General features: G+C 67.9%; 114 protein-coding genes and 1 riboswitch (2 of these 115 running past the window's edge). Of the genes, 68 read left to right on the plus strand and 46 right to left on the minus strand.

Annotated features, from left to right (window positions below; translation table 11 throughout):
• Together ACYVKL_RS29475 and ACYVKL_RS29480 are read right to left on the minus strand one after the other, a co-directional pair.
• Positions 1 to 1,393: the 5' portion of an NAD(P)-binding protein gene (locus ACYVKL_RS29475; protein WP_379166399.1), read on the minus strand. The gene continues 62 nt to the left of window position 1, outside the view; the window shows 1,393 of its 1,455 coding nt (coding positions 1-1,393); its start codon is at positions 1,391 to 1,393; the stop codon falls past the left edge of the window.
• 83 nt (positions 1,394 to 1,476) lie between these two features.
• Entirely contained in the window at positions 1,477 to 1,917 is a 441-nt protein-coding gene (locus tag ACYVKL_RS29480; protein ID WP_379166400.1) for a DUF6194 family protein, read from the minus strand.
• A gap of 59 nt (positions 1,918 to 1,976) precedes the next feature.
• Here ACYVKL_RS29480 and ACYVKL_RS29485 point away from each other — a divergent pair, with 59 nt between their 5' ends.
• The gene (locus ACYVKL_RS29485) at positions 1,977 to 2,693 is read left to right on the plus strand and encodes a MerR family transcriptional regulator (protein WP_379166401.1); all 717 of its coding nucleotides are present in this window, start codon (positions 1,977 to 1,979) and stop codon (positions 2,691 to 2,693) included.
• Here the strand turns inward: ACYVKL_RS29485 and ACYVKL_RS29490 are convergent.
• Together ACYVKL_RS29490 and ACYVKL_RS29495 are read right to left on the minus strand one after the other, a co-directional pair.
• Complete coding sequence (locus tag ACYVKL_RS29490) at positions 2,690 to 3,019, minus strand: thioredoxin family protein (RefSeq protein WP_379166402.1); 330 nt, start codon at positions 3,017 to 3,019, stop codon at positions 2,690 to 2,692. The two genes, ACYVKL_RS29485 and ACYVKL_RS29490, sit on opposite strands and share 4 nt — an antisense overlap.
• Positions 3,020 to 3,021: 2 nt before the next feature.
• Positions 3,022 to 3,966 (minus strand): MerR family transcriptional regulator, encoded by a 945-nt coding sequence (locus tag ACYVKL_RS29495; RefSeq protein ID WP_379166404.1) that lies wholly within the window; start codon positions 3,964 to 3,966, stop codon positions 3,022 to 3,024.
• 77 nt (positions 3,967 to 4,043) lie between these two features.
• On the opposite strand from ACYVKL_RS29495, the gene ACYVKL_RS29500 reads away from it, so the two are divergent.
• The 5 genes from ACYVKL_RS29500 to ACYVKL_RS29520 all read left to right on the plus strand — a co-directional run bounded on the left by ACYVKL_RS29500 (position 4,044) and on the right by ACYVKL_RS29520 (position 8,009).
• Positions 4,044 to 4,397: a hypothetical protein gene (locus ACYVKL_RS29500; protein ID WP_379166405.1), complete on the plus strand. Its 354-nt coding sequence runs from the start codon at positions 4,044 to 4,046 to the stop codon at positions 4,395 to 4,397.
• A 126-nt stretch (positions 4,398 to 4,523) separates the two neighbouring features.
• A complete protein-coding gene (locus ACYVKL_RS29505) occupies positions 4,524 to 5,039 on the plus strand; it encodes an HAD domain-containing protein (protein WP_379166407.1) in 516 nt (171 codons plus the stop codon).
• Between the two features lie 312 nt (positions 5,040 to 5,351).
• A complete protein-coding gene (locus ACYVKL_RS29510) occupies positions 5,352 to 5,819 on the plus strand; it encodes a MarR family winged helix-turn-helix transcriptional regulator (protein WP_379166408.1) in 468 nt (155 codons plus the stop codon).
• Between the two features lie 124 nt (positions 5,820 to 5,943).
• Entirely contained in the window at positions 5,944 to 7,137 is a 1,194-nt protein-coding gene (locus ACYVKL_RS29515) for an MFS transporter (protein WP_379166409.1), read from the plus strand.
• A gap of 41 nt (positions 7,138 to 7,178) precedes the next feature.
• Complete coding sequence (locus ACYVKL_RS29520) at positions 7,179 to 8,009, plus strand: aldo/keto reductase (protein ID WP_379166410.1); 831 nt, start codon at positions 7,179 to 7,181, stop codon at positions 8,007 to 8,009.
• A gap of 66 nt (positions 8,010 to 8,075) precedes the next feature.
• Here the strand turns inward: ACYVKL_RS29520 and ACYVKL_RS29525 are convergent, their stop codons facing one another.
• Complete coding sequence (locus ACYVKL_RS29525) at positions 8,076 to 8,864, minus strand: SDR family NAD(P)-dependent oxidoreductase (protein ID WP_379166411.1); 789 nt, start codon at positions 8,862 to 8,864, stop codon at positions 8,076 to 8,078.
• A 391-nt stretch (positions 8,865 to 9,255) separates the two neighbouring features.
• Here ACYVKL_RS29525 and ACYVKL_RS29530 point away from each other — a divergent pair, with 391 nt between their 5' ends.
• Entirely contained in the window at positions 9,256 to 10,044 is a 789-nt protein-coding gene (locus ACYVKL_RS29530) for a DUF5602 domain-containing protein (protein WP_379166716.1), read from the plus strand.
• Between the two features lies 1 nt (position 10,045).
• Here ACYVKL_RS29530 and ACYVKL_RS29535 read toward each other — a convergent pair whose 3' ends face one another.
• A complete protein-coding gene (locus ACYVKL_RS29535; protein WP_379166413.1) occupies positions 10,046 to 11,275 on the minus strand; it encodes a serine hydrolase domain-containing protein in 1,230 nt (409 codons plus the stop codon).
• 86 nt (positions 11,276 to 11,361) lie between these two features.
• Here ACYVKL_RS29535 and ACYVKL_RS29540 point away from each other — a divergent pair, with 86 nt between their 5' ends.
• The 6 genes from ACYVKL_RS29540 (at position 11,362) to ACYVKL_RS29565 (ending at position 18,393) form a co-directional block, all read left to right on the plus strand.
• A complete protein-coding gene (locus ACYVKL_RS29540; protein WP_379166414.1) occupies positions 11,362 to 13,389 on the plus strand; it encodes a glycosyltransferase family 39 protein in 2,028 nt (675 codons plus the stop codon).
• Positions 13,390 to 13,438: 49 nt separating this feature from the next.
• Entirely contained in the window at positions 13,439 to 14,668 is a 1,230-nt protein-coding gene (dinB, locus tag ACYVKL_RS29545) for a DNA polymerase IV (RefSeq protein ID WP_379166415.1), read from the plus strand.
• Positions 14,669 to 14,704: 36 nt separating this feature from the next.
• A complete protein-coding gene (locus ACYVKL_RS29550) occupies positions 14,705 to 15,505 on the plus strand; it encodes a HugZ family pyridoxamine 5'-phosphate oxidase (RefSeq protein WP_379166416.1) in 801 nt (266 codons plus the stop codon).
• Positions 15,506 to 15,685: 180 nt separating this feature from the next.
• Complete coding sequence (locus ACYVKL_RS29555; RefSeq protein ID WP_379166417.1) at positions 15,686 to 15,880, plus strand: hypothetical protein; 195 nt, start codon at positions 15,686 to 15,688, stop codon at positions 15,878 to 15,880.
• Positions 15,881 to 15,936: 56 nt separating this feature from the next.
• Complete coding sequence (locus tag ACYVKL_RS29560; RefSeq protein ID WP_379166418.1) at positions 15,937 to 17,166, plus strand: site-specific integrase; 1,230 nt, start codon at positions 15,937 to 15,939, stop codon at positions 17,164 to 17,166.
• A 267-nt stretch (positions 17,167 to 17,433) separates the two neighbouring features.
• Positions 17,434 to 18,393, plus strand: a complete 960-nt coding sequence (locus ACYVKL_RS29565) for a hypothetical protein (RefSeq protein ID WP_379166420.1) — start codon at positions 17,434 to 17,436, stop codon at positions 18,391 to 18,393.
• 25 nt (positions 18,394 to 18,418) lie between these two features.
• Here the strand turns inward: ACYVKL_RS29565 and ACYVKL_RS29570 are convergent, their stop codons facing one another.
• On the minus strand, positions 18,419 to 18,718 hold the full coding sequence (locus tag ACYVKL_RS29570; RefSeq protein ID WP_379166421.1) for a putative quinol monooxygenase: 300 nt from the start codon (positions 18,716 to 18,718) through the stop codon (positions 18,419 to 18,421).
• Positions 18,719 to 18,815: 97 nt separating this feature from the next.
• Here ACYVKL_RS29570 and ACYVKL_RS29575 point away from each other — a divergent pair, with 97 nt between their 5' ends.
• The 4 genes from ACYVKL_RS29575 (at position 18,816) to ACYVKL_RS29590 (ending at position 21,078) form a co-directional block, all read left to right on the plus strand.
• Positions 18,816 to 19,421 (plus strand): ArsR/SmtB family transcription factor, encoded by a 606-nt coding sequence (locus ACYVKL_RS29575; protein ID WP_213555665.1) that lies wholly within the window; start codon positions 18,816 to 18,818, stop codon positions 19,419 to 19,421.
• A 3-nt stretch (positions 19,422 to 19,424) separates the two neighbouring features.
• A complete protein-coding gene (locus tag ACYVKL_RS29580; protein ID WP_379166422.1) occupies positions 19,425 to 20,159 on the plus strand; it encodes an SRPBCC family protein in 735 nt (244 codons plus the stop codon).
• Positions 20,160 to 20,202: 43 nt separating this feature from the next.
• Complete coding sequence (locus ACYVKL_RS29585) at positions 20,203 to 20,775, plus strand: dihydrofolate reductase family protein (RefSeq protein WP_379166423.1); 573 nt, start codon at positions 20,203 to 20,205, stop codon at positions 20,773 to 20,775.
• 93 nt (positions 20,776 to 20,868) lie between these two features.
• Positions 20,869 to 21,078 (plus strand): hypothetical protein, encoded by a 210-nt coding sequence (locus tag ACYVKL_RS29590; RefSeq protein WP_379166424.1) that lies wholly within the window; start codon positions 20,869 to 20,871, stop codon positions 21,076 to 21,078.
• Between the two features lie 25 nt (positions 21,079 to 21,103).
• Here the strand turns inward: ACYVKL_RS29590 and ACYVKL_RS29595 are convergent, their stop codons facing one another.
• Both ACYVKL_RS29595 and ACYVKL_RS29600 read right to left on the minus strand, forming a co-directional pair.
• Entirely contained in the window at positions 21,104 to 21,415 is a 312-nt protein-coding gene (locus tag ACYVKL_RS29595) for an EthD family reductase (RefSeq protein ID WP_379166425.1), read from the minus strand.
• A 129-nt stretch (positions 21,416 to 21,544) separates the two neighbouring features.
• Positions 21,545 to 22,003 (minus strand): VOC family protein, encoded by a 459-nt coding sequence (locus ACYVKL_RS29600; RefSeq protein WP_379166426.1) that lies wholly within the window; start codon positions 22,001 to 22,003, stop codon positions 21,545 to 21,547.
• 83 nt (positions 22,004 to 22,086) lie between these two features.
• Here ACYVKL_RS29600 and ACYVKL_RS29605 point away from each other — a divergent pair, with 83 nt between their 5' ends.
• Entirely contained in the window at positions 22,087 to 23,115 is a 1,029-nt protein-coding gene (locus ACYVKL_RS29605; RefSeq protein ID WP_379166427.1) for a helix-turn-helix transcriptional regulator, read from the plus strand.
• A gap of 116 nt (positions 23,116 to 23,231) precedes the next feature.
• On the opposite strand, the gene ACYVKL_RS29610 is transcribed toward ACYVKL_RS29605, so the two are convergent.
• Positions 23,232 to 23,549, minus strand: a complete 318-nt coding sequence (locus ACYVKL_RS29610) for a YciI family protein (RefSeq protein ID WP_379166428.1) — start codon at positions 23,547 to 23,549, stop codon at positions 23,232 to 23,234.
• Between the two features lie 684 nt (positions 23,550 to 24,233).
• Positions 24,234 to 25,403, minus strand: a complete 1,170-nt coding sequence (locus ACYVKL_RS29615) for an ROK family transcriptional regulator (RefSeq protein WP_379166429.1) — start codon at positions 25,401 to 25,403, stop codon at positions 24,234 to 24,236.
• A 175-nt stretch (positions 25,404 to 25,578) separates the two neighbouring features.
• Here ACYVKL_RS29615 and glk point away from each other — a divergent pair, with 175 nt between their 5' ends.
• Entirely contained in the window at positions 25,579 to 26,610 is a 1,032-nt protein-coding gene (glk, locus tag ACYVKL_RS29620) for a glucokinase (RefSeq protein ID WP_379166430.1), read from the plus strand.
• A 7-nt stretch (positions 26,611 to 26,617) separates the two neighbouring features.
• On the opposite strand, the gene ACYVKL_RS29625 is transcribed toward glk, so the two are convergent.
• Positions 26,618 to 27,112 carry a WKL family lipoprotein gene (locus ACYVKL_RS29625; protein ID WP_379166717.1) on the minus strand — a complete coding sequence of 165 codons (495 nt, stop codon included), beginning with the start codon at positions 27,110 to 27,112 and terminating at the stop codon, positions 26,618 to 26,620.
• Positions 27,113 to 27,323: 211 nt separating this feature from the next.
• Here ACYVKL_RS29625 and ACYVKL_RS29630 point away from each other — a divergent pair, with 211 nt between their 5' ends.
• Complete coding sequence (locus ACYVKL_RS29630) at positions 27,324 to 27,944, plus strand: TetR family transcriptional regulator (RefSeq protein ID WP_379166432.1); 621 nt, start codon at positions 27,324 to 27,326, stop codon at positions 27,942 to 27,944.
• A gap of 6 nt (positions 27,945 to 27,950) precedes the next feature.
• On the opposite strand, the gene ACYVKL_RS29635 is transcribed toward ACYVKL_RS29630, so the two are convergent.
• The 3 genes from ACYVKL_RS29635 to ACYVKL_RS29645 form a co-directional block, all read right to left on the minus strand.
• The gene (locus ACYVKL_RS29635) at positions 27,951 to 29,177 is read right to left on the minus strand and encodes a lipase family protein (RefSeq protein ID WP_379166433.1); all 1,227 of its coding nucleotides are present in this window, start codon (positions 29,175 to 29,177) and stop codon (positions 27,951 to 27,953) included.
• A gap of 65 nt (positions 29,178 to 29,242) precedes the next feature.
• Complete coding sequence (locus tag ACYVKL_RS29640; protein WP_379166434.1) at positions 29,243 to 29,974, minus strand: DUF8020 domain-containing protein; 732 nt, start codon at positions 29,972 to 29,974, stop codon at positions 29,243 to 29,245.
• Between the two features lie 25 nt (positions 29,975 to 29,999).
• On the minus strand, positions 30,000 to 30,737 hold the full coding sequence (locus ACYVKL_RS29645) for a DUF8020 domain-containing protein (protein ID WP_379166435.1): 738 nt from the start codon (positions 30,735 to 30,737) through the stop codon (positions 30,000 to 30,002).
• A 148-nt stretch (positions 30,738 to 30,885) separates the two neighbouring features.
• On the opposite strand from ACYVKL_RS29645, the gene ACYVKL_RS29650 reads away from it, so the two are divergent.
• Entirely contained in the window at positions 30,886 to 32,103 is a 1,218-nt protein-coding gene (locus ACYVKL_RS29650; RefSeq protein ID WP_379166436.1) for a glycoside hydrolase family 1 protein, read from the plus strand.
• Entirely contained in the window at positions 32,097 to 32,705 is a 609-nt protein-coding gene (locus ACYVKL_RS29655) for a GDSL-type esterase/lipase family protein (RefSeq protein WP_379166437.1), read from the plus strand. Before ACYVKL_RS29650 ends, ACYVKL_RS29655 begins: the two co-directional genes overlap by 7 nt.
• 69 nt (positions 32,706 to 32,774) lie before the next feature.
• Here ACYVKL_RS29655 and ACYVKL_RS29660 read toward each other — a convergent pair whose 3' ends face one another.
• From ACYVKL_RS29660 to ACYVKL_RS29675, 4 genes are all read right to left on the minus strand, one after another.
• A complete protein-coding gene (locus ACYVKL_RS29660) occupies positions 32,775 to 34,313 on the minus strand; it encodes an MFS transporter (RefSeq protein WP_379166438.1) in 1,539 nt (512 codons plus the stop codon).
• 44 nt (positions 34,314 to 34,357) lie between these two features.
• Complete coding sequence (locus ACYVKL_RS29665) at positions 34,358 to 35,626, minus strand: MFS transporter (RefSeq protein ID WP_379166439.1); 1,269 nt, start codon at positions 35,624 to 35,626, stop codon at positions 34,358 to 34,360.
• 11 nt (positions 35,627 to 35,637) lie between these two features.
• Positions 35,638 to 36,489: an SDR family oxidoreductase gene (locus ACYVKL_RS29670; RefSeq protein ID WP_379166440.1), complete on the minus strand. Its 852-nt coding sequence runs from the start codon at positions 36,487 to 36,489 to the stop codon at positions 35,638 to 35,640.
• A gap of 111 nt (positions 36,490 to 36,600) precedes the next feature.
• On the minus strand, positions 36,601 to 37,413 hold the full coding sequence (locus ACYVKL_RS29675) for a dienelactone hydrolase family protein (RefSeq protein WP_379166441.1): 813 nt from the start codon (positions 37,411 to 37,413) through the stop codon (positions 36,601 to 36,603).
• Between the two features lie 50 nt (positions 37,414 to 37,463).
• On the opposite strand from ACYVKL_RS29675, the gene ACYVKL_RS29680 reads away from it, so the two are divergent.
• Complete coding sequence (locus tag ACYVKL_RS29680; protein WP_379166442.1) at positions 37,464 to 38,477, plus strand: GlxA family transcriptional regulator; 1,014 nt, start codon at positions 37,464 to 37,466, stop codon at positions 38,475 to 38,477.
• A 102-nt stretch (positions 38,478 to 38,579) separates the two neighbouring features.
• Positions 38,580 to 39,065: a DUF3237 domain-containing protein gene (locus ACYVKL_RS29685; protein WP_379166443.1), complete on the plus strand. Its 486-nt coding sequence runs from the start codon at positions 38,580 to 38,582 to the stop codon at positions 39,063 to 39,065.
• Between the two features lie 31 nt (positions 39,066 to 39,096).
• Here the strand turns inward: ACYVKL_RS29685 and ACYVKL_RS29690 are convergent, their stop codons facing one another.
• Genes ACYVKL_RS29690 through ACYVKL_RS29705 form a run of 4 tightly spaced genes read right to left on the minus strand, consistent with a single transcriptional unit; the run spans position 39,097 to position 43,983 of the window.
• The gene (locus ACYVKL_RS29690) at positions 39,097 to 40,272 is read right to left on the minus strand and encodes a cytochrome P450 (protein WP_379166444.1); all 1,176 of its coding nucleotides are present in this window, start codon (positions 40,270 to 40,272) and stop codon (positions 39,097 to 39,099) included.
• Positions 40,273 to 40,290: 18 nt separating this feature from the next.
• Complete coding sequence (locus ACYVKL_RS29695; protein ID WP_379166445.1) at positions 40,291 to 41,496, minus strand: GNAT family N-acetyltransferase; 1,206 nt, start codon at positions 41,494 to 41,496, stop codon at positions 40,291 to 40,293.
• Entirely contained in the window at positions 41,493 to 42,788 is a 1,296-nt protein-coding gene (locus tag ACYVKL_RS29700) for a DegT/DnrJ/EryC1/StrS family aminotransferase (protein WP_379166446.1), read from the minus strand. The genes ACYVKL_RS29695 and ACYVKL_RS29700 overlap by 4 nt, the downstream gene beginning before the upstream one ends.
• Before the next feature lie 7 nt (positions 42,789 to 42,795).
• Positions 42,796 to 43,983 (minus strand): 2-deoxy-scyllo-inosose synthase, encoded by a 1,188-nt coding sequence (locus ACYVKL_RS29705; protein WP_379166448.1) that lies wholly within the window; start codon positions 43,981 to 43,983, stop codon positions 42,796 to 42,798.
• A 275-nt stretch (positions 43,984 to 44,258) separates the two neighbouring features.
• Here ACYVKL_RS29705 and ACYVKL_RS29710 point away from each other — a divergent pair, with 275 nt between their 5' ends.
• The gene (locus ACYVKL_RS29710; protein WP_379166449.1) at positions 44,259 to 45,065 is read left to right on the plus strand and encodes a helix-turn-helix domain-containing protein; all 807 of its coding nucleotides are present in this window, start codon (positions 44,259 to 44,261) and stop codon (positions 45,063 to 45,065) included.
• On the opposite strand, the gene ACYVKL_RS29715 is transcribed toward ACYVKL_RS29710, so the two are convergent.
• The 6 genes from ACYVKL_RS29715 to ACYVKL_RS29740 all read right to left on the minus strand — a co-directional run bounded on the left by ACYVKL_RS29715 (position 45,066) and on the right by ACYVKL_RS29740 (position 49,996).
• The gene (locus tag ACYVKL_RS29715; protein ID WP_379166450.1) at positions 45,066 to 45,857 is read right to left on the minus strand and encodes an alpha/beta fold hydrolase; all 792 of its coding nucleotides are present in this window, start codon (positions 45,855 to 45,857) and stop codon (positions 45,066 to 45,068) included.
• Positions 45,858 to 46,002: 145 nt separating this feature from the next.
• A complete protein-coding gene (locus tag ACYVKL_RS29720; protein ID WP_213555643.1) occupies positions 46,003 to 46,599 on the minus strand; it encodes a GTP-binding protein in 597 nt (198 codons plus the stop codon).
• Positions 46,574 to 46,921 (minus strand): DUF742 domain-containing protein, encoded by a 348-nt coding sequence (locus ACYVKL_RS29725; RefSeq protein ID WP_379166451.1) that lies wholly within the window; start codon positions 46,919 to 46,921, stop codon positions 46,574 to 46,576. The genes ACYVKL_RS29720 and ACYVKL_RS29725 overlap by 26 nt, the downstream gene beginning before the upstream one ends.
• Complete coding sequence (locus ACYVKL_RS29730; protein WP_213555641.1) at positions 46,918 to 47,352, minus strand: roadblock/LC7 domain-containing protein; 435 nt, start codon at positions 47,350 to 47,352, stop codon at positions 46,918 to 46,920. The genes ACYVKL_RS29725 and ACYVKL_RS29730 overlap by 4 nt, the downstream gene beginning before the upstream one ends.
• On the minus strand, positions 47,349 to 48,848 hold the full coding sequence (locus ACYVKL_RS29735) for an ATP-binding protein (RefSeq protein WP_379166453.1): 1,500 nt from the start codon (positions 48,846 to 48,848) through the stop codon (positions 47,349 to 47,351). The genes ACYVKL_RS29730 and ACYVKL_RS29735 overlap by 4 nt, the downstream gene beginning before the upstream one ends.
• A gap of 398 nt (positions 48,849 to 49,246) precedes the next feature.
• Entirely contained in the window at positions 49,247 to 49,996 is a 750-nt protein-coding gene (locus tag ACYVKL_RS29740; protein WP_379166454.1) for an aquaporin, read from the minus strand.
• A gap of 167 nt (positions 49,997 to 50,163) precedes the next feature.
• On the opposite strand from ACYVKL_RS29740, the gene ACYVKL_RS29745 reads away from it, so the two are divergent.
• Positions 50,164 to 51,003: an SMI1/KNR4 family protein gene (locus ACYVKL_RS29745; protein ID WP_379166455.1), complete on the plus strand. Its 840-nt coding sequence runs from the start codon at positions 50,164 to 50,166 to the stop codon at positions 51,001 to 51,003.
• Between the two features lie 322 nt (positions 51,004 to 51,325).
• On the opposite strand, the gene ACYVKL_RS29750 is transcribed toward ACYVKL_RS29745, so the two are convergent.
• A complete protein-coding gene (locus ACYVKL_RS29750; protein WP_379166719.1) occupies positions 51,326 to 51,700 on the minus strand; it encodes a transcriptional regulator in 375 nt (124 codons plus the stop codon).
• Between the two features lie 185 nt (positions 51,701 to 51,885).
• Complete coding sequence (locus tag ACYVKL_RS29755) at positions 51,886 to 52,599, minus strand: RNA polymerase sigma factor (RefSeq protein WP_379166456.1); 714 nt, start codon at positions 52,597 to 52,599, stop codon at positions 51,886 to 51,888.
• A gap of 152 nt (positions 52,600 to 52,751) precedes the next feature.
• On the opposite strand from ACYVKL_RS29755, the gene ACYVKL_RS29760 reads away from it, so the two are divergent.
• The 4 genes from ACYVKL_RS29760 to ACYVKL_RS29775 all read left to right on the plus strand — a co-directional run bounded on the left by ACYVKL_RS29760 (position 52,752) and on the right by ACYVKL_RS29775 (position 57,008).
• On the plus strand, positions 52,752 to 53,312 hold the full coding sequence (locus tag ACYVKL_RS29760) for a hypothetical protein (RefSeq protein ID WP_379166457.1): 561 nt from the start codon (positions 52,752 to 52,754) through the stop codon (positions 53,310 to 53,312).
• Positions 53,309 to 53,977, plus strand: coding sequence for a class I SAM-dependent methyltransferase (locus ACYVKL_RS29765; RefSeq protein ID WP_379166458.1), 669 nt, complete (start codon positions 53,309 to 53,311; stop codon positions 53,975 to 53,977). Before ACYVKL_RS29760 ends, ACYVKL_RS29765 begins: the two co-directional genes overlap by 4 nt.
• 45 nt (positions 53,978 to 54,022) lie before the next feature.
• On the plus strand, positions 54,023 to 55,345 hold the full coding sequence (locus ACYVKL_RS29770; RefSeq protein ID WP_379166459.1) for a family 1 glycosylhydrolase: 1,323 nt from the start codon (positions 54,023 to 54,025) through the stop codon (positions 55,343 to 55,345).
• A gap of 307 nt (positions 55,346 to 55,652) precedes the next feature.
• Positions 55,653 to 57,008 carry a family 1 glycosylhydrolase gene (locus tag ACYVKL_RS29775; RefSeq protein WP_379166460.1) on the plus strand — a complete coding sequence of 452 codons (1,356 nt, stop codon included), beginning with the start codon at positions 55,653 to 55,655 and terminating at the stop codon, positions 57,006 to 57,008.
• Positions 57,009 to 57,025: 17 nt separating this feature from the next.
• On the opposite strand, the gene ACYVKL_RS29780 is transcribed toward ACYVKL_RS29775, so the two are convergent.
• Positions 57,026 to 57,697, minus strand: coding sequence for a MerR family transcriptional regulator (locus ACYVKL_RS29780; RefSeq protein WP_379166461.1), 672 nt, complete (start codon positions 57,695 to 57,697; stop codon positions 57,026 to 57,028).
• A 102-nt stretch (positions 57,698 to 57,799) separates the two neighbouring features.
• On the opposite strand from ACYVKL_RS29780, the gene ACYVKL_RS29785 reads away from it, so the two are divergent.
• Positions 57,800 to 59,530: a GMC oxidoreductase gene (locus tag ACYVKL_RS29785; protein WP_379166462.1), complete on the plus strand. Its 1,731-nt coding sequence runs from the start codon at positions 57,800 to 57,802 to the stop codon at positions 59,528 to 59,530.
• A 169-nt stretch (positions 59,531 to 59,699) separates the two neighbouring features.
• Here the strand turns inward: ACYVKL_RS29785 and ACYVKL_RS29790 are convergent, their stop codons facing one another.
• Positions 59,700 to 60,179, minus strand: coding sequence for a hypothetical protein (locus ACYVKL_RS29790; RefSeq protein WP_379166464.1), 480 nt, complete (start codon positions 60,177 to 60,179; stop codon positions 59,700 to 59,702).
• 228 nt (positions 60,180 to 60,407) lie between these two features.
• On the opposite strand from ACYVKL_RS29790, the gene ACYVKL_RS29795 reads away from it, so the two are divergent.
• The 10 genes from ACYVKL_RS29795 (at position 60,408) to ACYVKL_RS29840 (ending at position 70,257) form a co-directional block, all read left to right on the plus strand.
• On the plus strand, positions 60,408 to 60,932 hold the full coding sequence (locus ACYVKL_RS29795; RefSeq protein ID WP_379166465.1) for a DUF2599 domain-containing protein: 525 nt from the start codon (positions 60,408 to 60,410) through the stop codon (positions 60,930 to 60,932).
• 114 nt (positions 60,933 to 61,046) lie between these two features.
• Positions 61,047 to 62,318: an aminotransferase class V-fold PLP-dependent enzyme gene (locus ACYVKL_RS29800; RefSeq protein ID WP_379166466.1), complete on the plus strand. Its 1,272-nt coding sequence runs from the start codon at positions 61,047 to 61,049 to the stop codon at positions 62,316 to 62,318.
• Positions 62,315 to 63,577 carry a heavy-metal-associated domain-containing protein gene (locus ACYVKL_RS29805; protein ID WP_379166467.1) on the plus strand — a complete coding sequence of 421 codons (1,263 nt, stop codon included), beginning with the start codon at positions 62,315 to 62,317 and terminating at the stop codon, positions 63,575 to 63,577. Before ACYVKL_RS29800 ends, ACYVKL_RS29805 begins: the two co-directional genes overlap by 4 nt.
• On the plus strand, positions 63,574 to 65,019 hold the full coding sequence (locus ACYVKL_RS29810; RefSeq protein ID WP_379166468.1) for a type III PLP-dependent enzyme domain-containing protein: 1,446 nt from the start codon (positions 63,574 to 63,576) through the stop codon (positions 65,017 to 65,019). Before ACYVKL_RS29805 ends, ACYVKL_RS29810 begins: the two co-directional genes overlap by 4 nt.
• On the plus strand, positions 65,020 to 66,354 hold the full coding sequence (locus ACYVKL_RS29815; protein ID WP_379166469.1) for a pyridoxal-phosphate dependent enzyme: 1,335 nt from the start codon (positions 65,020 to 65,022) through the stop codon (positions 66,352 to 66,354).
• 138 nt (positions 66,355 to 66,492) lie between these two features.
• The gene (locus ACYVKL_RS29820; RefSeq protein WP_379166470.1) at positions 66,493 to 67,041 is read left to right on the plus strand and encodes a hypothetical protein; all 549 of its coding nucleotides are present in this window, start codon (positions 66,493 to 66,495) and stop codon (positions 67,039 to 67,041) included.
• A 112-nt stretch (positions 67,042 to 67,153) separates the two neighbouring features.
• A complete protein-coding gene (locus ACYVKL_RS29825) occupies positions 67,154 to 67,429 on the plus strand; it encodes a hypothetical protein (RefSeq protein ID WP_379166471.1) in 276 nt (91 codons plus the stop codon).
• Positions 67,430 to 67,482: 53 nt separating this feature from the next.
• Positions 67,483 to 69,408 carry a Na+/H+ antiporter gene (locus tag ACYVKL_RS29830; RefSeq protein ID WP_379166472.1) on the plus strand — a complete coding sequence of 642 codons (1,926 nt, stop codon included), beginning with the start codon at positions 67,483 to 67,485 and terminating at the stop codon, positions 69,406 to 69,408.
• A 73-nt stretch (positions 69,409 to 69,481) separates the two neighbouring features.
• Positions 69,482 to 69,946 carry a hypothetical protein gene (locus tag ACYVKL_RS29835; protein WP_213555619.1) on the plus strand — a complete coding sequence of 155 codons (465 nt, stop codon included), beginning with the start codon at positions 69,482 to 69,484 and terminating at the stop codon, positions 69,944 to 69,946.
• Entirely contained in the window at positions 69,943 to 70,257 is a 315-nt protein-coding gene (locus ACYVKL_RS29840; protein WP_379166473.1) for a transcriptional regulator, read from the plus strand. The genes ACYVKL_RS29835 and ACYVKL_RS29840 overlap by 4 nt, the downstream gene beginning before the upstream one ends.
• On the opposite strand, the gene ACYVKL_RS29845 is transcribed toward ACYVKL_RS29840, so the two are convergent.
• Positions 70,254 to 70,883 carry a hypothetical protein gene (locus tag ACYVKL_RS29845; RefSeq protein ID WP_379166475.1) on the minus strand — a complete coding sequence of 210 codons (630 nt, stop codon included), beginning with the start codon at positions 70,881 to 70,883 and terminating at the stop codon, positions 70,254 to 70,256. The genes ACYVKL_RS29840 and ACYVKL_RS29845 overlap by 4 nt on opposite strands.
• A gap of 565 nt (positions 70,884 to 71,448) precedes the next feature.
• Between ACYVKL_RS29845 and ACYVKL_RS29850 the strand changes: the two genes are divergently transcribed.
• The 3 genes from ACYVKL_RS29850 to ACYVKL_RS29860 all read left to right on the plus strand — a co-directional run bounded on the left by ACYVKL_RS29850 (position 71,449) and on the right by ACYVKL_RS29860 (position 73,801).
• The gene (locus ACYVKL_RS29850; RefSeq protein WP_379166476.1) at positions 71,449 to 71,847 is read left to right on the plus strand and encodes a hypothetical protein; all 399 of its coding nucleotides are present in this window, start codon (positions 71,449 to 71,451) and stop codon (positions 71,845 to 71,847) included.
• A gap of 130 nt (positions 71,848 to 71,977) precedes the next feature.
• The gene (locus tag ACYVKL_RS29855) at positions 71,978 to 72,601 is read left to right on the plus strand and encodes a TetR/AcrR family transcriptional regulator (RefSeq protein WP_379166477.1); all 624 of its coding nucleotides are present in this window, start codon (positions 71,978 to 71,980) and stop codon (positions 72,599 to 72,601) included.
• A gap of 89 nt (positions 72,602 to 72,690) precedes the next feature.
• Positions 72,691 to 72,864: riboswitch (M-box (ykoK) riboswitch) on the plus strand.
• A 223-nt stretch (positions 72,865 to 73,087) separates the two neighbouring features.
• Positions 73,088 to 73,801, plus strand: a complete 714-nt coding sequence (locus ACYVKL_RS29860; protein ID WP_379166478.1) for an MgtC/SapB family protein — start codon at positions 73,088 to 73,090, stop codon at positions 73,799 to 73,801.
• 7 nt (positions 73,802 to 73,808) lie between these two features.
• On the opposite strand, the gene ACYVKL_RS29865 is transcribed toward ACYVKL_RS29860, so the two are convergent.
• Both ACYVKL_RS29865 and ACYVKL_RS29870 read right to left on the minus strand, forming a co-directional pair.
• Positions 73,809 to 74,573: a glucose 1-dehydrogenase gene (locus tag ACYVKL_RS29865; RefSeq protein WP_379166479.1), complete on the minus strand. Its 765-nt coding sequence runs from the start codon at positions 74,571 to 74,573 to the stop codon at positions 73,809 to 73,811.
• 107 nt (positions 74,574 to 74,680) lie between these two features.
• A complete protein-coding gene (locus ACYVKL_RS29870; RefSeq protein WP_379166480.1) occupies positions 74,681 to 75,520 on the minus strand; it encodes a helix-turn-helix transcriptional regulator in 840 nt (279 codons plus the stop codon).
• 83 nt (positions 75,521 to 75,603) lie between these two features.
• On the opposite strand from ACYVKL_RS29870, the gene mraY reads away from it, so the two are divergent.
• Positions 75,604 to 76,689, plus strand: coding sequence for a phospho-N-acetylmuramoyl-pentapeptide-transferase (mraY, locus tag ACYVKL_RS29875; protein ID WP_213555611.1), 1,086 nt, complete (start codon positions 75,604 to 75,606; stop codon positions 76,687 to 76,689).
• 61 nt (positions 76,690 to 76,750) lie between these two features.
• Here mraY and ACYVKL_RS29880 read toward each other — a convergent pair whose 3' ends face one another.
• The gene (locus tag ACYVKL_RS29880) at positions 76,751 to 78,280 is read right to left on the minus strand and encodes a DHA2 family efflux MFS transporter permease subunit (protein WP_379166481.1); all 1,530 of its coding nucleotides are present in this window, start codon (positions 78,278 to 78,280) and stop codon (positions 76,751 to 76,753) included.
• A 221-nt stretch (positions 78,281 to 78,501) separates the two neighbouring features.
• Here ACYVKL_RS29880 and ACYVKL_RS29885 point away from each other — a divergent pair, with 221 nt between their 5' ends.
• The 5 genes from ACYVKL_RS29885 to ACYVKL_RS29905 all read left to right on the plus strand — a co-directional run bounded on the left by ACYVKL_RS29885 (position 78,502) and on the right by ACYVKL_RS29905 (position 82,521).
• Entirely contained in the window at positions 78,502 to 78,738 is a 237-nt protein-coding gene (locus ACYVKL_RS29885; protein ID WP_357200153.1) for a hypothetical protein, read from the plus strand.
• 24 nt (positions 78,739 to 78,762) lie between these two features.
• Positions 78,763 to 79,869 carry an SPFH domain-containing protein gene (locus ACYVKL_RS29890; protein ID WP_213555608.1) on the plus strand — a complete coding sequence of 369 codons (1,107 nt, stop codon included), beginning with the start codon at positions 78,763 to 78,765 and terminating at the stop codon, positions 79,867 to 79,869.
• A 61-nt stretch (positions 79,870 to 79,930) separates the two neighbouring features.
• Positions 79,931 to 80,308 (plus strand): cold-shock protein, encoded by a 378-nt coding sequence (locus ACYVKL_RS29895; protein WP_379166721.1) that lies wholly within the window; start codon positions 79,931 to 79,933, stop codon positions 80,306 to 80,308.
• A gap of 51 nt (positions 80,309 to 80,359) precedes the next feature.
• Positions 80,360 to 81,460: an ATP-dependent DNA ligase gene (locus ACYVKL_RS29900; RefSeq protein WP_379166482.1), complete on the plus strand. Its 1,101-nt coding sequence runs from the start codon at positions 80,360 to 80,362 to the stop codon at positions 81,458 to 81,460.
• The gene (locus ACYVKL_RS29905) at positions 81,457 to 82,521 is read left to right on the plus strand and encodes a DNA polymerase domain-containing protein (RefSeq protein ID WP_379166483.1); all 1,065 of its coding nucleotides are present in this window, start codon (positions 81,457 to 81,459) and stop codon (positions 82,519 to 82,521) included. Before ACYVKL_RS29900 ends, ACYVKL_RS29905 begins: the two co-directional genes overlap by 4 nt.
• Positions 82,522 to 82,533: 12 nt before the next feature.
• Here the strand turns inward: ACYVKL_RS29905 and ACYVKL_RS29910 are convergent, their stop codons facing one another.
• The 3 genes from ACYVKL_RS29910 to ACYVKL_RS29920 all read right to left on the minus strand — a co-directional run bounded on the left by ACYVKL_RS29910 (position 82,534) and on the right by ACYVKL_RS29920 (position 85,973).
• Positions 82,534 to 83,631 (minus strand): amidohydrolase family protein, encoded by a 1,098-nt coding sequence (locus ACYVKL_RS29910; RefSeq protein WP_379166484.1) that lies wholly within the window; start codon positions 83,629 to 83,631, stop codon positions 82,534 to 82,536.
• 95 nt (positions 83,632 to 83,726) lie between these two features.
• Complete coding sequence (locus ACYVKL_RS29915) at positions 83,727 to 84,965, minus strand: serine hydrolase domain-containing protein (RefSeq protein ID WP_379166486.1); 1,239 nt, start codon at positions 84,963 to 84,965, stop codon at positions 83,727 to 83,729.
• Positions 84,966 to 85,052: 87 nt separating this feature from the next.
• On the minus strand, positions 85,053 to 85,973 hold the full coding sequence (locus ACYVKL_RS29920; RefSeq protein ID WP_379166487.1) for a LysR family transcriptional regulator: 921 nt from the start codon (positions 85,971 to 85,973) through the stop codon (positions 85,053 to 85,055).
• Between the two features lie 75 nt (positions 85,974 to 86,048).
• Here ACYVKL_RS29920 and ACYVKL_RS29925 point away from each other — a divergent pair, with 75 nt between their 5' ends.
• Positions 86,049 to 87,539: an MFS transporter gene (locus ACYVKL_RS29925; RefSeq protein ID WP_379166488.1), complete on the plus strand. Its 1,491-nt coding sequence runs from the start codon at positions 86,049 to 86,051 to the stop codon at positions 87,537 to 87,539.
• A gap of 141 nt (positions 87,540 to 87,680) precedes the next feature.
• The gene (locus tag ACYVKL_RS29930; protein WP_379166489.1) at positions 87,681 to 88,229 is read left to right on the plus strand and encodes a YdeI/OmpD-associated family protein; all 549 of its coding nucleotides are present in this window, start codon (positions 87,681 to 87,683) and stop codon (positions 88,227 to 88,229) included.
• A gap of 49 nt (positions 88,230 to 88,278) precedes the next feature.
• Here ACYVKL_RS29930 and ACYVKL_RS29935 read toward each other — a convergent pair whose 3' ends face one another.
• Both ACYVKL_RS29935 and ACYVKL_RS29940 read right to left on the minus strand, forming a co-directional pair.
• Positions 88,279 to 89,115: an LLM class F420-dependent oxidoreductase gene (locus ACYVKL_RS29935; protein WP_379166490.1), complete on the minus strand. Its 837-nt coding sequence runs from the start codon at positions 89,113 to 89,115 to the stop codon at positions 88,279 to 88,281.
• Between the two features lie 46 nt (positions 89,116 to 89,161).
• Positions 89,162 to 90,037 (minus strand): AraC family transcriptional regulator, encoded by an 876-nt coding sequence (locus ACYVKL_RS29940; protein ID WP_379166491.1) that lies wholly within the window; start codon positions 90,035 to 90,037, stop codon positions 89,162 to 89,164.
• Positions 90,038 to 90,187: 150 nt separating this feature from the next.
• Here ACYVKL_RS29940 and ACYVKL_RS29945 point away from each other — a divergent pair, with 150 nt between their 5' ends.
• Entirely contained in the window at positions 90,188 to 91,225 is a 1,038-nt protein-coding gene (locus ACYVKL_RS29945; RefSeq protein ID WP_379166492.1) for a saccharopine dehydrogenase family protein, read from the plus strand.
• A 4-nt stretch (positions 91,226 to 91,229) separates the two neighbouring features.
• On the opposite strand, the gene ACYVKL_RS29950 is transcribed toward ACYVKL_RS29945, so the two are convergent.
• From ACYVKL_RS29950 to ACYVKL_RS29960, 3 genes are all read right to left on the minus strand, one after another.
• Complete coding sequence (locus ACYVKL_RS29950; RefSeq protein WP_357200421.1) at positions 91,230 to 91,790, minus strand: TetR/AcrR family transcriptional regulator; 561 nt, start codon at positions 91,788 to 91,790, stop codon at positions 91,230 to 91,232.
• A gap of 151 nt (positions 91,791 to 91,941) precedes the next feature.
• Positions 91,942 to 93,087, minus strand: coding sequence for an acyl-CoA dehydrogenase family protein (locus ACYVKL_RS29955; protein ID WP_379166493.1), 1,146 nt, complete (start codon positions 93,085 to 93,087; stop codon positions 91,942 to 91,944).
• A gap of 85 nt (positions 93,088 to 93,172) precedes the next feature.
• Complete coding sequence (locus tag ACYVKL_RS29960; RefSeq protein ID WP_379166495.1) at positions 93,173 to 93,868, minus strand: TetR/AcrR family transcriptional regulator; 696 nt, start codon at positions 93,866 to 93,868, stop codon at positions 93,173 to 93,175.
• A gap of 123 nt (positions 93,869 to 93,991) precedes the next feature.
• On the opposite strand from ACYVKL_RS29960, the gene ACYVKL_RS29965 reads away from it, so the two are divergent.
• The 14 genes from ACYVKL_RS29965 (at position 93,992) to ACYVKL_RS30030 (ending at position 108,811) form a co-directional block, all read left to right on the plus strand.
• The gene (locus tag ACYVKL_RS29965; RefSeq protein ID WP_213555598.1) at positions 93,992 to 94,207 is read left to right on the plus strand and encodes a hypothetical protein; all 216 of its coding nucleotides are present in this window, start codon (positions 93,992 to 93,994) and stop codon (positions 94,205 to 94,207) included.
• A complete protein-coding gene (locus ACYVKL_RS29970; protein WP_379166496.1) occupies positions 94,204 to 95,277 on the plus strand; it encodes a hypothetical protein in 1,074 nt (357 codons plus the stop codon). The genes ACYVKL_RS29965 and ACYVKL_RS29970 overlap by 4 nt, the downstream gene beginning before the upstream one ends.
• Positions 95,278 to 95,393: 116 nt before the next feature.
• Entirely contained in the window at positions 95,394 to 96,845 is a 1,452-nt protein-coding gene (locus ACYVKL_RS29975; RefSeq protein WP_379166497.1) for an SDR family NAD(P)-dependent oxidoreductase, read from the plus strand.
• A 289-nt stretch (positions 96,846 to 97,134) separates the two neighbouring features.
• Positions 97,135 to 97,911: an O-methyltransferase gene (locus tag ACYVKL_RS29980; protein WP_379166498.1), complete on the plus strand. Its 777-nt coding sequence runs from the start codon at positions 97,135 to 97,137 to the stop codon at positions 97,909 to 97,911.
• 19 nt (positions 97,912 to 97,930) lie between these two features.
• On the plus strand, positions 97,931 to 98,311 hold the full coding sequence (locus ACYVKL_RS29985) for a DUF2784 domain-containing protein (protein ID WP_379166499.1): 381 nt from the start codon (positions 97,931 to 97,933) through the stop codon (positions 98,309 to 98,311).
• Between the two features lie 699 nt (positions 98,312 to 99,010).
• Entirely contained in the window at positions 99,011 to 99,172 is a 162-nt protein-coding gene (locus tag ACYVKL_RS29990; RefSeq protein WP_379166500.1) for a hypothetical protein, read from the plus strand.
• A 479-nt stretch (positions 99,173 to 99,651) separates the two neighbouring features.
• Positions 99,652 to 100,068: a hypothetical protein gene (locus tag ACYVKL_RS29995; RefSeq protein WP_379166501.1), complete on the plus strand. Its 417-nt coding sequence runs from the start codon at positions 99,652 to 99,654 to the stop codon at positions 100,066 to 100,068.
• A gap of 1,774 nt (positions 100,069 to 101,842) precedes the next feature.
• On the plus strand, positions 101,843 to 102,436 hold the full coding sequence (locus ACYVKL_RS30000) for a TetR/AcrR family transcriptional regulator (protein ID WP_379166502.1): 594 nt from the start codon (positions 101,843 to 101,845) through the stop codon (positions 102,434 to 102,436).
• A gap of 205 nt (positions 102,437 to 102,641) precedes the next feature.
• Entirely contained in the window at positions 102,642 to 103,994 is a 1,353-nt protein-coding gene (locus ACYVKL_RS30005) for a cytochrome P450 (RefSeq protein ID WP_379166503.1), read from the plus strand.
• A 47-nt stretch (positions 103,995 to 104,041) separates the two neighbouring features.
• On the plus strand, positions 104,042 to 105,286 hold the full coding sequence (locus tag ACYVKL_RS30010) for a cytochrome P450 (protein ID WP_379166504.1): 1,245 nt from the start codon (positions 104,042 to 104,044) through the stop codon (positions 105,284 to 105,286).
• A 104-nt stretch (positions 105,287 to 105,390) separates the two neighbouring features.
• Positions 105,391 to 105,693, plus strand: coding sequence for a GMC family oxidoreductase N-terminal domain-containing protein (locus tag ACYVKL_RS30015; RefSeq protein WP_460773497.1), 303 nt, complete (start codon positions 105,391 to 105,393; stop codon positions 105,691 to 105,693).
• A gap of 85 nt (positions 105,694 to 105,778) precedes the next feature.
• The gene (locus tag ACYVKL_RS30020; protein WP_379166505.1) at positions 105,779 to 107,032 is read left to right on the plus strand and encodes a glycosyltransferase family 4 protein; all 1,254 of its coding nucleotides are present in this window, start codon (positions 105,779 to 105,781) and stop codon (positions 107,030 to 107,032) included.
• Positions 107,033 to 107,066: 34 nt separating this feature from the next.
• The gene (locus ACYVKL_RS30025; RefSeq protein ID WP_379166506.1) at positions 107,067 to 107,789 is read left to right on the plus strand and encodes a class I SAM-dependent methyltransferase; all 723 of its coding nucleotides are present in this window, start codon (positions 107,067 to 107,069) and stop codon (positions 107,787 to 107,789) included.
• A complete protein-coding gene (locus ACYVKL_RS30030) occupies positions 107,786 to 108,811 on the plus strand; it encodes a prenyltransferase/squalene oxidase repeat-containing protein (RefSeq protein WP_379166507.1) in 1,026 nt (341 codons plus the stop codon). Before ACYVKL_RS30025 ends, ACYVKL_RS30030 begins: the two co-directional genes overlap by 4 nt.
• Positions 108,812 to 109,004: 193 nt before the next feature.
• Here the strand turns inward: ACYVKL_RS30030 and ACYVKL_RS30035 are convergent, their stop codons facing one another.
• Positions 109,005 to 110,012 carry a pentapeptide repeat-containing protein gene (locus ACYVKL_RS30035; RefSeq protein ID WP_379166508.1) on the minus strand — a complete coding sequence of 336 codons (1,008 nt, stop codon included), beginning with the start codon at positions 110,010 to 110,012 and terminating at the stop codon, positions 109,005 to 109,007.
• Positions 110,013 to 110,237: 225 nt separating this feature from the next.
• Here ACYVKL_RS30035 and ACYVKL_RS30040 point away from each other — a divergent pair, with 225 nt between their 5' ends.
• Positions 110,238 to 110,993 carry the 5' portion of a class I SAM-dependent methyltransferase gene (locus tag ACYVKL_RS30040; protein ID WP_379166509.1) on the plus strand. It continues 63 nt past the right edge of the window, so the window shows 756 of its 819 coding nt (coding positions 1-756); it begins with the start codon at positions 110,238 to 110,240; its stop codon lies beyond the right edge, outside the window.

Here is a 110,993-nt window from a genome sequence, read left to right on the forward strand (position 1 = left end):
TGTGCTCCTGGTCGCGCCGGTGGGTTCGGATGAAGTGCGCGGTGTCGGTGACGCGGCGGTGGATCGGGTACCAGCGGTCGAAGTCGAGGCCGCAGTGGAGGAAGACCGAGGGGCCGAGGGCGTCGTAGATGAGGCTCAGGTTGTACAGATGCAGGGTCAGCGCGCCGTAGGTGAGGGCGGCGGCCGTCGCTGTCTTCGTCCGCAGGTTGTCGCCGTCGACCGCGTACAGCGGGAGCTCTCGGAGCTTGCCGCGGAACATCAGGTGAGTGAGGAAGTAGCCGGCGAACGACAGGAATCCGAATGTCGCCGAACGGGTCTGGATCGACAGCACCGACCCGGACGGCGAGACGTAGGGTTCGTAGGGGGTGCTCGTGTGCATCAGGTAGCCGGTGCAGTTCACCAGCCAGCTGCCTGCGGTGGTCACGGTGGAATCGCCGCTGCGGAACTGCAATTCAACGGAACCGTCGCGGTCGACCGCGTCCTCCAGGTGATCCACGACCACCGTGTTCAGACCCTCGCGGATGGTCCGCTGTTCCGACTCCGACAACAGGCCCGCGAAGAAGTTGTTCGGGTGCTCAGTCACCGCCAGTCCGGAGGTGCGCAGCAGCCAATCCTGGACCTCGGGCTCGTTGGTGCCGTCGAAATGGCGTGCGATGTCGATGAACAACCGGTTCGGCATGGCGCCGCCCCACCAGCGGCGTGCCCCGCGCGGCAGGATCCGGTCGCGATTGATGAAGACGGTTCCCGGCCCGGCGACCAGGTTCACTTCCCGCCCTGGGCAGGCCGTGATCAGAGCCGCCGCGGTGTCCATCGCGGTCTTGCCGCCGCCGATGATCCACACCGGTGTGTCGCTGGCGGCCATGTCATCGACCCGGACGTCGCAGTAGTTGGGCGACACCGATCGCACCCGTGTGCTCGAAACCCGAAGTGGGTCCAAGGGTGCGACATTCGTGCCGAACGCCTTGATCAGCTTGTCGGCGGTGATCACGAGCGGCGTACCGTCGGGACCCGTGCACGTGATCCGCACGCCGCCGCCGGTCTCCTCGTGCGACTGATAGTCGAAGCCGAAGTACTCCTCGATCTGAAGGCGTTGTCCGATCACCCGCAGGCAGTGCTCGAAATGCTGCAGTACCTCGGTTTTCGTCGCGAGGTAGGAGCGTTCCTTGCCGATCGTCCATTTGATGTCGCCGGCGGTGAACAGTGGATGCGGCTGATGCAATCGAACGTAGGGGTAGGCGTCGACCCACATCCCGCCGGGTCGAGGGTGCCGGTCCACGAGGATGACTTTTTGATCGCGACTCAGGTAGCGGCTCGCGACGTACAGGGCGTTCAGGCCAACAATTCCCGCCCCGATGACACAAACATCGCAGGCCGCGTTGTGCACTGGATTCACATCGGAAGTGTTCACAGGAAACCCCCAGCTACCTCTGATGAGACCACCGGCCGATCAGGATGTCAACGAATGGTCGGCCGTCTTCACGTCCGTGCGCGGTCGTGGGCGAGAACGAGCAACTCCTTGATCGTCGGAGTCGTGGTGTCCGGATTGATGACCGATAGCCAGGCGGCGCCGGCATACACCGGGTGGGCGAACAGGGAATCGGCTGCGGCGGGGTCGAGCGGATGATCTGCGGTTTCGCGCGGGGGGTGGCCCAGCTCAGCAATGAAGGCGTCCCGCCCGACACTGATGTTGAGCCGGAAGATGCCGGGGCGGTTCAGCTGCGAGGTCGCGTCGTCGGGGTAGTCCTTGGTGACGATAGTGGCGAAGGGCTGGGTTCGGGTCGGGACCTGGCCGTCGGGGGCGTAGTAGAAGAACCTGTCGCCCCAGGCTATCTCTGGGTATCCGCTGCCCGGGCCGGGCGCGAGGGTCAGGACGCCGTCCAGGGACTCGATGTACTCGGTGATCTCCTCGATATCCATGAGTTCTATCGTGGACCCGAAGTGCTTGTGGAGACTTGTTCCCGGAAAGCCCAGGTGAATTGAACGAAAGTCGCAACTCCGCTGGTCTGCGGACCGCCGATGTGGCGCGCCGGGCCGGGTACTCGGTGCAGCAGATCCGCAATCTCGAACGTGATGGCGTCCTGCCGCCCGCGGCGCGGACTCCGGCCGGGTATCGCGCCTACGACGCCGTTCATGTCGTGTCGGCTCGGGCCTACCGCGCGCTCGCGGCCGGAACCGGACCCGTGGCGGCCAAGGAGATCGTCCGGGCCGCCCATCACGACTCCCCCACGCGCATGCTCGCCTTGCTCGATGCCGCGCACGCCGGCCTCGACACCGAGCGCCGTGATCTGGAGGCAACCCGGGCCGCCGTCCGCCACATCAGCGAGGAACCCCTCGCCGAGGTCCGCGGATCGGACTCGATGAGCGTCTCCGAGCTGGCCGATGCCCTCGGCATCCGCCCGTCGACCCTGCGGCATTGGGATGCAACAGGATTGGTGACTCCGGGTCGAGCCGTTCATCGAGACGCCCGCGTCTACGCACCCGCCGATGTCCGCGACGCGCGCATCGTGCACCAGCTCCGTCGAGCCGGTTACGGCATCCCGGCGCTGGGCATCCTCATGGCCGAATTCCGGGGCGCTCGCCGTTGGAACGAGGTGCTGGAGCGGCTGGCGGTCCGGGATGCGAGCATCGAATCCCGTTCGCTGTCCTTGCTCGACGGCGCTGCCGAGCTACGAGCGCTGCGGTCTCGGATCTAGCCTTGGAGTGCGGCATCGAGTTCGGCGAGAAGCTTGGTCTTCGATCGTGCGCCGACGAGCGTGCGGAGCAGCTGACCGTCGCGGAAGAGCAGCAGGGTCGGCTGGGACATGATTTTGTAATCCCGCACGGCCGTGGGGTTTTCGTCGGTGTCGATCGTGTGGATGGTCAAGGTGGCGGACCGCTCGTTGGCGATCTGGGCGAGCACCGGCTTGATCATGTGGCAGGGCGGGCACCACTCGGCCGTGAAATCCACCAGGACGGTCCCCTTGCGGGCCAGGACCTGCCGCTCGAACGTCTCGTCGGTGATGTGGGTTATCTCGGTCATGGTCAGGATTCCTTGTCGTGTAGCCAGCGGAGGAGTTCGGCCGCGTGTCGGCCCGGCGGGAAGACCGGGTAGAAGACGTGCTCGATCACGCCGTCCCTGACGACCAGGGTCAGGCGCTTGTAGAGGCGGGTGCCGTCGACGTCGAAGGTGGGCAGCGACAGTGCGTCGGCCAGGCGGAAGTCCGGGTCCGACAGCATCGTGAACGGCAGCCGCAATCGGGTGACGACCTCGTGCTGGTAGTCCGTGGTCTGGCTGGACAGGCCGAAGAGCCGGTCGACGCCCGCGGCCCGTAGCTCGGCGTAGTGGTCTCGCAAGCCGCAGGCCTGGGGTGTGCAACCGCGGGCGCCCGGGATCTCGTTCCAACCAGCGGGAATGTCGGCATCGGGTCGGCCGGTCAGCGGGTAGAGGTAGATGACGGTGCGTCCGGGGCCGAGCGCGGCGAGATCGATTCGCTCGCCGTTGGAGTCGTCGATCGACACCGCGGGCACGCGCACGCCCGGCAGGTGTGCGGCGGCACCGTCGTCGATCGGCGCCACCAGATCAGTCGGTAGCTTCATGAGATCGTCCATGCCCGGAGCCGGGACGACGTCACTGCGCCGATACGCGGCCTCGCGCAGTCGCTGAATCAAACCGTCCCTGCGGGCGGTCAGCACATCGATCTGGGCGTTCAGATCGTCGATGGCCCTGTGATATTCGGCCAGCGACTCCGGGCAGTCGTCACCGTGCTCGCTGCCCGCCACCAGACACTCCAGAAACGGGCGTGTCTCCTCCACCGGAATCCCGAGCCGATTGAGCACCCGGATCTCCCGCACCAGCCGGATCGTGTCGTCGTCGTACTCCCGATAGCCGTTGGCGTGCCTGGTCGGGGCCACCAATCCCAAAGCCTCATACCGCCGGATCGCCTTCGGACTGACCTCCGCCAGCCGCGCGACTTCACCAATCCGCATACCGCCGAATCTAAATGCTGCCCCCAGGGGCAAGGTCAACATCGGGGCCGAATGATCACCGATGCGATAATCACCCCATGGCCGACGCAGAACGGATCAGCTGGGACCACCTCAAAACCAGGCAACCCACCGACGCCGACCGCGCAGCGCTCCGGACAGCCCTGGTCGCCCGCGCCCTCGAAGTCAAACAACACGGCTGGGACCCCTACCGCGACGCCTGGACCGCCGGCGAACTCGCCGACGTCGCCTACCTCCTCCAGGACACGGCAATGCTCGAGGAACTCGAAGAACACGAAGGCTCGGTCCTCACCCGCTACGCCGGCAACCTCTACGGCTTCAACGGCGCCCGCAAAGACATCGCCGCCGGACTCGTCGGCACCCAGGAATGGTTCACCGCCGCCCGCGCGGAATTGGCAGTGCGGGACCAGTAGTCGAGCCACGGCGATCACTAATGCGGCAGACCGACAGTTTCGAGGAGGGTCTCATTCGGGCGCTGTACGGGAAGGTGCTGCGGTGGGGACCTGGATGGTGGATTCACCACTCGGGCGAGGCCCGGAATGACTAGGTCGGACCGGCCGCTGCTGTTCCTCGACGTTGATGGGCCGTTGATTCCGTTCGGTGATTCCCGTTTGGACGGGCTTGCGTCGCCTCCTTCCCCGGCGTGCGGCGGGACGAACCCCTTGGCAGGACGAATCGATCCGGTGCTGGGGCCGCTCCTGTTGGGACTTCGGTGCGAATTGGTATGGGCGACAACCTGGATGCAGGAGGCCAACAGCTACCTGAGCCCCATCCTGGGGTTGCCGGTGCTGCCGGTGATGGAGTGGCCGAAGGACGATGATGAACACATCGACTCTTGGTTCGGATTGCATTGGAAGACTCGGGCTCTGGTTGCGCGCGCGGCGGGGCGCGCGTTCATCTGGGTCGATGATGAGATCTGCGACGGGGACAAGGAGTGGGTCGCGGATAACCACGCTGGTCCTGCTCTGCTTTACCGGGTTGACCACCAGGTCGGACTCAGGTCGAGCGACTTCGATGTAATCGGCGAATGGGCTGCTGCAAACGCGGTCCGATAGGGCATGCGGCGTCCAGTGTCGTGAAAAATCGCGTGCCGAGCTGGTGCGATGCTCACCCCGGACGCAGGTGACGCCACAAATTGTTTGCGGTAATGCGGATCCAGGTCCAGAACCGACCATGCGGAAGGGCTGATCGTGGGACAGGTGCGGGCGCTGCCGATGCGGGCGTGCGATTGAAGGACGCGGCGGATCAGTGCTTGTCGACGATCCCGAGCGCCGGCCGATTTGCTGGTCAGGTCCCGGTCGCGGCTACTTGCATTCGCTGCTTATCACCTCGAGCTGATATTTGTCGATGCGGACTATCCTGGTCGTATGACCGCGAAAGACCCGGCGCTGACAGCTCTCGCGAGTGGGTGGGCAGCCCTGTCCCTGCTGCACGGCAGGATCGACTCGCACATCGAGCGCGCGCTGCAATCCCGGCACGATCTGAGCGTGCGGGAGTACTCGCTGCTCGAGGTGCTCAGTCGCCAGCACGACGGGGATGGCGGGCATCTGCAGATGAAGCAGGTGGCCGACGCGGTCGTGCTCAGCCAGAGCGCCACGACTCGCCTGGTGACCAGGCTCGAAGACCGGGGTTTGCTTGCCCGCTACCTGTGCCCGACCGATCGGCGCGGGATCTACACGAACGTCAGCGAGGCCGGGCTGGCACTGCTGGCCGAGGCTCGGCCGACTCATGACGCGGCCCTGCGGGAAGCGCTGGATCAGGCCGAGCAGCATCCCGAGCTGGCACGGCTCGTGGAGACCGTGCGCGCCTTGGATGGTCCCGCCGACCAGCGGTAACTCCGGTCGCCGATCGACCGTGATCTGCACATCACAGTAGTTGCAGTTGCATATATGCCGCGTCTGCAATTATTGTCGAGGAGCACTAAGGGCTCACTCAAGCAATCACGGAAAGGTCGTGCCCATGCCTCTCGCCATCTTCGCGCTGGCCATCGGCGCATTCGGGATCGGAACCACCGAGTTCGTCATCATGGGCCTGCTGCCCGAGATCGCCGGTGACTACGGGGTCACCATCCCGGCCGCCGGGCTGCTGGTCACCGGGTATGCGCTGGGTGTCGTCGTCGGCGCCCCCGTGATGACCGCGCTCGGCACGCGGGTCGGCCGCAAGCAGATACTCATGCTGCTCATGGGATTGTTCGTGGCCGGGAATCTGATCTCGGCGCTCGCCCCGACCTTCGGGGTGATGCTCACCGGGCGCATCGTCGCCTCGCTGGCGCACGGCGCGTTCTTCGGCATCGGGTCGGTCGTCGCGGCCGACCTGGTCGCCCCGGACAAGAAGGCCGGTGCGATCGCCACCATGTTCACCGGGCTCACCGTCGCCAATATCGTCGGTGTGCCGCTGGGCACCTTCATCGGGCAGGCCATCGGCTGGCGGGCGACCTTCGGCATCGTCGCCGCACTCGGGGTGGCGGGGCTGATCGGCATCGCCAAGCTCGTACCGGACCTACCGCGCCCCGAAAGTGCCCGGTTGGGCCGCGAATTCGCCGCACTCGGCAATGTGCAGGTGGTGCTGGCCATGGCGATGACGGTGCTCGGATTCGGTGGCGTCTTCGCCGCGATCACCTATATCGCACCGATGATGACCCAGGTCACGGGTTTCGCCGACGGCTCGGTCACCTGGCTGCTGGTCCTGTTCGGCATCGGCATGTTCCTCGGCAATCTGCTCGGTGGCCGGTTCGCCGATAGCAAGCTGATGCCGATGCTCTACGCCAGTCTCGGCGGCCTCGCGGTCGTGCTCGCGCTGTTCACAATCACCGCGCACGACAAAACCCTTGCGGCCGTGACGATTCTGCTGGTCGGGGCGCTCGGATTCGCCACCGTTCCGCCTTTGCAGAAGCGGGTGCTCGATCAGGCACACGGCGCTCCCACCCTGGCTTCGGCGGTCAACATCGGCGCGTTCAATCTCGGCAACGCGCTTGCCGCGTGGCTCGGCGGCATCGTCATCGGCGCGGGGTTCGGATACACCGCCCCGAACTGGGTCGGTGCGCTGCTCGCCGCGGCCGCACTCGGTCTCGCGGTCCTCTCGGCGGCGCTCGAACGTCGTGACACCGGGCACGCACCCGCCGCGGCATCCCGTCCACGCGCCCTCCAGCACTGACGGCTGTCCCCCGACCCGTCCATTCATTCAGGAGAAACCCGATGAACGACAACGCAATCCCCTCCATCACGCTGAACGACGGGGTCGAGATTCCCCAGCTCGGCTTCGGCGTCTTCCAAGTTCCCGACGACGAGACCACCGCGGCGGTGAGCACCGCCCTCGAAACCGGCTACCGCAGCATCGACACTGCCGCGATCTACGGCAACGAGGCCGGTGTGGGCCGGGCGCTCGCGGCCTCCGGGCTGCCGCGCGGCGATCTGTTCGTCACGACCAAACTGTGGAACGCCGACCAGGGCTACGAGGCCACGCTGCGTGCCTTCGACGACAGCCTCGCCAAGCTCGGCCTCGACCACGTGGACCTCTACCTCATCCATTGGCCCACTCCCGCAAGGGATCTGTACCTCGACTCCTGGCGCGCCATCGAACGCCTCGCCGCACAGGGCGCAGTCCGGGCCGCAGGCGTCTCCAACTTCCAACCGGCCCATCTGAGCCGACTTCTCGACCACAGTGAACTGGTCCCCGCTGTCAACCAGATCGAACTGCACCCGGCGCTACAGCAGTCCGACCTCCGCGCCTTCCACGCCTTGCACGGCATCGCCACCGAGGCTTGGAGCCCGCTGGCCAAGGGCGAGATCCTCACCCACCCCGCCATTGCCGCGATCGCCGAACGGACCGGAAAGTCCGCCGCTCAGGTCGTGCTCCGCTGGCACCTACAGCTCGGCAATATCGTGATCCCGAAGTCGGTCACCCCCTCCCGAATCCGAGACAACCTGAATGTCTTCGACTTCCAACTCGCCGAACACGACATGGCCGCCATTGCGACGCTGGATCGGAACCTCCGTACCGGGCCGCATCCCGACACGCTCAACTGAGGCGGTCTCGGCCAGAGCGTCGAGACGGGATGCGGGCCGCGGCGCGTGAACCACCGCGCCGTGCTCCTACGGCAGAATCGAGTCGACGTAGCCGCCGTCGACGCGTAGGGCCCCGCCGGTGGTCGCCGAGGCGAACGGCGAGCTGAGATAGACGACCATATTGGCGATTTCGTCCGGCTCGATGAGCCGCTGGATCAACGATTGCGGGCGGTGCGCGCGCATGAACTCGCGCTGCGCCTGGTCCCACGGCAGTGCCCGGTTCACCAGCTGATAGACGAAATCCCCCACTCCGGCGGTGTGGGTCGGCCCGGCGATCACGGCGTTGACCGTGACCCCCGTTCCGGCAGCGTCTTTGGCGAAGCCGCGCGAGAGCGCCAGCAGCGCGGTCTTGGACACCCCGTAGTGGATCATCTCCTCGGGGATGACGATGGCCGAGTCGCTGGCGATCTGGAGGGCGCGTCCCCAGCCCCGGTCGATCATGCCCGGCAGGTAGGTGCGGATGAGACGGGCCGCGGCGAGGACATTGACCTCGAAGTAGGTGCGCCACTGCGCATCGGTGATCTCACGTGCCGGGACCGCTCCGAAGATGCCCAGGTTGTTGACCAGGATGTCCACGGCGGGCAGCACGGTCAGCAGCTGGTCGACACCCTCGGCGGTCGCGACGTCGGCGGTCACCCCGAGCACGTCCCCGCCCGCCGCACGCAGTTCGGCGACCGCGGCGTCGACTCGGTCGGAGGTGCGGCCGTTGACGGCGACCCGGGCGCCGCTGCGGGCCAGGCCGGCGGCGATGGCCAGCCCGATGCCCTGCGTCGAGCCGGTGACGAGCGCGGTCCTGCCCCGCAGATCGATGTTCACGAGCGACACTCCTTCGCCGGGATGATCGTGTGACGCGCGACGTTTGCTGCGGTGGCCGAGTCTATGGAATCGGCGGAAATCCGCCGTGCAACGCGGCGTTCCTCGGCGAGGCGGCATGATCCCACCGTCCCCCGATACGGCCCGACCAGCGGAAACACCGCAATGCGTGACTTTTCATCTCATTGGACCCATATGCCGATAACGCGTTTGCTGGGTGGGGCGATTACTCGATATCAAGGACACCTGACGCTGGCTTGTACAGCCGCCTTGGCGCGAAGTCGATGGACGTCCGCGTGGTGCGGGCGGTCGTAGTGCGCCTATTCTCGGTTTCCCCGGCCAGCACACCACTGCAGAGGGGTCGATCATGGGTAGATCATCGAGGTTCTTGGGTGTGCGCGAATTAGTACGGCTCACGGGTGTTTTCGTGGGGGTTGTGGTTTTGGCTGCTGGGTGCTCGTCGAGCGCTAGTACAGACCGGGCGGGGACATACGAGGGGGCCGGGCAGCAGCTCGGGAATGGCACTATCAGGACCTATGTGGCGGTCGACAGTGATGGTCATCCGACTGAGATCGGGGTTCGGCTCACGAAGGCGGCTCTGGACGGTCTACCGGCCGTGGATCCTGCTCCGGACCAGCCGTTGACGATCGATCTTCCGCTGCCCTCACAGGCCGCGGGAACCGACTTCGACCATGTCACCGTGAACTGGAATGCGCAGGGGCATGCTCCTACGAACTTGTTCGGCGTCCCGCATTTCGACTTCCACTTCTACATGACCGATATGGCCGCGCAGCACGCGATCGACCCGACCGTCGTCGGATATTCCGAGGCCGCGTCCAATGTGCCTGCGCCGCAGTATGTTCCGCAGGATTACCTGATGGTTCCGGATTCCGCATTCCCGATGATGGGTGTGCACTGGGTGGATGGCACCGTGCCGCTGGACCCGAGTCAGTTCCACTTCACGCAGATTCTGATCAACGGTTCGTGGGACGGCAAATACACATTCATCGAGCCGATGATCACCCGCGCGTATCTGCTCAGCGATCCCAGCCTCACCCAGGACCTCAAGCAGCCCCAGGCATTCCAGAAGACGGGATACTTCCCGACCCGGTACAGCGTGCAACACGACGCCGATTTCTATACCGTCGCATTGACCGGAATGGCCCACCACGACGCGGCCTGAGTCAGCGTTCGGATCGCACCGCCGTGGAGATCTGTGCGACCAGTCGCGACGGCCGGTCCATATCGGCCTGGGCCTTGCCGCTGGTCAGGATCGCCCCCGAGAGGCTGCGCGCCGGATCGGCCCAGCCGTACTGGGTGGTCAGACCGCTGCGACCGAAATGGGAGGCGGTGTCGGCGCCGAATTTCGAACGGCGCGCACCCAATTCGTAGCCTGCGACCGACACGCGGCCCGCGACACCCGGGAGCCGCCGGGCCGGGCGAGTGGCTTCCGCGAGGGTGTCGGGTCGCATGATCCGGACGCCGTCGAGCTCACCGCCGCGAGCCAGGATCTCGTAGAAGCGGGACAGCTCGGCGGCGGTGGTGACGAGGTTGCCGGAGGGGAGTTCCGCGGTAAGGAAGGCGCGTGCCGCGGACTCGTCCGTGGGGCCGGACAAGCCGCCGCCCAGGGCGCGGCCGGCGAGGTGACGCCACACCTTGGACGGTCCGGGGCCCACGCGCACACTGGGAACCACACTGTCGACGTCCTCGGGCCGCACTCCGAAGTTGGTCCAGCGGAACCCGAGCGGTTCGAGGACCTGTTCGCGCAAGTGATCGCGCATCGCCTTGCCGGTGGCGCGCTGAACGAGCAGTCGCTGGATCAGGCCACCGGTCATGGCGTGGTAGACGCGGAAACGGTTGGGCCGCCAGCTCGGAACGAGATCGGCGAGGCCGCGTACGGCGAGCTCCTCGTCGAGGACGAGTTCGGAGCCGCGATAGGGCGGGGTGATGAACGGGACGCCCGCGGAATGAGACATGACGTCACCGATGGTGATGCGGTCCTTACCGTGGCTGCTGAACTCGGGGACGTAATCACACACCCGGTCGCCCAAGGCGAAGGCGCCCTGTTCGATGAGCATGAACATCACGGCGGAGGCCACGCCCTTGGCCGTGGAGAATCCGCAGAACGGTGAATCGGGCGTCACGAGGCGCTTGTCGGCGTCGGGCGCGTCCTTGGGTGCGTTGCCCCAGCCGTAGCCGATGGCCCGGTTCAGCACGATGTGGCCGCGGTGGCGCAGGCACACCTGGATGGCGGGCGTGGTCCCCATCCGATACCAGTCCTGCACGGACCGCCAGATCGCCTCGATGTCGGCGCCGGCGAGACCGGCGTCGGCGGGGTCTGATTCGGGTCCGATCGTGGTCACCGCGTCGAGGTCAGGGTCGATCCGCACCAGTGCCGTCATCGGAGGGGTCATGCGACCAGCATAGGGAGATCTTGATTCACAGGAGGCTCCCAGCTCGGGGCCAGGGTGTTCACCGGCTGGCCGGACACACTCCCGCGGTGAGCGTGACCACTGCCGAGCTGGCCCCGTCCGAACCGACCGCCCCGCCGACCGAGACTTCGGACGGCCTGTCCCCCGCCCGCCGCTGGGAACGGCTCGCGCTGGCGCTGCTGCTCCTGGGCACCGCGGCCGCCTACCTGTGGAACATCAGCGTCAATGCGATGGGCAACAGTTTCTACGCGGCGGCGGCCTGGTCCGGGTCACGGGATTGGAAGGCGTTGCTGTTCGGATCGCTGGATCCGGGCAATTTCATCACCGTCGACAAGCCGCCGGTCTCGCAGTGGGTGATGGGCCTGTCCGGGCAGCTGTTCGGATTCAGCAGTGCGAGCATGCTTGCACCGCAGGCAATCATGGCGGTCGGCGCGGTCGCGCTGGTGTACGGCGCGGTGGTGCGCGCGACGGCCAGCCGCGGGGCGGGACTGCTGGCGGGCGTCGTGCTCGCGGTGACTCCCGTGGTGGCGTTGATGTTCCGGTTCAACAACCCCGACGCCGTCATGGTGCTGCTGATGACCGCCGCCGCCTACTGCACGGTGCGCGCGCTGCCGCGGGCGAGCCTGCGGTGGATCGTGCTGGCCGGTGTCGCATTGGGATTCGCGTTCCTGGCCAAGATGCTCGAAGGCCTCATGGTGTTGCCCGCGCTGGGGCTGACCTACCTGATCGTCGCACCGACGACCCTGCGCACCCGGCTCGTGCACTCGCTGGCCGCCCTGGGCGCACTGATCGTGTCCTCCGGCTGGTTCGTGCTGCTCACCATCCTGTGGCCCGCCGATTCCCGCCCGTATCTGGCCGGGTCGAAGGACAACACGTTCATGGATCTGGTGCTGGGCTACAACGGTTTCGCCCGCTACCTGGGCAAGAACCATATAGGCGGCAACAGCAACAATCCCTTCGAACTGCCCGAGGGCTATCAGATTCCGGAGGCGTTGAAGCAGGGCGGCTTCGGTGGCGGCGGATTCGGCTCCGGCCCGGACCGCATGGTCACCGGCGAGATCGGATTCGAGATCTCCTGGCTGCTGCCCGCGGCCTTGGTCGCGTTCGCGCTGGTCCTGCTGTCGCGCGGCCGACGACCGCGCACCGACCTGATCCGTGGTTCCGCGCTGGTGTTCGGTTTGTGGCTGGTCATCGACAGCGGGCTGTTCTCCGGCATGAAGGCGGGCATGCACGCGTACTACACGCTGGCCGTCGCACCTGCCATCGCCGGCTGCCTCGCGATCGGCGCGCACGAGGTGTGGCGCCGCCGCGCCGAAGCTTTCGGCCGGGCCGGTGGCGCGGCCCTGATCCTCTCGGCGGGCATCTGGGGTTTCGTGCTGCTGCAACGCAATTCCGATTGGCAGCCGTGGCTGCGCTGGACCATCCTCGCGACCACGGTGATCGCTGCCGTAGGTCTGCTCGTCGTGGCGCTCCCGCCGGCCGCCCGCTGGGACCGCCACCGGAATCGCGCCACAACCGTCCTACTGATCACCGGGGTCCTCACATCCTTGGCCGGTTCCACCGCCTACGCCGCCGCCACCCTCCCGCAGTCCCACACCGGCGGCAGCCCCACCGTGGGCCCGGCCCGCCCGAAGCCGTCCGGCCCCGCCGACCAGTTCCGCCGTCAGATCTCGATGCTGATGGGCGGCCAGACAGACCCCAACCTGGTGGCTTTGCTCGAGCAGACCGACACCAAGTGGTCGGCGGCCATCGACCGCTCCTCCCCTGCCGCAGCCCTCGAATTGGCCAGCCGCACACCCGTCCTCGCCATCGGCGGCTTCACCTCAGCAGACCCGGCCCCCACCCTCCCGCAGTTCCAAACCATGGTCCGCAACCACGAGATCACTTACTACCTCATCCCCGAGGTCAAACTCCCGGATTCCTGGCGCGTCGACAAGCCCGCCGACCCGTCCACCTCCGCCCAACCGAATGCACCTCAAGGCATCTGGCACCCGGCGGGCAACAAGGAAATCTTCGACTGGGTGACGGCCCACTACACCGCCACTCACCACTTCGGCGATATGGCGGTCTACGACCTGACCGAACAGGCCCACTGATTCGGGTTATCGACCAACCCACCCACCAGACCGCGCGGTATGCGAACATATGTTCGTGTCCGGCGTCGAGCAGAGAAGCGGTGACCGCCCCGAGCGGGCGGCCATTCTGCACGCTGACCTGGACTCCTTCTATGCCTCGGTAGAGCAGCGCGACAACCCGCGGCTGCGCGGGCGGCCGGTGCTGGTCGGGGGTGGAGTCGTGCTGGCGGCCAGCTATGAGGCCAAGGCGTTCGGGGTCAGCACGCCGATGAATGTGCGGCAGGCGCTGAGTCTTTGCCCGCAGGCGATCGTGGTGCCGCCGCGCATGGCGGCGTATTCGCAGGCCAGCAAGGCGGTGTTCGAGATCTTCCGGGACACCACGCCCGAGGTGGAGGGGATCTCCATCGATGAGGCGTTTCTGGATGTGGCCGGGCTGTGGCGGATCGCGGGGAGTCCGGTGGATATCGCGCGGGGACTGCGAGCTCGGGTGCGGGCGGAGGTCGGGCTGCCGATTTCGGTGGGGGTGGCGCGGACGAAGTTCCTGGCGAAGGTGGCCAGTGCGGTATCGAAACCGGATGGACTGCTGGAGGTTCCGCCCGACCAGGAACTGGAGTTTCTGCATCCGCTGCCGGTGGAGCGGTTGTGGGGCGTGGGTGCGGTGACGGCGCGGGAGCTGCACGAACGCGGGATCACCCGGGTCGGGCAGCTCGCTGATATGGGCGAGGGACCGCTCGCGGCGGTGCTGGGCCCGGCCATCGGACGGCATCTGCACGCGCTGTCATGGGCGCGGGATCCACGTCGCGTGGACACCGGACGGCGTCGGCGATCGATCGGTGCGCAGCGGGCCATGGGGCGACGGCATCGGAGCGATGAGGAGCTCGAGGCCTACCTGCACGGGCTGTCCGATCGGCTCGGGCACCGGCTGCGCGCCGCGGGACGGGTGTGCCGAACGGTGGTGCTGCGCATGCGGTTCGACGACTTCACCCGCGCCACCCGATCCCACACCCTGCCGGAGGCGAGCGACAGCGGCACGGCCATCCTGCGGGCCGCGCGCACGCTGCTGGCTTCGGCGATGCCACTGATTCGGGAGCGCGGCGGCCTCACCCTGATCGGATTGACGCTCACCAATCTCGACCGGGCCGACACCATGCAGTTGTCGCTGCCGTTGGAGCAGCGCGCGGAATCGACCTTGGATTCGACGCTGGACGCACTGCGGGACCGGTTCGGAGCGGGCACGGTGACGCGCGCGGCGCTGCTGCGGAAGGGTGAGGGCTTCTCGGTGCCGATCCTTCCCGACTGATCGGTCGGGTTCGATGGCGCGGGTAGCCTGTGACGCATGGCCCTCGACCACGGTGATCCCGGCGACGCTCCCTCGACTCCCCCGCCGCTGACCCCGATCGTGAACACCACCCGACCGACCGCGGCCGACGAGGCCAGAACGGTTGCCGCGGCGACGAATACGGCGACCTTGGCGACGCTTTCCGCTGATGGCGGACCCTGGGCCAGTTTCGTCACGTACGGCCTGCTCGAGGGCCAGCCGGTGCTGTGCGTGTCCCGGATGGCCGAGCACGGCCGCAATCTGGCGGCCGATCCGCGGGCCAGCGTCTCCATCGTCACCCCGGACCTGCCCGAAGATCCGCTCGCGGGAACGCGATTGACGCTGGCGGGCGTCGCCGAGCGGCCCGAGGGCGCGGAGGCCGTCGCGGCCCGCGACGCGCATCTCGCCGCGGTCCCGGCCGCCAAGACCTACATCGATTTCAGCGATTTCACCGTATGGGTCGTGCGCGTGCAGCGCGTCCGCTGGGTCGGCGGCTACGGGCGGATGGATTCGGCGACGGCCGAGGAATATGCCGCCGCCCAGGCCGATCCGATCATTCCCGCCGCGGCGCGGGCGATCGCTCATCTCAACGATGATCACGCGGACGCCCTGCTCGACATGGCGCACGCGCGCGGCGGTTACCCGGATGCGACGGCCGCGATCTGTGAACGTGCCGATCGGTTCGGACTGGATCTGCGGGTCACCACACCGCGTGGCATCGCGGTGACCCGGATCGGTTACCTGGAACCCATCCATGCGATCGCCGAATTGCGTGCGGCGACGGTCGAATTGGCGCGGGCGTCGAAGCCGGAGGCGTGACACCCATCGGCGCAGGTCAATTGCCCGAATCGGGCCGGTTCGCCCGCGGCCGACAACAGCCCCGTAGACGGCGGATGACGTTCCGGCGTTGCGAAGACACACAGACCGCACGACAGCCCGCCACCTTTGGGGGATGATTGGGCCATGTCGGACATGCCGTCTGTGCTCAAGCATCATCGGATGCCCGAGCATGATGCCATGCGCTTGTCCGGCACGGTCGAAGCCATGCTCTGGACCCACCGCAACTGCGTCGAAGGCGACGGCGACACCGAGCAATCCTGCGGACGCCGGCGGCAATTGCTCGAATTGCGCCTCCAGCACGGCTGGGCCTGGCAGCTCCCGAAGCCGGACGCGGCCTGGCGGCTGCAACCCTGACACGCGAAACGGGGTCTGGCGCAACGAGAACGCCCCCTCGATCTAGGGTCGAGGGCATGCCGGAACCGACGGAGATCAGCGAACGCCCGCACCGGGATCAGTCCGCGGTGATCGCGGTGCCCGACGAGGTGCGCGGCGAACTGCGGCGCGGCGTGCGCAGTGTGCTGGTCGACGCGGCGGCGCTGCGGTTGGTGCGCGACCGGTTCGACGAGGTGCAGGCGGAGTCGCTGCGCCGCTATCTGGAGGCTTCGCAGTCGGCGAATACGTTGCGCGCCTATCGGACCGATTGGATCGCGTGGGCGGCGTGGTGCTCGGCCGAGTCGCGGCAGGCGCTGCCGGCCGACGCTCTTGACGTTGCGGTCTATCTGGCCGCGGCCGCCGACGCCCGGCGCGAGAACGGTGAATGGGCGTTCAGTGCCGCCACTCTGGAACGCAAGGCGGCCGCGCTGGCCGCGGTCCACGCGGCCAATGGGCTGCCCTCTCCTACCCGCTCGGACGTGGTGCGTTTGACGCTGCGCGGTATGCGCCGGACCCGGCGCAGCCGTCCGAAGCGGAAGCGGCCCGTGCTGCTGCACACCCTCGATCAGCTGCTGGGCGAGCTGCCAGCCGCCGAATGGCCGACCGAACCGGCACGCCGTCGCGACACCCTGTTGCTGCTGGTTGGATTTGCGGGAGCGTTGCGCCGCAGCGAAATCGCCGCTCTGCGTGTCACCGACGTCAGCGTGGCCACCGACCACGGCACCGGCGAGCCGCTACTGCTCATCCAACTGCCCGCCACCAAGACGGATGCCACCGGCGTCAACGAGCAGCGGGTGGCTCTGCCGCGCGGTCAACGCCCGCACACCTGCCCGGTCTGCGCTTACGCCGACTGGACCCGGCTGCGTGAGGCCCACGCGGGCGGTGATCTGCGCGCCTGGCTCGCCGCCGCCCCTGCCACCGACCTTCGTTTGCACCGGTGCCACGGCTTCACCGGCACCACCCTGACCGACCCGAATCTCCCTCTGTTCCCGTCGATTTCGCGCCACGGCGGTATCGCCGAGACCGCTATGTCCGGGCGTGCGGTCGCCGAACTCGTCAAACGGTATGCCGCCCGTGCCGGGCTCGACCCTGCGTTGTTCTCCGGCCATTCCCTGCGCGCGGGATTCGCTACTCAAGCGGCCCTCGGCGGTGCCAGCGACCGCGAGATCATGCGTCAGGGCCGCTGGTCCAATCCGCGTACAGTGCACGGCTATATCCGAACGGCGAACCCTCTCGAAGACAACGCTGTCACGAAGCTCGGCCTGTAATCACCGACGCTGGACGGTGGTTATAACCTCCACACAAAGTGCAATCCAGAACCTGTGATGCCCGTCTCGTTGGACGAGAAAAGGCCGGTTTCGGAGGGTGCGCTGGATCACCGCGGGTGGACGTCACCGCCCCTGAGCTGCTCTTATAGTTGACGAAGATTCATTTCAGATTGTCTGGGTTCCGGGATCACACCCGGGGCCGCTGCCGTCCGCCGCCGTTGCGTGAATTGTCCGCCACCGGCCAAACAGCAACAGGAATCCATAGTCATGCGTCTGATGTCCGCCCCCTCGGAGGAAACAATTCGTGCCGCGCTGGAAATGGCGCGGGAAGCACCATTGACGAACGGCACACTGCCGTGGCTGTGGTGGCTCGACGGGGCATCGATGCACATTCGGATCGAGGAATCGCAGGGTCCCGAAATCGTGGACCCGGCCGCGCATCGAACGCACATGCTCGGCCAAGGCGCGGCCCTGCATCATCTCCGTACCGCGCTGACCGCTTTCGGCTGGTCCTCTGCGGCAGTGCGGCTGCCTGACCCATTGGACGCGAACTACCTTGCGGTACTGCACCTCGCGCCCTGCACGGCCAACCGGGATCAGATAAGTTTGGCAGGCGCCATCTTCCAGCGGCAGTTCCAGCACAACCGCTTCCGCTCCTGGACCATGCCGCCCAACCTGATCCGCTCGATGAGCGGCAGCACCGCCGGCACCCGCGCGGCGGCCCGCCACGTCCCGGACCGGCTGCGCCGCAATCTGTCCAACGTCTATCGCACCGCCGCCGATCGGAACACCAACTACGGTGACTTCCTCACCGGCGTCGCGGCCCGCATCGACCAGCGGGACCTGACCGCCAAGCCGGAGACTGAAACGTGGGCCTCCGGCCGGTCCCTGCTCACCCCTGCCCCCGACGCCGCTGACCCATTCGCGGACCGCGAGCCGGACGCCGCCGAACTCCTTATCCTCTGCACCCCCGCCGACGATTCGATCTCGCACCTGAACGCAGGCGAAGCAGCCAGCTCCATCCTGCTGACCGCCGCGCGAAACGGCCTGGCCAGCTCACTGCTGACGCAAACCATGAAGGTCGCCGAAGTCCGCTCCGGCCTGCGCGACACCCTCCTGCACGAGTGCGCCTACCCCCACGCCCTCATCCGCCTGGGCCGCCCCGATCAGTCCGAACCGGGCAACCGCTACATCCAGGCCCTCCCCGGCATGAAAGCGGTTGCCTGACGGCATCTTTCGGCGGGCTCTCGCGTCAAGCCACCGGGTCCGGTGACAGTTCGAGAACCTGCGCGGGGGCGGCCCGGAAGGACGGATTGGCGGCGCCGGCTTCGATCATGTGGGGCGTGATGTTGTGGGCCGCCAAGGCTTCGCGGGAAGCCCATTCCTCCAGCAGGACAAAGCGATCCGGGTTGCCGGCGACTCGGTGCAGGTCGTACTGAATGCAGCCGGGCTCGGCGCGCACGGTGGGTGCGAGGCGTTCGAAGGCCTCGACCTGGCGGTGACCGAGGCCGGGCTGGGTTGTGATCATGATCAGAAGTCGCACAGTGGACATCCGCGAAGCCTAGGGGCGGCGGAGCGTCGCGGCGAGCCACCATACCGACAACTCCGATTGTCTTGACAAAATAATTTGTCGGTGCGAAGGTTGAGCCATGCTCGACGTCGCAGTGATCGAAGAACCCGCGGCGGCAGAGGCTTCCCTGGACCCGATCCGGTCTCGGATCCTCGCCGCACTCGCCGAACCCGGGTCGGCGGCCATGCTGGCCGGGCGGCTGGGGCTGCCGAGGCAGAAGATCAACTACCACCTCAAGGAGCTGGCTCGCCACGGGCTGGTGGAGTTGGTGGAGGAACGGCGTAAGGGGAACGTCACCGAGCGCGTGTATCGCGCCACGGCAGCGTCTTACGTGATTTCGCCCAGTGCGCTGGGAGCGGTGAGTCCGGATCCGGCGCGGTCGCCCGATCAGCTGTCGGCGCGGTGGCTGCTGGCGTTGGGGTCGCGGCTCGTGCAGGAGGTCGGCACGCTACTCGGCGGTGCGGCGCGGGCGCAGCGGCGGGTCGCGACCTTCGGCATCGATGCGCAGGTGCGGTTCGCGTCCGCGGCCGACCGGGCAGCGTTCGCCGAGGAGCTGGCAAGCGCGGTGACGACATTGGTCAGCCGCTATCACGACGAGTCCGCCGCGGCGGGACGCAATCATCGGGTGGTGGTCGGGATGCATCAGATTCCCGACGCCGCCGCCGACACAGAACAGGGGAAGTGAACGATGGGCCATCCGTTCGAGATCGAACTGGAAGAGCACCTGCCTGCCACTCCCGAGCAGGTGTGGGAGGCGATCGCCACCGGACCCGGAGTCGACTCCTGGTTCATGGGGCGCAATGAGATCGACGCGCGCGAAGGCGGGGTCTCGGCCATGGACACCGGAGGCCGGCGGGAAGAAGGCGTGATCACGGCGTACGAGCCGGGTAAACGGTTCGCGACGCGCACCGGCACCGACGAGGAAGGCCGGTTCATGGCCTTCGAGTACCTGATCGAGGGGCGTGAGGGCGGCAGCACCGTGCTGCGGGTGGTCCACAGCGGCGTACTGGGTGACGACTGGCAGGACGAATACGACGCGCTGCGTCGCGGCTGGCCGTTCCACCTGAACACGCTGCGTGAGTACCTGCGCTACTTTCCCGGGCGCATCGGGGTTCCCGTATTCGGTTTCGCGACAGGGACTTCCGGGCAGCAGGTGCGGGCCGCGCTCACCCGGGCGCTCGCGCTGCCGACTCCACTCGTCGCGGGCGCACCGATCCACGCCGAACCTGTCGGCCTGCCCCCGCTCTCCGGCCAAGTGGTGTGGGCTGACGACGAGCGCTTCGAGATCCGCACCTCCGACGGCCTCTACACCTTCCACCAGGCCCCCACGGGCCTGGCGCTGATGTTCCATCACCTGTTCGGACCCGACACCGACGGGGCCGAGCTCGCATGGCAGCAGTGGCTCACCGGTCTGCTCGGCTGACCTTCAATCATCAATCTGCACAACGGATATCAAGGAGAACTACATGCGCACCCTGATCAGCTCCGCCTTCGTGTCGCTCGACGGCGTCGTGGAGGGCCCCGGCGGCGAACCCGGCTACCGGAACTCCGGATGGACCTTCAAGGACATCGACTTCGTGCCCGAGGCCTACGAGATCAAGGGCCGCGAGCAGGAGGAATCGGCGGCGATCCTGTTGGGCCGCACCAGCTATGAGGCGTTCAGCCCGGTGTGGCCGGACATGGAGGACTTCGCCGGCTACAAGGTGATGCCGAAGTACGTCGTCTCCACCACCCTCACCGAGGACGACCTGGTGTCGAACTGGGGCGAGACCACCATCCTGCGTTCCATCGACGAGGTCGCCAAGCTCAAGGACACCGACGGCGGCCCGATCATCGTGCACGGCAGCGCCACCCTCAACCGCAGCCTCTCCGACGCGGGCCTGATCGACCGCTACCACCTGCTCGTCTTCCCCGTGCTGCTCGGTGCGGGCAAGCGTTTGTTCTCCCAGACCGACAAGGACGCCCAGAAGCTGAAGCTGGTCGAGTCCGCCACCTACTCCAACGGCATCCAGAAGAACGTCTTCGACGTCGTGCGTTGACCGACCCTCTCGTGCCCGGGCCCGGCGGATTCGATCCGCCGGGCCCGCATTTCGCTCCCAACGCCGATGATCTTTCTCGAGTACGCTGACCTCGTGGGTTCTCCCGAATACTGTCCCGGCGACGTCGTCTACTTCCCAGCCGGACCGTTCACCGGCGTCTGCGCCGTAGTCCGCACCGTGGACCCCGCCCGCGAAGAACTCCGCATCGACTTCACCGAAGGCCTCACCCACCGCGAAGGCAATGTCCTGAGCGAACGCCGCCACACCTTCACCGTTCGCTTCGACGAAGTCGAACTGGTTTAACCGGACCGTCCCGTCCCGTCCTGCCTCAGCCGATGCTGTCCTGCACCGGATAGTCGATGACGACCACACCGCCGGTGGCGTAGTTGACGACATCGGCGGCCGCACGCCGGCCTTGATCCGACGCCCGCGACGCGGCCAAGGCGGCGGCGTCGGCGAAGTCGGCTTCGAAGACCGCGAAATACGGCGCTTCTCCGGTGGTCGCCTTCACATCGAAGCTGTGGCGGTACGCAAGCAGACCGGGCATCTCCCTCACCAGCGGAAGGTGTTTGGTCACGTAGTAGTCGCGGAAGTGGTCAGGGTCGGCGGGCTTGGGATACAGCACCAGCAACCTATGCATGACTGCCTCCTGCATCGTGTATGAGTGCGATGTCCAGTACCGCGGTCGACTGAATCGTCATATGCGCAGGTTAGGGCCTGATGTGTGGTCGAGGGAAAGACCAGGACGGGATCGGCTCAGAACGGATCGTTATCGATCGACCGCGACGTCGAGGATCCAGGTGACGCCGAAACGATCGCGCAGCATCCCGAAACCGGGCGTCCACTGGGCCCCGGCGAATTCCTCGATGACCGTGGCATCTTGGGCGAGGCCCTTCCACAGGGCGCCGACTTCCTCGACGGTGTCGCCGCGCACCGACAGGAAGAACGGTTCCGCGGTAATGGTGGTGCCGTTCTCGCGGCGGGTGGTCGGTACGCCCGCCGCGACCGGTGCATCCGGGCCTGGCACGTCGTAGGCCATGACCCGGAACCCGTTGTCGGCGACGACCTGACCGAACACCACGTTGGTGGCGCCGGGCGCCTCGGCGGGCATTCCGAAGTCACCGTAGGTGGCGATGGTGATCTGGCCACCGAACACCGACTGGTAGAACTCCAGCGCTGCACGAGCCTGCCCGTGGAAGTTCAAGTGGGCGACTGCGTTGACCGACATGATGTCTGGTCCTTTCACAAATGGGTTCGTCGCCGGAGGCGTCCGGCAACAGCGTTGACTCTCGCAACAGTGCAGGACAGGGAATGTCCGCTATTCATGGCAATCTGGCGACCATGCCGGCCGCCACTTCAACAGCCACCTCCCGTCGTCTGCTCTCACTGCTGTCGTTGCTGCAGGTCCGCCGCGACTGGCCGGGCAGCTTGCTCGCCCAGCGGCTCGGAGTCAGTGAACGCACCGTGCGCCGCGACGTCGATCGCCTGCGCGAGCTCGGGTACCTCGTCCACGCGGTCAAAGGACCCGACGGCGGCTACCGGCTCGAGGCGGGCAGCGAACTGCCACCGCTACTCTTCGATGACGAGCAAGCGATCGCCCTGGCCGTGGCGCTGCGGATCGCGGTCGGGGCGGCGGCGGGTATCGAAGAGGCTGCCGCCCGAGCGCTGGCGACCGTACGACAGGTTCTGCCCGCACGACTGCGCCAGCGCATCGACGTCCTCGACATCACTGCGGTCGACTCGGCCGGGCGCGGCGGCGGACCCCGAGTCGACACCGAAGCCCTGCTCGCACTGAGCGCAGCCATTCGAGCCGCCGAGGAGCTGCGATTCGACTACCAGTCGCCGACACCGGCCGCCGACACCGGTCTGCAGCCGCCGCGTCGAGTACAGCCCCACCACTTGGTGATCCGGGGCGGACGCTGGTACCTGATCGGATGGAACCCGCAGCGCGGGAACTGGCGCATCTACCGTGTCGACCGGATGCGGTTGCGGACCCCCAACGGGCCACGCTTCATCCGCCGGCCACTACCCGGCGGTGATGTCGCAGCCTTTGTCTCCTCCCGGTTCAAAGGCTCTGAGGGCGTGAACGATTGGCCGTGCCACGGCGAGGTGATCCTCGATCTCCCCGCCGCTCAGGTGGCACCGTTCGTCGGCGACGGTGTCGTAGAGGAGCTCGGGCCCACCCGCACCCGACTACTGATCGGGTCCTGGTCATGGGCCGGTCTCGCAGCCACGCTGACCCGGTTCGACACCGACATCGACGTCATCGGCCCGCAGGCCCTCCGCGATGCCTTCGCCGATCTGTCCCGCCGCGCCGAGCGCGCCGCACAACACCGCTGACCGTCTGTCACGCCAAGCCGGCCTCGGTGAGCTGGGTGACGGAGGTGGGAACTCGCCGCTTAGCTTCGGCCCGTGAACACTGAGAAGACCGCGCAGCCATCGTGCTGGTGCGACGGTCAGGTGACGGGTTCGCTCTCAGTGCGGGGGTTGAGGTAGCCGAGCTGGATCGGCCGCAGATCGCCGCGCATGAAGCCTCCGCTGGTGACAGGCTCATCGGCGATGATGCGCCGTGCGGAGGCCTCGTCGTCGGCGGTGAAGATCCCCACGCCGGTATTGACCGTGCCCAGAGTAGGCCCGGCCACCAGTAGCACACCGGCGGTGTCCAGGCGCGCCAGCCAGTCCCTGTGCGCCGCGAACGCGGATCTTTCGTCTGCGGTCATGGTGGCGATGAAATTGTCGCGGGGCGGATGCATGAAGAAGATCCACTCGGCCATGTGCCGAGTATATGTTCGCAGCGACAGTTGCTGGGCCATTGCTCGGCGGTCCTCGCCACCGTCCTGGGCCTGCGGGTCATCTTCTTCCGCAAGGCGGTCAGTGACTTTTCGTCTTCGTATCACCGCCCCAGGCCAGCCGCGAACACAATCGTCTTCCGAACGGCTCGAACATCGCCGCCGCGCGTCCACCCGAGTCCGGGATCGGCTGAGCCCCACGGTCTCGGAGTCCGGCGGGGTCGACCGCGCGGCCGAGGCGGGCAGCTTCGGGGCAGTCCACGGCCGCACCAGCGGACCGGTGTTCGTAACCCACCGTCGGCCTGGGCCCGGCAAATACCTCGCCGAGCGCGACATCTGTCCCTTCACGGGCCTGGCGCGACTGTCCTACGATCAGGCCCGCGATCTACCCGACGCCGCCACCGCTTCACACCCCACAGGTGGGCGTTGACCAACATTTCTTGGTCAGCGCGGAAAATGCTGTTGTAGAGCGTCGTGGCGTGCGTCCGCAGCTCGATCCCCTGCGTTGCATGCAAGTACCGGTAGTGGAGCAAGGCGAGACGACACCGGGATTCGATTCCGGACCCGAATTTCTCCTCCTTGCCTCGTTGTTGGACGTTGGCGCCTCGTGGACACCCACGGGACAGGATGTGGCACCGCGCAGCCTGATTGACGACGCTGCCCCTGTTATCAGGCAGTGCTGGCCAACCGCGCGTTTATGGCCGCAGGTTCTAGTACCTCGTCGAGAATCATTGCGGCACAGGCTTGTATGCCGGTCGGTGCGTCGGGGTTGGCGGGTTCGATGTGCAACGCCCGGGTGTTGAGGGCTGAGGAGTGGCGGTAGATCTGTTCGCGTAGGCCGGCGGCCAAGGGCGTGAAGGCGCGGGACAGGTCGCCGCGCACGATGATGGCCGCGGGGTTGAGGAGGTTGACCGCGGCGGCCATTACCTCGCCGATGCTGCGGCCCGCGTCGCGGACCAGCCGGAGCGCGTCGGGATCGCCTGTGGCGGCCAGGTCGGCGAGGGCCGGGAGGCCTGAAGTCGTGCGGCCGAGGGCGGTGAATCGGTCGAGGAGGGCCCAGCCGGCGGCGACGGTCTCGAGGCAGTCGGTGTCGCCGCATCGGCAGGAACGACCGGCGCCTCCGCTGACTTTGATATGGCCGATCTCCCCCGCCGCGCCCCAAGCCCCGCGTTGCAGTCTCCCTCCGGCGATGATTCCCACGCCGAGGCCGGTCGATGCTTTCAGCAGTAGCAGGTCGTTCACTTCGGGGCGGCGCGCGTGCTCCGCCAAGGCGAGGACGTTCACGTCGGTGTCGACTCGCACGGGAGCGTTGAAGCGGTCCCGGAACAAGTGCGAGAAGGCGGTCTCGTCGAGAGCGGCTGGGCTCAGGCCGTGTCCGGAAGCCGTATCGACCGGGCTGGGGACGCCGACACCAACGCCGTATACCGGCGTCGTGGGTCGATCCATCAGGAGCCGGTCCAGGTGATCGGCGGCCGCACCGAGTGCCGCTGATGCGTCGCTGTCGATCGGGACCGGGAATTCGTTCTGCGCCAGTACTTCTCCGGCCAGATCGCATACCGCGACTTGGGTTCGGCTGGCGCCGACCGATGCGGCCAGCACCACGCCTGCGTTCGGGGCGAATCGCAGTCGGCTCGGTGGGCGGCCGCCGGTCGACGCGCCTTCGGCACGCTCGGTCGCCAACCCCAGGGCGAGGAGTTGCTCCACGCGGAGGGTGACCGCGGTTCGTGACAGGCCGGTCTGCCGGGCGATGTCCGACCGGGTCGCGACGGCGTCGGCGCGGATGAGGCCGAGCACGTCACCTACCGAGACGCCGGGTGTCGCCATGGGTCGACCCGTCACCATTCCTCCTTGCCGATGAGCTCCCGACGTGCTCGGTCGCAACACTAACGGCCGGGCCCGGACATCAGGATCGCACAGTTATGTACGTCTAGTACTTAAGCGGTGTTGCAAACGAACCTAAGTATCTCTAGCGTGGCGCGGGTTCGCTCATCACGTACGACCCAAGGAGCCCGCTGTGCCGGCCCGCTCACCCCACCCTGTTCGCGACATCGCCGACTTTCTCGGCGCCGGAGACCTCGCCGCACCGGAACGCGAAAGCCTGTGCCTGGTAGCCGATATCGGCGGCACCAATGCCCGATTCGGGCTGGTTTCCGACAGCCGCGATGAACCACGGGAAGTGCGGAATCTGCGCTGCGCCGACTATCCGGATCTGGTTGCCGCGATCGAGGACTATCTGGGCCGGATTCCCGGGATGCTCCGTCCGCAGGCCGCCTGCGTCGCGGTCGCCGGGCCCGTGCACGGCGACCGGATTCGGCTCACCAATGCGGCCTGGGACTTCTCCGTCGCGGACAGCCGCCGCCGGCTCGGCCTCACCCGGCTCGACCTGATCAACGACTTCAGTGCGCTGGCGCTGGCGGTTCCCCAGCTTCCGCGCGAAGGATTCGTCCGGATCGGCAACGGTGTCCGCCGGTACGACGAACCGATGGCCGTCATCGGACCGGGCACCGGCCTCGGCGTCGCCGGGCTGCTGCGATCGCGGCAGGGCTGGATCCCCATCGCCGGCGAGGGCGGCCATTCCGGACTGCCGGTCGGCACCGAGGCTGAAGCCGCGGTCGCCCGGTTCCTGCGGGCCCAGCACGAAGTGGTCTGCGCCGAGACCGTGTTGTCCGGCCCCGGGCTCGTGCGGCTGCACCGCGCGGTGTGCGCGGTGCGTGGAGTCGCCGCGACATATGAGTGGCCCGAACAGATCTGCGTCGCTGCGCGAGACAAGGGCGAGCCTCTCGCGGTCGCCGCGATGGACATGTTCTTCGGTCTGCTCGGGGCGTTCGCGGGTGGTGTCGCCATGATCTTCGGTGCGCGCGGCGGCGTCCTGCTGGGCGGCGGCATCCTGCCCGAAATGGCGGATCTGCTCGCAGCCAGCGACTTCCGTCGGCGCTTCGTCGAATCGAGTGCCTTGCCGGGCTATCTCGACGACGTGGCCACCGAGATCATCGTGGCGTCCACCCCCGCGCTGCGCGGCGCCGCGTATCGGCTCGCGCAGCGATGAGGTTCGATCAGCCGCAGGCCGGGGACGTTTGATTCACCAAGGACAGCGTGTTGCAGGTCCAGTCCTTCTGGACCTTCCACTTGCCGTCCTCGGCTACGACCGGCACCACGACCTGGTTCGGAGCTCCGCCATTGATCGACACTTGGGCATCGGCCAGGACCGAGCCGTTGCCCGAATCGGTCACCTTGGTGACCGAGATGGTGACATTGCTCTGCTTGAAGGCATCGGCCAGCCGCTGCGGCAGGATCGGATCGGCCTGGATGCCCTGAATCAGGTCCTGCTTCTGCGCGTTGGGGATGGCCGGATCCATGAGCTTCTGCAGCTCGGCATTCAGGTCCGTTGCGCTGGGGACGGGCGGGTAATTGCCCTGGGCCGCAGCCGCTTTCGTGGGGGTCGCCTTGGCCGGGGTGGTTTCGTCCTTGCCGCCGCCGCAGGCGGACAACCCCAGTGCCGTCACTACCGCCAGGGCGGCGATCGCGATGCGGCCGATCTTGGGAAGCATCAACTGACTCTCCTTCAGCTTCGAGATGGTGTGTCGTATGACGTGCCGGAGCGTACCGACTGAACAGTCAGTGTGCTATATATTCGACGAAATTCTTGCTCCGGCCGCAGTCCGGTCCGCACCCCTGCGATCGGGCAGGGTGACTGGACAGTAGGCTGGCTACGGCACAGTGAACGAACGAAACCCGTTCAGCGAGTGAAAGGTCGGAGCAATGGCGCGAACACGCGACGCCGAACAGTCGGGCGCGGCACGCCGCGGCCAGATCCTCGCCGCCGCCATGACCCTGTTCGCCGAGAACGGGTACCGGGGCACATCGCTGGCGGCGGTCGCCACCGCCGCCGGCATCACCCGCTCCGGGGTGCTGCACCACTTCTCCAGCAAGGAAGCGCTGTTGTCGGCCGTGCTGGCCGAACGTGATCAGCAGGCGTTCGACGCGGTCGAGGTCGATCGAGAGTACGAGGGCCCCGCGGTGCATCGGGCCCTGGACATCGTGGACGATCTGGCGGAACGCAATCGGGCCGATCCCGAACTCACCCGGATGAGCCATCTGGCTCTCTTCGGATCCGCCGACGCCCCGGACATGGCGCACGAGTGGTCGAACGAGCGCATCCGCACCTACCGCGACAACCTGGCCGGAGTGTTCGAGCAGAGTGCCGCCGCCGGCGAGATCCGCGCTGACGTGGATGCCGAGGCCGCGGCGCTGCTGCTGGTGGGCGCGCTCACCGGCCTGACCGAACTCTGGCTGCGCGACGACTCGCTGGACATGGTGGCCTCGGTCCGGATGCTCACCGACCTGCTGCGCCGGGATCTGACGCAGCAGGCCGGTGAGTGATTCTGTCTACTGTCCCTGTCCCTGTCCCACAGGGCGATTCAGGTCGGCGTCGATGACCGGGCCACCGACCGTGAGCCATTCCCGCAGGAACTGCTGGGCCGTGGCCTGCCGCTGCGACGCCTCCTGAGCGTGCTCGCCCTGCGGGTCGCGGATGGTGACGACAGTCGTGCCCCCGCGCCGCCAGGCCGCGACCAGATCGTCCGCCTGCGCGACCGGCACTACCTCGTCCGCGTCGGATTGATAGTTGAGGATCGGCATCGCAGGCGCGTGAGCGCCGAGCGAATTCCGTTGCAGCGCTTCGGTCAGCCGGGTGTCGTCACGGTACCTGTCGGCGGTGGCCGCGGCCAGCCGCCAGAACGGGTAGCGAATCAGCAGTTCGATCACACACAGGTCGGCGGCGGCCGCGGTGTCCGCGCGACCTCGCTCGTTGAGGAGCTCGTCGATGCGCGCTTCGGGGAACTCACGCTGATAGGACACGAGCACGCCGACCAGGAAACCCGAGAACATCCCGCCGTCGACATTGGCCATGACCGTGGGCAGGCTCGCGGGCACTCCGCCGATGGCGGCCCCGGCGAAAGCCAGCTCGGGCGCGTAGGTGGGCTGTAGCTCTGCGGCCCAGCCGGTGGCCGCCGCTCCCCCGGAATAGCCGTCCAGCGCCCAGCGGGTATCGCGGCCCAGACCCGCGGGAGTGAACCCACCGGCGGCTCGCACCCCGTCCAGGATGGCGTGCCCGGATTGCGGCCCGGTAAGGAAAGCCGACTTCGGCCCTTCGAAGTCCGGTACCGCCACCGCCCAGCCCTCGGCCAGCATGGCGCCGATCTGGTCCCCGGATTGCAGTGTGCCCGTGCCGATTCCGTAGGACGGCGCACACCGGGTGCCGGTGGAGTCTTCCGGAATCTGCTCGGAGACGGCCGGGCGGGTCCCCGCGCCGGTCCACGGTGCGGTCGGCACGAGCAGCGTGGTGATGCCCAGCTCCGCGTTCCCGTGTGAATCATTGGTGCGGTAGGACACCTGCCAGGCGCGCACCGGGACCGGCAGCGTGGTGTTGATCTCCCGGCCCGCCACCACCTGGCCGTTGCCCAGGGAGTCGAGATCGGGTGGCGGGGCGTAGAACGGATCCTGGTCGGGCACCACGGAAACGGTGACGACCGGGGGCTGTTCGGCGGCGACCGGCCCTGCGGCCGCCGCCGTGGCGACGGCCAGCGCGGAGGCCACCGCTAGACGCGAAATCATGAAATACGTTCTCTCGGTTGATTGTCGAATCGGCGGCGCGCCCCCGGCCGGCCGTCGCTGGCCGGTCAGCTACCGGAACCGCTGCTACTGCCCGATCCGAGGGAGGGGGGCATGCGCAAGACGGCGTCCGGGACTCCGGTGCCGTTGGGGTCGAGCACACCGCCCTGGTGGGCGTACATGCTCTGGCCGGGTTCGGCGTTCACCGTCGAGAGGTAGCGCCACACGCCGTCGGCCACTGCCGCGCCACCGGCGACGAGGGTCCCCAGCAGCCCACCCGCGCCCGCGAAGGTGCCGATGGCGGCAGGTGCGGTCGCCAAGCACGCGGGCCCGACGATCAGGCATGAACCCAGGCCGATGACCGCGCCGACCGCCGCGCCCAAGAACGCGCCGGCAATCGATCCGAGCGGGATCTTGGTCATGTTCGCGGCGAAGTCGTTGACCGCCAGCTGTTCTTCCATCGGCGAGGCGACCGGCTTCAGGCCGAGGTCGGGGGTCAGCGTGAGGGCGCGCCCGGAATCCATGATCCGGTAGCGCATCGGATGCGATGTGCCGTCCATCAGAAACCCGGTCGGCAGGCTCAGGACCGGCTGCCCGTCGAGGGTGCGGATCTCTACGCCCTGTCCGTCCGCGGTGGCGGCGAACAGCGCGTGATCGAGCACGGCCAGTACGGAGTCGCCGACCACACGGGCGGCAACGGTGGGCTCCACCGCCGGGGGTTCGGCAATGGCGGCGCCGGTTCCGGTGGCGACCGTGCACGCCGTCAGGGTCGCGACGGAAAGCGTTGTGCGAAGGTTCATCTCAAAGTTCCTAGGTGCTTTCGGCTCAGTTGGCCTCGGCGGGCGCGGCGGGAAGACCGGGCCGGCCCTGCAGGTCCTTGGCGTAGATGCTCTGTCCCGGAGCGGCATTGAGCGCGGTCACGTACTGATAGACGGCGTAGGCGGCCGCCGGTCCGCCGCCGATGACCAGCCCGGCGAGGCCGCCGACGCCGCCCACCATGGTCACGATGGGCATCACCGCGATCACGCAGCCCAGGCTCAGCACCAGGCAGGACGCGCCCGCCAGGGTGAACCCGACGCCGATGCCGATGACCGCGCCGACGGCGGTGCCGATCAGGCTGCCCACCGAGGTGCCGATGCTGACGGAGTTGATCATGTCGTTCATGGCCAGCTGGTTCTCCAGCGGCGAAGCGACGGAGGTCAACCCACCGGAAACGGGATGCAGCGCCGTGCGGTCCAGGGTCGACGCATCGGGTGTCAGGCGCAGCGTGTGCCCGTCAACGGACAGCTGTTCCCGAATCGAGAGCCGTTGCCCGTCGACGGTGTAGATCAGCGGGAGCGAGTCGAGCACGGCGCCCGCCTCGTCGCGGATGCCGACCGCGTCCCCGGCGGCGGCAGCGAAGGTGCCGTGGTCGAGGGTGACCACGACGGTCCCCTCGGACAGCGCGGCGTGATAGCCGACTGGTGAAACGGATTGTTCAGGTGCGGCGTTCGCGGTGGCGGCGGTGACGGCCATACCGGCGACGGCACACGCCGCGATCAGACCCGCGCGACGATTGTTCATCGATACCTCAGTTGTTGGTGGTGCGTTACCGCGGCAGAGCCTACCGACTGATGAGTCAGTCTGCTATAGATTCGGGGAACAAAAACATCGGCGCACTACGTGCGGAAAGGAATTCCCCAATGCATCGACGCTATGAGGTAACCGGCGAATGAACTCGACGCTGCCCGCTGAATTCCTGTGGGGCGCGGCCACCTCACCGCATCAAATCGAGGGAAACAACATCGCCAGCGATTGGTGGGCGCTGGAGAACGGCGACCATCCGGTCGTCCCCGAACGCAGTGGCGACGGGGTCGACAGCTATCACCGCTACCCCGAGGACATGGCGCTGCTCGCGGGCGCGGGTCTGAACGCGTACCGGTTCGGCATCGAGTGGGCCCGTATCGAGCCTGAACGTGGACAGGTCTCGCGGGCGGCGCTCGCGCACTACCGCCGCATGATCCACACCGCGCTCGAATCAGGTCTGACCCCGGTCCTCACGCTGCACCACTTCACCGGTCCGCGCTGGTTCGCCGGCCTGGGCGGCTGGACCAACATGCACGCGGTGGGTCACTTCGCGCGATTCGTGAGCACCGTGATTCCGATTCTGGGCGACGTGCCCTGGATCTGCACCATCAACGAACCGAACATGGTCGCCACCATGGCGGGCGCGCAACGAGCGGTCCCGGACGCGGAGGCGGTGCGCGCCTTCGCGACCGGTGCGCTTCCGGACCCGGATCCGGAAGCCGCCCGCATCCTCGTCGAAGCCCATCACATCGCCACCGAGATCCTGAAGGCTGAGACCGATGCCGCCGTCGGGTGGAGCGTCGCGCAGCAGTCGTTCGTGGCCGCCCCCGGCTGCGAAGACCAACTGGCCCAGGCGAATCGGCTGTGGGAGGACCCGTATCTCGAGGCCGCCCGCGACGACGACTTCATCGGCACGCAGGCCTACACCAGCCGTTTGGTGGGACCCGATGGCCCTATCCCCCATCCCGAGGACCCCGGCAATACCCTCACCGGCTGGGCCTATCGTCCCGATGCGTTGGGCATCGCCATCCGCCACGCCTGGCAGGTCACCGGCGGCACGCCGATCCTGGTGACCGAGAACGGCATCGCCACCGACGACGACGCGCGCCGGATCGCCTACACCGGTGCGGCGCTCGATCACCTGCGGCAGACCATGGCCGAGGGTATCGACGTGCGCGGATACCTACACTGGTCGGCGCTGGACAACTACGAATGGGGCCACTGGCGGCCCACGTTCGGGCTGATCGGGGTGGACCGCGCCACCTTCGCCCGCTCCCCCAAACCCAGCCTGGCCTGGCTGGGCCAGGTCGCCCGCGCCAACACCCTGCCCACCGCCGAGTACTGGGAGAACCAGCCGTGCTGATCTATCGACTGGGCCGCCGCTACATGCTGCGGACCTCCATCGCCATGCGGGCCTCCCAGTTCGAGCAGCTGCCCGCGCCGACCGGGCGGGTGGTGTTCTTCGGCGACAGCATCACCGAGGGCGGCCTGTGGGATGAGTGGTTCCCCCAGGTCCGTCCGGTCAATCGCGGCATCGGCGGCAATACCGTCGATGATCTGCGCGCCCGGCTGGACACCGCGATCGACGCACCCGCGGCGATCTTCCTGCTCATCGGCACCAACGATCTCGGGCTGGGCGAGACGCCCGGGCAGGTCGCCGAGAAGCTGCGCCTGCTGGTCGAGGAGATTCGCGAGCGAGCCCCGCACGCGCCGCTGCATGTGCAGAGTGTCATGCCGCGGAAGGCGAAATTCGCGGAGCGGATTCGCGAATTGAATTCCGCCGCTTGGCAGATCGCCGCGGAGGCGGATGCGGCGTATATCGATCTGTGGCCCGCGCTGGCCGACTCCAATGGTGCGTTGCAGCCGGAATTCACCCGCGACGGGTTGCATCTGTCGGGCGCCGGCTATGCGGCCTGGATCGACGTACTGCGGCCACACCTCGCCGCCCTGCCCATCGAGCACTGAGCGTCGCTGCCCGCGAATGGCACTGGCCGGAACGGATTCCGTTCCGGCCAGTGCCATATGAGTGCAGGGTCAGCTCGGCTGTGGTGTGATCGCGCGATCGGACATGATCGCCTCGATGCTCACCTGCTCGATGGTGCGCGGCACCAGCAACGCGAACACCAGCCCGGCGACGGCGATGCCCGCGGCGATGAGGAATCCGATCTCCAGCCCCCGCTCGGTGTAGACGATCGCGCCATTGAGCATCCGGGTGATGAACGGTGGCAACTCGGCGACATAGGAGCCGTTCATGACCGAGAAGGCGATGATCGGCCCGATCGCCGGAATCACGGTCTGGGACACGCTCACCAGCGCGGCGGTCGACGCCTGGACACCGGGCGGCACGGCCGCCATCAGCAGGTTCGGCGTCGCCGCGTAGGCCAGCCCGGTGCCGAGCCCGACCAGACCGGCGAACATCAGCACGACGTTCTCGCTGTCGTGGGCGTACGCGGTGAGCGCCGAACCCAGTGCGGTCGAGAACATTCCGAGCGCCAGCAGCCATCCGGGCCGCAGCAGGCGGCGACCCACCAGCACGCCGACCGCGATGCCACCGATCACGCTCGCCAGCCCGATCGGCACCAGATATCGCGCGACACCGGTCGGGGTGACTCCGAATCCGTAGCCCAGCTTCAGCATGGCGGGCGTCCGGATCAGCATCGGCAGCACAATGGTGTACAAACCCGTTGCCGCATAAACGCATCCGGCCGCGATGGCGGTGCACAGCACGGCGCGGCCGCGCCACAACCGGACGTCGAGCAGCGCGTCCCTGGTCCGGGCCGCGGTTACCCGCCAGACGACGAGCAGGGCGACTCCGACGCCGAGCCAGGCGAGGGTAGCCGGCGCGGCCCAACCCCACGCCGGCCCCTGCGACACCCCGACGAGCACGGCGGCCAGGCCGCCGCCCACCAGGAGCGCGCCTCGCACGCCCACCCGAACCGGCAGCCGCACAGGCGATTCCCGGGTGGTGAGCGCCACCGCCACCGCCGAACCGGCCATGGCGAGGCCGAGGAACCCGAAGACCGTACGGTAGCCGTGATCGTCGAGCAGTCGTTCGGTCAGATACGGCGCGGGTATGGCCGCCAGCCCGACCGCCGCGGTGACGATGGACACCGCGAGCGTGACGGACTTGGGCGGGAAGACATCCCGGGCGAGCGAATAGCTCAGGAACAGGCACGGCACCAGAAACCCCAGCAGGCCGCACCCGGCCAGCAGCGTGCCCATACTCGGCGCGAGCGCCGCCAGCAGCGCGCCCACCGACGCGATCGCCAGGCAGCTCAGCAGGATTCGCCGCTTGCCGTGCAGATCGGCCAGCTTGCCGGCCAGCGGTGCGGTGGCCGCGCCGACGATCAGGAACGACATCATGACCCAGCCGGCGGCGGTGGTGTGGAAGCGCGCCGTGATGGCGGGCTCGACCATCGGGATCAGCGGGTAACTGAGCGCGAGCGTCTCGACGACGGCGACGAGGGCGGCCAGCGAACAGACCGTCCGCCAGGACCAGCCGGGTCGCCGCGGGTCGGGTGGTTCCACCCGCTCGGCGGGTTCGGTGGCGTCGAAGGAGGCGTAGGAAGCCATGGCGGATCCGTTCGGGGGTTGCAGTGGAGAGGTGGAGCGGCGTCTCAGCGGACGCTCTTGATCGGCAGCACCGCGAGCGCACCGAGGCCGGAGATCACGGCGGCGGTCGGATACACCGCGCCGTAGCTTCCGGACAGCTGCACGATGCCGGCGGCGATGGCCGGGGCCAGCACGCTGGGCAGCGTGGTGGCGATATTGAGAATGCCGAGGTCCTTGGCGAAATCGTCCTTGGCGGGCAGGACTTCGGAGACCAGCGCGATATCGACCGCGGTGAAGATGCCGAAGCCGATGGTGGTCACCGCGCCGGAGGCGAACAACCCGGCGACGGTCGGGGACGCCAGCGGGATCAGCGTCGACGCCGCGACGAGCAGGCCGCCGACCAGCACCAGGGGTTTGCGGCGGCCGATGCGGTCGGAGTAGGGCCCGGCCACCGCGATCGCCACCAGGAATCCGGGCAGTCCGACGACGCCGATCAGCGGCACCACCTTGGCGGCCTCGGAGGTACTGAGCCCGATGTATCCCTGCGCCAGATAGAGCTGATAGGTCAGCACCATGAAATAGCCGCCGAAGATGAACAACCGCCCGAGGAAGGCCCAGCCGAAATCGGGATGCCGGCGCGGATCCACCCAGAGCGCGGTGAAGAAGGCCCGCACCGAGAATGCGGCTCGCGGGACACCACGATTATCGGGTTCGGGATTCAGCATGAGGAATGCCACGACGATCACCATGATCAAACCGGTCGCGCTGAGATAGCCCAGCGGAATCCGGTCGGCGAACAAGGAGGCCACGACCGGACCGAGAATCGCCGAAGCGATCGAACCCAAGCCCGACAATGTCGAATACCGGCCGCGCAACGGAGTCGGAATCCGGTCGGGCAGAATCGCCGAGAGCGGACCGGCCAGGGTATTGAATCCGAATTGAATGATCATGGCCGCCACCATGAGCAGTGCGATGGTGTTCGCCTGCCCCGCGGTGATCAGCCCTACCGAACCGATCAGCGCGCCGAGCAGGATCCACGGGGACCGGCCCCCTACCCGGGTGCGGGTGCGGTCGGACAGCACGCCGATCAGCGGCTGGGCGATCATGGCGGCCACCGCCCCGGCCGCCTGCACCAGGGCCAGATTGGTGACCTTGGCGTCGGCGTCCACGGCCTGCACCTGCAGTGCGAAGAAGTATCCGGAGAAGGCGAACCCCAATCCCCAAGCGGCGCTGGCGAACGGCACCGAGGCCAGCAGCCGTTTCACTGCTCGGTCGGGAGATGCGGCATGCTCGGGGGTGGTCATGGCGGCGACGGGGGCGAGCTGGTCGTCCATCAGGTCCCGCCCTAGTCGCTTGCGGGGCACGATGTTTCGACCCGATCGGCGAGCGCGTCGTCGGCCATCCGCCACATCTGCTCGACCTGGCCGCGGAAGGTCTCGCGGCTGAATTCGGGGAGCGCGAAGACCAGTGGATCGCCGCGCAATATTCCGTCGACGGCGATCCGCGCTACCTCGTGCGGTTCGATGGCCAGCGGAATTACCCCGGTGCCGAACGGCTCCCGCGCGCGCCGCCCGTAACCCTCGGGCCGATTGCGCTGGGCGTCGAGAATGCGGGTGGCCGCCTGGCCCGGGCACAGCAGCGTCACGCCGATCCCGTCTTCGGCCAGTTCGGGGCGCAATCCGAGGGTGATGCCGACGACCGCGTGCTTGGTGGCGCTGTAGAGCGCGCTGGTGGCGGTGTCGGGCAGGAACGCGTGCGTGGACGCCGTGTTCATCACATGCCGCCACCCGGTGGTCTGGCGCATCCGGGGCAGGAAGGCGTGCAGGCAGTTGAGCATGCCCTCGACGTTCACCGACGACAGCCACCGCCAGTCACCGATCGTCGCGTCGGCCACCTCCCCGAACAACAGCACTCCCGCGTTGTTGCACAGCAATTCGACCGATCCGAACTCCTCGTAGCTGACCGCGGCCAGTTCGGCGACCGATCCCGGGTCCGACACATCCACCCCGTAGCCGAGCGCGCGAATTCCGCGCCCGCACAGCTCCGCGGCGGTCCGCCGTACTCCGATCTCGTCGATGTCGGCCAGCACGACCGACATCCCCCGCGCGCCGAGTTCGGCGGCGAGTGCGGCGCCGATCCCTCCTGCCGCGCCGGTGACTACGGCGGTACGGCCGGTGAACGGGTCTAGTTCAGGCATTGAGGCCCTTCCTCGAACATGCCCGTCCTCACAGAACAGGCAGACTGACTCATAAGTCGGTCAGCCTAGCCTGTTGCCCCGCTCACGTCGAGGGGCCATCTCCGACCCACGTCACAGCGAGGTCTGCGCCAAGCGGGTGGCGAGGAAGGCGAGGATTTCGTCACGCGCCGCCAGCGTGGGGTGACCGGTCGTGTCGACGAGGTGCGCGGTGACCACGCTGTGCGGAGTCCGGACCACCTGGGCGAAGAACGGCGGCGGACTTGGGTTCGCATGCTCGGAACCCAGGACACGGCCGTCGAAGCGGTCGCCGAGGAGATTTCGATACGCGGCGAATCTGGCCGCCCCGCACCATTTGTCGCCTTCGAAGCGGTAGCCCAGGGCTCGCAGATCATCGCGTTCGAACCGGCTCGCGATCGCCGTGGCGTCCTCGGATGAGATTTCCAGTGCGCCGGGGTCATCGAAGGGCAACGACGGATGGTTGACGACCGGGGCGATGACGGACGGCTCGAGCGTCATCGTCAATGCGAAATTCCCTGTCAGGCAGAGACCTATCGCTCCCACTCCGGGACCGCCGCATTCCTGATGGGCGATGCGGGCCAGGCCGCGCAGCCAGCTCACGACGGGGCTGGTGCCGGCGCCGGCGAGCACGCGGAATTCGGCGCTGACGCAGATGCGGTCGTAGATCTGCTTGCCGAGTTCGACTGTGGGGTAGGCGCCGTCGATGCCGAAGAGGGAGGGCATGTAGACGGTGAAGCCGGCTTCGCGGATCCAGCGGGCGAAGCGGGCTACGTCGGGGCTGATGCCGGGCAATTCGGGCATCAGGACTACGGCGGGGCCGGAGCCGGATACGTGCACGATCTTGGTGACGGCGTCGATGGTGATACCGCGTCGGGTGAAGTCTTGCAGGGTGTCGTCGGGCTCCATGGGAAGGAAGGTAGGGCGTTGACGCGGACTGTCACATAGGCTGGATCGCCATGTACGAGGGTGATCTGGCCACAGGGGCGGGTGCGAGCCGGTTGCGGGTCGGTGTGCTGGCATATCCGGGGGCGTTCGGATCGCAGATCTATGCGATTCCGGATCTGCTGACGATCGCCGGGCATGTTGCTCCGGGGGCGCAACCGCCGGAGATCGTCGTGATGTCGCCGCGGCGGCATGTCGTCGCGGCGGGCGGAATCCGGGTGGCGGTGGCACCGCTGCGTGAGGTCGATGTGCTGGTTGTTCCCGGGTTCGACACGGGAGCCACTCCGGAGTTCGCCGGCGTCGCAGCCCGATTGGCGCCGGAGATCGCGGCGATCCGACAGCACCGCGCTCAGGGGGCGAAGGTGGTCTCGATTTGCGTCGGGGCGTTTCTGCTGGCCGAAGCCGGATTGCTCGCGGGGCGGGAGGCGACCACCTCGTGGCTCTACGCACCGGACTTGGCCGAGACGTACCCGGATGTCACCGTTGTCGCCGAGCGCACGGTGGTCGTCGCGGCGGAGGTGATCACCACTGCCGCATTCAGTGCCATGTACGACCTCGCGCTGACGCTGGTGCGTGAACATCACGGCGACCGGGTCGCGCGCACCACGGCGCGCGTGACGCTGCTCGACGACACCCGGACTCGGCAGACGCCCTATGTCGATCCGGGACTGGTCCCGGCTCGCCGCGGTGGTCAGCTCTCGCGGCAGGTCACGCGATACCTCGATCGAAACCTCGACCAGCGCTACGACCTCGACGCGCTGGCCGCGGTCGTCGGGGTCAGTCCGCGCACCCTGCTGCGTCGCTTCGCGCGCGAAACACAGCAGACGCCATTGGAGTACCTCCAGCAGGCGAGGGTGCGGCGGGCCGGTCTGCTCCTCGAAGAAACCGATCACTCGGTGGCCAGGATCAGCCACCTCGTCGGATACCGGGATGCGGCAACCTTCGCCAAACTCTTCCGGCGCCACACCGGCTGCGCGCCCGGCGAGTACCGCACTGCCTTCCAACGCACCACCGCACAGGACCGCTGATCCCCCGAACTTCGGCGTTTACATCACATACGACCGTACGTATAGTTTGAATCGCAGGCCGAAGTGGTTCGGCGACACAATGATTCGAAAGCGGTGCGGACTATGGACACACGGGTCAAGGATGTCGGGGCGGTCGAGACGGACTTCCTGTTCGATCTGGTGGCGGACTTGAATCCCCCGTTGAGCATCGGTGGGCCGCTCGGGCACCGGACGATGTTCGGGGTGGCGGCCGGCAGCTTCGAGGGACCGAAGATTCGCGGGGAGGTACTGCCCGGCGGCGGGGACTGGGCGGTGTTCCGGCCGGACGGCAACATGCATCTCGATGTGCGACTCACGCTGCGGACCGACGACGGCGAGCTGGTGTCCATGAGTTACGGAGGGCGGTGGATCATCCCGTCCGAATTGCGAACTGCGGTCAAGGATCCCGCCGTCAACAGGGCGATCGACCCGGCCCAGTACTACTGGCGCACGTCGGTGCTGTTCGAAACCGGGTCGGAACGCTATTCGTGGTTGAACGACATCGTGGCGGTGGGTTCGGGCTATCTTGTCGAGGGCGGGGTCGCCTACCGGGTTTCCGAGGTTCTGTGAGGGGAAATCGGTAGCAGCACAAGCTGTTCGGCTACCACCGCACCGGCAGTGCGGTGAGCCCGCCGGTGAAGATATCGTCGCGTTCTCGCAGAGTGGCGGGGTCGACGGCGAACGTGAGGGTGGGGAATCGGGCGACCAGCTGACCGAACGCGACCTGGAGTTCGAGGCGGGCCAGGGGTGCGCCGAGGCAGTAGCGGGGGCCGTAGCCGAACAGGAAGTGCGCCGATTCCTGCCGGGTGATGTCGACCCGCTCGGGGTCGGTGAAGGCGGCGCGGTCATGGTTGGCGGAGGCCACCCCGAGCAGGACCAGATCGCCGGCGGCGATGTCGGTGTCGTCGATGGTGAGTTCGTGGCGGGCGTAGCGCGGCAGGCTGCTGGCGTCGCAGGCGCGCAGCAGTTCTTCGGCCGCGGTCGCGACCAGCTCGGGGCGGTCGCGCAGCAGCTGCCATTGGGCGGGGTTCTCGAGCAGCATGCGGACGCCGACGCCGATCTGCACGGCGGAGGTTTCGTGGCCGGCGAACAGCAGAACCATGGCGTGGGTGGCGATTTCGTCGTCGGTGACGCCGTCGACCGCGCACAGGCGGGACACCACGTCGTCACCGGGGTCGCGGCGTTTACGCCCGACCAGGTGCAGGCAGTAGGCGAACAGTTCGGCCACGCCCTGCTCGACCTTGGCGCGGTCGGTGACATGACCGACCGCGTCCACCCAGTCGCGGAAGCGGTTCCGGTCCTCGTACGGGACGCCGAGCAGTTCGCAGATCACCAGCAGCGGCAGCGGCAGCGCGAGCGCGACCTGCAGGTCGGCGGGCGACCCCTGGGCCTCCATGGCGTCGAGCAGTTCGGTGGTGAGTTGCTCGACGCGCGGCCGCAGTTCCCGCATGCGTTTGGGCGAGAAGTGCGGTTGCAGCAGGGTCCGCATGCGCGCGTGATCTTCGAGTTCGGTGTCGAAGTCACCGATCGGGCCGCCGGAGAAGGCCGACTCCCCCAGTCGCGCCGCGGTATCCGGGGTGCGGTGCGACCGCCCCAGACGCGGGTCGGTGAACAGGTCGCGGACCAGGTCGTAGCCGGTGGCCAGCCAGGCCGAGTCGCCGGTGGGGGTGGTCCAGCGGGTGATTCCGGAGCTGATCACGCCGGTGACCGGGCAGACGGAGGGCGTGGCGTCCGGCAGCGCCAGGGCGGGACGGGGTTCGGCGGGCGTGGCTATCATCGGTGAGTCCTCGGCTGATCAGAAGGGGGTGGTGTTGAAGGGTTTCCGCGTGGCGGCGAAGGCGCGGTCGAGCGTGTCGGCGGCGTCCGCGGTGAGCGATCGCACGCGCCCGGCGCGCTCGAGTTCGCCGATGCTGTGGGTGCCGAAGTAGGCGGTGGTGAGCTCGAGCGGGCCGATGCGGACATCGGCGGCCGCGCCCTCGGCGGCGGTCCAGCGGCCGTGCCCGCCGGTGATGTCGAGGGCGTAGGTGCCCGCGCTCAGTCCCCACGGGTCGGCCACCTCGATCACGCCGTGGAAGTCGCCGCGGAACTCGCGCGCGCCGATGGCCTTGGGCAGGTTGAGGATCCAGGTCGACAGGCCCGCGTCGACGCCGGTCACCGCGGCCGCGCGGGCGTCCTCGAGCAGCAGCGGGGTGGGGTCGTCGACGGCGGTGTCGAGCAGGATGCGGGCGTATTCGCCCTGTCCGAGCAGGCAGCGCAGCAGTTCGCGGTGGGCGGGCACGGTGAGCGCGCAGAAGTCGCGCACGTGCACGGTGTCCCCGGCGAGCTCGTAGACCACGTACCCGTCCGGGTGGGTCAAGACGAAGGCACGCGGGTCCAGGGAGCTCGGCCACCAGGACTCGGCGCGATCCAGCGCACCGGGTGTGGCCCGCTGCCAGCGCGCGTAGACACCGCGTAGCTCCGCCATGGAATCGCCGTACAGCGATTCCCGCACCCGCCCCGAATCCGCGTCGGACGCCCGCAGTTTCGCTCGTCCGCGGTCGATACACAGATGCCGGGTGTGGGTGGTGACGCCGACGTAGGCGTAGCTGCCGCCCGGCCCGGGCATGGCGGCGAACACATCGGCTTCGGTTTCCATGGCGATGGCCATCAGCTCGGCCTGCACCTTGGCGTAGATGCCGCGCTTCTGGTGAGTGGTCGCGACCATGCCCTGCGCGCACGCCGCGACGGTGAGCTGGGCGCCGCCGGGCGCGGTGACGGTGGTGCGAATGATGGCCGCGGTGCCCACGATCCGCGGGTCGCCGTCCTCGGTGACGTCCTCCACGACGGCGATGTCCTCGAGCCGGAACTGCTGCTTCCATGCCTCGAAGTCGTGGGTCTTCACGCCTCCGAAGGCGCGGTCGTAGCGTCCGCGCAGCGCTTCCCAGTCGGCGGTGACGGCCCGGCGGGTGCGGATGCCGTCGATGGTGCGGCTCTCCCAGTCGGCCATGAGTTCGGATGTCATGTCAGGCCTTTCGGTTCCGGGTGCGCGGCGAGCTGGTCGGCGTGGGCGCGCACCTTGTCCAGCGCGGTCAGGATGTCCTCGGTGTCGCCGCGCTCGCCCAGGAGCACGCTGTGGTGCATGAGCAGGGTGTGGTCGCGGTAGTGGTCGGCCCCGGTGAAGGTGCGCCCGGTGGCGCGTTCGGCGGCGTCGGACCACCATTGCGCGAAGCGCGGTTTGGTCTGCGGGCGCAGCAGCACGCTGCGGTGCAGCGGATCGCGGGGCGGGTAGACCCGGGTGCCGAGTTCGGCGGTGAGCGCCGCGGCCACCTGATCGACGGTGGCGGCCCCGAAAGTGCCGGGCCGCACCCGGATTCCGTACTCGTAGACCGCGCGCCGATCCACCGGTGCCGGGACCCGGATGGGGGCGAGTCCGGGAATGTCGGGCAGACCGGCTTCGATCTCTTTGGCCCGTTGTTCGCGCATCGTGTGCTGGTCGTCGAGCCGCGCCAGCTGGTCGAGCAACAGGCCGGCGGTGAGTTCGGACATGCAGTAGTTGGCGCCCATCACGGTGCCGTGTTCGACGAGCTCGTACTCCCCCGCACCGGGCGCGTCCTCGGTGTATCCGCGAGAGTCGGCGCGCAGCATGAGCATTCGCTCGTAGAGGTCGTGGCTGTCGGTGATCGCGGCCCCGGCTTCACCGGCGGCCAGGGATTTGGCTGCCCCCAGGCTGAACACCCCGATCGCGCCGAAGGTCCCGACCGAGCGCCCGGCCCAGCGCGTCCCGTGCGCCTGCGAGCAGTCCTCGATCAGCGCGAGCCCCTCCTGGCCGGTGACCGCGACGATGTCGTCGAGTTCGGCTGCGGTACAGGCCAGATGCACCACGATGACCGCCCGCGTCCGCGGCGAGACGACCGCGCGCAGCTCGTCGGCGGTGAGACAGCCGGTGTCGGGGTCGACGTCGGCGAGCACCGGGATCGCACCCACCCGCAGCACCGCCGTGGCCGGGGCGACCCAGGTCATGGCGGGCACGATGACCTCATCGCCGGGACCGATGCCCAGTGCCTCGAGCGCGATGACCAGCGCGCTGGAGCCGTGATCGACGCTGACCCCGTGCGCGGCCCCGTTGTAGCGCGCGAACGCCTCGGCGAACAGTCGTTCCCGGGACTTGCCGCCGCGCGGGCTGTACCAGGTCACCGACCAGCGCGACGAGTGCAGTGCCGCCAGCAGTTCGGCCGCGGTGCGATTGTCGAATTGCGGCCAGCGCGGCCAGGTCCGATGGGCGCGCACCGGGGCGCCGCCGTGGAGTGCGAGCATGCCGCGACTACCCGACCGCGACCGGCGCGGCGGCCGACTGCTGGGCGATGACGTCGAGAGCGGCCCGGATCTCGCGCACCGCCACCGGCACCAGCGGCAGGTCGCCGGTGCGCTCGGGCCGGCCGAGCGACCGCAGCAGCACGAACGGCACTGTGTCCGGTCGCGGCGGCAGATACCCCTTCTTGTTGTCGTCGGCGATCACCGCGAGCACATCGTCGACACCGACCGCGGCGGGCAGCGCGGGCTCCACACCCAATCCGGTGACGATCTCGTAGTGCACGCTGACCTCGTCGTCGGACAGCCATCCGCGGGCATGCGAGATATGCGCGGCCACCAGCATTCCCAGCGCAATCGCGGCGCCGTGCGGAAGTCCGGCCACTCCGCGCGCCCGGTGGTCGCAGATCTCGATGGCGTGCCCGGCGGTGTGCCCGTATTCGAGCACCAGGCCTTCGCGACGTTCGAAGGTGTCGTCGCGGGTGACCGCCGATTTCGCGGCGATGCTCGCATCCAGCAGCCACAGCAGCGATTTCGGGGTGGTCATATCCCCGGCCGCGATGACCTCCCGCAGCCCGGCCAGCGCCGAGGGCTGGATCGCGAGGCAATTCTTCGCCATTTCGCACAGGCCGGAACGCAATTCGCGTCCGGGCAGGGTGGTGAACAGCTCGACATCGGTGAATACGGCTTCGGGCGCGTAATAGGTGCCCAGGTGATTCTTGCCGACCCCGGAATTGATGGCTTGCTTGAGCGAGAGCACCGAATCCATGGCCGCGATGGTCGTGGTCGGCACGTGGACCAGGCGCACGCCCCGGAACAGCAGGTTCGCCATCAACCCGGCTAGATTGCCGGGCACGCCGCCGCCGAAGGACACCACCACCGAGCGGCGCGTGATGCCCGCCCGCAGCGCGGTTTCCAGGTGCGCGGACAGACACGTCAGCGTTTTCATCGATTCGCCGGAGGGATGCGAGAGGATCAGTGCGGGAATCGATCCGGCCAGGGTGTCGAGGTGGTGGCGGTAGCGGGCCGCGACGTCCTCGTCGGTGACGAACACGAGTTTGTCGGGTCGCAGTTCGGCGATCGCCGCGCCGATCTCGGCGACGCAGTCGCGGCCGAAATAGTAGGGGAACGATCGGTCGCCGATCACTATCGTGCGCGACCGCAGACCCGATTCGTCGCGAGACAATGAATTACTGGCCATCTCCGGTGCCGCTCCTCGCTATTGCCGATTCCCCCATCGACTCCCCGACCGGCGTCATTGCCGACCCTCGCAACGCCAATATCGAATGCGCGCTCCCCCGTTGGCAACCGCTGGGATTCCCCAGTCAGGTGCAGGTGAATTCGCGAGTACCACTGTGCGAAACAGGATGTTGCGCCGCTACCACCGGCGGTGGTAGCGCCGGGATCGGCCGCCCCGGGTCGTCGTTGCGTGCCTCGCCGGCCGGTGCGGCCGCCTAGGGTGAGGGGGACGACACTGTGCGCGAAGGGATGCTGTTGGCCGACAACGAATTCGGGTTGCTGACCGCCGAGGAGCTGCGCGCGCCCACGCTGGCCGAGTTCGTGCGCGAACGACGCGCGCGGGCGAGCGCGCGCTATCCGGCGGGACTGACCCGCAAGCAGCTGGCCGAGGCCACCCACGCCAGCCTGGGCTACATCGCCAAGATCGAGCAGGGTGAGGCGCTCAATCCCGGTCCGGCCATTCTGGATTCGCTGGCGACAGTGCTGGAGCTGGACACGGCCGAACGGGTCCACCTCTACCATCTGGCCCAGCAGCGCCCGGCGGCGTCGTCGGTGCGGGCGCTGCGTCACGGTGACGCGGCACAGGCGGCGGTGCGCACGGTGCTCGACGCGCTGCTGCCGCATCTGGCCGCCGCGATCGACGACAGCTGGCAGGTGGTGGCCTGCAACAGCGCTTTCGACGAGGCGCTGCCCGGCCTGGCCCGCCAGGGGCACGTGCTGCGGTGGATGTTCACCGACCCGCGCTCGCGCATCGTGCTCGAGGAGTGGGAGCGTGAGGCCCGGTTGATGGTGGGACGCTTCCGCGCGTACGCGGCCGGCGCGCCGGAGCGCGCGAATCTCGAGCTACTGTTGCGCGAACTCGGCGAACAGCCCGACTTCCGGCGGTTGTGGGGCGAGGGGCACGTCGCGATCGGCCGCCACGATCCGACCTTCACCTTGCGAAATCCACGCACCGCCACGGTGTTCGACGTGCGGGTGCAGCGCTACCGCGCGACCGCGCCCGGCCCCGCGCATCAGCTGTTCATCGGGTTGCTGGGCGCCTGATCACGACGGCAGGGCGTCGAGGAAGTCGCGCAGCAGCACGTTGACCTCGTCGGGGTGGGTCAGGGTGGGGGTCATGGCGGCCGCGGAGATGGTGTGCACCGGGGTCGGATTGCCCAGGGCCGCGGCCAGTTCCTCGACCAGCTCGGCGCTGATCGCCTGATCGGCCAGACCGCGCATGACCAGTGCGGGACAGTGGATGTCGCCCAGCAGTTCCACCACCGAGTCCCGGTTGACCAGGCATTCCCCGGCCAGCCGGATGCGGTCGCGCGGCGCGGCGGCCCACTTCTCCCGCCAAGGTCGCTGGTCGGCGACGGTCGAGCCGATCATCAGCGAGCCGACCATCTTGATGGTGGGTCCCGGTGCGGCACTACTGGTCCACAGGTCGAGAACCTCGCGGTAGCCGGCCCGCCGCTGCGGGGTCATGGCCGTGCCGCCACACCCGACCACGATCAGCCCGGCGACGCGCGGCTGCGCCAACAGGGCCATCCGCACCGCGGTGTAGCCCCCGTGCCCCACACCGCCGACCACGACCCGGTCCAGCCCCAGTTCGTCCACGACAGCCCAGGCGTCGCGGGCGAGATCCCAGTAGCTGAACGGTGTGTCGTCGTCCTCGGTCAGACCGTGTCCGCGGGAATCGATGGCGATGAGGCGGTAGTCGGGCGTCAGCGCGGCGCGCTGCGGCGCGAACATCTCCTGGTCCATGAACAGGCCGTGGCCGAGCACGACCGCAGGCCCCGGCCCGCCGGTATCGGTGTAGTGGATCTTGACGGATCCGCGACTCGCAAACGGCATTCCGAAACTCTTTCAGTTCACCCTGCAGGAATCGCTCACCGTACAGCAGATTCCGCGCCGCATGACCGTCCTTGCGAGATGCGTCACGTGACCCCGCGCGCCAAGCCTCTCACCACGAATGATGTTCTGCCCGTGGAAAATACGGCTAGACGCGCGGCTCCAGCAGATACTCGACCAACGTGATGAGCGACTGCAGGCAGGGATTGCGGTCGCGCGCGTCCAGGCGCATCAGCGGCGTCCACGGATCCAGGTCGAGGGCCTCGCGCACCTCCTCGAGCGGATGGCGCGGCGCTCCGTCGAAGTCGTTGACGGCCACCGCGTACGGCACCCCGCGCTCCTCGAGGATCGACAGCGCCTCGTCGGCCTTGTCCAGGCGGCGCGTGTCGACCAGCACCAGCGCCCCCAGCGCGCCGACGGCCAGGTCCTCCCAGATGGGCACGAACCGGCGCTGGCCGGGCGTGCCGAAAAGGTACAGGGCCAGCTGCGGATTGAGGGTGATGCGGCCGAAGTCCATGGCCACCGTGGTGGTGGTCTTGTCCGGCAGCCCGGCCATGTCGTCGACGCCGACGCTGGCCTCGGTGATGATCTCCTCGGTGCGCAGCGGCCGGATCTCGGACACACTGCCCACGAACGTGGTCTTCCCGACGCCGAAGGGCCCGGCCACCAGCAACTTCACGGTGCGGGTGACGGTCTCCGGCACATAGTCGACGACGCGCTCATGCGGAGAGAGCGCGGAGTCCATGGAGTACCTCTTCCAAGAGAGCTTGTCCCGGCAGCGCTTCCACCGGGGCAGGATGGGTCAGGTGACCGCTGTCGAGCAGGTCCACCACCAGGATCTTGACCACCGAGGGCGGCAGATCCAGGTAGGCCGCCAGTTCGGCGGGGGTCAGCACCCCGCGGCGGGCGATCTGCAGGATGCGGCGGGCGTCCGGGGACGCGCCGGGAGGCGGATCGGCCGCCGCGACAACCAGACTGACCAGATCCAGCGCCCGGCTGGGACGCGATCGGCCGCCGGTGCGCACGTAGGCCCGGACCAGGTCGGGATCGCGCCGCGGCCGGCTCATGAGCGCGGCAGATCCACTCTGGTCCGCGACGTACTGCCGAGCTCGCGCCCGACCCGCCCGGCCAGTTCGTTCATCCGATGCGCGACCAGGCTGACGTCCACGTCCGTGGTGGTCGAGACACCGAGCAGGGCACCGGCTCCGGCGGCGGTGATGAAGATCATCCCGTCGGCGTACTCGGTCATGTTCTGGCGCACCGAATTACCGGCCGAACCGCCGCAGAACTCGGCGAGCGCTTTGCCGAGAGCCCGCAGACCGGACGCCGCGGCGGCGAACCGCTCGGCGTCGTCGATGCTGACACCGCCGGTGTGGGCTATGCGTAGGCCGTCCTCGGACAGCAGCACGGCGAAGCGAACCCCGGGGGCTTCGAGATCGTCGAGCAGCCAGGCCAGCCGGTTGGTATCACTCAGTGCCGTCGCGGGCGTGCCGGTCACGATGTCATCCCTTCGGAGTGCTCGAACGCGGCCGCTCGACCGCGTTGGGAGCCGCTGTACCAGGCAGCGGCGATATCGGGACGCGCGGAAGCGGTGGCATCCGCGGGGTCCGAGCCGACGGTGGCCGCCAGGGACACCGTCGCGGAGCGGCGGCGCCGTCGGGGCAGGCCACCGGAAGTGAGGTCTTGCGGTACCGAATCCATAGCGACCACAGTGGGTTCCGGATCGGGGGCGGGCAACCGGGTGGGCTCCGGCACCGGAGTCGGGACCGGAGCTGGGGCCGGAGCGGGCACGGGCACGGGCACCTGCTGCACGGGGGCGGGTGCGGCCAGCAGGGATTCGGGAATGAACACCATGGCGCGCATGCCGCCGTACATGTTGGGGCCGTCGAGGTAGACCGAGAAACCGTAGCGGCGGGCCAGCGCGGCCACGCCGGGGAAGCCGACGCGCGGGGTCGGGCCCAGCGCGTGGATGTCGACGACCTGATCGCCGGCCAGCACGCGGCGGGTCTCCTCGAGCTGCTCGGGGTTCATCCGTACCCCGGCGTCGTCGATGATCACCGTGACGCCGTGGTGACCCTCCTGGAAACCGATGTCCACGTACGAGGTCGGCGGCGAGTAGCGCAGCGCGTTGTCCAGCAGCGTCGCGATGGTGTGCACCAGCGGCTCCACCACCCGGCTCACCACCGGTCGCTCCAGGTCGCCCGAACGCACCCGGGTGTAGTCGCGCACACGGCCGGTCGCGCCGCCCACCACGTCGGTGAGGGTCTGCTGCGGCCAGCGACGACCGGGCAGACCTCCACAGACGATCACGTAGGACTGGGCCTGGCGGATCATCTGCTGTACGGAATGGTCGATGCGGGTGAGCGTTTCGAAGGTCTCGTCGTTGCGGTGGCGGCGCAGCGCGGCGCTCACCACCTGGCTGACGTCGGCGCCCAAGCTCACCACCGAGGCGCCGAAGGCGCGCACCGCGGCCGAGGTGGCATCACGCGCGGCGCCTTCCACCTGGGTGCGGGCGCCCTCGGCGGCCTCGGCGACCGCGGTGCGGGCGCTCTCACCGGCCTGTGCGACGGCGACCCGGGCGGCCTCCTCGGACTGGGCGATGGCCAGCTGGGCCATCTCCTCGACCTGAGCGATCGCAGTATCACGGGCGGATTCGGCCTGGGCGAGGGCGAGCTGGGTCTCGGTCGCGCCCTCGCGCCGGATCCGGTCGGCGGTCTCGGTGGCCACCTGCTGCAGCTCTTCGCCGCAGCGGGCGGTCCACTGCCACACCAGTTCCGCGATGCGCGACTGTTCCAGCACGATCGGCAGGTTCACCGTCGGGTTGTCCGGATCAGAGCGGCGCACCGCCGCACCGATGGCGGGCACGATGTTCTCGGTCAGATTCGCGATCATCGCCTCGATCGCGGCGTCGCGGTCTCGTTGTTCCTCGCGCACGGCCGCGACCCGCCCGCGTTCGGCCCGCAAGGCCAGCCACAGGAAAATCACCCCTGCCACTGCGAGTACGAGTGTGGCAGCGAGGACCCAGGAAAGCAGCACGGCGTTGTCTTGATTCATCAATTCTCTTGTCGTCCGGCCGATCCTGAAATCGGCGGAGCCACCATAGCAGAATCGTCTGTGTCCCCGAACCTTTCGGTATCTCCGAGCAAACCGCAAGTCGGAGTCCATGCAGCTCACCGCATTTCACCGCACTCTTGCAGACCGAGGACTCACTGCGGGGCCACCCGGTGACCGGGGGCATCTTAGTCCGAGGTCTGCAGCACATCACCTGGACGAACGACCATGACGGTTGCGGCCGCACCCCGGAACCGCGGCCGTCTGGACCAGACCCGGCATTCGCGCCGCCCCACGCCCGCTTTCGCGCCCAGCAACCTCCCCGCTGCCACCCACGGTGCCTAGCGGGGCCGGGCAGCCGGGCGATACAACAGGGTGATCAGGCTGGAACCGGCCAGGCCGCCCAGGATTTGGGCCGCGACGAACGCGGGCACCGAGGAGGGGGCGATGCCGGTCACCGAATCCGACAGCATGCGACCGAGGGTGAGCGCCGGATTGGCGAAGGACCCGGAACTGGTGAACCAGATCGCCGAACCAAGGTACGCGGCCATCGCCGCGGCATTGACCCCGCGTCCGTGGCGGGCCACAGCGAACCCGACCGCCACCAGCCCCGCCGCGGCGAGAACCTCACCGATCAGGTGGCCGCCAGTGACGCGCGCCTGAGTCGCGCTCTGCCACGGGGAACGGTCAAACATCGCGTTGGCCAGCACCGCACCGGTGACCGCGCCCGAGCACTGCGCGGCGACATAGAAGCCGAAGGCGCGCGTAGACAATCCGCCACGGTCACGCCGCCTACCCAGCCAATCCGCGAGCGACACCACCGGATTGAGGTGCGCACCCGAGATCGGGCCGAAAGTCAGGATGAGCACGGCCAACCCCAGCGCACTGGCGGTCGAGTTCTCCAGCAGCCGCAATCCGAGATCGCCGGGCGAGAGCTGCTCAGCGGCGATACCCGACCCGATCACCACGACCGCGAGCGCAGCGGTGCCGGCGAACTCGGCCACCGCCCGACGTCCCAACGGCAATGGGCCGACACCGGCCATGACGCGGACGGGAGCGGGATCGATTACCGGCAGTTCTGGATTCGGCACCCGGTCACAGTGTCAGACCAGGGCTTTCACCAGTCCGAGTCGCGGCAAGATATTTCATATATCAGGGACGGGGTTCCCACGGGTAGATAGATAGCCCTCAAATTGCCCGAGGCCTGGTCAGATTCATCCCGAACCCACCCGGGTTGAGGCTCGATAGCCTTTCTCGCATGACGACGATCGACGACTTGGTTCGCCTGGTGCCACCACCTGCGAATCCCATCCACGCGTTCGGTGACTGGGGGCAGATCGAGGCCACCCTCGCGCTGGAACTTCCCATGGATTTCAAGTTGCTCGTCGAGTTCTACGGCGTGGGCAAGTTCGTGGACTTCATCACGCCGCTGACGCCCTTCGGCCCTCATGATTTCCTGGTCCAATCCGCACAGCAGCTCCTGGACAGCGAGCGCCCGCTCCGTGAGGCGAACCCGGAACAATGCCTCTATCCCTACTATCCGGAGCCCGGCGGACTGCTGGAGTGGGCCGCAACCGACAACGGTGACCGGCTGTGCTGGGTGACCGACGGGGAGCCGGATACCTGGACCGTGGTGGCTTGGAACCCGCGCGCGGGCGACTTCCACGCCCACGACACCGGCGCGGTCGCATTCCTCCACGGCTGGCTGAGTGGACTGGTCAACACCACCGTTTTCCCTGCCTACGACGACACCGCAACGCCATGGTTCGAGCCCGATCGCGAACTACAACACGTCTACATCAAGCTGACCGACGGCCACCGCAGCTACCTCGAGCGCCTTCAGATCTTGCGTGAGGCGTTGTCCCCGACCGCCAACCGAGGCGGCTGGGCACAAGGAGATCAACGCCAGGACCACTTCGCTGCCACAGAGCTTGGTTGGAACCTCACCTACGAGACGGCCTACGGCCATCGGATCCGCATTGCGTTCCCGCCCGAAGACGAACAACAAGTTCGGGTGGCTTTGCTCGACGCGATCCACTGCATGGGCTGCGAAGTGTTGTCCACCACGACACACCTCGGACAACCTGTCTGGGGTTAACCACCTCGAGCACGCTCCGACTCGAGGGATCTCGAGGCAGCAGGGGCGGCGGCGCACACGCGCCGCCCTCGAAGCCATAGAAGCGAATACGGCAACGGCTCCGGAAGCGCAGTTGGCTGATGCAGCGGGACAGCGAGTCTCGGGGTCGATATACGGCTCGACGTTGCAGAGCGCCCAGTTGATTCGCTTGCGCGGTCCTCGAGCTGATCTCCGGCAGCGGACACGAACGCTTCGATTTCACTCTCGGCCTGCTCATGAACAATCTGCGATCCTCAGCGCGGTAGCCAAATTCGAGCACGCCCGGTGTCATCCTGGCGCGGGGCTATTCGACGCCGCCGGTGCCCACCGCGGGCAGGCCTTCGGTGAGGCGCAGGCGGACGGCCATGGCGGTGAGCAGGTTCTGCGATTCCTCGCTCAGGTCGTGGGCGCGCAGGCAGAGGTCGCGCAGGCGGTCGGATTGCAGGCGGGTGAGCAGGTCGTGGTCGGGGCCCAGGGGGGTGAGGTGGTCGCCTGCGGTGAGGTAGCCGGGGCGGACGCGGAAGTAGCGCGCGAGGGCGGCGATCGTTTCCCGGGACGGGTCGAGGCGGGTGCCCTCGCGGAGTTGGCTGATGTAGGGCTTGGAGATCGGGTGGCCCCAGGCGGTGAGCTGGGTGGCGACCGCCGAGTTGGTGTGCGGGCGGGCGCCGGGGGCGGGCATCGCGTCGAAGAGTTTGTTCAGGCGGGCCGCGAAGCCGGCGGAGACGAGGGGGGCCGGGATGGTCTGTGGTGCGGTGGTGGGGCGTGGGAGGCGGGCGTAGAGCCGGTGCAGGGCGGGCTCGTCGAGGGAGGAGCGTTCGAGTAGCTCGGCGATGCGGAGTAACGGGTCGGGGGCGTGGTCTTGGGTCATTCGGCCGCTTCCTCAGCGTCGAGGCCGGTCATCCAGCCGTGGTCGTATCTCAGTTCGGCCCAGCGTTGTTCGACGGCGGTCACCGTCGCGAAGTCGAACAGCTGCTGGATCTCGCGACCGGTGAAACCCATCGCCTTGCCCCACACCAATGCACGGTCACGCTCGCCGAGGCCCGTCAGGCGGCTGCGGAACGCCAGGCGGGAGACGGCCGAATCGGCCACGTCCTCGGTGGCGGCCAGCACCTCGTTCAGGTCGGGGCCGTCTTCGGTGACCACCGACACCGGTGTGGTGGACGGGTGCCGGTAGAGGTCGCCGCCGCGGCGGCTGCGCCGGAACTGTTCGACGAACGCCGCCACGCACGCGCCGAGGAAGTAGCCGCCCAGGCTCGCGCCGGCGTCGGCGTCCCAGCCGTCCCCGTCGCGGGCGCCGCGCCGGAAGCGTTCCAGGGCTCGGGTGATGGTGTCCTGCACGAAGTCCTCCGCGAAGCGGGTCTCCACCAGCAACCGTTCCTGCTCGGTCGGCCGCAGGGGCATCCGGTTGCGTTCGGCGACCGCGAAAATCCACCCGCTGCGCACCCATGGCCCGAGCACCGCCAATGCGTGGCGAACCAGACTGTCCGCCAGCAGATTCCAGCCGGGCCCCTCGAATCCGGCCTTGCGGACCAGTTCGAACAGCTCGTGGTCGGCTGCGCGTCTCTCTGGATCGGTCATGTCGTCGGTGTCCTCACCCAGCACCTCCAGATCGCTGACGAACACGTTATAGGGGCGGCAAACAAAGCGCCTCTCTTTCAGCTAATGCTCAGTATCCAGGGTGTGTAAATCGTTTCTTGACAGCGGCTTTCGCGTAAAGGCAGCATTTACATATGAGTGATTCCCAGCCCCGCGATCCCGCCGACGAGCGCGCGATCCTGGCAAAACTGTTGTCCGCCAATGCCGATTTCGTCGCCGAGGTGCTGCGACCCGCACCGGGAGTGCCCCCGCCGTCGGTGATGGCGGCGCTGCGAGCGGCACGCAGCCTCGACGGCGTCGTCGACGACGTACTGCGCTCGCTGGTGCGGCAGGCCCGCGACGAGGGTCGGACCTGGGCCGAGATCGGCGAAATCTTCGGCACCTCACGTCAAGCCGCGTTTCAGCGCTTCGGCGGACCCGCGGCCGGCATCCAGATTCCCCCGATGCACTCCACGCCGCCGATTCCGCCCGTTCCGCCCCCGCCTCCGATGCCGGGCGTCCCGCCCATGCCATCCATGCCCGAAATGCCGTCCATGCCTGGCATGCCCGATTGGTCGAAGGTGCCGGGGATGCCCAAGGTTCCGGGTTGGCCCTTCGGCGGGCCGCAGCATCCCCCAGGACCCGAGCACCACGATGGTCCCGACACGCGCGGTCCCCACGGCCACGAGCCGCGCCGCGACGAGCCCGGCGCATGAGCGCAGCGGCCGTGGCGGGTAATGCGGCCCCGCGCGCCTACCGCGATCGGGGCCCTCGCCTGCTGGCGGCCGCACGGCAGCGGTACGCGGAGGACCGGCTGGCCGACGCCGTGTCGGCGGGGACGCGCCAGGTGATCGTGTTCGGCAGGGCCCTGGACACTTTCGCCGCGCACAACCCGTATCGGGACGTGCGGCTTTTTCGGGTGACCGACACCGGCACCGGAATCGCGCTGCCCACAGCCGATTCCGATCGGTTCGGTCCGGCTACGCCGTCGCAGGTCTCGGAATTCGCGCGATGTGCGGGCGGATTCGATCCGGAGGCACCCGTTTTCGCGATCCATCTGGGTGACCTGTGTCCGGTGAATGCCGGGGGCACGTCCACCACTCGCCACGCCTCGGCCCGTGCCGAGATCCCCGCCGCAGGCGCGTGCCCTTCGATCGGGCCTGTACTGAGGCTGCTGACCGGCTGCCCCGGCGGCGCGGAGCTGGTCGTGGACGTGCCGCACACCGCGGCCGCCCGCGTGGCGCGGCTGCTGCGTGAGACCGGCTGGGAGACGATGGAGGAGCTCGCGGCCGAGGTGCTGGCCGCCCGCTATCTCGACGCCGCGCCCGAGCGGGACTATTCGGTCGAACCCTGGGTGGTGCGGGCCCGTGTCGCGCAATAATGCTGGTCGGCTGCTCAATTCATGGTTCACCGGATGAGGAGTGTCATGCGAGCACACACCCGACGCCACGCCGCCGCGCTAGCGGTCGCGGTGACCGCACTGCTGGCGAGCACGGCCCCGGCCACCGCACGACCCGCTCCGCAACTCCTTCCGGCCTTGGGCGCGGACTTCCACTGGGGTGTGGCCGCCTCCGGCTTCCAGTCCGAAGGCCATGCGCCCGACAGCAATTGGCGCCGTTACGCCGCCACTCACCCCGACTACGACCCATACGGCGACAGCGTCGACTTCTACGACCGCTACGCCTCCGACATCGCGCTCGCGAAGGGCTTGGGGGTCGACACCTACCGGATCAGCGTGGAGTGGGCGCGAGTACAGCCGCAGCCGGGAGTGTGGGACGAGGCGGGATTCGCCTTCTACGACAAGGTGATCGCGGCGATCCGGGCCGCGGGCATGCGGCCCATGATCACCCTGGATCACTGGGTGTATCCGGGCTGGGAAGCCGACCGCGGCGGCTGGGGCAATCCGGGCATGGTCGAGGACTGGCTGGCGAACATGCGCGCGGTGGTGGACCGCTACGCGGGCGCGGATCCGGTGTGGGTGACGATCAACGAGCCCTTCGCCTACATCATGAACGAGGTCCGCAACGGCGGGCTGCCCGCGACCGAGGCGCTGACCATGCAGGCGCGACTGGCCCAGGCGCACAACAGCATCTACGACCACATCCACGCGCGGCAGCCCGCCGCGATGGTGACCAGCAATCTCGCCTATGTGCCGGCCGCCGATCCGCTGGTCGACGGCGGCATGCTCGACGCCATCGCCGCCAAGCTGGATTTCGTGGGCATCGACTACTACTACGGCCTGTCCCCCGACACCGCCGCGCAGTACAGCGCGTTCGCCGCCTCCCAGTTGTGGAAGCTGCCGCTGCAGGCCGACGGCCTCTACTACGCGCTGCGCCACTTCGCGCGGCTGTTCCCGGGCAAACCGCTCTACATCGTGGAGAACGGCATGCCGACCGAGAACGGCGCGCCCCGCACCGACGGCTATACCCGCGCCGACGACCTGCGCGACACCATCTACTGGCTGCAGCGCGCCGAGGCCGACGGCATCGACGTGATCGGCTGCAACTACTGGAGTCTCACCGACAACTACGAGTGGGGTTCCTACACACCGCGTTTCGGCCTCTACACCGTCGACGTGCAGACCGATCCGTCGCTGACCCGCAAGCCCACCGACGCCGTGGACGCCTATCGCGCGATCACCCACGACGCCGGTGTACCCGGCGGATACCTGCCGACCCGCCCGCCGGCGAGCTGCTCGCTGGTCGACGCCCTCGACAGCTGCGTCGACCCGGTCACGCTGCCGGGCTAGGAACTTTCCGGCAGCCCGCACCGGACTGTGACTCCCCCTCCTGGAACCGCTTGGGCCACAGGCCGGTACGTCTCGAACGGTAGGCGTACATGGACCATGCCCGATCTGTCCGGATCTGTGTGGGCGGATATCGCCGCAGGTCAGCGTCGCGCGCGGGTTTTCCGGACCGGAAATCCGGGCGTTGACGGGCGGGCAGAGAGATCGGGCCCACCGCGCGACACGCGCCCGGCTGCCCCGGAATTCAGTTAATTGGCAGCTACGCTCCGAAAGGGACATTCCGACCAGGCGTCCCGGAGAAGGAGCCCCGATGCGCCGTCGCTTGCACCGACTAGTCCTCGCCGGGCTCGCCGCCGCCGCGACGCTGTTGCCGGTGGCCTCGGCCGCCCACGCCACCCCCGCCCTGCCCTCGCCCCAGGGCGCACACGGCGGGCTGGGCCCGGACTTCCTATGGGGCGTGGCCGCCTCGGGCTTCCAGTCCGAAGGCCACGCGCCCGACAGCAACTGGATGCACTACATCGACGCCAACCCCGGCTGGGACCGCTACCGCAACGCCATCGACTTCCGCTCCCGCTACCAGACCGACATCGCGCTGGCCGCGGGTCTGGGCTCGAAGGTGTTCCGCATCGGCATCGAATGGGCGCGGCTGCAGCCCGAACCCGGGGTGTGGGACGAGGAGGGGTTCGCCTTCTACGACCGCGTCATCGACGACATCGTGGCCAACGGCATGGAACCCATGCTGACGCTGGACCATTGGGTGTACCCGGGCTGGGCGGCCGATCGCGGCGGCTGGCGCGACGAGCACATGGTGGCCGACTGGCTGGCCAACGCGCGCAAGGTGGTCGACCGCTACACCTCGCGCAATCCGGTGTGGGTGACGGTCAACGAGCCGGTCGCCTACATCATGCACGAGGTGCGCCAGAACGACACCGACGCCGACGAGATGCTCGACCGGGTCGCCCAGGTGCACAACGAGATCTACGACTACATCCACAAGGTGCAGCCCAAGGCGCTGGTCACCAGCAACGTGGGCTACGTGGCGGGGGCCGAGTCGCAGGTCAACGGGCCGCTCATGGAGCGCATCGGCGACAAGCTCGACTTCATCGGGGTGGACTACTACTTCGGCTACGAGCCGCCCAAGTCCAACGCGGTCGACCAGCCCGACGGGTCGGTCGCCCAGCCCGCAGGCATGTGGGACCTGCCGATCCGGCCCGAGGGCATCTACTATGCGCTGCAACACTATTCGCGCATGTTCCCCGGCAAGCCGCTGTGGGTGGTGGAGAACGGCATGCCCACCGACAACGGCAAGCCGCGCCCCGACGGCTACACCCGCTCCGACCATCTGCGCGACACCGTGTACTGGCTGCAGCGCGCCAAGGCCGACGGCATGAACCTGATCGGCTACAACTACTGGAGCCTGACCGACAACTACGAGTGGGGTTCGTTCGCACCGCGTTTCGGCCTCTATACCGTCGATGTGCAGACCGATCCGAGCCTGACCCGCAAGCCCACCGACGCGGTGGACACCTACCGGCAGATCATCACCGTCGGCGGCGTGCCCTCGGGCTATGAGCCGGTGCGCTTCCCGTCCGACTGCAAGCTGGTCGATCCTCCGGCCAGCTGCGAGAACCCGGTCACCGTCCCCGCCGCGGTCCCCGCGCCCTGACGCGGGCGCGGCGCGGTTCAGCGCTGACGCACCGCGCGTTCGATCTCCTCGACCAGGGTGGCGCCGCCGACCTCACTGGCCGCGGCGCGGAACCGGTCCCGGAAGCGATCCAGGTCCAGATCGATACCCTCGCCGGTGTACTCCCGGCCCGAGGCCTCCCGGACCACCCGGACCATCTCATCGGCCAAGGTCGCGATGTGGGTGCGGATCAGTTTGCGCAGCACGCCCGACAACGCGATGTCGGTGCCCACGTCGTAGAGGATCAACGCGCCGGTGAGCATGGCCGGTTCGGGCACCCGCCAGCGGGCGCCGAGCGAGACGAGGTAGCCCTCGGCCAGCAGGTCGTCGAGGATCTCGGGTCGGCGATCACCGAGCAACTCGGTCAGGGCGTCGTCGTCGAGGACCGTGCCGGTGTCGATGTCGCCGCTGTAGCGCGGATCGAAGACCTCCCGCCAGTCGCCGTCGCCGGGGACCTCGGCCTCGAACACCTCGCGAATCGCGTCCAGGCGCAGCCCGCGCGCCTGCATCGCGGTGATGGCGCGCAGCCGTTCGAGGTGGTCGGGACCGTAGACCGCTTCCTTGCCGGCGCGGCCGGGCTTGGGCAGCACGCCGACCGAGTGGTAGTAGCGGATGGTGCGGGCGGCCACCCCACTGAGTTCGGCGAGTTGCAGGCGGCTGTATCGGTCCACGCGAACAGCATAGATACCGCAACCCGGTCCGACGTTGACAGTCACAACTGTCCGCATTAGCGTAACCGCCGCCACACTGTCGACGACGACAAGGGAGTCCTCATGACCCAACGCGACACCGACTTCGACGTGCTCATCGTCGGGTCCGGATTCGGCGGCAGTGTGAGCGCACTGCGCCTGACCGAGAAGGGCTATACCGTCGGCGTGCTCGAGGCCGGTCAGCGCTTCACCGACGACCAGCTCCCCGACACCAGCTGGGACCTGCGCAAGTTCCTGTGGGCCCCGAAGCTGGGCTGCTTCGGCATCCAGCGCATCCACCCGCTGCGCGATGTGCTGATCCTGGCCGGCGCGGGCGTGGGCGGCGGCTCGCTCAACTACGCCAACACCCTCTACGTGCCCCCGGCCCCCTTCTTCGCCGACCCGCAGTGGCGCGAGATCACCGACTGGCACGACGAGCTGATGCCCTACTACGAGCAGGCCCGCAAGATGCTCGGCGTGGTCACCAACCCGCACATGACCCCCGCCGACGAGGTGTTCAAGCAGGTCGCCGAGGACATGGGCGTGGGCGACACCTTCGTGCAGACCCCGGTCGGAGTGTTCTTCGGCGAGGCGGGCAAGACCGTGCCCGACCCGTACTTCGGTGGCGCGGGCCCCGAGCGCACCGGCTGCATCGAATGCGGCGAGTGCATGACCGGCTGCCGCCACAACGCCAAGAACACCCTGGTCAAGAACTACCTGTACCTGGCGGAAAAGGGTGGCGCGCAGGTGTTCCCGATGACCACGGTCACCACCGTGCGCCCGCTGCCCGACGGCACCTGGGACGTGGAGACCGAACGCACCGGAGCGTGGTTCCGCAAGCAGCCCAAGACCTACACCGCCAAGCACGTGGTGCTGGCCGCCGGCACCCGCGGCACCCAGCAGCTGCTGTTCGCCATGCGCGACAAGGGCGTGCTGCCGCAGCTGTCGTCGAGGCTGGGCCTGCTGACCCGCACCAACTCCGAATCGATCCTCGGCGCGGCCACCCGCAAGGTGAACCCCGACGTCGATTACACCCGCGGTGTGGCCATCACCTCCTCCATCCACCCGACCCCCGACACCCACATCGAACCGGTCCGCTACGGCAAGGGCTCCAATTCGATGGGCCTGCTGCAGACGCTCATGGTCGACGGCGGCGGCAGCATCCCGCGCTGGCTACGCTTCCTGTGGATCGTGCTCCGGCATCCGCTGATGCTGCTGCAGTTCATGTCGGTGAAGAACTGGAGTGAGCGCACCATCATCTCGCTGGTGATGCAGCATCTGGACAACTCCATCACCACCTACACCAAGCGCGGGCTGTTCGGGCGCAAGCTCACCTCCAAACAGGGCCACGGCGAACCGAATCCGACCTGGATCCCCGCCGGCAACGAGGTCACCCGCAAGGTCGCCGACACCATCGGCGGTGTCGCGGGCGGCACCTGGGGCGAGGTCTTCAACATTCCGCTGACCGCCCACTTCCTGGGCGGCGCGGCGATCGGCGCGGACGCCGAGCACGGTGTCATCGACGCCTACCACCGCGTTTACGGCTACCCGACCATGTCGGTGGTCGACGGCGCGGCGGTCTCGGCGAACCTGGGCGTGAACCCGTCGCTGACCATCACCGCCCAAGCCGAGCGGGCCGCGGCGATGTGGCCCAACAAGGGTCAGGCCGACACCCGCCCGGATCAGAGCGCCGGCTACACCCGCATTGCGCCCGTCGCACCGGTGCAGCCGATGGTTCCCGCGTCCGCTCCGGCGGCGCTGGTGCTGCCGATCGTCGAGATCCGCGGCGGCAAGTCCGAATCCACCCCTGCCTGACATGGTGTGAACAGCGAAGGGCCCCGGTCGATCACGACCGGGGCCCTTCGCATATGCCTCGGATGCCGCATGGCCCTGCCTGCCTGCCGACAACACCTCGGGCCCGGCCTGCGAACGGGCGTAGGAGCCGACAGCGAGGCACGCCGGGCGTGGCGACGGGGATGGGCCGTCAGTGCGCGTGGATGTGGGAGATGCCCATCGGGGAGGTCGGGGGCGGGACGTCGCCGATGGGGGCGCGGAATTCCTGGAGCGCGGCAAGCACATCCACGTGGCGGGCGGCGTAGCAGCGGACCTGGGGCAGCGCGTGCGCGACTTCGCTGCGTTCGAGCGGTTCGGCGTCGATGTAGCCGACCTGGGCCAGGCCCACGCCGAGGGTTTCGGCGATGCGGGTGATGGCGGCGGACTTGCGGCCCCAGCCGACCTCGACGGCGGCGAAACGCTCGGCCACCCCGTGGCGGCGCAGCTGCTCGACCGTCCAGGCCCATTCACCGCGCGAGGCGATCGCGTGCATGACGCCACGCTCGTTGAGGATGCGCAGCGAGCGCGCGGCTTCGGCGCGCAGCGCTCCGGCGGTCGAGTCGCACACCACCCCGTCCCACAGGGTGTTGTCGCACTCCCACACAAGCAGTTTCACGTTCGCGGCGTTCATCTCTCCCCTGCCAGTCAGCAACCATCCGGTACCAAGGGTGCCGGACGGTCCCCTCTTTCACGAACCGCCCCGCGCGTGACATCGTAGGGGCTGTCTGGGCCAATGCACCAGCGCGGGCAAACCGGAGCATCGAAGCCCCGGTCGGCCCCGCACGTCCCGAGTGTGCGGGATACCCGCTGGTAGCGTCGGATCCAGGCCGGACGGATCGGATGAAAGGGGCGTGTGCCCATGCGGCGGCGCTGGAAACTCGCGGGTGGCCCGCCCGCGTTCGCGCTGGCACTGGTACTGACCGGTTGTGGTGCGGCCGAGGATTCGCCACCGGTGGTGGTGAGTTCGCTGGGACCGGTCTCGGCGACCGTGGCGCCCGCGCCCGCGAACGCGGCACCGACCTCGAGTGCGGCGGCGATCGCGACCCCGGCCACTCCGGCGGTGGATCCACTCGCCGATCAACCGCTCATCGACCGCACCGAGTGGACCGACGAGATCGACGGTCGCCGGTTGCGGATCTATCCGACCCCGGCCGGGCGGGCCGACAAGTTCCCCGCGGCCGGGGATCGCGCGTGGCGGGAAGTGCTGACGCTGGCGCCCGACGCCGACACCCCCGGCATGTACGACCAGTTCCGCTGTCACTGGGAGTGGGCGCGCGCGGTGGCGCCGGACAAGACCAGCTGGAACATCGAACCGTGGCGGCCCGCGGTCGGTTACGACGCGACGGTGTCGGCGCTGTGCAATCCGGGTGGCCCCGAACGCTGAGCGTTCCCTGGATCCGGTACCGAAACCGGTTGCCCGCCAGAACCTTCCAGCCGCTCGGCAAATGTGCGTATCGTTGGTGACGTCCAGCGCTCACTCCTGGGAGGGAGGGCAATGGTGCGCGCCTCGGCACACGTGACCGCTACGCCGCCCGACGCCCGGGAACCGGCGCGCCCACCCGTGCGCGCGCTGTTCCCCGCCCTGGCCGATGCCGCCGAGGTCTACCTCGATTCCGCTTCCACCACGCAGAAACCGCGCCCGGTGATCGATGCGGTGCACCGCTATCACAGCGAGCGCACCGCCAACGCCGGGCGCGGCACCTATCCGTGGGCCGGGGAACAGACCCGGCGTGTGGAGTCGGTGCGCGCGGCGATGGCCGAATTCATCGGGGCCGCACCGGATGAGGTGGTGTTCACCGGCGGGGCCACGGCCGGGCTGAACGCGGTGGCGTTGTCGTGGGGGCTGGCGAATCTGCGCGAGGGCGACGAGATCCTCTACAGTCCACGCGATCACGCCTCGAACGTGTATCCGTGGCAGCATCTGCGCGGGCTGCTGGCGCGGTTCGGGCGCCGCATCGAGCTGGTGCCCTATCGGGTCACCGCACTGGGTGAGGCCGACCTCGAGGATGTGGCGGCGCGGATCTCACCGCGCACCCGATTGATCGCGGTGTCGCATCTGCATCACGTGTTCGGCGGGCTGACCACGTTGGAAGAGCTGCGCGGGCGCATCGATCCGGCGATCGCGCTGTGTTTCGACTGCAGCCAGTCCGGTGGGCATCTGCCGGTGCGGATGCGGGAGCTGGGCGCGGATTTCGCGGTGTTCGCCGCGCACAAGATGTTCGGGGCGCCGGGGACGGGCGTGCTGTATTGCCACCGCCGCCGCCACAGTGAACTGACACCGTTTCTGCCGGGCGGCAATTCGGGGGTGTCACTGGAGGATTCGGGACTGGTGGCCGGGGCGATGCCGCAGCTGCTCGAGGGCGGCACCCACAACCTGCCCGGCATTCTCGCCCTCGGCGCGGCCCTCGAGGTGCTCGACGAGATCGGGCTGCACGCGATCACCGCCCACAATCGGGCCCTGACACAGGCGCTGATCGCGGGGCTGCGCCCGATCCGCGGTGTGGAGTTCACCCCCGGCCCGGCCTATGCGCCGTGCGAAACCGGATACGGGATCGTGTCTTTCACCGTGGCCGGGATCAGCGCCACCGATCTGGGTTTCGTGCTCAGCGAGCTGGGGTTCCTGGTGCGCACCGGCGCCCACTGCGTACCCGCGAACCGAACACCGGCCGACGAGGATTCGGTGCGTGTGAGCACCCACGTCTACACCACCTCCGACGAGATCGACCGGTTCACCGAGTGTGTCGCCACGATTGCCGAGGAGGTCTCGTGACCAGGACAGGCCCCGAACCCCGCTACGACCGCCGTGCCGCCTCCCGGGTGCTGGCGGGGCTGGCCCGGCCCGGGCTGGGCGCGGCCCCCGTGCCGCCGCCGGCGCGGCGCGTCGAATACACGTGCACGGCCTTGAGTTCGGAGCCGGGCTCGCATCTGACGCTGTCGCAGCGGCTGTATCTGGAACGGTTCATGCGCCCCTGCCGCGCCGATCAGGTGACCAGTGCGACCCATCGCATCGCCTGGACCGACAGCGACGGCATCCCCAACACCGGGCATGTGCGAAGCGGCGGGCTGGGCGCGATCGTGCCGATCGCCATGCGCGAGACGGTGCTGTCGCTGTGGCACGCCCTCGACGCCGACACCGCGCTGGCGCAGCGGATGTCGACGCTGGGCCCGCGCGAGCAGGCGGTGCTCGAGGGCACCACCACCGATCACGAGCCGCACGAGATCTTCCGGGTCGGTATCGAGGCGGCGGGGCGGGCGCTGGCCCAGCACGCGCTGCTGGCCCGGTGGACGCCGTACCGCAGCCCGGCCGAATTCGCGGTCGGCATGCGCGATTCGGGGATCTATTCGGCGGTGGCGACGCGCTGGTTCTGGGAGTTGCAGGCGTCGAGCTATCGGCGCGGCATGATCGCGGTCGCCCTCACCACCCAACCCGATGGGACCGTGCGGTATTCGGCGGAGACGGTGGCGACGCTGCGCGCCATGAAGGACATGACCATCGAGGACGCCCACCGCGTCATGCGCCGCGCCACCAACGTCGAGGGGTTGAGTGTGGCCGAGGCGATCGCCAAGTATCACGACGAGCTGGATCTGATCTCGCGCCAGTACGCGCTGCTGCCGCCGGGCACCCGCCCGGCGTGCCTGGCCGCCATGCCGCATCAGCTCGACGGTGCGCACTACAGCATTCTGCCGCTGGTGATCGACCGGTTCACCGATCTGTTCGTGCGGATCGTCGACCAGGTCACGGCGGCGGAGGTGGCGGCCGAAACCGGGTCGGACACCGGTGAACTGGCGCCTGAGGATCACGTGTTCTATGTCCCGGACATGACCTGCAAGCATTGCGTGCGCACCATCGGCGGGGTGCTCGACGCGATGGGCATCGGGGTGGGCAACATCGATCTGGTCAGCAAGCGGGTGGTCGCGGAGTTCCGCAGCCCCCGCAACCGGCATCGGGCGTTCGAGGCGTTACGCGACAGCGGCTACAACCCGACCCTGATCACCCCCGCGCCCGCGACCAGCGAACCCGCGGTATGACCGCTGCTGCGGCGCCGGGACTGCCGGCGAAGATGCATGCGCTGGTGTCGGAGTTCCTGGCCACGCCGGGCGCGGTGGCGGACGCGGTCGCCGAGTTCGGGTCGCCGGCGCATCTGGTGTTTCCGCAGGTGTTCGCCGAGAACCTGGAGCGGCTGCGGGCCGAGTTGGCGGCGCGGGTGGGCGGGTTCCGGATCTGCTACGCGCACAAGGTGAATCAGTCGCGCGCGTTCGTGGCCGCGGCGCGGGCGGCGGGGATCGGGATCGATGTGGCCTCGGAGGCGGAGCTGGCCGCGGCGTTGAAGGCGGGGTTCGAACCCGAACACATCGAGGTGACCGGACCCAAGGGTGAGGGGTTGCTGCGGGGTTTGGTGGGCAGCGGGGTGACGATCAATGTCGACAATCTGTGGGAGCTGGAACGTGTTGCCGCACTGGCGGACACACCCGTGCCCGTATTGGTGCGAATGTGTGGATTCGTGGGGACGCCGGTGAGCCGGTTCGGGGTGCCCTTGGCCGAGATCGACCAGGTACTCGCGATGCTGGTGGAGCAGCGCGACCGGATCGAGTTCCGCGGGTTCGCCTTTCACCTCGATTCGGGCGAACCGGCCGAAAGGGTACGGGCGGTGGAGAGTTGCCTGGAGTTGACCGAGCGCGCGTACGGGTACGGGCTGACACCGTCGGTGCTCGATATCGGCGGCGGATTCCGGCAGGTGTTCACCGCCGACGCCGGTGCATTCGATGCGTATGTGCACGCGCTGCGTGAATCGCTGGTCGGTCGCGGAGAGCAGATGGCGTGGGGCGGCAACACTTTCGGGTTCCACGTCGAGGACGGCGCGGTGCACGGGACACCAGTTTTTCACAAATACGCCAACATTGTGGATGCCCCGCGGATGCTCGCAGATCTCCTGGATACGGGCCTGGAATCCCACGGCGGCCGCAGTTTTGCACAGGTGGCTGGGGAGAACCTCCTCGACATCTGGCTGGAGCCGGGCAAAGCGCTGGTCGACCACGCCGGAATCACCGTGGCACGGGTGGAATTCGTCAAGCGCACCGCCGACGGCTCGACCCTGGTGAACCTCGATCTCAGTCGCGACACCGTCACCCCGGCCGATCAGGAGGTGATGGTGGATCCGATCCTGATCCCCGCCGAAACCCGCCCCGACGGGCACGATCCCGCTCACGCGCACCCGAATTCCGGTGCGGCGGGAGTGTTTCTGGCCGGGCGGCTGTGCCTGGAGCGCGATCTGATCACCAACCACAAAGTGTGGCTAGAGCGGTATCCACAATCGGGTGATTTCGTGGTGTTCCCCAATACCGCCGCCTACCACATGGATCTGTCGGCCGCGCGCGCCTCGATGCATCCAGTGCCGCCGAAACTGGCGGTGGCGCGCGAGTCCGGAGTCTTCCGGGTGTGCCGCGACCTCGACTGGCACGAGGTGCACTGAATGCGCTACGACCACATCACCGAACTCATCGGCAACACCCCACTGCTGCGGCTGGATCCGGCCGTGCACGGACTCACCCACGTCGAGCTCTACGCGAAACTCGAGTTCTACAACCCGTTCGGGTCGGTGAAGGATCGGGTGGCGTGGGGCATGATCCGCGACGACCTCGACGCGATCATCGCCGGGAAGCAGACGTTGATCGAAGCGTCGAGCGGCAATACCGCCAAGGCGCTGCGCGTGCTGGCCGCGCTGCACGGGATCGGCTTGCGGGCGGTGACCAATCGGATCAAGGTCGCCGAAGTGCGAGAGCTGTTGCAGCTGTTGGGTACCGACATCGAAGAATTGCCGGGTTTGTCGGAATGCCCGGATCCGACGGCGCCCAACGACGTCTACACCGTCATCGAATCGACCATGGCCCGCGCCCCGGGAGCCTGGTATCACCCCTCGCAGTACACCAGCGAGAAGAACATCGAGGCCCACCATCACGGGACCGGGCGCGAGATTCACGAGGATCTGGCGCGCGACGGCATCACCCGCGTCGACTATCTGATCGGCGGGCTGGGCACCACCGGCTCGACCCGGGGCACGGCGACGTTTCTGCGCAAACACAATCCGGAGTTGAAAACCGTCGCGGTGGTCTCCGAGCGCGGGGATTTCATTCCCGGGATCCGTTCGGAGACCGAGATGTGGGATGTGGGGTTGTTCCAGCCCGAGTTCTACGACCGCATCATGACGGTCGAGGCCGGGCGCGCGGTCGACGCCACCCTGGCCCTGGCCACCGGGCACGGGGTGCTGGCCGGGCCCACCAGCGGCGCGACCTACGCCGCGGCGCTGGAATTCCTGGGGTCGGTGGAACCGCCTGCGGCCCACCTGGATCCGCTGGTGGCGGTGATCATCGTGTGCGACCGGCTCGAACCGTATCTGTCCTACATCCGCAAGCGCCGCCCAGAACTGTTCGGCAAGCCCGGGCGCGCACCGGCGCCGAGCGCAGCGGAACTGTCGGCCACCCCGATCCTGTCCCCCGACGAGCTCGAGCAGCTCGACCGCACCGCGCGCCCGACGATCGTCGACACCCGCGGTGCGATGGCGTATCGGATCGCCCATGTGCCCGGGGCGTTGAACATTCGCGACGATCAGCTCGACGACATGCTCACCCAGGGGGTTCCGTTCTCGCGTTCGCGTCCGGTGGTCTTCGTGTGCCCGGTCGGTGAGGTGTCGCTGCGTTTCGCGGCGGTGGCACGCCGAGCCGGGTACGACGCGCGCAGCCTGGCCGGTGGCATCACCGCCTGGCGTGACGCGGGCAAACCGATGGAATCCGCACCTCGGCCCGCCTGAGGCCAAACTGTCACAGCCCCAGCGATTTACGTCGTGGAACCCCCTGGCGGAGCGATAGAATTCGGTGGGGTCGGGTGAGCAGCAAAACAGGGGGCGGTCGTGTTCGAACGGTTCATTTCGCCATTCCTGGACGCGGTGATGGGCAAGCTGATCGCGCCACTGTTGGAACGAATTCCGAAGTGGGCGTTGGTCACTTTGGCGGCGACGGTGGTCGCGGCCGCGGTATTCGCCATCGGATTCGCCGTCGGCGGCCATCGCGCCGAGCCCGCCTCCGCATCCGGATCGCCGGCGTCCACCTCGATCGGCGGACTCGACCTGCAGCAATACTGCGTGTCCTATGGTTACGACCACGTCGAGGGCCAGTCCTGCCAGGCCGCCATCGATCTCGGCAAGGCCTGCGACTGGCAGTACAAGCAGTCCGGGCTGCATTTGACGTTCTCGATGAACGACCCTTACAGCGGAATGTGTTTCACCCCCGAGCAGAACGCCAAAGGCGGCATACGGGACATGCTCGGCTACTGCCGGGTTACGTTCCCGACGAGCAACGAGGTCCGCCCGGCGGTGGTCGACCGGATGACCTGGGTGTGCCAAGCCCCGATCGACATGCAAATCGCCTGCATATGGCAATACCAGTCGCCGAAGATGGAAGCCCGCGAAGAGGGCGGGACCTGGATCTGCGTGAAGTAGCCCGGCAGAGTTGCCGCGAATCCTGTTGAGTCCCAGAGCAACCGGGCGGCTATCGGCGGACTGTCGGAGGGTTGGGCGGTGGACTCGGCGGTTCAGGGTTCGGGGCGCTAAGGTGCAGCGGGTCGAATTCAACAGTGTTGCCAGGAGTTTCACCATCAGCATCGAGCGCGCCGCGGGTCCGGACACCGACCTGCGCATCACCTTGACCGTTTGCCATGCCACCACCGTGCTGTGCTTCTCGGCGGGTGTCGTCTCCATCCTGGTCGGTTCCTATACCGGTGGGGGGCCGGTGTTCAACATGGTGGGTGTGGTGTTGTGGCTGGTCGCGCTGGCCGCCCGGATCGGGGTCTTCGCGATCACTCGATCGCGCTCCGGGCACGCCGACTGAGGCTGCCACGCCGCTGAGCGCCGCGCGCCGGCACCGCCCAGGTGGGCCCGGTCGTGTGGCCGGGGCGAGCCGATGCCCTGATCGGGCAGACCGGCTGGCACGATGATCACGTGGAGTGGGCGTTCGGACTCGTAGTGCTGGTGTCGGTCGCGGTCGCACTGGCGGCCGGTGCGCGCCGGTTGGGGTTGGGTGAGCCGTTCGTGCTCACCATCGCCGGGGTGATCGCGTCGTATCTGCCGTTCGTGCCGGAGTTCGACATCGAACCCGAACTGGTGCTGCTGGGGCTGTTGCCCCCGCTGCTGTACACGACCGCGATCCGCACCTCCCTGGTGGATTTCCGGCCCAAGAAGACCTCGATCACGCTGCTGTCGGTGGGGTTGGTGTTGTTCACCGCGTTCGCGGTGGGCGCGGTGGTGTATTGGCTGCTGCCCGTGCCGTTCTCCGCGGCGGTGGCGATCGGGGCGATCGTGGCCCCGCCCGACGCGGTCGCGGCCACCGCGGTCGCGCGCCGGGTCGGGATGCCGCGCCGCATCGTGACCCTGCTCGAAGGCGAGTCGCTGTTCAACGACGCGACCGCGCTGGTCACCCTGCGCACCGCGGTCGCCGCGATGGCGGGCAGCGTGACCCTGTGGCAGGCCGGGGCGAGTTTCATCGGCGCGGCCGGCGGTGGCGCGCTGTTCGGTGTGGCCGCGGCGATGATCCTGGCGTTCCTGCGCCGGCGCATCAACGATCCGGTGCTCGACACCAGCGTGTCGCTGCTGGCGCCGTGGATCGCGTATCTGCCCGCCGAGGCCGTGCACGCCTCGGGGGTGATCGCGGTGGTGACCTGCGGGCTGATCCTGGGTCACGGTGCGCCGCAGTGGCAGAGCGCGGCCTCGCGCATCGCCGAGCACACCAACTGGCGCACCATCGCCTTCATCCTCGAGAGCGCGGTGTTCCTGCTGATCGGGTTGCAGGTGCGCCACATCGTCGAGGCCGCCTGGCACAGCGATCTGCCGCATACGACGCTGCTGGCCACGTGCGCGGTGGTGCTGGTGACGGTGATCGTGGTGCGGCCGGTGTGGGTGTTCCCGGCGACGTACGCGGCCTGGCAGATCGAGGGGCGGCGGCAGGGAAAACCCAAGCCGGAGTGGACCGGACCGGCGGTGGTGGCGTGGGCGGGCATGCGCGGGGTGGTGACGCTGGCCGCGGCACTGCTGCTGCCGGCCGACACCCCGGAGCTGGACACGCTACGGCTGCTGGCGGTCGTAGTGGTGGGTGGAACGCTGCTGCTGCAAGGACTCTCGCTGCCGTGGCTGGTGCGACTGTTGCGGTTGCGCGGGCCCAGCCGCGCCGAGGACCTGTTGCAGGAGGCGAACCTGCTGCAACAGGCGACCACGGCGGGGTTGAAGGCGCTGGAAGAGAACATCGCGCCCGAAACGCCCCCGGATGTGGTGGACGCGCTGCGCAATCGGGTGGTGGTGCGAGCCCAGTCGGCGTGGGAGCTGTTGGGCCGCTCCGAATCCCAGCGGGTGACCCCCAGCGGCGAGTACCGCCGGTTGCGGCTGGCGATGCTGGCCGCCGAACGCGACACCGTGCTGCGGATCCGGGATTCGGGGCTGGTGGATCAGGAAGTGCTGCAGGCGGTGATGGCCACCCTCGACATCGAGGAGTCGACCATCGATCGCGTCGCCGAGGCCGACGAGGACGACGGAACCCCGCTGCGGGTGCCGATGCCGCCGGGAGCGTGTGAGCATCTGCGGGAGGCGCCGTGCGTGCGGGTGCCCGACACCCCGGAGGCGTGCGGGGAATGCCTCGACGAGGGTCTGGTGTGGGTGCATCTGCGGATGTGCCTCGAGTGCGGGCATGTGGCGTGCTGTGACTCCTCGCCCGGCAATCACGCGACCAACCATTTCAACAACACCGGGCACCCGGTGATGCGCAGTGTGGAGCCGGGCGAGTCGTGGCGCTGGTGCTACCTGGATGAGCTGCTGGGCTGAAACGGCCACACCCTTGACTTTCCTACCGGGAAAGTGGAGTCTTACTTTCCAAGTAGGAAAGTGAGGGGTCATCATGGACGGCATCACTCCGGATCAGGCCCGCGCCGCGCTGGATGCGGCCGGGCAGGCGCGGCGGCAGATGGCCCGCGAGGTCGGGCTGCCGCGCGGATACTGGTGGGGAATGGCCTGCGGCTGGCTGGTTTTGGGTGTGCTCGGCGATCTGGGACCCGGTTGGCTGGTCGCGGCGGCCACCCTGGCGTTCGGGGCCGGGCACGCGACCCTGGCCTCGCGGCTGCTCGGCGGGCGTCATCGCACCGGCGGGGTCCAGCTCAGCGCCGATGTCGCGGGGCGTCGCACCCCGCTGGTGGTGATCGGCATGCTGGTGGCGCTGGTCGGGGTCACGGTGGTCGCGGCCATCGCCCTGGACGCGGACGGTGCCGGGCATCCGGGCAGCTGGTCGGCGCTGCTGGTCGCCGCGGTGATCGGTTTCGGCGGTCCGGAGCTGCTGCGGGTGCTGCGCCGGTGGGTGCGCGCGTGAGTATCGCCCGCTTCGACGAATTGATCCATCCCAGTACCCGGCTGACGCTGGTGGCGACGCTGGCCGCGGCCGATTGGGCGGAGTTCGCGTTCCTCAAAGACCGCCTGGGACTGTCGGATTCGGCGTTGTCCAAGCAGTTGGCGACCCTGGAGGAGGCCGGTTATGTCAGCACCGAGCGTCGCCTCGAGGGCAGTCGCCGCAAGGTGCGGGCGCGCCTGACCGCGGCGGGGCGCGCCGCGTTCGACGGGCACATCGCGGCGCTGCGCGACATCGTCGCCGGCGCAACGGCTCCCGGGGAGCCCGGGGTCTAGGTCCGCGCGGGGCGGCGGGCCGGTTGTTCGCCTCGCGCCGGGCGGCGGGCGGGCTGTTCGCCGCGGATCGGGCGCTGCGGGGATTGTTCACCGCGCGCGGGGCGTGGCGGATTCTGCTCGGTGCGCGCGGGCCGGCGGGGTGGCTGCTCGGTGGTGCGCCATTCGTGGCGGTCGGGGGCGCGCTGCGGTTCGGGCGGGTAGTGGTGCTCGGGCGCGGTGTTGCGGTCGGCCATGGCGCGCGCCGACCAGCGGATGGCGTAGCCGATCACGAAGCAGGGCAGTGAGACCGCCACGAAAACGAGGACCGCGGCGATGACGCCGCTGCCGATTCCCAGTACCAGCAACTCCCAGCCGGGGTAGCAGGTGGTGCCGGTCGAGCAGTCGCCGTAGGTGCGTTGCCCGTACTGCCAGGCGAGCAGTCCCAGGCCCGCTCCGAGGGCCAGCGCGAGCAGCGTATTGGCGATGTACCAGCAGCGCAGCAGTTTCCGCAGGAAGATCAGGGTGCCCAGTTGTCCGGCGTCGAGGCTGTCGGCGATGTCGTCGCCGACGCCCAGATGCCGCCCCCATCCGGATGGTTCGACGGCCTCGGCAACGGCGGGGCTATTGGCGTACCGGCTTGCGGTCATACTGGTCGATCCTTCTGCACCTCGAACAGTCCACGAGCACAGGTTGATTCGCAATGCCGCCCCGAACTGAATCCAAACTGGGTCGATCATTGCAGCGTCGGGCGATCCGCGCTCACCTTGTGGCGGAATCGGTCCTGGATGCGCGGCGGCGGCGCCGGGCCGGGATCGGGGGTCGGCCCGGCGCCGCCGGGATCGCGGCGCCCGCTGCGCGGCGGGGACGCGGGGTGACGAGTCTCGGGGAAGAGGACTCGCCGTCGTCGTGTACCGCTGGGTGTCTGCGCTTTTTCACCCGGGCACTTCGGACAAACAGAACGTTAGCGATGCAGTTGCTGAAATGCGATGTGAGCGTGGGAATTAGGGGATCATTAGGGGCTGTTGACGTTTCGCGACCAGGGTGGTGCAGCGAAAGGGTTGCCGGAGATCATCTTCCGGGCGCGCGAACCGACGGGTCGGCAACGACTGGTCCGATACGGGCGTATCGGGGGTGCGCAACGCCGACACTGCATGTATGCGCCAATGGCGTCGCAGTTTTCATTCACCCGTTCATCTGGGGAGATGATCGACAATGATTCGGTCACGCAAGTCGGCTCTGGCCGCGTTCACCACCGCTACCGCCGCGGCCGCGGCGCTCGTCCTGGCCGCGCCCGACGCGGCCGCCTACGTCAGCAGCGTGAACATCGCCACCGGAACCAGCATCGGCGGCGGCTACGGCACCAACTGCGCCTACACCGTCACCGTCAACGGCAGTCCGAACGAGTACGTGTGGCTCTACGACAGCAATGCGGCAAGCTTCAATCCACAGCAGTTCAGCCTGGGCACCGGCGGTACCGCCACCTCGAGCTGGACACCGACCTCGACCGGGACGCACTACGTGCAGGCCTGGACCTACAACGGCTCCCAGTGGGCGACGGTGACGGTCAATACCGGCATCAATCTGGGCAGCGCCTGCGTGGTCACCAAGTGAGCGCGGCGGGTTCACCCGCGCATTCTCGGGTCGCCCGCCGGTGAGCCGAGCCGGCCGATGGGTTCGCGTATCGGCCGGTCCGGGGCCGGGTGTGCGCTCACACCCGGGCCCGGGCATTACTCTTGACCCGGTGCAGACCGAGCAGCCTCCCTCCGAGGAGCCCCGCATCTGGGGTGGAACGACCCTCACCGAACGCCGTGAGGCGCGCCGCACCGCCTTGCTCGAGGCCGCACTGGATCTGATCGGCGAGTCCGGGGCGGGCGCGGTCACCATGCGCGCGGTGTGCCGGCGCGCGACACTGACCGACCGCTATTTCTACGAATCCTTCGCCAGCCGCGACGAGCTGCTCGATGTGCTCTATCGCCAGATCGCCGACGAGTTCCTCGATCCGATGACCGCGTTCGCCGTCGCCGACTCTCCCGACCGCGATCGGGCGCTGTCGGAAACGTTGGTGGACAAGGTGCTTCAGGATCCGCGCAAGTCGCGGCTGTTTCTGGTGGAGCCGTATTCCTCGACCGGGCTGGGACAGACCACGATCGCGGTGATGCCCGCCTTCACCCGGTTGATCCAGGATCATCTGTTCGCCCACATCGACGATCCGGTGCGGCGGCGGCTGGCCGCGGTCACCATGGCCAGCGGCAATGCGGGCATGTTCTCGGCGTGGCTCAACGGCACGCTGCGCGCTACCCGCGAGCAGATCGTCGATCATCTGGTGCAGACCATCGACGCCTACCGCGGGATGTATCGCGGCTGACACCGGCCCGGGTTGCCGGGCGGGTGCGGGGCGACGGCGGTCACATCGGGTTGCCGATCGGCGCGTACGGGTGTTTACTCGCTGACGCAAGGTGCCGTCGTTAGCTGAGGCTCCTTCACGGATACAGGCCGGCGATCCCGAACGTCGAGAGACGCCCCGGATCAGGACAGGCTTCCCCGAGCTAAGGGGACGCCCCGACCGGCTCCCGCCCAGGTGGCGGGTTACGCCGTGGAGTGCTGAAGGTCTTACGAGGGGTGGTACCGCACCGGCGAATCCCCGCCGGTCCCACTCCCCCGGCATGCACGCGACGCTGTGGCGTCGCGTTGTCGATATGTGCCGAGGAGGTGGTGGGCGTGCCCGATGGACCGGGACCGAGTTCCGTTAGCCAATCGTTCACTAGGCGACACTCCACTTATTCCTCGGCGGTTACCCCGTTCCCGGTAGCGTCCGATTCCTGAGTGCGCCGTCATCTGCTGGGAGATCGAGATGACCACCTGGGAAATGCTGCTCCGCCTGGCCACCGGTGTCGGGTTGGGCGCGATCATCGGATTCGAGCGTCAGTTCCGTGCCCGCATGGCCGGTCTGCGCACCAACGCGCTGGTCTCGGCCGGTGCGACGCTGTTCGTGCTGTTGTCGGCGCACGGCTTCAACGGCGCCACCGCCGACCCGACCCGCGTTGCCGCGCAGATCGTTTCGGGTATCGGCTTCCTGGGCGCGGGTGTGATCCTGCGTGACGGGTTCAATATCCGCGGCCTCAATACCGCTGCCACCCTGTGGTGTTCGGCCGCGGTCGGTGCGCTCGCCGGTGCCGGCATGTACTCGACGGCCGCGGCGGGCACGGTCGCGGTGGTGGTGGTCAATACCGCGCTGCGCACCGTGGCCCGGTCGGTGGACCGCCCGATCGCCGACGGCACCGACGCCCAGGACGCGTTGTATGCCTTCCACGCCGATACCGACGACGCCCACGAGGCGCAGGTGCGGGCGCTGCTGGTGCAGTCGTTGACGCGCACCGACTTGCGGCTGGTGTCGATCTCGAGTCATGACACGTCCCCGGGCCGCGTGCAGGTGCGGGCCGAACTCACCGGCGATCGTCGTGACGATCGTCAGATGGAGTCCGCGGTGAGCCGGTTGAGCTTGGAGCCTTCGGTGACCAGTGTCGGCTGGCGCACCGTGCCGCGGCCGGTGGAAACCGAGCAGTGAGCACGGTTCAGACCATGGCGGAGGGGACGAGGGTGGTCAGGCCGCCGTCGACGAGCAGGTCGATGCCGGTGATGTAGGAGGCGTCGGACGAGGCCAGGAACGCAACAGCGGCCGCAACCTCGTCGGATGTTCCGATGCGTCCGGTGGCGACGAGGGATCCGGCGGCGGCTTGGGCTTGCGGGGAGGCTTCGGCGCGGAAGGCGGGGGTGTCGATGTAGCCGGGGCTGATCGAGTTGACGCGAATTCCCTTGGGGGCCAGCTCTGCTGCGACGGTGCGGGCCACGTTGTGGACGGCGGCCTTGGTGGCGCTGTAAAGGGCCGCGCCGGGGGCGCCGCGGTAGAGGGCGAAGGAGGCGTTGACGACGATGGCGCTGCCGGGGCCGAGCAGCGGCACGGTGGCCTGGATGGTGAAGAAGGCCGCCTTGACGTTGATGGCGACGACGCGGTCGAATTCCTCGGCGGTGACGGCGGTCAGGGGTTGGAAGGCTCCGATACCGGCATTGACGAACACCACGTCGAGGCGACCGAATTGTTCGGTGATGGTGCGGGTCAGTGCGGCGAGGTCGTCGGGGTCGGTGATGTCGCCGGCGATCGCGGTGGCGCGCGGGCCCAGGGCGGTGGCGGCGTCATCGAGGCGGGCTTTGTCGCGACCGGTGATGATGACGTGCGCGCCTTCGTCGATGAGGCGCTGCGCGGTGGCCAGGCCCATGCCGCTGCTGCCGCCGGTGATGAGGGCGATCTTGTGGTCGAAGCGGGATGCGTTGTGCGTCATGGCTTCAGCGTGCCGGGGCCGGCGCGGGGCAAACAGTGCGTGTTTATCGTGGGTGTGACACCACCACCTTCACGCTGGCGTCTCCCCTGTTCACGCCGCCGTGATTGTCAGGCGGGTGGGGCCAGGCGCAGGCGGTGCAGGCGGTCGAGGGCTTCGGCGGTGCCGGTGTCGGGGCGCGGGTTGTAGAGCACCACGTGCTGATCGGGCCGGTCGGCCAGGGTGAGCGTGGTGGTGTCGAAGTGCAGCTCGCCGGCGTGGGGGTGGTGCAGTGCGTTGACCGCTTGGGCGGCGGCACCGACATCGTGGCGCGCCCACAGGGTCGCGAATTCGGGGCTGCGCTTCGCGAGTTCGGTGACGACGGCCTCGAATCCGGGATCGCCGGGGCAGGTGGCGGAGTCGGCGCGGTAGGCGGCCACGACCGCGGGTGCGCCGTGGGCCCACACCTGTTTCATGGCGAGGTAGCGGGGGTTGGTGAAGTAGGTGATCAGGCAGTTGTGGCCGGGGCCGTCGTAGTCGAAGACGGCGCGGGCGGCGTCGTTGTAGGCCAGCACGCTCCAATAGCGGTCGCGCAGCACCGCGGGCCGGGTTCCCCAGGCGTCGAGCAGGTTGCGGGTTTCGGCGGTGACGTCGGTGCCGGAGTCTCCGGCGCGGCACGGCGGGTTGAGTCCGGCCAGGACGTAGAGGTGGCCGCGTTCGGTGGCGTCGAGGCGCAGGGCGGCGGCCACGGCGTCGAGGACGTCGCCCGAGACGGTGATGTCGCGGCCTTGTTCGAGCCAGGTGTACCAGGAGACGCCGACTCCGGCGAGGACGGCGACCTCTTCGCGGCGCAGGCCCGGGGTGCGGCGGCGCCCGGCGGCGGGCAGTCCGACCTGGTCGGGGGTGATGCGGGCGCGTCTGCCGCGCAGGAACTCTCGCAGTTGTTCGCGGCGCACGCCCACTGGGTCCATACCTCACGCTAACAATCGCGGGGCCCGTTCGGTTCCGGCGACGGTTAGCATGTGACCGGATTTCGGGTTGGAAGGGGGGCCGGATGCGGCAGATTCTGGTGGCGGCGCTGGTGGCACTGGTGGTGTCGATCACGGTGACGCCGTTGCTGATTCGATTGTTCACCCGGCGCCGGCTCGGGCAGGCGATCCGCTCCGACGGTCCGGCCAGTCATCTGGCCAAGCACGGGACCCCGACGATGGGCGGGGTGGCGATCCTGGTCGCGCTGTGGTGCGGGTACGGGGCGGCGACGCTGGTGGGCCGGCATTTCGAGGGGCGCGGGCCCTCGGCGTCGGGGCTGTTGGTGCTGGGGTTGGCGACGGCGTTGGGTGCGGTGGGGTTCGTCGATGACGCGGTCAAGTTATCGCAACAGCGCAGTCTGGGGTTGACCGCGTCGGGCAAGATCGTCGGACAGTTGTGCGCGGCGGTGGTTTTCGGGGTGCTGGCGTTGCAGTTCCGGGGCGGGTCGGGGCTGACGCCGGGCAGCAAGCAGATCTCGATCGTGCGCGACATCTCGACGGTGTCGCTGGCGGTGGCGGGGTTCTTGCTGGTGGTGTGCCTGATCGTGGTGGCGTGGTCGAACGCGGTCAACATCACCGACGGTCTCGACGGTCTGGCGGCGGGGTCGATGGGGTTGGCGCTGGGTTCCTATCTGCTGATCACGTTCTGGCAGTATGCGCACGCGTGCGCGACCAAGGCGGTGCCGGGCTGCTACACGGTGCGTGATCCGCTGGATCTGTCGGTGGTGTGCGCGGCGGGCGCGGCGGCGTGTGTGGGATTCCTGTGGTGGAACGCGGCGCCGGCGAAGATCTTCATGGGTGACACCGGGTCGCTGGCGTTGGGCGGGCTGCTGGCGGGGTTGTCGATCACCACGCGCACCGAGTTGCTGATGGTGGCGGTGGGGGCGTTGTTCGTGGCCGAGATCGTGTCGGTGGCCTTGCAGATCGTCATGTTCCGCACCACCCGCACCCGGGTGTTCAAGATGGCGCCGTTCCATCATCATTTCGAGCTGACCGGCTGGCCCGAGACGACGGTCATCATCCGGTTCTGGCTGCTGGCAGCGATTTCGGCGGCGACGGGGTTGTTGTTCTTCTACGCCGAGCATCTGGCGAGCACCGGGCCCCGGCACTGAGTAATACGAAAGGCCCACCCGGATCGCATGTTCCGGGTGGGCCTTTCGGTGACGCGATTGCTCAGTGCACGACCGCGGGTGCGTCGACCGCGGCGGGTGCGGCGGGTTTGGTGCGGGGCAGGAAGAACGCCGGGATCAGCGTGGCCAGCAGCAGCACGGTGGCCACGACGAAGGTGTGGGCGAAGGCTTGGGCGGCTTGGTCGAAGCCCTGGGCCAGCACCGGCGCCGGCACCTGCTGCGCCACCCGCGGATCGTAGTTGGACGCGATGGCCATCTTCGCTTCCGGGCGGTGGTTGAGCAGGGTGGTCAGCACCACGGAAATGGTTGCGGTGCCGATGGATCCGGCGGTCTGGTTGACGATGTTCATCAGCGTCGAGCCGCGCGCGACCTCACCGTGGGTGAGGGTCTGGATGGCGGCGGTCATGGTGGGCATCATGGTGCAGCCCATGCCCAGACCCATCACGAACAGCACTCCGCACAGCAGCGGATACGGGGTGTCGGCCTTGACCTGGGTCAGTGCGGCCATCGACACCGTCATGATGCTGATGCCGGTGAGCACGATCTTGCCGGGCCCGATCTTGTCGACCAGCCGGCCGGCGATGGGCATGGTGAGCATGGCGCCCAGGCCTTGCGGGGCGATGAGCAGACCGGCGGCCAGGGTGGATTCGCCGCGCACCTGCTGCAGATACGAGGGCAGCAGCAGCCCGGATCCGAAGAACGCCATGGCGAACAGGGTCATGGTCATCACCGCGTAGCGCAGCGATTTGTTCTTGAACAGTCGCAGTTCGATCAGCGGGTGTTCGGTGCGCAGGGCGTGGAAGACGAATGCGATCAGCAGTGCCAGGCCGATGACGGCGGGGATGAGGACCTTGGCCGATTTGATGGTGCCTTCCCCGGGGATGGAGGACACGCCGAACAGGAAGGCGGCCAGACCGGGTGAGGCGAGCAGCATGCCCAGGAAGTCGAAGCTCTGCGAGGGTTCGGGATTGTCGCGCGGGAAGATCGTGTAGGCCAGGATCAGCGCGATGATGCCGATGGGCAGGTTGATCAGGAAGATCCAGTGCCAGCTGAAGGAGTCGATGAGCCAGCCGCCCAGGATGGGGCCGCCGATGGGGCCCAGCAGCATGGGCACGCCGAGCACGGCCATGACGCGTCCGATGCGGGTGGGGCCCGCGGCGTGGGTCATGATCGTCATACCGAGTGGCATGAGCATGCCGCCGCCGAGGCCCTGGATGACGCGGAAGGCGATGAGGGACTCGATGTTCCAGGCCGTCGAGCACAGCACCGAGCCGATCACGAAGAACACCAGCGCCATCATGTAGAGGCGTTTGGTGCCGAATCGGTCGGCGGCCCAGCCGGTCAGGGGGATGACGGTGGCCAGCGCGAGGGTGTAGCCGGTCATGGACCAGGCGGCGATGGCGTAGGTGGTGTTGAAGTCGTGCTGGAAGGTAGGGATGGCGACGGTGACGACGGTGACGTCGAGGATCGACATGATGGCGCCGAGCACCACGACACCGGCGATCTTGAAGACGCCGATGTCCAGCTTGTCGTCGGCGGCGTCGGCCGCCTCGGTATCCGGAGGGGTGGTCACCGCTTCAGCCTGCCAGCCGGTCGGTCGTGAAACCAGCACATTTTTCTCTCGATGGCCATGCGCAGGTCCTCTCTAGCGCGGACGGGTCGCTTCGGAGTCGGATCACCAAAGCATATCGAGCAGTAGCAAACCTGGAGCGATTTCGTGACGGCCCCGCGACGTCGGGCCCCGCGCGTACGCTGGCGATCTCGAGCGGTGCGCCGGTGAGGAGAACACACGCGATGACCGACCCGGTAGTGGGCTTGACCGGTACGCTGACCTCGCCGATCCGGGGCGCGGACGCTCTCGGTGAGGTCCAGGTCGCCATCCGAGGGGGAACCGAGCTCTATATCGCGCGTGCCCGCGAGCCGCTGCCCGCCGGCGCCTCGGTGCTGGTGGTGGCCGCCCATCCCGGTCGTCTCGTCGATGTTGTTGCGTGGGTCCCGCTTCCGGGCGATCGATTACTCGGAATGCTTTGAAAGAACCACAAGGGGAGTCACACGATGCTGGGTTATCACGTTCCCGATCCCGATGAGGCGATGCTGGTCAGCGGTGGCCGCCACGGCAAGGACGGCGGCGCGCCGTTCCGGGTGATCATCGGTCACGGCGCCTGGGTGGTGCCGTTGTTCCGCAAGGTGCGGTATCTGTCGCTGGCGATGTTCGAGGCCGAGATCGGCGAGCGCTGCGTCACCAAGCAGGCCATCCAGCTCGATGTGCGGGCGGTGATCGCGTTCAAGGTCGCCAACGACACCCAGTCGATCGTCAATGCCGCGCAACGGTTCCTGTCCGAGCAGGAGAAGGAGATGAGTGTGCTGACCGGGCGCATCTTCTCCGGTCATCTGCGCTCGATCGTGGGCTCGATGACGGTGGAGGAGATCATCCGTGAGCGCCAGAAGCTGGCCGACGAGGTGCTGGTGGCCTCGAAGGTGGAGATGAGCAATATCGGGTTGTGGGTGGACTCGTTCCAGATCCAGCACATCGACGACGGCAATCTGGGCTACATCGCCGCGCTGGCCGCCCCGCACAATGCCGCCGTGCAGCGGGACGCGCAGATCGCGCAGGCCTCCGCCGCACAGCTCGCGGCCCAGGCCGAGCAGGAGTCCCAGCGCAAGCAGGCCGAGTATCAGCGTGAGACCGCGATCCTCAAGGCGCAGTATCAGCGCGATATCGACAAGGCCAATGCCGAAGCCGCCCAGGCCGGTCCGCTCGCCCAGGCCACCGCCATGCAGGAGGTGCTCGCCGCCCAGGCCGAGCAGGCGCGCAAGCAGGCCGAGTTGCGTGAGCAGCAGTTGCAGGCCGAGGTGGTCAAACCCGCTCGCGCCGAAGCCGATCGGGTGCGCATCCTGGCCGAGGCCGAGGCCGATCGCACGCGTATCCAGGCCGAGGCGGCGGCGTCGAACAATCGGATCGCGCTCGATCAGCTGCTGATCGAGCAGTTGCCCGAGATCGTGAAGCAGGCCGCGGGCGGGTTGTCGAACGCGAATCTGACGGTGCTCAATGGTCCCGACGGGGTGTCGGAGCTCGTCAACGGCATGGTGGGTCAGGGGTTGACGGTCTTCAATTCGTTGCAAAAGGCACTTTCTTCCAACAATGATCAGCCTGCGGACTAAAGTGACCGCGAGAGGGACGCGGCGACGAGGAGCGGGTGTTCAGGTGTCCATCGGGAAATTGGTGTCGTTCGACAGTTCCAGGGGTTTCGGGTTCATACGCCCGGAAGATGGCGGGCCGGATGTGTTCGTGCATGTCAACGACATCGGGCTGGATGAGGACGAGCTGCGGCAGGGGCGGGTTTTCGAATTCGATGTGACCGAGGGTGATCGGGGTCCCAAGGCGATCAATCTGGCGGTGGTGCCGGGTCAGACGGCGGCGCCGGTGCGGCACAAGGGTAAGGAGCATCGCGGGTCGGGGCAGATGAGCGCGGCCGAGCATCGCCGGTTGATCACCGAACTGTTGCTCGATGCCTCCCCGCAGTTGACCGCGGCGGAGATCATCACCATTCGTGACCGGCTCACCGCGTTCGCCGATGCGCACGGGTGGCTCGAAAACTGACCGGTTCGCATTACGATCGGTCTCGGATCCGTCGCGAACCGAGGAGGCCGTGTGCTGTTGCCCGTCATGCCACCGGTGAAACCGATGCTGGCCAAATCGGTCTCGGACTTGCCCCGGGATCCGGGGCTGGTGTTCGAACCGAAATGGGACGGCTTCCGCTGCATCGTCTTCCGCGATGGACCCGAGATCGAACTGGGTTCCCGCAATGATCGACCGCTGACCCGGTATTTCCCCGAGCTGGTGGAACTACTGGGTAAAGCGCTGCCGCCGCGCTGTGTGGTGGACGGGGAGATCGTGGTCGTCACCGAGAACGGCCTGGACTTCGACACCTTGCAGCAGCGGCTGCATCCGGCCGCGTCGCGGGTGAACAAGCTGGCGGTGGAGACTCCGGCCAGTTTCGTGGGCTTCGATCTGCTGGCGCTCGGCGACGAGGATCTGACCGGGCGGCCCTTCGCCGAGCGGCGTGCGCTGCTGGAATCGGTGCTCGACGGCTCGCACGCGGGCACGCATCTGACCCCGATCACCGCCGACCCGGAGGTGGCGCAGGACTGGTTCACCCGGTTCGAGGGCGCCGGGTTCGACGGGGTGATGGCCAAGGCGTCGGATCTGGCGTATCTGCAGGACAAGCGGGTGATGCTCAAGATCAAACATGAGCGCACCGCCGACTGTGTGGTGGCCGGATTCCGCTGGCACAAGGACGGTCAGGGGGTGGGGTCGCTGCTGCTGGGCCTGTTCGACGACGAGGGCAATCTGCATCATGTGGGGGTGGCGTCCTCGTTCACCGCGGCGCGGCGCACGGAACTGGTCGAGGAGCTGGCCCCGTTGCGGGAGAACGCGCTCGAGAATCATCCGTGGCGTTCCTGGGCCGATGCGGCCGCCCAGGCCAAGGCCGATGGCAAGATGCCCGGCGGGGTGAGCCGCTGGACCGGCGGCAAGGATCTGTCGTGGGAGGCGTTGCGCCCGGAGCTGGTGGCCGAGGTGCGCTATGAGCATGTGATGGCGGGGCGGTTCCGGCACGGCGGGCGACTGGTGCGTTTCCGCAGCGACCGCACTCCCGCCTCGTGTACGTACGCTCAGCTCGACGAGGTCGCGCCCGCGGAGCTGGCCGATATCTTCGCCGAGGCCAGACAGTCGAAAGGGACCGCGCGGTGAGTGATTCGGTGCAGGTGGAGGTGGCCGGGCGCACGCTGTCGGTGTCCAATCCGGGCAAGGTGTATTTCTCCAAACGCGGTGACACCAAGCTGGATCTGGTGAATTACTATCTGGCCGTTGCCGATCCGATCATGCGCACCATCGGTGGGCGGCCGGTGCTGCTGGAACGCTACCCCGACGGGGCGTCGGGCAAGTCGTGGTTCCAGAAGCGGGTGCCGTCCTCGGCGCCGGACTGGCTGCAGACCACCGTCGTCTCCACCCCCAACGGCACCACCAGCGACGCGCTGGTGGCGGTGGACATGGCGCATATCGTGTGGGCGGTCAACTTGGGCTGCTTGGGTTTTCACGTGTGGCCCACCCATGCCGGCGCGGAAGCCGCGTCGACGTTCCCGCCGGTTCTCGACGCCGCCGGTACCGTGCTGCCGCCGACCGGGGTGACCGATGAACTGCGCATCGACCTCGATCCCTCCCCCGGTATCGGTTTCGACGATCTGCGCGCCGCGGCGTTCGCCACGCGCGAGTTGTGCACGGAGCTGGGTATCGATGTGCGGGTGAAGACCTCGGGCTCGCGGGGCCTGCACCTGTACGCGATGCTCGAGCCGCAGTGGGACGGCTATCAGGTACGCGCGGCGGCGGTGGCCTTGGCCCGTGAGCTCGAACGCCGCCACCCCGACGACATCACCGCGGCCTGGTGGAAAGAGGAACGCGGGTCGCGGGTGTTCGTCGACTTCAACCAGAACGCCCCCCACAAAACGGTTTTCGGCGCCTGGTGTGCGCGCCCGAAGGTCGGCGCGCAGGTCTCCACCCCGATCTCCTGGGACGAGCTGGCCACCATCGTGCCCGACGAGCTGACCATTGCCACGGTCCCGGCCCGGGTCGCCGAGTTGGGCGATCCGTGGGCCGACCGCACCCCGCAGTCCTTGACTCCCCTGCTGGAGATGTCGGACAAGGACATGGCCGCGGGCTTGATGGACGCCCCCTGGCCCCCGGTCTATCCGAAGATGCCCAACGAGCCTCCGCGTGTGCAGCCGAGCAAGGCCCGCAAGGACAGTGGCGACTAGGTTCGGTTCGCCTCAGTCCGTGATCGGTTGTGCGGGAGCATGTTCGGCGCCCCCGCACCAGATCTTGCGGATGGCGCGGGTGGCGGTGATGTCGGCGAGGGGGTCGGCGTCGAGCAGGACGAGGTCGGCGCGCAGGCCGGGGGTGATGGTGCCGCGGTCGGTGAGGCCGAAGTGGCGGGCCGGGATGGCGGTGGCGGCGTTGAGGGCATCGGCCGGGGTGAGGCCGGCGTGGACGAGCAGTTCGAGTTCGTGGTGCAGGCTGGCGCCGTGGGCAGGGTGGAACGGGATGCCGGGCATGTCGTTGGCGTCGGTGCCGGCCATGATGGGGATCCCGGCGGCATGCAGGGCGGCGACGGTGGCCAGGGTGGCCGCGAAATGGGCACTGACGCCGTAGATCTCGGCGACGCCTTCCATCATGGTCAGGGTGGGGACGACCTGATGTGCGCCGGTGGCCAGGCGTTCGATGTCGGCGGCGGGGATGCGCAGGCCGATGGGGACGTGGGTGAGGATGTCGGCGCCGGCGTCGATGGCCATCGCGTAGGCGCCGGGGGTGGAGGCGTGGGCGATGACGCGCAGGTTGCGGGCGTGGGCGGCGGTGACGACGGCTTTGGCGGTGTCGGCGTCGGGGCCGCCTTCGCCGGGGGCTTCCAGGATCACCTTGATGTAGTCGCTGCCGGCCGAAACACGCTGGGCCACCATGGTTTCGGCATGCTCGGGACCGGCGATGATGCCGACCTCGGCGATACCGGGGACCTGGGCGTGCACGCCCGCCGAGCCGATGATCGGGGCGCCGGCGCTGCGCACGGTGGTGGTGGCGGTCCGGGCGCGCAGCGCCGCGATCAGTGCGGTGTCGACCGATCCCATGTCCAGGGCGGTCGTGACGCCGTGGGCGGCATAGTGATCGAGCGCCTCGGGGCTGTCCAGGTGCACGTGGGCGTCGATGAGGCCGGGGATGAGGATGGCGCCCTGGGCGTCGAGGATCTGCGCACCCTCGGGGTCGGTGCCGATCCGGTCGCCGTCGATCACCACGGTCGTCGGTTCACCGATCTCCCGGCCGTCGAAGACACGGACATTGCGGATGGCAAGCTTGTTCTCGGATTCTCCCCACATGCCCCCCAATCTAGAACCGGTTTCAGACTGGGGACAAGATCGAATCGCGGGGCGGCCGCGCGGTTTCCGACACCGACGGCCGCCCTCGGCGTGGGTCAGGCGGCTCCGGCGGTGCGCTGGTCGGCGAAGGCCGCGGGTTGGCGGGCGCCGCGCATGATCAGGTGCAGCAGGCCCACGAACAGGGTTTGGTCGAGTGGGCTCCAGCCCAGTGACATGCGGTTGTGGACGAATCCGACGGCGATGCCGGAGTCGGGGTCGGCCCAGCCCATCGACCCGAACAGGCCCATGTGCCCGTAGCCGCGCGGCGCGTGCGGGGACGGGAAGCTGTGGTAGCCGACGTGCCAGAACGGGATCACCAGGGCGCGGTCGAGCTGGTAGGTGCGGATGCGTTGCAGCCCGCGCACGGTCTCGGCCGACAGGTAGGGGCGGCCGTCGACGTAGCCGTCGCAGGCCAGGGCGCTGTACATCTTGGCCAGGGCGGGCGCGGTGCACACGGCGTTGCCGGCGGGCAGCGCGGTGTCGAGGATGGCGGGGCGGTCGCCACGGAAGATCGATTCCAGGCCCGGCACATAGATCGAGGAGATCGGGGAGCGCAGCAGTCGCGGCAGTTGCGGCACCGCGGTGGCGACCGGCCCCGGAATCGTGCGTTCGGCAAGGGTTTTCAGGGAGCCGACCAGGTCGGCGGGCCGGGTGCGGGCCCCGGCCGGCGGGCGGCCCAGGTGGATGCCGTCGACGCCGAGGGGTTCGGCGACCTCGCTGCGGTAGAGGCGGGTCATGTCGTGGCCGGTGATGGCGCGCGCGAGACCGTTCATCAGCCAGCCGATGGTGAGCGCGTGGTAGATCGGTTTGCCCAGCAGGTGATCGGGTTTCGCGGCGGCCAGGCGCGCCTCCATCAGTTCGTGGTCGAGCACCTCGCCGGGGGTGGTGGCCGGTAGCGCGGACAGGCCCGCGCGGTGGCTGAGCAGTTCGGTGACGGTGATGGAACCTTTGCCGTGCGCGGCGAATTCGGGCCAGTATTCGGCGACAGGGGCGTTGTAGTCGAGCAGGCCGCGGTCGGCCAGGCGCGCGAGCACGGTGGCCGAGACACCTTTGGACGCGGAGTACACCATGGCGCCGGTGTCGGCGGTCCAGGCGGTGCCGTGCGCGTCGGCGGACCCGGCGTGGACATCGACGACCGGTTGCCCGTGCTCGTAGACCGCCAGGGCGCCGCCGTTGCCGCGGCGGCCCGCCAGGACCCGGGCGAATGTCTTGACAGCGGAATCGAATCGGGGGTCGGCGGTGCCGTGCACCCCGGTGGGCAGTCCGGCAGCGGCGGCGGAGCGCGAGGTCGTCATCGATCCACGGTAGCGGCGGCACCACAACCCCCACAAGGTGTGTCTGGGACAATTTTCGGAGTGGGGCTCGAGGTTTCGGCGCCCGCGCTACGGGAACGCTGACGTCTCTGCCGTTCCCAGCGCGGTGCGCAGGGTGTCGCGCAGCCAGCGTTGGGCGGGGTCGGCGTCGAGGCGGGCGTGCCAGAGCAGGCGGATGTCGACCTCGGGCAGGGCTGCGGGAATGGGAAACCAGCGCAGCCCCAAGGTGTCCGCGTACTGTTCGGCCAGCCGTTGCGGGACCAGCCCGACATTGGGGGTCGCCGAAACCAGTAGCGCGGCAAGGGCGGAGGTGGGGACGACCGCGGCGACGTGGCGGTGCAGGCCCGCGGCGGCGAGCGCCTCGTCGAGGGGGCCGTGGGCGCGCCCGCGTCGCGAGGCCGACACGTGCGGGTGGCGGCACAGTTGCGCGAGGGTGGGGCGGCGGTGCCTACCCAGGGGATGGTCGGCGCGCACGATGCCGACGAGGCGTTCACGGTAGAGCACGGCCGACCGGATGTCGGGGGCGGTGGTGGTGTCGGCGCCGATGTCGAGATCGACCGAGCCGTCCCGCAAGGCTTCGAGGCTTTCGTTGCCTTCGGGGACGAAGCGCAGGACCACTCCGGGGGCATGAGCGGCGGTCGCTTCGACGGCCGCGGTGACCAGGGTCGCGGCGACACCGTCGTTGATGCGGATCGCGAAAGTGCGCTTCAGAGAGGCGATATCGATCGCGCGATCGGCGCTGATCAGCGCCGAGGCTTCCTCGAGCAGGGATCTCACTCGGGGCGCGGTACGCAGCGCGAATGGGGTCGGCGCCATCGCGCGCCCGGCACGCACCAGGATCGGGTCACCCATGGCCCGCCGCAACCGGCCCAGCGCACGGCTGGTCGCCGGGATCGACAGGTGCAGGCGCTCGGCCGCGGCGGTGACACTGCTGTCCTGCAGCAGCGCGTCGAACACGCGCAGCAGGTTCAGGTCGAGCTGCTCGGTCATTGTTGCATCCTATGCAATCCAAGGTTGCCGAAGTTGCGTGGCACAGATATATGACTGGTCAATAGCGTGCAGTGCATGCAAATGAACCTCGTGAACCGCGATACCGCGGTCTTGCCGAGTCCGGTGAGGCGCGGGCTGGTGGCGGTGATGTGCGCCTGTGTGGTGCTGGTGGTCGGGATGGTCGCCGCGATCAACCTGGCCGTCCCGATGCTGGCCGCCAGCCCCTTACATCCCTCGGCGTCGGCGCTGGTGTGGATCGTGGACTCCTATGTGATCGTGTTCGCCTGCCTGGTGATCCCCGGTGGCGCGGCCGGCGACCGTTTCGGCCGCAAGGGCGTGCTGCTGGGCGGGCTGGTGGTGTTCGCGGTGGGCGCGCTGGCGTCGGCGGCGGCCCCGAATGTGGCTGTGCTGCTGGCGGGTCGCGCGATCACCGGCGCCGGGGCCGCGGCCGTGCTGCCGAACACGCTGGCGGTGCTGTTGCACGCCGTGCCCGCCCAACGCAAGGCCGCGACGATCGCGACATGGGCGTCGATGACCGGGATCGGTGGCGTGCTGGGCAATGTCGGTGGCGGGGCGGTGCTCTCGGGCGGCTCGTGGCGATGGCTGTTCGTGGCCGGGGCGCCGATCGCGTTGGGGCTGGCCGCACTGGCGGGGTGGGTCGCGCCGGTGTCGGCGCGCCATGATCGCCGCCTGGATCCGATCGGGACGCTGCTGTTGGTGGCGGCGTCGGTGGCGCTGCTGGTCGGCATCGTCGAGGGGCCGGTGGCGGGTTGGGGTAGCGTCTTGGTTGTCGCCGGGTTCGTCAGTGCTGCTGTGCTTTTCGTGGCGTGGACGGTGGTGGAGTTGCGGGTCGAGCATCCGCTGCTGGATCCGCGACTGTTCGCTTCGCCCGGTTTGCGTAGTGCGTGCTTGGGGATGACGACGGTGTTCTTCGGCATGTTCGCGTTGTTCTATGTGAATGCGTCGTTTCTGCAGTACGTCAAGGGATTCGGGGTGCTGCGCACCGGGCTGGGCGTGATTCCGCTGACCGTGCCGGTGATCGTCGGTGCACGGCAGGTGGGGCGGCTGGTCGGGCGGATCGGTTTGGACGCGACGATCGCGGTGGCGTTCGGTTTCGTGGGCGGTGGACTGCTGGGCCTGTCGACCTGCGGCTCCCACACCCCCTATGCGGTGTATGCGGGGTGGCTACTGGTCACCGGTGTCGGTGTGACGCTGGCGCTTCCGACGCTGTCGGGGGCGATCACCGGATCGCTTCCGCAAGCGCTGGCCGGGGTGGGCGCAGGATTGCAGGCCACCACACGCGAGTTCGGCAGCGCACTGGGTGTCGCGGTGATCGGCACCGTCGCCACGGCCCGTTTCGCATCCGCCCTGCCCGAGGATCTGCGGGCCGGTGGCACGCACACCGTCGCCCAAGCTTTGGCGGCCGCACCCGGGCGGGCCGATGACGTGGTCGCGGCGTTCGTGTGCGGCGCCGATGCCGGACTGCGGGCGGTCGGTGTGGCGGTGCTGGTCCTGGGCGGGCTGGTCGTGCTGCAAGCGCTCCTGTCGCGGCGCGCAACCCGATAACTCTCACCTCTGCATCAAAGGAGTACATCATGTTCGACGACATCCGATCCGGCGCTTACGGCCACGCGTGACCAAGAAATTGTCCTGACACCACTGCTGATGGCGTCGTCGGTGTCGGTGCTTGCTGTCACAGTGACGGTCATGGATTCGGTGACCTTCCGCGACGCGGACGCCTTCGATGCCTGGCTCGCGGTCAATCATGAGCGGCCCGACGGGGTGTGGATTCGGATGGCGAAGAAGGGGTCGGGGATCGCGTCGCTGACCGAGGACGAGGCGGTCGATGTCGGGTTGTGCTGGGGCTGGATCTCCGGGCAGCGCACCGCCCTGGATGCCGAGTTCTATCTGCAGAAATATGTGCCGCGGCGGCCGGGCAGTTTCTGGTCGCAGGTCAACGTGGACAAGGTGGCCGTATTGACCGAGGCGGGGCGGATGCGGGGGCCGGGGCTGGCGCAGGTGGCTGCGGCGCGGGCGGATGGACGTTGGGCGGCGGCCTATCCGTCGCAGGCGAACTTCACGCTGCCACCGGATTTGGCTGCCGCACTGGCGGATCGGCCGCGCGCGCTGGCGGCCTATGAGGCGTTGGACCGGACGCGGCAGTACGCGATCGTGTTGGAGGTGCTGCGCACGAAAACACCGAAAACGCGGGCTTCGCGGGTGTCGAAAACCGTCGATGCCCTCGATCACGACTGAGAGCAGTCGATTCCGGGCGGCAGGAGAACTCCCCTGCCGCCCGGATTCCTCATTTCAGGTGTTCGCTCAGCAGCGGGGCCAGGGTGCGCAGGGTGGCGAGGGCGTCGTCGTCGAGGACTTGCAGGGCGACGTGGTCGGCGCCGGCGCGTCGATGCTCGGCGAGGCGGTCGATGATCTGCGCCGCGCTGCCGTGCGCGACGACCGCGTCGATGTAGCGGTCCCCGCCGGGCGCGGTCAGGTCGGTGTCGTCGAAACCGAAGCGGCGCAGATTGTTCACGTAGTTGGTCAGGCCGAGATAGAAGCCCGCCCGCTCCCGGCCGCGGGCGCGCGCCCGTTCGGCGTCGGTGTCGAGAACGACTTTGTGTTCGACGGCGACCAGCGCGTCGGGGCCGAGGATCTCGCGCAGTTGCGCGGTGTGCTCGGGCACCGTCAGATACGGCAGGGCGCCGGCGGTGCGGTCGCGGGCCAGGCGCGCCACGCGCGGACCCAGCGCGGCCAGGGCGCGGCCGTGGCGGGGGACGCCGCGGGCGTCGAGCACGTCAAGGTAGTCGACCAGGGCGTCATAGGGTTTGGTGTAGTCGGTGGTCTGCTCGCGGTGCCCGGCGCCGATACCGAGCAGGAAGCGGCCGGGGAATTTGTCGTCGAGCCGCAAGTAGGTGTCGGCGGCGGCTTCGGGGGCACTGGCCCACACGTTCACGATGCTGGTGGCGACCACCAGCGATTCGGTGGCGGCCAGCAACTGTTCGTAGCCGTCCCAGTCCACCGGTGGCGAGCCGCCGAGCCAGATCGTGCCGAAGCCCAATTCTTCGAGTTCCCGCGCCGAGTGCGGGGTGAACTGCGGATGGGGCTGCCACACACCGAATGTTCCCAAGCCGTCGAATGCCATATCGGCCACCAACAGCGCGCAACCGGCCCGCATTCCCGGCCGGCGTCTAAGCGGCTGCGGGGCGTCGGTGGGTGCGGAATCGTCCCGGCGCTACCCCGTATTCGCGTTTGAACGCTTTGGCGAACGCGTATTCCGAGGTGTATCCGGACCTTTCCGCGACGACCCGCACCAGCAGGTCGGTCTCGCGCAGCAGTTTCGCCGCGCACGTCATGCGCCACCACGTCAGGTAGGTCAGGGGCCCGATGCCCAGGGTGGCGGTGAACCGTTGTGCGAACACCGAGCGTGACACCGTCGCGCGCGCGGCTAGCGATTGCACCGTCCACGGCACGCCCGGTTCGGCGTGGATGGCTTGCAGGGCGGCGTGCACGACCGGATCACGCAGAGCGGCAACCCATCCGGTGTCGGCGGCATGAGCCTGGTGCCAGGCGCGCACCATGAACAGCAGCAGCACTTCCAGCAGCGGCGCGATCGCCCCGGATCGGTCGTCGGTGTCGAGTTCGTGGCCGAGCAGGTCGATCGCGGCCCGCAACGGACTGTGCTGCCCGACGCGGGCGGGCAGATGGACCACATCGGGCAACTCCGCCAGTGCGGGGTGGGCGCGCGAATCGTCGAGAGCGTAAGCGCCACACAGCAATACGGTCTGGGCGCCGGAATCGGCGACACCGGACCGATGCTCACCACCGGGACTGTCGGCAATCGCGTGGCCGCGGCTGCGCGGCAGGAACGCCACGTCGCCGACCTGCAGGTGGATCGGGTCGCCGTCGTCGGGCAGTAACCAGCACGAACCTTGCAGCACGACATGGAAGCCGGCGCTGTTGCCGGCGGCCGGGAAGTGGGTGTGCCAGCGGCCGCGGCGAACGGTGCGGTTGGAATGCGGTGTGCCCAGGCGCATCGCGGCGACGGCGTCGCTGAGAATGTCCACGACTCCCACGGTACCGGCGATGCACACGCACCCGGACGATCGGACATCTGAATCGGACTTTTGAGCATGGATCGTCCGAATGTGGCTGCTTAGCGTGGGTTGCGAGCCGATACGCGGCTCATCCCCCTCGATTCGACGGAGTTGTCCCCCATGCGTATTGCAGTGCACGGCGCGAGCGGTTTCACCGGTTCCCTCGTCGTCACCGAACTCGTTCGCCGCGGCTTCACCCCGGTGCTGGTCGGGCGCGACGAGACCCGGCTGCGCGCGGTGGCCGCCCGCGCGGCGATCCCCGACCCGCAGATCCGTGTGGCGCGTCTCGATGACATCGATGCGCTCGCGGCCGTGTTCGCCGACACCGACGCGGTGATCAACACGGCCGGACCCTTCACCCGCTGGGGTGAACCGGTGGTGCGGGCCGCGATCGCCGCGGGCCGCCACTACCTCGACACCACCGGCGAACCCGCCTACCTGCAGCACATTCTGACCACCTACGACGAGCCCGCGAAAGCGGCCGGGATAGCGGTGATCCCGGCCGTCACCGACGACGGCGTGCCCGGCGACCTCATCGCCGCGCTGACCGCGGCCCGCCTCGACGCACCGCCCGCGCAGATCGTGATCGCCGACCTGCGCCGGCCCGGGGCGGCCTCGCGTGGCACGGCCCGCTCGATGGCCGCGATCATGGTCGACGAACAGATCGAATACCGCGACCGCGCATGGGTATCGGTGCACGAACCCGACACCACCGTGCACGAGCCGGGCGAGACCACACCGGTGGACGTGAGCGCCTTGGCGCTGCCAGGGGTGTACACGATCCCCCGTCACCTGGACGTGCCGGTGGTGCGCGGGGTCATGCGCACCGAAGTCGGGGTGTTGTTCGCGGCGTTGAATGCCGAAGTCGCCGAGACCCTTCCGGAGGCTCCCGACGCGGCCGAGCGCGCCGCATCGCGCTGGTGCATGCTCGCCGAGGCCACCGACGTGAACGGCGCCCGCGTGCGCGGCTGGGCCGGAGGCGTGGACGCCTACGCCTCGACCGCGGTGATCGCGGTGGAGGCCGCGCGCCGGCTGGTGGCCGAGGGCGCACCGGCGGGAACCCTCGCCCCGGCACAGGCCTTCGACGCAGCGAGCTTCCTCACCTACCTGGCCACCACGGGAATGACCTGGCAGGTCGAGGAAGTCGCCACCGTGTGACCGGTCAGCTGTTGGCGTCGACCTTGGCGAAGGTTTCGGCGACCAGCGTGGTCAGCGCGTCCGCGAGCAGGTGGTGCACCTGTTCGCGGGTCAGGCTGCCGCGCACGATCCATTCGCGCCCGGCGGCCTTGACCAGACCGCCGTAACAGCGCACCAGGGCCCGCAATTCGGCCGAATGCAACGAGTCGGCCAGGCCCATCATCGCGACCATGCGGTCGGCGGCGGCGTAGTCGGCCTCGTCGAGGATGCGCTGCACCTCCGGGTCGTCGCCGACACCTTCGTGACCGGTGACCTTGACCCAGGTGCTGCCGTGCTCGCCGATGGTGTCGAGCAGCCAGGACACGCTGGCGTCGACGCGATCGCGCAGCGGGCCGGCGGGCACGCTCATCTTCTCCGGGCGCGGCAGGGTCACCATGCGGCGCACCACCGCCAGGTACAGGTCGCGCTTGTTGCCGAAGTAGTGGTTGATCAGCCCGCGCGCCACCCCGGCCCGCTGGGCCAGCTCCGCGGTGGACACCGCCGCGTACGGGCGCTCGCCGAACATGTCGATCGCGCAGGACAGGATCTGCGCGCGACGTTCGTCGGGTTCGAGCCGGCGACGGCGCGACGGAGCGTCCGCCGCGTCGTCGACCGTCGCGCCGGTGTCGTTACCACCGCCGGGCCGCGCGGGCGCGGGGGTGTCAGCGTTACCGCCGGGCCGTGGCGGCGCGGGGGTGTCAGAGTGAGCGGGCAATGAGATCCTTCATCACCTCGTTGGCTCCTGCGAGGATTCGCAGGACCCGAGCGCCGGTGTACAGCTGCGAGATCGGGTATTCGGTCATGTATCCGTAGCCGCCGAAGAACTGCAGGCAGCGATCCACCACATTACCGAGTTGATCGGTCAACCAGTATTTGGACATGGCGGCGGTGGGGATATCGAGCTCCCCGCGCAGGTGCTTGCTGATGCAGTCGTCGAGGAATACGCGCCCGACCTTGGCGATGGTCGCGCACTCGGCCAGCTCGAAGCGGGTGTTCTGCATGGCGAACAGCGGCTTGCCGAACGCTTCGCGGCCCTTGGTGTAGTCGACAGTCAGCTGGACCGCCTTCTCGGTCATGGCGACCGCGAGGATGGCGGTCACCAGCCGTTCCTGGGCCAGCATCTGCATCATCTGATAGAAGCCGCGGCCCTCGGCCTCACCGAGCAGGTTCGACGCGGGCACGCGCAGGCCGTCGAAGAACAGCTCGGCGGTGTCCTGGGCCTTGCCGCCGATCTTGGACAGGATCCGGCCGCGCTTGAAGCCGGGGGTGTCGTCGGAAACCTCGGCGAAGATCAGCGAGACCCCGGACGCGCCCTGGGTGGGGTCGGTCTTGCAGGCGATGATGATGCCGTCGCACAGCCAGCCGTTGGAGATGAAGATCTTCGAGCCGGTGATGACGTATTCGTCGCCCTCGCGCACCGCGCGGGTCTTGATGTTCTGCAGATCCGAGCCGGTGCCCGGTTCGGTCATGCCGATCGAGAGCACCATCTCACCGCTGGCCGCCTTGGGCAGCACCCGCTGCTTGAGGTCCTCGGACCCGAACTCGTGCACGTAGGGCGCGATGATCGAGGAGTGCACCGACATGCCCAGGGAGCCGTCCCCGGCGTGGGCCTGGGCCTCGATGATGGCGGCCTCGTGGGCGAAAGTGCCGCCGCCACCGCCGTATTCGGTGGGGATGGCCGCGCACAGCAGGCCCAGTTCGCCGGCCCGGTTGTAGAGGGCGCGGTCGGGGTGGCCCTGCTCGATGAATTTGTCGGTGTGCGGAATCACCTCCTTCTCGAAGAAGGTGGTCGCCAGCGTCCGTACCGCCTCGACCTCGTCGTCGCTCCATGCGGGGCGTGCCATCGCAGAGTCCTTCGCTTGCCTCAGTGGTGCGCAGAAGCGCCTCGCCCCTCAGCGTGCACGGCTATTGGCGTTGTGTCAACAACTGTCAATTATCGGCCGAACGGGACTGATTCACCTCGGCGAACGTCGAGAAGATCGGCACGTCGGGATCCGCGACAACACCTTGGCGCCGCAGAAAACTGTCGATCAAACCCCACACCAGCTCGGCCGCCTGCTCCACGAACTCCGCGGTCTGCTCCGCGCTCGGCGTATCCGAATCCGACAACCACAGATCGGTGATCGACACCAACGCGCCCGTCACCGCCCGTGACAGGTAATCCAGCCCCACCGTGTCCAGCGGCACCGCCTCGGCCACCGAACGCGACACCCGCTCCAACCGCAGCGCCGCCTCCCGCCCCAGATCCAACTGCAACACACCCGCCCCCGCCTGCTGCACCACCGGCGCCTGACCCAGATACCGGAAAACGTTGGGATGCTCCAGAATTCCCTGCGCGTACTCGGTGAACACCCGCCGCAACGCCTGCCGCGGCGGATGCAGCATCAACGTCATATCCGTGCCCGCCGCCGCGAACGCCCGCCGCGACATCCGCGCCGCGATCTCGGTGAACAAATCCCCCTTGTCCGCGAACTGCCGATACAACCGCGGCTTGGTGATCTGGGCCTCGCGAGCGATGTCATCCATGCTCGGGCGCGGACCGGCCCGATCGATCACCCGGATCGCGGCGTCCACGATCTCCTCACGCGACACCATCCGAATCCCCCCGGCGTTGCTACGAACCACCCGCGCAGCATACCCGTACCACCGGTACGAACAGATGTGGCGGTCATCCCACTTGATCCAGAACAGAACGTACTGCCAGTATCGATTGCCGTACCGGCAGTACGCACAACCGGAGAGACACCGATGTCAGACCCAGCCCGCCACCTCGGCGACACCCTGCAGGCCCCGCTGCCCGAAGCCTTCCACCAGCTCCCGGACACCGACCTCACCGAACTCCACCGCCTCCTCGAAGCCGCCAAGACCCGACGCCGCGCCACCCTCGACGCCGCCATCGGCTCCTCCCTCGACTTCGTCCCGCGCCTCATGCGCCCCGCCGTCAAGAAAGCACTGGGTCTATGAGCGAACACCTCGCCGCCGTCGCCGAAACCACCAAACTCGCACGCGTACTCGGCATCTCCGACCCCACCGAACTCGACTTCCTCGTCGACCTCCCCCCGGCCGCACTCCGCCAATACCGCGAACGCGTCACCGACCTGCTCTTCGACCGCGACGCCAAACGCATGAAGGCCATCGCCGCCGCCAGCAAAATCGTCCCCGTCGCCATCAGCTCCAAAATCGCCGAACGCGCCTTCGGACCCGTCCTGTGCGCGGCCGTCGCCGGCGCCGTCGAACCCCAACGCGCCGTCGACATCGCCAAGAACCTCACCGCGGACTTCCTCGCCGAAACCGCCGTCCTGCTCGACCCCCGCCGCACCGCCGCCATCATCGCCGCCGTCCCCGCCACAATGGTCACCGACGTTGCACGCGAACTACTCTCCCGCGGCGACCACATCACCATGGGACGCTTCGTCCACGTCGTCCCCGAACCCGCCCTGCGCGCCGCCGCCCCCGTCATGAGCGACCCCGACCTACTGCGCATCGGCTTCCTCCTCGAAGACAAAACCGCCATCGACCGCGTCCTGCACATCGTCGCCGACCGCGTCCCCGGCGTCATCCGCGCCGCCCACGAACAAGACATGTGGGCCGAAGGCATCGACCTGCTCGACAACATCGCACCCCACAACCGCGCCTGGATCGGCGACATCACCGCCGCCCTCGGCGACGACGTCCTCGACGCCCTCATCACCGCCGTCGCCCGACTCGACGCCTGGGCCACCCTGCTCCCCATCACCAGCGCCATGAGCCCCGACAGCCTGCGCCTGTTCGCCCAACGCCCCAGCGTCCACGACGAAACCATCCTCACCGCCATCATCACCACCGCCGCCGACCACGACCTCTGGTCACAGGCCCTGCCCCTCATCGACGCCGCCCTCACCACCGACACCCCGGACACGGTGTGGCAGACCCTCATCCACCAGCGCGACCGCATCCCCGCACCCCTTCTCACCGAGCTCGCCGCACACGCCCGCGCACTCGGACACGACCAGTACGGCGACCAACTCCAACCCCTCGGCACCGCCACCCACTGAACCCCGCACCACCCCCGACGCCCGGCCCCCACCACGGCCGGGCGTCCCGCACATCCGGCGCTCTGGGAGAATGACTCGGTCAACCGCCCCGCACACGAAGGATCACCGCAGCTCCGATGGCCGAGCAGACCACACCGACCGACGCCCCGGCCATCGACCCCGACGAACTGGCCACCTGCCTGCGCGTCCTCGACCAAGCCGGGCAACTCGACAAAGACCACCCCGACTCCGTCACCGTGCAGCGCGCCGTCGGAGCCATGTTCAAGACCTTCAAGCGCAACAAGCGCATCGCCACCCGCGACGCCATCTCCGCCGCCGACAAGGAAGTCGTGGCCGCCACCGCCACCGGCTCACCCAACCGCATCGACGACGAAACCGCCGGCATCCCGATCAGCTCGGCCACCAGCGACGGCAGCGCCGGCACCCTACTCCGGCCGCGCCCCTGTTACATATGCAAACAGCGCTATACGCGCGTGGACGCCTTCTACCACCAGCTCTGCCCCGACTGCGCCGCCAAGAGCCACGCCAAACGCGACGCCGGCACCGACCTCACCGGCAAACGCGCCCTGCTCACCGGCGGCCGCGCCAAGATCGGCATGTACATCGCGCTGCGGCTGCTCCGCGACGGCGCCCACACCACCATCACCACTCGCTTCCCCAACGACGCCATCCGCCGCTTCGCCGCCCAGCCCGACAGCGCCGACTGGCTGCACCGGCTCCGCATCATCGGCATCGACCTACGCGACCCAGCCCAGGTCGTCGCCCTCGCCGATGACGTTGCCGCACAAGGCCCCCTCGACATCCTCATCAACAACGCCGCCCAGACCGTCCGCCGCTCCGTCGGCGCCTACAGCGCCCTCGTCGAAGCCGAGACCGGACCACTGCCCGCCGGCCAGCTGCCCGACGTGATCAGCTTCGGCAAGACCATGCAGGCGCACCCCACCGCGCTCACCGCATCCCTCACCCCGAACCTGACCGCCGCCGACATCACCGACCTCGCCCTCGTCGCGGGATCGGCCACCCCCGAACGCATCTCGCAGGGCGTCGCCATCGACGCCGGCGGCCTGGTCCCCGACCTCGCGCACACCAACAGCTGGGTGCAGAACGTCGGCGAGGTCGAGGCCACCGAACTGCTCGAAGTACAGCTGTGCAACTCGGTCGCACCGTTCATCCTCATCTCGCGCCTGCGCCCGGCCATGGCCGCCGCGCCCGCCCGCCGCAAGTACGTCGTCAACGTCTCCGCCATGGAAGGCGTGTTCGCCCGCGGCTACAAGGGCGCCGGCCACCCGCACACCAATATGGCCAAGGCCGCGCTGAACATGCTGACCCGCACCAGCGCCCGCGAGATGTTCGAGTCCGACAAGATCCTCATGACCGCCGTCGACACCGGCTGGATCACCGACGAACGCCCGCACTACACCAAGATCCGCCTCGCCGAGGAAGGCTTCCACGCCCCCCTCGACCTCGTAGACGGCGCCGCCCGCGTGTACGACCCGATCGTCCGCGGCGAAGCAGGCGACGACCTGTACGGCTGCTTCCTCAAGGACTACGAACCCTCCAACTGGTAACCAATCCCCCACCGGCGACCCCTCTCCTCCTGGCTGTTTTTTTAGAAGGTGAGGGGGTTCTTTCCGGACCTTTTGTTGCAGGCGAGGATTCATGTTTAGATGCGCATATTTCCATGTTCCCATGTGTGATCTACCGGATTCTGTGTGAGTCGATGCTCGAGGGTCGCCAGTATTAGACGAGGGCTTCCTTCCCGGACAGTTTCCCGCCGCTCAGTTCGCGGGGTCCCTTACCCCGCGCCGATCGGTGGGGTCATAGCCGATGCACTCCCCTACCAGGACGGGTGATCTCATGACCGCTAAGTCTGTGGTTGCGACACTGAGGGATCGGTTGCCGTTCCTGCGTTGGTCGGTGATTCGATTCGCTGTGGGTGGGCCGACTTTCGCGCGCACGGGTCAGGTCGGTGACGGTCGGGAGGAGGCGGCTCGGGAGTATGTGCTGGCCAATTCCACCGCCGGCGAGCCGCTCAGCGTGCTCGCCGCGTACGACCGGTTCGCGCGCACGCGCAGTGTGCTGGTGAACGTCGGCGATGAGAAGGGGCTGATCCTGGACGCTGCGGTGAGTCGGGCCGCACCCGTGCTGGCCCTCGAACTGGGTGGGTATTGCGGGTACAGCGCGATTCGGATCGGGCGGGCGCTCGCGCCGGGCGCACGGCTGGTGTCGGTGGAGTTCAGTGTCGACAATGCGGGGATCGCCCGGACGCTGATCGCTCACGCGGGGCTCGCGGAGCAGGTGACGGTGGTGGTGGGCACCATCGGCGACGGTGGCGTGACCGTGAAGCGTCTGGTGGACGAGCACGGCTTCGGAACCGGCGTACTCGATTTCGTCTTCCTCGATCACGACAAGAAGGCGTATCTGCCGGATCTGGAGACGATTCTCGACGCCGGCTGGCTGCATCCGGGCAGTCTCGCGGTCGCCGACAACGTGCGTATCCCGGGCGCACCGGACTACCTGCGGTACATGCGTGAGTCCGAGGGCAAGTCCTGGCGCACCGTTGAGCACGACACCCACGTCGAGTACCAGTCGCTGCTCAAAGATCTTGTCCTGGAGTCGGAGTACCTGGGCTGAGGCCACCTATCCTGGGGTCATGGTGTACCGGCTGCTGGCCGATGCGACCGCGGTCGTGCATTTCGCATTCGTGGCCTACGTGGTGGTGGGCGGATTCCTGGCCTGGCGGTGGCCGCGCACGATCTGGCTCCATCTGCTGGCCTTCGGCTGGGGTTTCGGTACCGTGCTGTTCTCGGTCGATTGTCCGCTGACGAATCTGGAGAACTGGGCACGGCATCGGGCGGGCGAGGCGGGTCTGCCGCCGAGCGGATTCATCGACCACTACATCACCGGCGTGCTCTACCCGCGTAGTGCGCTGACCGAGGTGCGGGTGCTCGTGGTGATCTGTGTCGTCGTGTCCTGGACCGGCCTGGTGTGGTTCTCGCGCCGCCGCGGCGCGAGAACCACGGCGACGCACTGACACGTTGACGCAGTTGGTGACATCATTCGGTCCCCTTGCCGGCTGAGGGCGCCAGCCCGATGGGCGGTGATCCGGAGTTTCGGATCACCGCCAGCAAACTCTGCATGCCCTTCCTGGCCAAACTCCAGGCCTGAGTCCCATTCACAGCGTGCCTGCCAGCGTGGCGCATTCCGAAGGCCCAATGGACCAATATTGAGCTCGACGGGAAGCAATCACGCCTGGGCGTCGACTTCCCGCCTGCTCCGCACGGGTTCAAGTCCCGCCTCGCGCACACAACCGTGGTATGGGTGACACATCCGAGAAATGCGTGTTCGAGTGCGCTCGCACACGCGGAGGATGACCATGACGAATGGCTCTGACCTGCAACGAAGTCTGGCATACGTGCCCCGAACGTCCACTGCCAGCAGATCTCGTCTACGTACGCTCCGCGGCCCTGGCCTGGTCCGCAGGCGATCGCTTGAGCCTGCGAGTCGACGGCGCGGTCCTGGTGACCGAGCCCATTGTCGACGCTGTGCCGGATGCTCTCATGGTTGTCCGGACTGGCTTCGTGCGGCTTCCATATCGTTGGCGCCGGCGAGTGAATCTGTTCCTCGGCGATCGGGTCCTGTTGCTCGCCAACCCATCCCGCAACTGACTGGCTATCTGCACGCCGTTGGCGATCGCCGAGATGTTCAGGCCCGTCCTGGACAGGCTGGCCCGATGAGGACGGCCGACGGCACCATGGCCTCGGAGGAGGCGGTCGCGGCCGTGCGGCTGCTGCTGTCGCAGATGCGCATCTCCCCCGCCGATCTGGTCACTGGGTCCACCGCACCGACTTTCGCCGAGGTCGTGCCGAACCCATACCACCGCCGCCGGCCGTAGCGCCATCGCACAGCCTAGCGGGTCACTCTAGCTCTCACGACGTCTCGCGTCCTGCATTTACCGGAGAGGGTTGCACTAAATCTGAATAGGTACCCGTTCGGGTTTCAGTCGCCCTGAACGGCACCGCCAGACGTCCTGCGACACCGCAACGGCCCTGTTAGCGAACACTTTGCCGTCGAATCGATCTCGCCTCAGTGTCGAGGGGAGGTCGTGCCGCCGTTCGGTAGCTCCGCATCCGACACGGCCTGAACAGCAGTGTGTGTTCCGTGAGATTAAGAGGATCCAGATCATGTCAAATTGCGAGACAGTTGCCACATGCTGTGCCTATCATCTATCGGCGACTGCTGGGCCGCCATGTCGTGCCGCTGTACCGATCGAGTGCTTCGAGACTCCGCGGGCGCCTGTGAAGCCGGCGGCAGCCGCGCGAGTGAGCCTCACGAGAATTCCAAGAAGCATGTGAGCAGATTTGGGACGGATTGATGACTTCACCGGAAGTGCCCGAGCACCTCGCAACCCTGGTATCCGCCAAAGGGATAGACGTGGAGTTCAGCGGAGTTGTCCTTTTTCTCTCGTCGGCCCCTGCCGGTCGGACGACGACGTTGTCCGGCGACGAGCGCGAACAGCTTCTGATGGAGTGCCTCGTGAGTCTGACTCGGAGCAGTCCCGCCGCTGTTGTGCTGCGCGGCACCACAACAGCGTTCGTCGCGATTCCAGCGAGGCGCCCGTTCCGCCTGATCGGCCGCCGAGTGACGAACGACGTCGGCGGACCCTTCCCGGCGTTCGCCGCGCACGCCCGTCAGCTGATCAAGGTCAAAGTCGGCGCTCTGGGTGAGGTCACCGCCCGCCTGATCGACACTGACGGGCCGAAGAGGCCGAAACTCGTGACACTGCCGTAGCATTCGGTCAGCGTCTGCCTGCTGCTCACTTCGATACATCTGCTTTCGACAGTTCGAAGGATGCGTCTTGACCAACAATGCGATGACAGCCACATCGGACGGACGCGTGAACAGGAAGCGCGTCCTCCGTGTCCGGAGCGGTGTTTCGATCGAGCACGGCGGCATCGGACGCATTACGACGACAGCGACGGTCGCGATCGCTGCCCTCCTCGTCACAGCTTGTTCGACGCCCGAAACCACAACGGCCACGGATTCCGCATCTCCCATCTCCGTTGTTCGGACAGCAACTCCCCCTTCGACGCAGTCGACCGCGCCGGCCGTAGGACCAATTCCATCGCCGCGCAATGGATCTCAACCCGTCGCCCCGGGCACGAACTGCACCGAGACTGCGGGCGGCCTCGTCGTCACTGTTGTTTCAGGCAGTATCACTTGCGATGAGGCCTTCGCGGTGATCAAGAGATATCGCGACCTGCCTGCGAGCACGAGTGCCGGGACTACCAACACGCGGACATTCGGCGCCTGGACTTGTGTGACACCCATCCCTGCCGCGGCGCGACAACTCCACTACAGCGCGAGTTGCCAGAACCCGTTCGACGGAACCCACTTGACCACGCCGCTGAGTGACCGCTGAGGACCGTAAGCGTTCCCAAGTGCAGGCCTTCTCGAGTTCGGCGAAGAGACGGTCGCCGCTGTGCTCAGAGTTTCCCTTGGCGATCTCACGCAGTGCGTCATTCTCTGAATTGGCGGCGTCGCTGCTCAGCCGTGATGATCTTTCTTCCTTTCAGGACCCCATCGCGGCCAACAGGACGCTAATGCAGATCTGTCCCATTCGCTGGCGCACCGCCAGCCCAGATGCAGCTGTCTCATAGTAACAATATTGAACCGCCGATCTTGTATCGCATTCGACGCCAGGCCGTGGGTTCAACTGCGGAAATATAGCCCCATAGCATCCATTTTGCCCGTTATAGGTCGGTCATGAAATGAACAAATCGGAATTTCTTTCGGTCAATAAAAGATCGGTGGTCGGCCTTGCGTGCTCGCCGGCTCATGGAAGAGCGTGTACGAAGTCTTTTGATCGCCAACGACCCGTGAGGTGCGAATGGCGAGACGCAAAGTGATTATTCCCTTGGCTGCGAGCTGTCCGCATTCACAACGACTGCTACCGCGATTCATCTTGGAGGTCGATGCTTGGCAACTACAGAATTTGTCGTCCCTTTTCAGCATTTGGACGATGCTGTCATTTATTATCGGATGGGCCTTGATGGGGGGCGGCGCTGACTTCAACCCGAGGAGGATACGGTGGACCGGGATAGCAGGACCATCGGAGCCGCGCATTCACGTCGGCTCTCCGAGTTCATTGCCCATCGTCGGTTGCCGCGTGAATGCGAGCACCGGGACGCAGCTTGTTCAGCGGCGCATCAGGGCCTCTAATGTATCCGACTTCCGATCCGCGGTGGTCGGACACATTGCGTCCACCCACCTTCAGCGAGTTCCTTCGGCATCTGCGTGATGAACGTTGCATCTCCCGCGAGCGCCTGGCCTTGTACTCGGGCGTGTGATCACGGCGTCACACCTGAACGGGTTGAAAGCGATTCGAGTGCGCGATCTCCGGACAGGCAGCCAATATTGTCTGGAACTGCATGTCTACGCTATGGATCTCGTTCGATACCCAGGGTGGGTCCGAATGTTCTGGGCCGCCACAGCGGCTGCGCACACAGACGTCGGATACGTGATCAGGCCTGCGGTACACGGATCTGTAGTAGTATCCAGACATATGTCCGAACTCGCGTCTACCGGTGTCGAGGCGACACGCCGGCGCCTGACTGAGAAGCAGGCCGACACCGTCGAACGCCTGACCGCGGCCGCCGTCGACGTGCTGGCCCGCGAAGGCTATTCCGGCACCACGATACGGCTGGTCGCCGCGGCCGCAGGTGTCGGCACGGCGACGGCGTACACCTACTTCTCATCCAAGGAGCATCTGATCTCCGAGGTGTACTGGCGCCGCCTGGTCGCCAATCCGCCGGAGCCGATCGATGATTCGGATCCGGCGACCCGGGTGGCGGCGGTGCTTCGCCAGGTCTCGATGCTCGTCGCGGGTGAGCCCGCGCTGGCGGGCGCGGTCAGCACCGCCCTGCTCGGCGACGACCCCGACGTCAAACACCTGCGGGTGCGCATCGGGATGGAGATCCGCGGACGGCTCAGCGCAGCCCTGGGCTCGAGCGACCCCGAACGACTGGCCATGCTCGAGCTGCTGTACTCCGGCGCGATGCTGCAGGGCGGCATGGGACTGCTGTCCTATTCGGAGGTCGCCGACCTGCTCGAAAACTGCGTCCGGCGCGTCCTGGCCGACCCTCTCCCCCGGACCTGAGGCCGGCCTCACCTCGGAATTGACACGCCGGGCCCCAATGGAGACCGGTGTCGTCATCGACTCTGCGCACAGAGCCGTCTCCGCCTGCGCGCCCATCGAAATCCAATGTCTGCGAACACGAGTCTTGTAGCACGCTGCAGTCCGTAGTACTGTCCGGACACATGTCCATCACGTGTCTGGACAGATATTCCGGGAAGGATTTCCAATGACGCTCGTCAAGCCGCAGCGTGTGTCCGGGGGCCAGGACGAACACGGGCACCTGAAAGAGTTCCGCACCGATCCGATCGCGCTGATGCGCCGCGTTCGCGCCGAGTGCGGCGATGTCGGCTCCTTCGAGCTCGCCGGGCGTGATGTGATCCTGCTGTCGGGTCCCGAGGCCAACGAGTTCTTCTTCCGTGCCAGCGACGAGGATCTCGACCAGGGCGCCGCCTACCCGTTCATGAAGCCGATCTTCGGCGAGGGCGTGGTCTTCGACGCACCCCCGGAACGCCGTAAGGAGATGCTGCACAACCAGGCACTGCGCGCCGACCACATGCGCGGCCACGCGGCGACCATCGCGAGCGAGGTCGACCAGATGCTCGCCCGTTGGGGCGACGAAGGCGTGATCGATCTGCTCGACTTCTTCGCCGAGCTGACGATCTACACCTCCTCGGCCTGCCTGATCGGCGTGAAGTTCCGCAACCAGCTCGATGGGCGCTTCGCGCACCTCTACCACGAGCTCGAGCAGGGCACCGACGCGTTGGCCTACGTCGATCCTTACGCCCCGATCGAGAGCTTCCGACGTCGCGACGAAGCCCGCGCCGAACTGGTCGAATTGGTGCAGTCGATCATGGATCAACGCGAGGCGAATCCGCCCACTGGCAAAGACGACCGCGACATGCTCGACGTGCTGATCTCGGTGAAGGACGAGAACGGTGTCTCGAGGTTCTCCGCCAGCGAGATCACCGGCATCTTCATCTCGATGATGTTCGCCGGCCACCACACCACTTCGGGCACCGCGGCCTGGACGATCATCGAACTGCTGCGCCACCCCGAGACTTTGGCCGCCGTGGTCGCCGAGCTCGACGAGCTCTATGCCGACGGCTCCGAGGTCAGCCACAACGCGCTGCGCCAGATCCCCAATCTGGAGGCGACACTCAAGGAAACGCTGCGCCTGCATCCGCCGCTGATCGTTCTGATGCGCATCGCACGAGGCGAATTCGACGTGTGCGGCAATCGGATCGCGCCCGGCGACATGGTCGCGGCCACTCCCGCCATCTCCAACCGCATTCCGGAGGACTTCCCGGATCCGGATGCCTTCGATCCCAGCCGCTATCTCGATCCGCGGCAGGAGGACATCGTCAACCGCTGGACCTGGATTCCCTTCGGTGCGGGCCGCCACCGTTGCGTCGGTGCTCCGTTCGCGCTCATGCAGCTCAAGGCGATCTTCTCGATTCTGTTGCGGGACTGGGAATTCGAGCTGGCACAGCCGTCGGATTCCTACCACAACGACCACTCCAAGATGGTGGTGCAGCTGCAGCAGCCCTGCCGTGTCCGCTACCGCCGTCGTCAGCGCTAGTCCCCACATCCACGGTCCCAAGGTTGCCGGACTTTCAGGAGGAAGCTGTGCCAGCGCCGTCCATTCCCGCAGGATTCGACTTCACCGACCCCGCGCTGTGGGGATCCAGAAACCCGGTCGAGGAATTCGCCGAGCTCCGCCGCACCGCACCGGTATGGTGGAATGCCCAATCCGATGAGACATCGGGCGGATTCCGCGACGGCGGCTACTGGGTTGTCACCAAACATGGAGACATCAAGGAGATCTCGCGCAAGCACGAGCTGTTCTCCGCCCAGCAGAAGGGCGCCGTCATCCGGTTGCCCGGTCAGATCACGATCGACCAGATCGAGCTCACCAGCGCCCTGCTGCTGAACATGGATCCACCCAAGCACACCAAACTGCGCCGCATCGTCTCGAAGGGTTTCACCCCGCGAGCGGTGGAAAGCCTGCGCGACGCCCTGGCCGAGCGAGCCGCGGCCATCGTGCACGCCGCCAAGCGGGAAGGCAGCGGAGACTTCGTCGAGCAGGTGGCGTGCGAACTGCCGTTGCAGGCGATCGCCGAACTGATCGGCGTCCCTCAGGAGGACCGCCGCAAGCTCTTCGACTGGTCCAACCAAATGCTCAACTACGACGACCCGGAATACGGTGACGCCACCACCACCAATGCCTCGACCAACGCCTCGGTGGAGATCCTGGGCTACTCGTGGAACCTGGCCGAGCAGCGTCGCGCCAACCCGCTCGACGACATCGTCAGCCAGCTCGTGCACGCTGGAGTCGACGAGGATGCCTTGGGCTCAGACGAATTCGGCTTCTTCGTGATCCTGCTGGCGGTGGCCGGCAACGAGACCACTCGCAACGCGATCACGCACGGGATGAAGGCGTTCGTCGACCATCCGGACCAATGGGAGCTGTACAAGCAGCAGCGTCCCCGCACCGCCCCCGACGAGATCGTGCGGTGGGCGAGCCCGGTGACCGCGTTCCAGCGCACCGCGACCGAGGACACCGAACTCGGCGGACAGCTGATCCGCAAGGGTCAGCGGGTCGGATTGTTCTACAGCTCAGCAAATTTCGATGAGGACGCCTTCGAGGAACCGTTCACCTTCGACGTCCTGCGCGACCCCAATCCGCATCTCGGGTTCGGCGGCACCGGTGCGCACTACTGCGTCGGCGCGAACCTCGCCCGTTTGGAGATCGATCTGATGTTCAACGCCATCGCCGACGCCATGCCGGACCTGTCGCAGGTGGCCGAACCGGAGCGCCTGCGCAACGGGTGGATCAACGGCATCAAGCACTGGCGCGTCCGATACGAGTAGCACACAGCACGGTCAGAAGAGCAAGGTAGGCAACCGAAATCATGAGTGAAGCCGACTACGTCGTCATCGGCGCAGGCAGCGCGGGCGCGGTCATCGCGAGTCGACTGGCGGACTCGGGCGCCGGTGTCCGGAACGGCTTGCGCTACAGCTCTTCCCGCGCATACCTTGCGGACAGGCCGAACCCGGGACTGCAGGTTCTCACGCGTGTGCACGTGGTCCGGGTCGTCATCGAGAAGAACCGGGCGACCGGCCTCGAGATCGCAGAAGCCGATGGTTCACGCCGAATGATCTGTGCCGCAATGGAAGTGATCGTCTCCGCAGGTGTCATCGGCCGCGCCGTCGCTCATGATCGGCGAGAAGTGCGCGGAACTCGTCCGCGCGTCGAGCTCATAGCAGCCACCCCGTGAAGGGGCAGAGAGGCAAGACCATGACCGAAGCCGACCACACTGCGGTGGCCGCGCGCGATGTCCGCGACCTATTCGGAGCGACCCGATGCGTATAGCACTACTGTCCTATCGCAGCAAAGCCCATTGCGGGGGCCAAGGGGTCTACGTCCGATATCTGAGTCAGGGGCTGGCGGAGCTCGGCCACGAGGTCGAAGTGTTCTCCGGCCAGCCCTATCCGGAAAACCTCGATCCGCGGGTACGTCTCACGGCGGTGCCGAGTCTGGACCTCTATCGCGACGACGACCCCTTCCGCACTCCGCACCCTCGTGAGATCCGTGACGGCATCGATCTGCTCGAAGTCGCCACCATGTGGACCGCCGGGTTCCCTGAACCGCGGACGTTCAGCATGCGTGTCGCCAAGCTGTTGCGCTCGCGCACGAACGATTTCGATGTCGTCCACGACAATCAGTGCCTCGGCTACGGCCTGCTCGACATCGCCCGGCAGCTGCCCGTCGTCGCGACGATCCACCACCCGATCACCCGCGACCGCGCCGTGGATCTGGCCGCCGCACCGTGGCGTCGCAAGCCGTTCGTACACCGCTGGTACGGATTCCTAGACATGCAGCAACGGGTGGCCCGGCGAATTCCAAAGCTGATCACCGTGTCATCGGCATCGGCCGCGGACATCGTCGACGACTTCGGTGTCTCGCCGGATCAACTCCACACCGTGCCGCTGGGTGTGGATACTACGCTGTTCCGCCCCCGCGACGCGCCGCGGATCCGCGGCCGGATCGTCGCGGTCGCCAGCGCCGACAAGCCGCTCAAGGGCATCGCACACCTACTGAAAGCTGTTGCGCGACTGCGGCTCACCCACGATGTCGAAGTGCGGCTCGTCGCCAAGCTCGAACCCAATGGTCCGACCGAGAAGCTCATCGCCGAACTCGGGCTGGCCGACATCGTCACGGCGGTCAGCGGGTTGAGCGACGAACTGCTCGCCGGACTGCTCGCCTCCGCGGAGATCGCCTGCATACCGTCGATGTACGAAGGCTTCTCACTCCCCGCCGTGGAGGCGATGGCCAGCGGAACACCACTGGTGGCCAGCCGCGCCGGCGCGCTGCCCGAGGTCGTCGGCGACTGCGCGGAACTGGTCGAACCAGGCAACGTGGAAGACCTCGTACACGTCCTCGGCGACCTGCTCCACGACCGGCAGCGGATGCGCCGCATGAGCATCGCCGGCCGCGCCCGCGCGCTCGAGACCTTCAGCTGGCCCGCTGTCGGCGCCCGAACGGCGGCCGTCTACCAGCAGGCCATCGAGCGACACGGCCGCCCCTCCCCCACCGCGGCCGCTGCCCGGCCGTGATCCACCCCATTCGCGAACACACGCAGGAGACCAGATGCTGACCGTCGACTTCGAACTGCTGGGCATCGGGCCCGGGGCCCGTGTCATCGACGTCGGCTGCGGCGCGGGCCGGCACTCCTTCGAGGCCTACCGGCGCGGCGCCGACGTCGTCGCCTTCGATCAGAACGCCGCCGACCTCGCCGACGTGGACGTCATGTTCCAGGCCATAGCTGAGGCCGGGGAAGCGCCCGACTACGCCAAAGCCGAGACCGTCCGCGGCGATGCCCTCGACCTGCCCTACGGTGCAGGCGAATTCGACGTCGTCATCGCATCGGAGATCCTCGAGCACGTCCTCCACGACACGCAGGCCATCGCCGAGCTGGTCCGCGTGCTCAGGCCCGGCGGGGTACTGGCTGTCACCGTTCCCCGCTGGCTGCCCGAACGCATCTGCTGGGCGCTGTCGGACGAATACCACGCCAACGAAGGCGGCCACGTCCGCATCTACCGCGCCGACGAGCTACGAAACAAGATCACCGCCAAGGGTGTCCGCTACATCCATCAGGAGTTCACGCACGCGCTGCACTCCCCCTTCTGGTGGCTCAAATGCGCGGTCGGCGTCTCCAGGGACCAGCATCCGCTGGTGCGGGCATATCACCGAATGCTGGTGTGGGACATGTTCTCCGCGCCGCCCCTGACACGCGTGATCGAACGGCTGCTCAACCCGCTGGTGGGAAAGTCGGTAGTCCTGTACTTCGCGAAGCCGGTCGGTGGTCGGTGACCGGCGCCGACCTTCCGGTCGTCCCCGGAGTCCTGACCCGCCGCGATATCGAGCGAACCGCTGAATCCATCGCGGCCACACAGGAATCCGATGGTGCGATCCCCTGGTTCACCGGCGGCCACACCGACCCCTGGGACCACATCGAGTCGGCCATGGCACTGACGGTCGCGGGACACCGGGCCGAAGCCCGCGACGCCTACATCTGGTCGGCCAAGAACCAGCGCGACGACGGCTCCTGGCCCATGCAGTTCCGCCGGGGCGTCATCGAGAACTACGACGCCGACACCAACTTCTGCGCCTACCTGGCAACCGGAGTCCTGCACTACCTCACCAGCACCGAGGACGCCGGCTTCGCCGCCGAACTGTGGCCCACCGTGCGCGCCGCCATCAACTTCGTGCTCACCCTGCAACTGGGCGAGCACGGCGAGATCCATTGGTCCGCCACAGATTCCGGCACCTCGGGCGAGGCGTTGCTGACCGGCTGCGCGAGCATCTTCCACAGCCTCGGCTGCGCGATCACCCTCGCCGAGCGGATCGGGGATCCCCAGCCGAGGTGGCAACACGCGCGCACCCGACTGGGTGACGCCTTGCGCGATCACCCCGAGGCCTTCCTCGACAAGAGCCGCTACTCCATGGACTGGTACTACCCGATCCTCGGCGGCGCGCTCCGAGGCCCGACCGCCCACGCCCGCATCGTCCGCCACTGGAACGATTTCGTCGTCCCCGACCTGGGCATCCGCTGCGTCTCCGACGCCCCCTGGGTCACCGGCGCCGAAACCTGCGAACTGGTCCTGGCCCTCGAGGCCATCGGCGACACCTCTACCGCGGCAACACTGTTCAGCGATATGCAACATCTGCGCGATCCCGACGGCTCCTATTGGACAGGCCTGGTCTTCACCGACGGCAAACGCTGGCCCGAGGAGAGAACGACCTGGACGGCGGGTGCCGTCATCCTCGCCGCCGATGCCCTCACCCGAACCAGCCCGGCCAACGGCATCTTCCGCGACGTCAGCGCCGACTAGAAGGGTGGCAGCTCACGAACTGAGGTCCTTGTCGACCTGTGCGGCAAACGCTACGAAGCCGAAAACCTCTGCGCCGAACCGGCCGATCCTGCTGCGGCCGGTCAGCGCACTGTAATAGCGCGGACGCAACCACTGGTGATCCGACCACAAGCAGTCACCACGGCTTGTGACAGGGTCCTCGACCCCTACGGAATCAGCACTGTTGGCTGTACTGGAAATTGGGCGCGGAGTCGCTGGGCGGGGGTTTGTACCCCTCGGGCCACACCGTCTTGTCGTCGTAGGTCAGATGGTCGGTGCTCAGGAGTTGGTGGAGATCAGCATCCGCAAGGTTGGCTCCTTCCAGATGAGCGTAACTGAGGTCCGCCATAAAGAAGTTGGCGCGCGACAGGTTCGCGCCCCGAAACGACGTCGCGTGCAGATCTGTATGCGCCAAGCTCGCACCTCTGCCGTCCAGCGCCGATAAGTTCACACCGTCCAACCTCGAGTGGGACAGGTTCGCAAACTCGAGGTTGGCGCCGGAAAGATCTGCACCCTGCAGGTTTGCAAAATCCACTCGCGCGCCCTGCAAGTTGGTGCCATCCAGTTTGGCAGCGCAGAGCTTGGACCATGTCAACCACGCACGCATGAAGACCGTATGGCTGAAACGCTTGCCGGACAGATCGATCATGACCAGGCAGGTCTTCCGGAGATCGAGCTGGTGGTCCTGGAACAGTGTGTACGTGTGACTGATGGCGGCCGCGGCGGCCCACAGGTCGGCCGGTGCCGGTTCCGCAACCGGGGAAGTGTCTACCGGCAGCTCGACATCCGGGCAATTGGTCAATTCTCGCGCCCGCAGAAACGCGCTGAGTACTTCGACCACCGTTTGCGAGTCGGCCGCGGAATCTCGCGCAATGCGCTCCAGTGCGTAAACTCCGCCTACTCGGACAGTCTGCTGGTCGGAACCGAGATGCTCGACGGACTTACCGAAACGATCGGTGACTTCCACTTGCTGGGATAGGCCGTACTGGTGCCGCGTCTCACGCAAATTCAAACCCGTGAACACCAGCGCCCCGACGGCCGCCGAAGCGGTGGCGATGGCCGCAACTGCGGTCCACAAGTCCTTGTTGGCCCAGCCGCGCACTCTACCGGCCGCGGTCCGCGGCGGCCGCTGGACTCCCGATGCTTTCGGCGCTTCCGACGACGTCGGCTCACTCGAGGTCACCACGGCATAATGACGCCGGACATAAGACAGCGAACGACACCACGCCGTACGTGACCAGCATCGACGCAATGCGCCCGACTTGCCGGCCCCGACTGCGGTATTGGATGGCGATGCCGCACCAGGCGGCGAACCCACCAACGCTGTCGGTTCTGCGCGCGTCTTTCCGGGCGGCGACACAGCCGTGATCCCAACTTCAACCCCGATCTCTCGGCATAGGGTCTCGGTATGACTGGGTCGTCGCCGACATCTGCGCCAGGGGATCCGTACTACACACTGCCCAACGAGTGGGATTTCGCCGGTGAGCGCCTTGCGTTGCTGGGCGAAGCCTACGACCCGGACAGCATCGCGCTCGCGCAGCGACTGGGTGTGGGCGCGGGATGGCGGTGCCTGGAGGCCGGTGCCGGCGGTGGGTCGTTCGCGCGATGGCTGTGCGGTGCCGCGTTGCCGGGTGGTCGGGTGCTCGCGGTGGACGCCGATCCACGCCACCTGATGGATCTGCCCGACCGCGGCGGCGAAGTTGCACAGCTGGACCTCGTCGCCGACGAACTGCCCGAAGGCGCATTCGATTTCGTTCACACGCGATTCGTGCTGTTGCACATCGCCCGACGACACCTCGTGTTGGAGCGGCTGGCCCGGGCGCTGGCGCCAGGCGGGTTCCTCGTGCTCGAAGAAGGCGACGGGCTCGGCGTTCTCGATGAGATGCCGGGCGCATTCGGGGAGGTCTGGCGAGCCTTCGCACGCTCGACCGAGGCCGCGGGCGCGAACCAGTCCTGGGCTCGGAACCTGCCCACGGAGCTGGAGGCGCTCGGGCTCGTCGACGTCCACGCCGAGGCGCAGATCCCGATGTTTCGCGGCGGTTCGCCGATGGCGCGCATGTGGAGCCTGACCTGGGATCAGGTCCACGACAGCCTAGTGGCGCATGGGGTCTCCCACGCGGTCATTGCCACCGCGCAGGCCGAGCTGGGCGATGAGCAGCAATGG

The organism is Nocardia tengchongensis (assembly GCF_054781395.1).

Excerpts from the sequence above, each read along its gene's own strand:
- ACYVKL_RS29480 (WP_379166400.1), bottom strand. The coding sequence starts at position 1,917 with ATGGATATCGAGGAGATCACCGAGTACATCGAGTCCCTGGACGGCGTC.
- ACYVKL_RS29490 (WP_379166402.1), bottom strand. The coding sequence starts at position 3,019 with ATGACCGAGATAACCCACATCACCGACGAGACGTTCGAGCGGCAGGTC.
- ACYVKL_RS29495 (WP_379166404.1), bottom strand. The coding sequence starts at position 3,966 with ATGCGGATTGGTGAAGTCGCGCGGCTGGCGGAGGTCAGTCCGAAGGCG.
- ACYVKL_RS29500 (WP_379166405.1), top strand. The coding sequence starts at position 4,044 with ATGGCCGACGCAGAACGGATCAGCTGGGACCACCTCAAAACCAGGCAA.
- ACYVKL_RS29505 (WP_379166407.1), top strand. The coding sequence starts at position 4,524 with ATGACTAGGTCGGACCGGCCGCTGCTGTTCCTCGACGTTGATGGGCCG.
- ACYVKL_RS29510 (WP_379166408.1), top strand. The coding sequence starts at position 5,352 with ATGACCGCGAAAGACCCGGCGCTGACAGCTCTCGCGAGTGGGTGGGCA.
- ACYVKL_RS29515 (WP_379166409.1), top strand. The coding sequence starts at position 5,944 with ATGCCTCTCGCCATCTTCGCGCTGGCCATCGGCGCATTCGGGATCGGA.
- ACYVKL_RS29520 (WP_379166410.1), top strand. The coding sequence starts at position 7,179 with ATGAACGACAACGCAATCCCCTCCATCACGCTGAACGACGGGGTCGAG.
- ACYVKL_RS29535 (WP_379166413.1), bottom strand. The coding sequence starts at position 11,275 with ATGACCCCTCCGATGACGGCACTGGTGCGGATCGACCCTGACCTCGAC.
- dinB (WP_379166415.1), top strand. The coding sequence starts at position 13,439 with ATGTTCGTGTCCGGCGTCGAGCAGAGAAGCGGTGACCGCCCCGAGCGG.
- ACYVKL_RS29550 (WP_379166416.1), top strand. The coding sequence starts at position 14,705 with ATGGCCCTCGACCACGGTGATCCCGGCGACGCTCCCTCGACTCCCCCG.
- ACYVKL_RS29555 (WP_379166417.1), top strand. The coding sequence starts at position 15,686 with ATGCCCGAGCATGATGCCATGCGCTTGTCCGGCACGGTCGAAGCCATG.
- ACYVKL_RS29560 (WP_379166418.1), top strand. The coding sequence starts at position 15,937 with ATGCCGGAACCGACGGAGATCAGCGAACGCCCGCACCGGGATCAGTCC.
- ACYVKL_RS29565 (WP_379166420.1), top strand. The coding sequence starts at position 17,434 with ATGCGTCTGATGTCCGCCCCCTCGGAGGAAACAATTCGTGCCGCGCTG.
- ACYVKL_RS29570 (WP_379166421.1), bottom strand. The coding sequence starts at position 18,718 with ATGTCCACTGTGCGACTTCTGATCATGATCACAACCCAGCCCGGCCTC.
- ACYVKL_RS29575 (WP_213555665.1), top strand. The coding sequence starts at position 18,816 with ATGCTCGACGTCGCAGTGATCGAAGAACCCGCGGCGGCAGAGGCTTCC.
- ACYVKL_RS29580 (WP_379166422.1), top strand. The coding sequence starts at position 19,425 with ATGGGCCATCCGTTCGAGATCGAACTGGAAGAGCACCTGCCTGCCACT.
- ACYVKL_RS29585 (WP_379166423.1), top strand. The coding sequence starts at position 20,203 with ATGCGCACCCTGATCAGCTCCGCCTTCGTGTCGCTCGACGGCGTCGTG.
- ACYVKL_RS29595 (WP_379166425.1), bottom strand. The coding sequence starts at position 21,415 with ATGCATAGGTTGCTGGTGCTGTATCCCAAGCCCGCCGACCCTGACCAC.
- ACYVKL_RS29600 (WP_379166426.1), bottom strand. The coding sequence starts at position 22,003 with ATGTCGGTCAACGCAGTCGCCCACTTGAACTTCCACGGGCAGGCTCGT.
- ACYVKL_RS29605 (WP_379166427.1), top strand. The coding sequence starts at position 22,087 with ATGTCCGCTATTCATGGCAATCTGGCGACCATGCCGGCCGCCACTTCA.
- ACYVKL_RS29610 (WP_379166428.1), bottom strand. The coding sequence starts at position 23,549 with ATGGCCGAGTGGATCTTCTTCATGCATCCGCCCCGCGACAATTTCATC.
- ACYVKL_RS29625 (WP_379166717.1), bottom strand. The coding sequence starts at position 27,112 with ATGCTTCCCAAGATCGGCCGCATCGCGATCGCCGCCCTGGCGGTAGTG.
- ACYVKL_RS29630 (WP_379166432.1), top strand. The coding sequence starts at position 27,324 with ATGGCGCGAACACGCGACGCCGAACAGTCGGGCGCGGCACGCCGCGGC.
- ACYVKL_RS29635 (WP_379166433.1), bottom strand. The coding sequence starts at position 29,177 with ATGATTTCGCGTCTAGCGGTGGCCTCCGCGCTGGCCGTCGCCACGGCG.
- ACYVKL_RS29640 (WP_379166434.1), bottom strand. The coding sequence starts at position 29,974 with ATGAACCTTCGCACAACGCTTTCCGTCGCGACCCTGACGGCGTGCACG.
- ACYVKL_RS29645 (WP_379166435.1), bottom strand. The coding sequence starts at position 30,737 with ATGAACAATCGTCGCGCGGGTCTGATCGCGGCGTGTGCCGTCGCCGGT.
- ACYVKL_RS29650 (WP_379166436.1), top strand. The coding sequence starts at position 30,886 with ATGAACTCGACGCTGCCCGCTGAATTCCTGTGGGGCGCGGCCACCTCA.
- ACYVKL_RS29660 (WP_379166438.1), bottom strand. The coding sequence starts at position 34,313 with ATGGCTTCCTACGCCTCCTTCGACGCCACCGAACCCGCCGAGCGGGTG.
- ACYVKL_RS29665 (WP_379166439.1), bottom strand. The coding sequence starts at position 35,626 with ATGGACGACCAGCTCGCCCCCGTCGCCGCCATGACCACCCCCGAGCAT.
- ACYVKL_RS29670 (WP_379166440.1), bottom strand. The coding sequence starts at position 36,489 with ATGCCTGAACTAGACCCGTTCACCGGCCGTACCGCCGTAGTCACCGGC.
- ACYVKL_RS29675 (WP_379166441.1), bottom strand. The coding sequence starts at position 37,413 with ATGGAGCCCGACGACACCCTGCAAGACTTCACCCGACGCGGTATCACC.
- ACYVKL_RS29680 (WP_379166442.1), top strand. The coding sequence starts at position 37,464 with ATGTACGAGGGTGATCTGGCCACAGGGGCGGGTGCGAGCCGGTTGCGG.
- ACYVKL_RS29685 (WP_379166443.1), top strand. The coding sequence starts at position 38,580 with ATGGACACACGGGTCAAGGATGTCGGGGCGGTCGAGACGGACTTCCTG.
- ACYVKL_RS29690 (WP_379166444.1), bottom strand. The coding sequence starts at position 40,272 with ATGATAGCCACGCCCGCCGAACCCCGTCCCGCCCTGGCGCTGCCGGAC.
- ACYVKL_RS29695 (WP_379166445.1), bottom strand. The coding sequence starts at position 41,496 with ATGACATCCGAACTCATGGCCGACTGGGAGAGCCGCACCATCGACGGC.
- ACYVKL_RS29700 (WP_379166446.1), bottom strand. The coding sequence starts at position 42,788 with ATGCTCGCACTCCACGGCGGCGCCCCGGTGCGCGCCCATCGGACCTGG.
- ACYVKL_RS29705 (WP_379166448.1), bottom strand. The coding sequence starts at position 43,983 with ATGGCCAGTAATTCATTGTCTCGCGACGAATCGGGTCTGCGGTCGCGC.
- ACYVKL_RS29715 (WP_379166450.1), bottom strand. The coding sequence starts at position 45,857 with ATGCCGTTTGCGAGTCGCGGATCCGTCAAGATCCACTACACCGATACC.
- ACYVKL_RS29720 (WP_213555643.1), bottom strand. The coding sequence starts at position 46,599 with ATGGACTCCGCGCTCTCTCCGCATGAGCGCGTCGTCGACTATGTGCCG.
- ACYVKL_RS29725 (WP_379166451.1), bottom strand. The coding sequence starts at position 46,921 with ATGAGCCGGCCGCGGCGCGATCCCGACCTGGTCCGGGCCTACGTGCGC.
- ACYVKL_RS29745 (WP_379166455.1), top strand. The coding sequence starts at position 50,164 with ATGACGACGATCGACGACTTGGTTCGCCTGGTGCCACCACCTGCGAAT.
- ACYVKL_RS29750 (WP_379166719.1), bottom strand. The coding sequence starts at position 51,700 with ATGCCCGCCCCCGGCGCCCGCCCGCACACCAACTCGGCGGTCGCCACC.
- ACYVKL_RS29755 (WP_379166456.1), bottom strand. The coding sequence starts at position 52,599 with ATGACCGATCCAGAGAGACGCGCAGCCGACCACGAGCTGTTCGAACTG.
- ACYVKL_RS29760 (WP_379166457.1), top strand. The coding sequence starts at position 52,752 with ATGAGTGATTCCCAGCCCCGCGATCCCGCCGACGAGCGCGCGATCCTG.
- ACYVKL_RS29765 (WP_379166458.1), top strand. The coding sequence starts at position 53,309 with ATGAGCGCAGCGGCCGTGGCGGGTAATGCGGCCCCGCGCGCCTACCGC.
- ACYVKL_RS29770 (WP_379166459.1), top strand. The coding sequence starts at position 54,023 with ATGCGAGCACACACCCGACGCCACGCCGCCGCGCTAGCGGTCGCGGTG.
- ACYVKL_RS29775 (WP_379166460.1), top strand. The coding sequence starts at position 55,653 with ATGCGCCGTCGCTTGCACCGACTAGTCCTCGCCGGGCTCGCCGCCGCC.
- ACYVKL_RS29785 (WP_379166462.1), top strand. The coding sequence starts at position 57,800 with ATGACCCAACGCGACACCGACTTCGACGTGCTCATCGTCGGGTCCGGA.
- ACYVKL_RS29790 (WP_379166464.1), bottom strand. The coding sequence starts at position 60,179 with ATGAACGCCGCGAACGTGAAACTGCTTGTGTGGGAGTGCGACAACACC.
- ACYVKL_RS29795 (WP_379166465.1), top strand. The coding sequence starts at position 60,408 with ATGCGGCGGCGCTGGAAACTCGCGGGTGGCCCGCCCGCGTTCGCGCTG.
- ACYVKL_RS29810 (WP_379166468.1), top strand. The coding sequence starts at position 63,574 with ATGACCGCTGCTGCGGCGCCGGGACTGCCGGCGAAGATGCATGCGCTG.
- ACYVKL_RS29815 (WP_379166469.1), top strand. The coding sequence starts at position 65,020 with ATGCGCTACGACCACATCACCGAACTCATCGGCAACACCCCACTGCTG.
- ACYVKL_RS29820 (WP_379166470.1), top strand. The coding sequence starts at position 66,493 with ATGGGCAAGCTGATCGCGCCACTGTTGGAACGAATTCCGAAGTGGGCG.
- ACYVKL_RS29835 (WP_213555619.1), top strand. The coding sequence starts at position 69,482 with ATGGACGGCATCACTCCGGATCAGGCCCGCGCCGCGCTGGATGCGGCC.
- ACYVKL_RS29845 (WP_379166475.1), bottom strand. The coding sequence starts at position 70,883 with ATGACCGCAAGCCGGTACGCCAATAGCCCCGCCGTTGCCGAGGCCGTC.
- ACYVKL_RS29850 (WP_379166476.1), top strand. The coding sequence starts at position 71,449 with ATGATTCGGTCACGCAAGTCGGCTCTGGCCGCGTTCACCACCGCTACC.
- ACYVKL_RS29860 (WP_379166478.1), top strand. The coding sequence starts at position 73,088 with ATGACCACCTGGGAAATGCTGCTCCGCCTGGCCACCGGTGTCGGGTTG.
- ACYVKL_RS29865 (WP_379166479.1), bottom strand. The coding sequence starts at position 74,573 with ATGACGCACAACGCATCCCGCTTCGACCACAAGATCGCCCTCATCACC.
- ACYVKL_RS29870 (WP_379166480.1), bottom strand. The coding sequence starts at position 75,520 with ATGGACCCAGTGGGCGTGCGCCGCGAACAACTGCGAGAGTTCCTGCGC.
- mraY (WP_213555611.1), top strand. The coding sequence starts at position 75,604 with ATGCGGCAGATTCTGGTGGCGGCGCTGGTGGCACTGGTGGTGTCGATC.
- ACYVKL_RS29885 (WP_357200153.1), top strand. The coding sequence starts at position 78,502 with ATGACCGACCCGGTAGTGGGCTTGACCGGTACGCTGACCTCGCCGATC.
- ACYVKL_RS29890 (WP_213555608.1), top strand. The coding sequence starts at position 78,763 with ATGCTGGGTTATCACGTTCCCGATCCCGATGAGGCGATGCTGGTCAGC.
- ACYVKL_RS29910 (WP_379166484.1), bottom strand. The coding sequence starts at position 83,631 with ATGTGGGGAGAATCCGAGAACAAGCTTGCCATCCGCAATGTCCGTGTC.
- ACYVKL_RS29915 (WP_379166486.1), bottom strand. The coding sequence starts at position 84,965 with ATGACGACCTCGCGCTCCGCCGCCGCTGCCGGACTGCCCACCGGGGTG.
- ACYVKL_RS29920 (WP_379166487.1), bottom strand. The coding sequence starts at position 85,973 with ATGACCGAGCAGCTCGACCTGAACCTGCTGCGCGTGTTCGACGCGCTG.
- ACYVKL_RS29925 (WP_379166488.1), top strand. The coding sequence starts at position 86,049 with ATGCAAATGAACCTCGTGAACCGCGATACCGCGGTCTTGCCGAGTCCG.
- ACYVKL_RS29930 (WP_379166489.1), top strand. The coding sequence starts at position 87,681 with ATGGATTCGGTGACCTTCCGCGACGCGGACGCCTTCGATGCCTGGCTC.
- ACYVKL_RS29935 (WP_379166490.1), bottom strand. The coding sequence starts at position 89,115 with ATGGCATTCGACGGCTTGGGAACATTCGGTGTGTGGCAGCCCCATCCG.
- ACYVKL_RS29945 (WP_379166492.1), top strand. The coding sequence starts at position 90,188 with ATGCGTATTGCAGTGCACGGCGCGAGCGGTTTCACCGGTTCCCTCGTC.
- ACYVKL_RS29955 (WP_379166493.1), bottom strand. The coding sequence starts at position 93,087 with ATGGCACGCCCCGCATGGAGCGACGACGAGGTCGAGGCGGTACGGACG.
- ACYVKL_RS29965 (WP_213555598.1), top strand. The coding sequence starts at position 93,992 with ATGTCAGACCCAGCCCGCCACCTCGGCGACACCCTGCAGGCCCCGCTG.
- ACYVKL_RS29970 (WP_379166496.1), top strand. The coding sequence starts at position 94,204 with ATGAGCGAACACCTCGCCGCCGTCGCCGAAACCACCAAACTCGCACGC.
- ACYVKL_RS29975 (WP_379166497.1), top strand. The coding sequence starts at position 95,394 with ATGGCCGAGCAGACCACACCGACCGACGCCCCGGCCATCGACCCCGAC.
- ACYVKL_RS29980 (WP_379166498.1), top strand. The coding sequence starts at position 97,135 with ATGACCGCTAAGTCTGTGGTTGCGACACTGAGGGATCGGTTGCCGTTC.
- ACYVKL_RS29985 (WP_379166499.1), top strand. The coding sequence starts at position 97,931 with ATGGTGTACCGGCTGCTGGCCGATGCGACCGCGGTCGTGCATTTCGCA.
- ACYVKL_RS29990 (WP_379166500.1), top strand. The coding sequence starts at position 99,011 with ATGAGGACGGCCGACGGCACCATGGCCTCGGAGGAGGCGGTCGCGGCC.
- ACYVKL_RS29995 (WP_379166501.1), top strand. The coding sequence starts at position 99,652 with ATGACTTCACCGGAAGTGCCCGAGCACCTCGCAACCCTGGTATCCGCC.
- ACYVKL_RS30000 (WP_379166502.1), top strand. The coding sequence starts at position 101,843 with ATGTCCGAACTCGCGTCTACCGGTGTCGAGGCGACACGCCGGCGCCTG.
- ACYVKL_RS30005 (WP_379166503.1), top strand. The coding sequence starts at position 102,642 with ATGACGCTCGTCAAGCCGCAGCGTGTGTCCGGGGGCCAGGACGAACAC.
- ACYVKL_RS30020 (WP_379166505.1), top strand. The coding sequence starts at position 105,779 with ATGCGTATAGCACTACTGTCCTATCGCAGCAAAGCCCATTGCGGGGGC.
- ACYVKL_RS30025 (WP_379166506.1), top strand. The coding sequence starts at position 107,067 with ATGCTGACCGTCGACTTCGAACTGCTGGGCATCGGGCCCGGGGCCCGT.